The sequence below is a fragment of the Sorangium sp. So ce448 genome, from assembly GCF_051520915.1.
In the GTDB taxonomy this organism is placed as follows: Bacteria; Myxococcota_A; Polyangia; order Polyangiales; family Polyangiaceae; genus Sorangium; species Sorangium cellulosum_B.
Map to the genome: position 1 here is coordinate 7,769,830 of NZ_CP150343.1, position 115,343 is coordinate 7,885,172.

Annotated in this window: 80 protein-coding genes (2 of these 80 only partly in view); 44 read left to right on the forward strand and 36 right to left on the reverse strand. The window is 71.4% G+C overall.

The window, feature by feature from the left end; translation table 11 throughout:
* Window positions 1-476, forward strand: the 3' end of a protein-coding gene (locus tag WMF45_RS29330; RefSeq protein WP_437708066.1) for a helix-turn-helix transcriptional regulator. It extends 505 nt beyond the left edge of the window; only the last 476 of its 981 coding nucleotides appear in the window; its start codon lies beyond the left edge, outside the window; its stop codon occupies window positions 474-476.
* 107 nt (window positions 477-583) lie between these two features.
* Here WMF45_RS29330 and WMF45_RS29335 read toward each other — a convergent pair whose 3' ends face one another.
* Together WMF45_RS29335 and WMF45_RS29340 are read right to left on the reverse strand one after the other, a co-directional pair.
* Entirely contained in the window at window positions 584-1,243 is a 660-nt protein-coding gene (locus WMF45_RS29335) for a hypothetical protein (protein WP_437708068.1), read from the reverse strand.
* Window positions 1,244-1,371: 128 nt separating this feature from the next.
* Window positions 1,372-4,821 carry a protein kinase domain-containing protein gene (locus tag WMF45_RS29340; RefSeq protein WP_437708070.1) on the reverse strand — a complete coding sequence of 1,150 codons (3,450 nt, stop codon included), beginning with the start codon at window positions 4,819-4,821 and terminating at the stop codon, window positions 1,372-1,374.
* 550 nt (window positions 4,822-5,371) lie between these two features.
* On the opposite strand from WMF45_RS29340, the gene WMF45_RS29345 reads away from it, so the two are divergent.
* Genes WMF45_RS29345 through WMF45_RS29355 form a run of 3 tightly spaced genes read left to right on the forward strand, consistent with a single transcriptional unit; the run spans window position 5,372 to window position 9,302 of the window.
* The gene (locus tag WMF45_RS29345; protein ID WP_437708072.1) at window positions 5,372-5,686 is read left to right on the forward strand and encodes a hypothetical protein; all 315 of its coding nucleotides are present in this window, start codon (window positions 5,372-5,374) and stop codon (window positions 5,684-5,686) included.
* Window positions 5,683-7,077: a hypothetical protein gene (locus WMF45_RS29350; RefSeq protein ID WP_437708074.1), complete on the forward strand. Its 1,395-nt coding sequence runs from the start codon at window positions 5,683-5,685 to the stop codon at window positions 7,075-7,077. The genes WMF45_RS29345 and WMF45_RS29350 overlap by 4 nt, the downstream gene beginning before the upstream one ends.
* Window positions 7,074-9,302, forward strand: a complete 2,229-nt coding sequence (locus WMF45_RS29355; RefSeq protein WP_437708076.1) for a hypothetical protein — start codon at window positions 7,074-7,076, stop codon at window positions 9,300-9,302. Before WMF45_RS29350 ends, WMF45_RS29355 begins: the two co-directional genes overlap by 4 nt.
* Before the next feature lie 40 nt (window positions 9,303-9,342).
* Here WMF45_RS29355 and WMF45_RS29360 read toward each other — a convergent pair whose 3' ends face one another.
* Window positions 9,343-10,656: an RNA polymerase sigma factor gene (locus WMF45_RS29360; RefSeq protein WP_437708077.1), complete on the reverse strand. Its 1,314-nt coding sequence runs from the start codon at window positions 10,654-10,656 to the stop codon at window positions 9,343-9,345.
* A 424-nt stretch (window positions 10,657-11,080) separates the two neighbouring features.
* On the opposite strand from WMF45_RS29360, the gene WMF45_RS29365 reads away from it, so the two are divergent.
* A complete protein-coding gene (locus tag WMF45_RS29365) occupies window positions 11,081-11,593 on the forward strand; it encodes a hotdog fold domain-containing protein (RefSeq protein WP_437708079.1) in 513 nt (170 codons plus the stop codon).
* Between the two features lie 339 nt (window positions 11,594-11,932).
* Window positions 11,933-13,423 carry a hypothetical protein gene (locus tag WMF45_RS29370; RefSeq protein WP_437708081.1) on the forward strand — a complete coding sequence of 497 codons (1,491 nt, stop codon included), beginning with the start codon at window positions 11,933-11,935 and terminating at the stop codon, window positions 13,421-13,423.
* A 79-nt stretch (window positions 13,424-13,502) separates the two neighbouring features.
* Here WMF45_RS29370 and WMF45_RS29375 read toward each other — a convergent pair whose 3' ends face one another.
* Together WMF45_RS29375 and WMF45_RS29380 are read right to left on the reverse strand one after the other, a co-directional pair.
* Window positions 13,503-14,822, reverse strand: coding sequence for a DUF5690 family protein (locus WMF45_RS29375; RefSeq protein ID WP_437708083.1), 1,320 nt, complete (start codon window positions 14,820-14,822; stop codon window positions 13,503-13,505).
* Window positions 14,823-15,615: 793 nt separating this feature from the next.
* Window positions 15,616-16,818, reverse strand: a complete 1,203-nt coding sequence (locus WMF45_RS29380; protein WP_437719683.1) for a hypothetical protein — start codon at window positions 16,816-16,818, stop codon at window positions 15,616-15,618.
* A 147-nt stretch (window positions 16,819-16,965) separates the two neighbouring features.
* On the opposite strand from WMF45_RS29380, the gene WMF45_RS29385 reads away from it, so the two are divergent.
* The 6 genes from WMF45_RS29385 to WMF45_RS29410 all read left to right on the forward strand — a co-directional run bounded on the left by WMF45_RS29385 (window position 16,966) and on the right by WMF45_RS29410 (window position 27,638).
* Window positions 16,966-17,316 (forward strand): BON domain-containing protein, encoded by a 351-nt coding sequence (locus tag WMF45_RS29385; RefSeq protein ID WP_437719596.1) that lies wholly within the window; start codon window positions 16,966-16,968, stop codon window positions 17,314-17,316.
* Between the two features lie 909 nt (window positions 17,317-18,225).
* Window positions 18,226-21,699: a kelch repeat-containing protein gene (locus WMF45_RS29390; protein WP_437708085.1), complete on the forward strand. Its 3,474-nt coding sequence runs from the start codon at window positions 18,226-18,228 to the stop codon at window positions 21,697-21,699.
* Window positions 21,700-21,877: 178 nt separating this feature from the next.
* Window positions 21,878-23,158 carry a radical SAM protein gene (locus WMF45_RS29395; protein WP_437708087.1) on the forward strand — a complete coding sequence of 427 codons (1,281 nt, stop codon included), beginning with the start codon at window positions 21,878-21,880 and terminating at the stop codon, window positions 23,156-23,158.
* Window positions 23,155-24,120 carry a hypothetical protein gene (locus tag WMF45_RS29400; RefSeq protein ID WP_437708089.1) on the forward strand — a complete coding sequence of 322 codons (966 nt, stop codon included), beginning with the start codon at window positions 23,155-23,157 and terminating at the stop codon, window positions 24,118-24,120. The genes WMF45_RS29395 and WMF45_RS29400 overlap by 4 nt, the downstream gene beginning before the upstream one ends.
* 251 nt (window positions 24,121-24,371) lie before the next feature.
* Window positions 24,372-25,241 carry a glycine zipper family protein gene (locus WMF45_RS29405; RefSeq protein WP_437708091.1) on the forward strand — a complete coding sequence of 290 codons (870 nt, stop codon included), beginning with the start codon at window positions 24,372-24,374 and terminating at the stop codon, window positions 25,239-25,241.
* A gap of 183 nt (window positions 25,242-25,424) precedes the next feature.
* The gene (locus WMF45_RS29410) at window positions 25,425-27,638 is read left to right on the forward strand and encodes a hypothetical protein (protein ID WP_437708093.1); all 2,214 of its coding nucleotides are present in this window, start codon (window positions 25,425-25,427) and stop codon (window positions 27,636-27,638) included.
* An 87-nt stretch (window positions 27,639-27,725) separates the two neighbouring features.
* On the opposite strand, the gene WMF45_RS29415 is transcribed toward WMF45_RS29410, so the two are convergent.
* From WMF45_RS29415 to WMF45_RS29435, 5 genes are all read right to left on the reverse strand, one after another.
* Window positions 27,726-29,003 carry a hypothetical protein gene (locus WMF45_RS29415; protein ID WP_437708095.1) on the reverse strand — a complete coding sequence of 426 codons (1,278 nt, stop codon included), beginning with the start codon at window positions 29,001-29,003 and terminating at the stop codon, window positions 27,726-27,728.
* Window positions 29,000-32,017, reverse strand: a complete 3,018-nt coding sequence (locus tag WMF45_RS29420) for an RHS repeat-associated core domain-containing protein (protein ID WP_437708097.1) — start codon at window positions 32,015-32,017, stop codon at window positions 29,000-29,002. Before WMF45_RS29420 ends, WMF45_RS29415 begins: the two co-directional genes overlap by 4 nt.
* Window positions 31,921-32,583, reverse strand: coding sequence for a DUF6531 domain-containing protein (locus WMF45_RS29425; RefSeq protein ID WP_437708099.1), 663 nt, complete (start codon window positions 32,581-32,583; stop codon window positions 31,921-31,923). The genes WMF45_RS29420 and WMF45_RS29425 overlap by 97 nt, the downstream gene beginning before the upstream one ends.
* Before the next feature lie 337 nt (window positions 32,584-32,920).
* A complete protein-coding gene (locus WMF45_RS29430) occupies window positions 32,921-34,312 on the reverse strand; it encodes a hypothetical protein (protein ID WP_437708100.1) in 1,392 nt (463 codons plus the stop codon).
* 112 nt (window positions 34,313-34,424) lie between these two features.
* The gene (locus tag WMF45_RS29435; RefSeq protein WP_437708102.1) at window positions 34,425-37,364 is read right to left on the reverse strand and encodes a DUF4215 domain-containing protein; all 2,940 of its coding nucleotides are present in this window, start codon (window positions 37,362-37,364) and stop codon (window positions 34,425-34,427) included.
* A 590-nt stretch (window positions 37,365-37,954) separates the two neighbouring features.
* Between WMF45_RS29435 and WMF45_RS29440 the strand changes: the two genes are divergently transcribed.
* The 3 genes from WMF45_RS29440 (at window position 37,955) to WMF45_RS29450 (ending at window position 47,045) form a co-directional block, all read left to right on the forward strand.
* Window positions 37,955-43,609: a DNA repair ATPase gene (locus tag WMF45_RS29440; protein WP_437708104.1), complete on the forward strand. Its 5,655-nt coding sequence runs from the start codon at window positions 37,955-37,957 to the stop codon at window positions 43,607-43,609.
* Between the two features lie 316 nt (window positions 43,610-43,925).
* Window positions 43,926-45,128: an FIST signal transduction protein gene (locus tag WMF45_RS29445; RefSeq protein WP_437541949.1), complete on the forward strand. Its 1,203-nt coding sequence runs from the start codon at window positions 43,926-43,928 to the stop codon at window positions 45,126-45,128.
* Between the two features lie 483 nt (window positions 45,129-45,611).
* A complete protein-coding gene (locus WMF45_RS29450; RefSeq protein ID WP_437708106.1) occupies window positions 45,612-47,045 on the forward strand; it encodes a hypothetical protein in 1,434 nt (477 codons plus the stop codon).
* A 74-nt stretch (window positions 47,046-47,119) separates the two neighbouring features.
* Here the strand turns inward: WMF45_RS29450 and WMF45_RS29455 are convergent, their stop codons facing one another.
* A complete protein-coding gene (locus WMF45_RS29455; protein ID WP_437708108.1) occupies window positions 47,120-48,082 on the reverse strand; it encodes an L-lactate dehydrogenase in 963 nt (320 codons plus the stop codon).
* A gap of 65 nt (window positions 48,083-48,147) precedes the next feature.
* Window positions 48,148-49,338, reverse strand: coding sequence for a mechanosensitive ion channel family protein (locus tag WMF45_RS29460; protein ID WP_437708110.1), 1,191 nt, complete (start codon window positions 49,336-49,338; stop codon window positions 48,148-48,150).
* 83 nt (window positions 49,339-49,421) lie between these two features.
* Here WMF45_RS29460 and WMF45_RS29465 point away from each other — a divergent pair, with 83 nt between their 5' ends.
* The 3 genes from WMF45_RS29465 (at window position 49,422) to WMF45_RS29475 (ending at window position 51,737) form a co-directional block, all read left to right on the forward strand.
* Complete coding sequence (locus WMF45_RS29465; RefSeq protein WP_437708112.1) at window positions 49,422-49,868, forward strand: CoA-binding protein; 447 nt, start codon at window positions 49,422-49,424, stop codon at window positions 49,866-49,868.
* 88 nt (window positions 49,869-49,956) lie between these two features.
* Window positions 49,957-51,120 carry an AAA family ATPase gene (locus tag WMF45_RS29470; RefSeq protein WP_437708114.1) on the forward strand — a complete coding sequence of 388 codons (1,164 nt, stop codon included), beginning with the start codon at window positions 49,957-49,959 and terminating at the stop codon, window positions 51,118-51,120.
* Complete coding sequence (locus WMF45_RS29475) at window positions 51,114-51,737, forward strand: DUF4276 family protein (protein ID WP_437708116.1); 624 nt, start codon at window positions 51,114-51,116, stop codon at window positions 51,735-51,737. Before WMF45_RS29470 ends, WMF45_RS29475 begins: the two co-directional genes overlap by 7 nt.
* Before the next feature lie 102 nt (window positions 51,738-51,839).
* Here WMF45_RS29475 and WMF45_RS29480 read toward each other — a convergent pair whose 3' ends face one another.
* Complete coding sequence (locus tag WMF45_RS29480; protein WP_437708118.1) at window positions 51,840-52,262, reverse strand: cupin domain-containing protein; 423 nt, start codon at window positions 52,260-52,262, stop codon at window positions 51,840-51,842.
* A gap of 221 nt (window positions 52,263-52,483) precedes the next feature.
* Between WMF45_RS29480 and WMF45_RS29485 the strand changes: the two genes are divergently transcribed.
* The gene (locus WMF45_RS29485) at window positions 52,484-53,521 is read left to right on the forward strand and encodes a PA0069 family radical SAM protein (RefSeq protein ID WP_437293181.1); all 1,038 of its coding nucleotides are present in this window, start codon (window positions 52,484-52,486) and stop codon (window positions 53,519-53,521) included.
* Window positions 53,522-53,726: 205 nt separating this feature from the next.
* Window positions 53,727-55,991 carry an ATP-binding protein gene (locus WMF45_RS29490; protein WP_437708120.1) on the forward strand — a complete coding sequence of 755 codons (2,265 nt, stop codon included), beginning with the start codon at window positions 53,727-53,729 and terminating at the stop codon, window positions 55,989-55,991.
* Between the two features lie 123 nt (window positions 55,992-56,114).
* On the opposite strand, the gene WMF45_RS29495 is transcribed toward WMF45_RS29490, so the two are convergent.
* A complete protein-coding gene (locus tag WMF45_RS29495; RefSeq protein WP_437708122.1) occupies window positions 56,115-56,522 on the reverse strand; it encodes a response regulator in 408 nt (135 codons plus the stop codon).
* Between the two features lie 277 nt (window positions 56,523-56,799).
* Here WMF45_RS29495 and WMF45_RS29500 point away from each other — a divergent pair, with 277 nt between their 5' ends.
* Window positions 56,800-60,234 (forward strand): CHASE domain-containing protein, encoded by a 3,435-nt coding sequence (locus WMF45_RS29500; RefSeq protein WP_437708124.1) that lies wholly within the window; start codon window positions 56,800-56,802, stop codon window positions 60,232-60,234.
* 169 nt (window positions 60,235-60,403) lie between these two features.
* Here the strand turns inward: WMF45_RS29500 and WMF45_RS29505 are convergent, their stop codons facing one another.
* Both WMF45_RS29505 and WMF45_RS29510 read right to left on the reverse strand, forming a co-directional pair.
* Window positions 60,404-60,703, reverse strand: a complete 300-nt coding sequence (locus tag WMF45_RS29505) for a hypothetical protein (RefSeq protein ID WP_437708125.1) — start codon at window positions 60,701-60,703, stop codon at window positions 60,404-60,406.
* A gap of 220 nt (window positions 60,704-60,923) precedes the next feature.
* The gene (locus WMF45_RS29510; RefSeq protein WP_437708127.1) at window positions 60,924-61,298 is read right to left on the reverse strand and encodes a molecular chaperone DnaJ; all 375 of its coding nucleotides are present in this window, start codon (window positions 61,296-61,298) and stop codon (window positions 60,924-60,926) included.
* Window positions 61,299-61,694: 396 nt separating this feature from the next.
* On the opposite strand from WMF45_RS29510, the gene WMF45_RS29515 reads away from it, so the two are divergent.
* Window positions 61,695-63,005 carry a cytochrome P450 gene (locus WMF45_RS29515; protein ID WP_437708129.1) on the forward strand — a complete coding sequence of 437 codons (1,311 nt, stop codon included), beginning with the start codon at window positions 61,695-61,697 and terminating at the stop codon, window positions 63,003-63,005.
* Between the two features lie 49 nt (window positions 63,006-63,054).
* Here WMF45_RS29515 and WMF45_RS29520 read toward each other — a convergent pair whose 3' ends face one another.
* Window positions 63,055-63,906, reverse strand: a complete 852-nt coding sequence (locus WMF45_RS29520; protein WP_437708131.1) for a hypothetical protein — start codon at window positions 63,904-63,906, stop codon at window positions 63,055-63,057.
* Window positions 63,907-64,220: 314 nt separating this feature from the next.
* Between WMF45_RS29520 and WMF45_RS29525 the strand changes: the two genes are divergently transcribed.
* Together WMF45_RS29525 and WMF45_RS29530 are read left to right on the forward strand one after the other, a co-directional pair.
* A complete protein-coding gene (locus WMF45_RS29525; protein WP_437708133.1) occupies window positions 64,221-64,724 on the forward strand; it encodes a DUF1801 domain-containing protein in 504 nt (167 codons plus the stop codon).
* 809 nt (window positions 64,725-65,533) lie between these two features.
* On the forward strand, window positions 65,534-65,917 hold the full coding sequence (locus tag WMF45_RS29530) for a hypothetical protein (protein ID WP_437708135.1): 384 nt from the start codon (window positions 65,534-65,536) through the stop codon (window positions 65,915-65,917).
* Window positions 65,918-65,954: 37 nt separating this feature from the next.
* Here WMF45_RS29530 and WMF45_RS29535 read toward each other — a convergent pair whose 3' ends face one another.
* Window positions 65,955-66,692: a hypothetical protein gene (locus WMF45_RS29535; protein ID WP_437708136.1), complete on the reverse strand. Its 738-nt coding sequence runs from the start codon at window positions 66,690-66,692 to the stop codon at window positions 65,955-65,957.
* A 648-nt stretch (window positions 66,693-67,340) separates the two neighbouring features.
* On the opposite strand from WMF45_RS29535, the gene WMF45_RS29540 reads away from it, so the two are divergent.
* The 4 genes from WMF45_RS29540 to WMF45_RS29555 all read left to right on the forward strand — a co-directional run bounded on the left by WMF45_RS29540 (window position 67,341) and on the right by WMF45_RS29555 (window position 72,970).
* Complete coding sequence (locus WMF45_RS29540) at window positions 67,341-68,597, forward strand: lamin tail domain-containing protein (protein WP_437708138.1); 1,257 nt, start codon at window positions 67,341-67,343, stop codon at window positions 68,595-68,597.
* Between the two features lie 778 nt (window positions 68,598-69,375).
* Window positions 69,376-71,229, forward strand: coding sequence for a GMC oxidoreductase (locus WMF45_RS29545; protein ID WP_437708139.1), 1,854 nt, complete (start codon window positions 69,376-69,378; stop codon window positions 71,227-71,229).
* A gap of 477 nt (window positions 71,230-71,706) precedes the next feature.
* Window positions 71,707-72,486, forward strand: coding sequence for a sensor histidine kinase (locus WMF45_RS29550; RefSeq protein WP_437708141.1), 780 nt, complete (start codon window positions 71,707-71,709; stop codon window positions 72,484-72,486).
* A gap of 25 nt (window positions 72,487-72,511) precedes the next feature.
* Entirely contained in the window at window positions 72,512-72,970 is a 459-nt protein-coding gene (locus WMF45_RS29555; RefSeq protein ID WP_437708143.1) for a tellurite resistance TerB family protein, read from the forward strand.
* An 87-nt stretch (window positions 72,971-73,057) separates the two neighbouring features.
* Here WMF45_RS29555 and WMF45_RS29560 read toward each other — a convergent pair whose 3' ends face one another.
* The 3 genes from WMF45_RS29560 to WMF45_RS29570 all read right to left on the reverse strand — a co-directional run bounded on the left by WMF45_RS29560 (window position 73,058) and on the right by WMF45_RS29570 (window position 76,624).
* Window positions 73,058-74,152: an NFACT RNA binding domain-containing protein gene (locus WMF45_RS29560; RefSeq protein ID WP_437708145.1), complete on the reverse strand. Its 1,095-nt coding sequence runs from the start codon at window positions 74,150-74,152 to the stop codon at window positions 73,058-73,060.
* 720 nt (window positions 74,153-74,872) lie between these two features.
* A complete protein-coding gene (locus WMF45_RS29565; protein WP_437708147.1) occupies window positions 74,873-75,826 on the reverse strand; it encodes a hypothetical protein in 954 nt (317 codons plus the stop codon).
* A 21-nt stretch (window positions 75,827-75,847) separates the two neighbouring features.
* Window positions 75,848-76,624 (reverse strand): hypothetical protein, encoded by a 777-nt coding sequence (locus WMF45_RS29570; protein WP_437708149.1) that lies wholly within the window; start codon window positions 76,622-76,624, stop codon window positions 75,848-75,850.
* Between the two features lie 127 nt (window positions 76,625-76,751).
* On the opposite strand from WMF45_RS29570, the gene WMF45_RS29575 reads away from it, so the two are divergent.
* A complete protein-coding gene (locus tag WMF45_RS29575; RefSeq protein ID WP_437708150.1) occupies window positions 76,752-77,495 on the forward strand; it encodes a formylglycine-generating enzyme family protein in 744 nt (247 codons plus the stop codon).
* Window positions 77,496-77,662: 167 nt separating this feature from the next.
* On the opposite strand, the gene WMF45_RS29580 is transcribed toward WMF45_RS29575, so the two are convergent.
* Complete coding sequence (locus WMF45_RS29580) at window positions 77,663-78,301, reverse strand: hypothetical protein (RefSeq protein WP_437708152.1); 639 nt, start codon at window positions 78,299-78,301, stop codon at window positions 77,663-77,665.
* A gap of 256 nt (window positions 78,302-78,557) precedes the next feature.
* Here WMF45_RS29580 and WMF45_RS29585 point away from each other — a divergent pair, with 256 nt between their 5' ends.
* On the forward strand, window positions 78,558-79,853 hold the full coding sequence (locus tag WMF45_RS29585; RefSeq protein ID WP_437708154.1) for a hypothetical protein: 1,296 nt from the start codon (window positions 78,558-78,560) through the stop codon (window positions 79,851-79,853).
* Window positions 79,854-79,947: 94 nt separating this feature from the next.
* Here the strand turns inward: WMF45_RS29585 and WMF45_RS29590 are convergent, their stop codons facing one another.
* Window positions 79,948-80,496 carry an ester cyclase gene (locus tag WMF45_RS29590; protein WP_437708156.1) on the reverse strand — a complete coding sequence of 183 codons (549 nt, stop codon included), beginning with the start codon at window positions 80,494-80,496 and terminating at the stop codon, window positions 79,948-79,950.
* Window positions 80,497-80,499: 3 nt separating this feature from the next.
* On the opposite strand from WMF45_RS29590, the gene WMF45_RS29595 reads away from it, so the two are divergent.
* Both WMF45_RS29595 and WMF45_RS29600 read left to right on the forward strand, forming a co-directional pair.
* Complete coding sequence (locus tag WMF45_RS29595) at window positions 80,500-80,637, forward strand: hypothetical protein (protein WP_437708158.1); 138 nt, start codon at window positions 80,500-80,502, stop codon at window positions 80,635-80,637.
* Window positions 80,638-80,748: 111 nt separating this feature from the next.
* Window positions 80,749-81,729, forward strand: coding sequence for a LysR family transcriptional regulator (locus tag WMF45_RS29600; RefSeq protein ID WP_437708160.1), 981 nt, complete (start codon window positions 80,749-80,751; stop codon window positions 81,727-81,729).
* Window positions 81,730-81,795: 66 nt separating this feature from the next.
* Here WMF45_RS29600 and WMF45_RS29605 read toward each other — a convergent pair whose 3' ends face one another.
* Window positions 81,796-82,365: a hypothetical protein gene (locus WMF45_RS29605; RefSeq protein ID WP_437708162.1), complete on the reverse strand. Its 570-nt coding sequence runs from the start codon at window positions 82,363-82,365 to the stop codon at window positions 81,796-81,798.
* Window positions 82,366-82,625: 260 nt separating this feature from the next.
* On the opposite strand from WMF45_RS29605, the gene WMF45_RS29610 reads away from it, so the two are divergent.
* The 3 genes from WMF45_RS29610 (at window position 82,626) to phhA (ending at window position 86,114) form a co-directional block, all read left to right on the forward strand.
* Window positions 82,626-83,597, forward strand: coding sequence for an aldo/keto reductase (locus WMF45_RS29610; protein ID WP_437708164.1), 972 nt, complete (start codon window positions 82,626-82,628; stop codon window positions 83,595-83,597).
* 209 nt (window positions 83,598-83,806) lie between these two features.
* Window positions 83,807-84,769, forward strand: coding sequence for an MBL fold metallo-hydrolase (locus tag WMF45_RS29615; RefSeq protein WP_437708166.1), 963 nt, complete (start codon window positions 83,807-83,809; stop codon window positions 84,767-84,769).
* 478 nt (window positions 84,770-85,247) lie between these two features.
* Window positions 85,248-86,114: a phenylalanine 4-monooxygenase gene (gene phhA / locus WMF45_RS29620; RefSeq protein WP_437708168.1), complete on the forward strand. Its 867-nt coding sequence runs from the start codon at window positions 85,248-85,250 to the stop codon at window positions 86,112-86,114.
* 53 nt (window positions 86,115-86,167) lie between these two features.
* Here the strand turns inward: phhA and WMF45_RS29625 are convergent, their stop codons facing one another.
* The 4 genes from WMF45_RS29625 to miaB form a co-directional block, all read right to left on the reverse strand.
* Window positions 86,168-87,607, reverse strand: coding sequence for a VanW family protein (locus tag WMF45_RS29625; RefSeq protein ID WP_437708170.1), 1,440 nt, complete (start codon window positions 87,605-87,607; stop codon window positions 86,168-86,170).
* A 230-nt stretch (window positions 87,608-87,837) separates the two neighbouring features.
* Window positions 87,838-88,038: a sulfur carrier protein ThiS gene (gene thiS / locus WMF45_RS29630; protein ID WP_437293204.1), complete on the reverse strand. Its 201-nt coding sequence runs from the start codon at window positions 88,036-88,038 to the stop codon at window positions 87,838-87,840.
* A complete protein-coding gene (locus WMF45_RS29635; RefSeq protein ID WP_437323289.1) occupies window positions 88,035-88,619 on the reverse strand; it encodes a gamma carbonic anhydrase family protein in 585 nt (194 codons plus the stop codon). Before WMF45_RS29635 ends, thiS begins: the two co-directional genes overlap by 4 nt.
* A 1-nt stretch (window position 88,620) precedes the next feature.
* The gene (gene miaB, locus WMF45_RS29640) at window positions 88,621-90,111 is read right to left on the reverse strand and encodes a tRNA (N6-isopentenyl adenosine(37)-C2)-methylthiotransferase MiaB (RefSeq protein ID WP_437708172.1); all 1,491 of its coding nucleotides are present in this window, start codon (window positions 90,109-90,111) and stop codon (window positions 88,621-88,623) included.
* A 304-nt stretch (window positions 90,112-90,415) separates the two neighbouring features.
* Here miaB and WMF45_RS29645 point away from each other — a divergent pair, with 304 nt between their 5' ends.
* The 3 genes from WMF45_RS29645 (at window position 90,416) to WMF45_RS29655 (ending at window position 94,173) form a co-directional block, all read left to right on the forward strand.
* The gene (locus tag WMF45_RS29645) at window positions 90,416-92,260 is read left to right on the forward strand and encodes an AMP-dependent synthetase/ligase (RefSeq protein ID WP_437708174.1); all 1,845 of its coding nucleotides are present in this window, start codon (window positions 90,416-90,418) and stop codon (window positions 92,258-92,260) included.
* Window positions 92,261-92,423: 163 nt separating this feature from the next.
* Entirely contained in the window at window positions 92,424-93,386 is a 963-nt protein-coding gene (gene pip / locus WMF45_RS29650) for a prolyl aminopeptidase (protein WP_437708176.1), read from the forward strand.
* Between the two features lie 289 nt (window positions 93,387-93,675).
* Window positions 93,676-94,173, forward strand: coding sequence for a host attachment protein (locus WMF45_RS29655; RefSeq protein ID WP_437708178.1), 498 nt, complete (start codon window positions 93,676-93,678; stop codon window positions 94,171-94,173).
* Here WMF45_RS29655 and WMF45_RS29660 read toward each other — a convergent pair.
* Window positions 94,139-95,635 carry an OmpP1/FadL family transporter gene (locus tag WMF45_RS29660; RefSeq protein ID WP_437708180.1) on the reverse strand — a complete coding sequence of 499 codons (1,497 nt, stop codon included), beginning with the start codon at window positions 95,633-95,635 and terminating at the stop codon, window positions 94,139-94,141. The genes WMF45_RS29655 and WMF45_RS29660 overlap by 35 nt on opposite strands.
* A 5-nt stretch (window positions 95,636-95,640) precedes the next feature.
* Complete coding sequence (locus WMF45_RS29665) at window positions 95,641-99,501, reverse strand: hypothetical protein (protein ID WP_437708182.1); 3,861 nt, start codon at window positions 99,499-99,501, stop codon at window positions 95,641-95,643.
* Window positions 99,502-99,669: 168 nt separating this feature from the next.
* On the opposite strand from WMF45_RS29665, the gene glmU reads away from it, so the two are divergent.
* The 5 genes from glmU to WMF45_RS29690 all read left to right on the forward strand — a co-directional run bounded on the left by glmU (window position 99,670) and on the right by WMF45_RS29690 (window position 103,203).
* Complete coding sequence (glmU, locus tag WMF45_RS29670) at window positions 99,670-101,091, forward strand: bifunctional UDP-N-acetylglucosamine diphosphorylase/glucosamine-1-phosphate N-acetyltransferase GlmU (protein ID WP_437708183.1); 1,422 nt, start codon at window positions 99,670-99,672, stop codon at window positions 101,089-101,091.
* 80 nt (window positions 101,092-101,171) lie between these two features.
* On the forward strand, window positions 101,172-101,492 hold the full coding sequence (locus WMF45_RS29675) for a S24/S26 family peptidase (protein WP_437708184.1): 321 nt from the start codon (window positions 101,172-101,174) through the stop codon (window positions 101,490-101,492).
* A gap of 323 nt (window positions 101,493-101,815) precedes the next feature.
* Window positions 101,816-101,995, forward strand: coding sequence for an FmdB family zinc ribbon protein (locus WMF45_RS29680; RefSeq protein WP_437293213.1), 180 nt, complete (start codon window positions 101,816-101,818; stop codon window positions 101,993-101,995).
* 18 nt (window positions 101,996-102,013) lie between these two features.
* Window positions 102,014-102,397, forward strand: coding sequence for an encapsulin-associated ferritin-like protein (locus tag WMF45_RS29685; protein WP_437708186.1), 384 nt, complete (start codon window positions 102,014-102,016; stop codon window positions 102,395-102,397).
* Window positions 102,394-103,203, forward strand: a complete 810-nt coding sequence (locus tag WMF45_RS29690) for a family 1 encapsulin nanocompartment shell protein (RefSeq protein WP_437708188.1) — start codon at window positions 102,394-102,396, stop codon at window positions 103,201-103,203. The genes WMF45_RS29685 and WMF45_RS29690 overlap by 4 nt, the downstream gene beginning before the upstream one ends.
* Before the next feature lie 15 nt (window positions 103,204-103,218).
* Here WMF45_RS29690 and ribA read toward each other — a convergent pair whose 3' ends face one another.
* The 3 genes from ribA to WMF45_RS29705 all read right to left on the reverse strand — a co-directional run bounded on the left by ribA (window position 103,219) and on the right by WMF45_RS29705 (window position 106,539).
* The gene (gene ribA / locus WMF45_RS29695) at window positions 103,219-103,896 is read right to left on the reverse strand and encodes a GTP cyclohydrolase II (RefSeq protein WP_437521655.1); all 678 of its coding nucleotides are present in this window, start codon (window positions 103,894-103,896) and stop codon (window positions 103,219-103,221) included.
* A 362-nt stretch (window positions 103,897-104,258) separates the two neighbouring features.
* Window positions 104,259-106,061 (reverse strand): acyl-CoA dehydrogenase, encoded by a 1,803-nt coding sequence (locus WMF45_RS29700; protein ID WP_437708190.1) that lies wholly within the window; start codon window positions 106,059-106,061, stop codon window positions 104,259-104,261.
* A gap of 235 nt (window positions 106,062-106,296) precedes the next feature.
* Window positions 106,297-106,539: an addiction module protein gene (locus tag WMF45_RS29705; protein WP_437708192.1), complete on the reverse strand. Its 243-nt coding sequence runs from the start codon at window positions 106,537-106,539 to the stop codon at window positions 106,297-106,299.
* Between the two features lie 652 nt (window positions 106,540-107,191).
* Between WMF45_RS29705 and WMF45_RS29710 the strand changes: the two genes are divergently transcribed.
* Window positions 107,192-108,559 (forward strand): Vgb family protein, encoded by a 1,368-nt coding sequence (locus WMF45_RS29710; RefSeq protein ID WP_437708194.1) that lies wholly within the window; start codon window positions 107,192-107,194, stop codon window positions 108,557-108,559.
* Window positions 108,560-108,690: 131 nt separating this feature from the next.
* Here the strand turns inward: WMF45_RS29710 and WMF45_RS29715 are convergent, their stop codons facing one another.
* The 3 genes from WMF45_RS29715 to WMF45_RS29725 all read right to left on the reverse strand — a co-directional run.
* A complete protein-coding gene (locus WMF45_RS29715; protein WP_437708196.1) occupies window positions 108,691-111,603 on the reverse strand; it encodes a myxococcus cysteine-rich repeat containing protein in 2,913 nt (970 codons plus the stop codon).
* A 113-nt stretch (window positions 111,604-111,716) separates the two neighbouring features.
* Window positions 111,717-114,905 (reverse strand): efflux RND transporter permease subunit, encoded by a 3,189-nt coding sequence (locus tag WMF45_RS29720; protein ID WP_437708198.1) that lies wholly within the window; start codon window positions 114,903-114,905, stop codon window positions 111,717-111,719.
* On the reverse strand, window positions 114,902-115,343 hold the end of the coding sequence (locus tag WMF45_RS29725) for an efflux RND transporter periplasmic adaptor subunit (protein ID WP_437708200.1). It continues 845 nt past the right edge of the window; 442 of the gene's 1,287 nt are visible here — the last part of the coding sequence; its start codon lies beyond the right edge, outside the window; it ends in the stop codon at window positions 114,902-114,904. The genes WMF45_RS29720 and WMF45_RS29725 overlap by 4 nt, the downstream gene beginning before the upstream one ends.

The window sequence follows — 115,343 nt, forward strand, 5'->3', positions numbered from 1 at the left end:
GCGCCGTCGAGCCCTACCGGCTCGTGCACACGAGCCGCCGCTGGTACCTGCTCGCGTACGATCTCCAGCGAAACGCCTGGCGGACGTTCCGCGTCGATCGCATCCAGGGCCGGCCGAAGGCCGCGGGCCGCTTCAAGCCGCGCCCGCTGCCCGCGGAGGACGTGGCCGCCTACGTGTCGAAGTCGGTCTCCACGGACGCCTACCCGATCCGCGCGCGCGTGACCGTGCACGCCCCCGCGCAGGCCGTCTCGGAGCGGCTCTCGGGCGTGGCGGGGCGCATCGAGGCGCTGGCGCCGGACCGCTGCGTCGTCCACACCGGCGGCGGGAGCCTCGACGCGCTCGCGTTCCACCTCGGGTTCATGGGGTTCGAGTTCGAGGTGCACGAGCCCGAGGAGCTCATCGACCAGCTCCGCCGCCTGGCCGAGCGCCTCGGCCGGGCCGCGGGGCGGAGCGGGGCGGGGCGGCGGGAGAATTGAACAGGGAGGCGAGGAGACAGGGAGTATTTTGAAGATTCCCCTCCCCGTCTCCCCGACTCCCTGTGAATTTTCCGAAGAATTTAAGTGGATGCCTCAGGGTCGCGACGTCAGGTCCAGTTGCAGAACTCGAGCGAATCCGGGTCCGATGCGACCTGGACTTCCACTTCAGAGCAGTCGACAGGCTCGTAGGAGTCGAACCCCTCGCCTGGCGGCGCCGTGACGCACTTGCCGCAGCCGAACCCGGCCGGGAAGCTCCCGGACCAGTCGAACCCCTGGCCGGAGCCGTCGCGCCAGACGATGACGTGCCGCGAGCTCACCCCGAGGAGCGCTGTATCGAGCACGTCGGCGTCGATCTCGCCCCCGGGCACCTGGGTGCCCGGCGCGAGCAGCATGACGAAGCCCATGCCGACACCGTTGCTGTTGAGCGCCTCGCGCGGCGGCGCCGACCCGAAGCCGACGGTGAACGTCGCGCCGGACAGGCTCCCCTCGCCGAAGTTGAAGCCGTAGTCGGGGCTGGACGAGCTCACCACCCAGACGACGGCCACCACGGCGCCCTCTGGAGCCGCCTCGCCCGTGATCGGTCCGGTGACCGTGAATCCCCCCGCCCCGCCGCCCTCTGCCGTGCTGCTGCCGCCGCCCTCTCCCGTGCTGCCGCCGCCGCCCTCTCCCGTGCTGCCGCCCGGGCCTCCCTGCGTGTCATCGGAGCATGCGGGCAAGGCCAGCATCATCCCCATCCACCCTGCGAACACCCATCGTGCGCTCTTCATATCCACCATCGAGCACGGCGCGCTCGACAACGGAAGAGAACCGCACTGTTTCCAGGGCGCAAAATCCTGCTCGAACCGCCCCGTTCACTCTTGTTGAAGACCTGTTCCCTCACGCGACGCGGACAGGCTCACTCCGAGAGCGCCGCCGCGATCGTCGCGTCGAGCCCGGCGCCACGGCCCTCGAGGAAGCGCGCATTGTCGACCGCCTCCCCCAGCGCCGCGCGCGCGGCCTCGACGCATGCCGCGAGCGCCGGCCGCTCGATGGGCGGCACCGGCGTGCCGATGGCCTCGCGGAGCGCCGCGGCGCCGCCGAGCAGGCGCGCGCCGCGCTCCGCCTTCCCCGCCCGCACCGCCGCGCACGCCAGCGCCTCCAGGACGCTCGCGGAGCGCCAGAGGTCGCCGAGCTCCCTGTGCAGCCGCAGGCTCGCCCGCAGGCGACGCTCCGCGAGGGCGAGATCGCCGCGCTCGATGGCGATGAGGCCCAGGATGTTGCTCGTCCAGGCGATCCCCTCCTTGAATTTGACCTGCCGCGACAGGCCCTCGCTCTCCTCGCAGAGGCGGACCGCCTCGCCGAGCTCCCCGCGGTAGAACGCCGCGCAGCCGAGGTAGAGCAGCGCCGTCGCGGTCCCCTCGCGATCGCCCGCGCGGCGGAGCTCCGGCAGGGCGAGGCGGCACGCGCCCTCCGCGCGCGCTGTGTCGCCCGAGAGCCACGCCGCGAAGCCCGAGTAGCCGAGCGCGCGCGCCGCCTCGAGCGTGTCGCCGCGGCGCGTGGCCAGCGCGAGGCTCTCGCCGTGCAGCGTGAGCGCGCGCTCGTAGTCGCCCTGCTCGCGGGCGACGCTCCCGAGGATCTGGATCACCGACGCGAGCCCGCCCTCGTCCCCGAGCTCGCGGTAGAGCGTCGCGCCCCGCTCGAGCAGCGCGCGCGCCTCGCGGTAGTCGCACTGGAGGAGCGCGAGCCTCCCCGCGCCCCGGAGCGCCGAGGCCACGTGCTCGGGCGCGACGCCCCCGGCGCCCGCGAGCGCCCGGCCGAGCCACGCGCGGCCCTCCTGGTAGTGCCCGTGGATGTACCAGAACCGCGAGAGCGCCGCGGCGAGGCGCACCGCGGCGCCCGCGTCGGCGCCCGCGAGCGCGAGCTCCAGGGCGAGGCGGAGGTTGTCGTGCTCGAGATCGAGCGCCGCGAGCCACGCGGCCTGCTCGGTCCCGCCGAGCGCCTCGGCCGCGCGATCGGCGAGCTCCAGCGACAGCTCGACGAAGCGCCGGTTGCACGCCTCGGCGGCGCCCTCCTCCACGAGCCGATCGAGGCCGTACTCGCGGAGGATCGTGAGCATCTGGAACCGCGGCTCCTCGCCCGCGACCTGGAGCACGAGGCTCTTGTCGATCAGCGACTCGAGGATCCCGAGCGTGTCGAGCGCCGGATCGCGGAAGGCGCACATCTGGTCCGCCATGGTCAGCGAGAAGCCGCCCGCGAACACGGCGAGCGTGCGGAAGGCGAGCTGCTCCTCCGGATCGAGGAGGCCGTAGCTCCAGTCGATGGCGGCGCGCATGGTCTGCTGGCGCTCGGGCAGATCGCGCGCGCCGCCCGTGAGCAGGCGGAACGAGCCCGCGGGCGCGGAGGCGCGCCCCGCGGCCCCGCGGTCGCCGAAGCGCGAGAGCAGCGCCGAGGGGGTGAGGACCCGGAGGCGCGACGCGGCGAGCTCGATCGCGAGCGGCAGGCCGTCGAGGCGGGCGCAGATCTCCACGATCTCCGCGGCGTTGTCGGGGCCGAGCTGGAAGCCGGGCTTGATCGCGGCGGCCCGGCGGCAGAACAGGCTCACCGCGGAGCTCGCCAGCGCGGCCTCGACCGTGACGTCGCGCGGCTCCGGCACCTCCAGCGGCGGCACGACGTAGCGCCGCTCGCCCGAGAGGTTCAGCGCGGCGCGGCTCGTCACGAGGAGCGAGAGGTGCGGGCAGCTCGCCGCGAGGTGCGCGATCGCCGGCGCCGCGGCCGTCAGGTGCTCCAGGTTGTCGAGCAGGAGCAGCAGGCGGCGGTCGCGGAGGAACTGGACAACGCGCTCGAGATCCGGCCGCGCGCCGCCCTCGCCGAGGCAGAGGGCCTGCGCGATCGCCGAGGGCACCAGCGCCGCCTCGCGCAGCGACGCGAGGGGCACGAAGCAGACGCCGCCCGGGAACGCGGGGACGAGCTCCTCGGCGACCTGGAGCGCGAGCCGGGTCTTGCCGGTGCCGCCGACGCCGGTGAGCGTGAGCAGGCCGGCCTCGGGGTCGAGCAGGAGCGCGGCGATCTCGGCGCGCTCGCGGGCGCGGCCGACGAACGGCGTGCGCTGGACCGGCAGGTTGTGGCGCGGCCGCTCGGCCTCCGGCGAGCCGAACAGGCCGAGCGGCGGCGTGCTGTGGGAGCCGGGAGGCGGCGGCGAGGTGCCGAGCGGCGGCGTGCTGCCGGAGCCGAGCGGCGGCGAGGTACCGGTCGGCGAGGCGCCGTGGGGGCCGAGCGGTGAAGTGCCGTGGAGGCCGGGCGGTGAAGCGCCGTGGAGGCCGGGCGGCGGCAAGAAGCGGTCCGAGTCGCGGTGCGCGCCGCCCGGGAACGCCTGGGGCGGGGCCTCGACCGTGCCCGCGAGCTCGATGGTGTCGGTGCTGAGCATGTCCGCGGGCACGCCGCCCCCGGGCGACGCCGGCCCGCCGGCGCCGGACGGCTCGGCGGCCGCCGAGGAGCCCTCGAGCGCTGCGCGCAGCGCCAGGCTCTGCTGGCGGACCGAAGGGAAACGCCCGGCCGGGTCGCGGTCGCACGACCGCAGGAACCACGCGTCGAACGCGGGCGGGAGCCACCGCCAGCGCGTCGACGGCGGGTAGAGCCGCATCACGAGGAGCGCCGCCATCAGCTCGGCCATGCTGTTCGCGGTCCAGTAGATGTCGCCGGTCAGGAGGCGGACGGCGATGAGGCCGAGCGCCCAGACGTCCGCCGCGGGGCCGATCTGGTCCGAGCGCCCGCGCGCCTGCTCGGGAGCCATGTAGATGGGCGTGCCGATCGCCGTGCCCGTGGCGGTGATCCCGGCCGACGCGCCGAGCGCGCCCGGCTCGACCGCCTTGACCAGGCCGAGGTCGAGGATCTTCACGCGCTCCCGCCCGTCGTCGCCGATCGCGAGGAAGAGGTTCGCGGGCTTGAGATCGCGGTGAGAGAGGCCCCGCGCGTGGGCGAGCTCGAGGGTCTCGGCGACCTCGCCGAGCCAGCGCTGCACCTCGCCGGGCGAGCGCCTGCCCTGGGTGGTGACGAGCTGCTCCAGGTCGTGGCCCCGGAGCAGCTCCATCACCAGGAAGGGGGCATCGTCGAGCTCGCGGGCGAAGCCGGCGTCGAGCATGCGCACGAACCCGGGCGCGTCGAGCAGCCGCATGGCCCGGATCTCGCGCTCGAACCGGGAGGCCGCCGCCGTGCCTGCCGCGTGTGTCCGGAGCAGGACCTTCACCGCGACCTGCCCGCCTCCGTCGAGGTCGTCGGCCATGTACACGACGCCCGCGCCGCCGCGGCCGATCTCGCTCAGGAGACGGTAGCGGCCACCGAGGACGAGCGGGCAATCCGGAGAGAGCATGAGGCGGCCGCGACTGGGAGGACGAGCTCGGGAGGGGCCACGGCGGCGGCAGCTTACCACAGGGGACGCCGGCGCCCCGCCATCGGGGGGCTTCCGTTCTGCGTCGATGTCCCGGGTCGATGCTCACCGCGCAACGCTCCCGCGCGACGCGTCCGCTGGGCGCGTCCGCGCACTGGGCAGAGAGGGCATGTCCATGACATCGAACAACGCGATCGCGCTGGTGGTCGATGCCACCGGACAGGCGATGTCCACCTGCGCGCCGCTCGCAGGTCCCTCCTCGACAACGATCGTCGCGTGAGACCTCCCCTCGCCGCGGCGGGCCCCGTCGCGGCGGCTCCAGCACCGAGAGCGCAGGACCCCCTCGGCCCCGCGTGCCCGCGCCGCGCGAAGCGCTCCCTCGCGTTGCGGGAAGCGGGTATGCTCGGCGCCGCGTTGGAGGGGCGGCGTCGAGCACCGGTGAGAGCCCGCGCTCCGGCGCGACCCGCGGCCACGGAGCCTGCGCTCCGCGGCCCGGGACGCCGCCCCCCGCTGCTCGCCCGGAGAGAGCTCCATGACCAGCACCGTTGACAAGAGCGACGTGTTCCTCATCCCGATGCCCGGCAAGCGCGTGGCGCGCATCCCCATCGCGGTCCTCGAGCGCTACCTCGACGAGGCCACGCGCGTCGTGCACGACCCCGCCGAGCCGGAGAGCGACGTGACCGCCCACGGGATGTCCGTCGACCCCGCGACGGGCGCGAGCGTCTGGCACACCGAGTGGGAGCTCGGCCCTTGCGACTACACCGACGAGAGCGGGTTCCCGCAGAGCGCCTACGCCTGGCACCGCCACCCGCTCGGGACCGAGTACACCGAGATCTACCAGAAGTGAGCGCGCCCCGGCCGGCCGTGCCCCTCTCCTGCCCGCGCGCGGCTCGCGCTCCACACGCGCTCCACGCGAAAGCTCGCCCACGCCGCCCGCGCCTGCCGGGCGCGCCGCTCCTCGCGGCGGCCGCCGGCGCGCTCCTCCTCGCCTCGCTCGCCTCGGCCTGCATCGAGCGCGGCTATCCCCTCGCCGGGAGCGGGCAGGTCGAGCTCCGCGCCGACGTCGCCGGGCCGCTGTTCGCCGCCGACACGCTCGACGAGGCGGGCAAGCCGGTGCTGCCCCGCCAGAGCCCCTGGCGGACCGCGGTCTCGCTCAAGCTCACCGAGGCGAACGAGCCGGCGTACGGCGGCTACGTCGAGGTCCGCGCCGTCCCGAGCGAGGCGCTCGCGCTGCACCCCGTGGAACGCGATCAGGAAGCCGGGGCCTCGTGCGGCGTGAAGGACGGCGCGTTCCGCTGCACCGCAGGAACCCAGGGCTACGCCCGCTTCACCGCCGCCTCGGAGGGCGACTGGTCCGGCGAGGCGCGGCTCGTCGTCTCGTGGGCCGACCGCACCGAGGAGCTCCCGATCACGATCCTCCCCGCAGGCTTGCCGGAGGACGCCACCAACTTCGCGCTCATCGCGGGGGGCCTCGGCGACAGCGACCGCGTGCTCGCGACCTACGTCCCCCTCATGTGCACGATCGGCCCCCTGCCCGACGATCTCGGCGCCACCTGGCGGCCGGGCGCGATCCGGGCGCGCGAGGCGCGCGTCCGCGCGTCGCCTCCCCTGAACGCGCCGGGCGTCGTGGAGCACGCGCCCGTGATCATCGAGTCGCTGCACAGCGAGGCCGCCCTCTCGCTCGCCCCCGATTGCCGCGAGCGCACCTCGCGCCTGCGCGTGCTGCTCGGCGCGACCGGGGAGAGCCCGCCCTTCATCCTGTGCTTCAGCGACCTCGGCGGCGAGGTGAAGATCGCCGTGAGCTCGGGGCAGAAGGCGCTCGACCCGATCCCCACGCTCACCGTCGACCCCGAGCCGCGCCTGCTCCGCGTGCGCTCCCTCCGGAGCGTCGTCGCCGCGGGGACGCCCGGCGATCTGTTCGAGGTGAGCGCCTACAACGCCGAGCGCGTGCGCATCGCCGTCCCGGTCGACCTGACCGTCGGCGACGACCAGGTGATCGCGCTCGGCGAGGCGTCGGTGACCCTGCGCGGCGAGGACAGCGAGGCGACGATCATCCAGGGCGTCGCCGTCGCGCCCGGGACGACGACGCTCCGTGTGACGCCCCGCCTGCTCGCGAGCCCGGAGTGCTCCTCCGAGCCCATCACCGTCACGCCGGAGCCGGATCCGGAAGCGGACACCGAAACGGAGACCGAGCCGGAGCCCGAGCCGGGCGCCGGAGGGGGGGGAGGCTCGCCGTGAGCGCACGCAGATCCGCCGTGTTCCTGTCGGCCGTGGCGCTCGCGCTCGCGATCGCCGCGCCCGCCACCGCGCCGGCGCAGGACGATCCCGAGACGGACACCGGGGAGACCGGCGACGAGGAGACGCCGGAGCCGGCCGCCATCCTGAGGCGCCCGAGCGACGCGGCGCCGATGGCCGTCCCCGCCGACTTCGGCGGCAGCCTGCAGGTCGTGCGCGCGCCGGCAGGCACGGCCAGCGCCGCGTCGTCGGCCGGCGGGCCGGAGATCTTCCCGGACGCGCGCCGCGTCTGGATGAGCGTCCGCGACACCGATCCGGTCCCGATCGAGGCCGCGCGCCGCGGCGGCCGCTGGCTGTGCAGCGGAGGCGGCTGCGCCGCGCAGACCGGCGATCCCGGGCAGAGCCCGATCGGCGACCAGATGCTGCGCTCGATCAAGCTCCAGACCCCGACGCTGCCGCTGCCGCTCACGGTGTGGGGGCGGCTCACCGAGGACGGCCAGCGCCTGCTCGACTTCGACCCGGTGCTGCTCGGCCGCCGCTCGTACCGGCACGTCTGCGCCTACCGCCCGGTCGCCGACGCCCCGCGCTCTCCCGTGGGCGCGCCGGCCGCACCCGCCGCACCCGCCGCACCCGCCGCGCCGTCGCCGCTGTCCCCCGATCGCGTGGACGTCTGCCGCGACGGCCGGCCCGAGCCGCCGCCGGCCGACGCGGGCGAGCTCACGCTGGGCATGCAGTGGCCGAAGCAGTCGGAGATGGCCGATTTCCACTACCTCGCCATCGTCGACAGCTGCGGCAACGCCCGGGTGCAGCCGTTCCAGCGCACGTTCACCGTGCCGGTCCTCGAGGTCGCCTCGGGCGGCTGCGGGCGCCCCGATGGCAAGGTCCTCCGCGTCTTCCCGGGCGGCGGCTGGCTCCGGGTCACCGCCTTCAACCTCCACGCGCCCGCGGCGGCCAACGTCGTCAACGCGACATACCGGGTCACCATCCCGCCGCTCGAGAACCTCGTCGAGTCGAACCCCGCGCGGCTCCTCTTCCCCGATCCGCTCGCCGACGACCTGAAGGTCGACTGCGGCCCCACGCCGATCGCGCCCCGCACCGACGCCGGGAGCCTCCCGCCGCCCGGGAGCGCCCGTCCGCCCGGGCCGCGGGGGGCGTCCCCTGCCCCGCCGGGGGACCGGGGACCTGCCCGCGCGAATGGACAGCTCCAGGGCGGCGCAGGCGCCGGCCGGCGGCCCCCGACGGCGGCGCAGGCCCAGCCGCCGGCCGGGCTGCCGCCTCCTCGCCGGGCGCCCGACGTGGATCCATCGCGCCCCGGGCCGCAGCCGCTCGCGCACGGCGCGGTCGTCATCTCGCCGGCGCCGCTCCGGCTGGGCAACTGCCGGATCCGGCTGACGGGCCAGGCCAAGAACCGGCTCGTGGCGCCGCTCGCGCTCCATGTCTCGCTGACGCGCACCGATCAGATGCGGGGCGGCACGCCGATCGAGCTCCTCCAGAACGGCACGTGGATCGTCACGCCGAGCAGCGCGGAGTTCCCGATCCCGCCGCTCGCGGAGGACTTCGACGGCGACGCGCGGCTCCGGCTGGCCGTCTACAGCGATCCGCTGAGCCCGCAGGGCAAGGTGGTGCTCGTCTCCGACGCGGGCCGCGTCGCGAGCTCGCTGCGCTCGAACGAGCCCGGCGAGCCGGAGCGCGCCCGGCGCCTCGTGGGATCGGTGGCGATCCACTCGGTCCCGCTGTGCGGCGAGGACAACTTCCAGACGCTCGAGGCCGCGGGGACCTGCTTCCGCGCGTACCTCACCGTCCCGGCGATGCTGGCGACGCTGCAGGTCACCCGCGCGCCGTGGGTGGAGAAGCCCCTCGTCACGCGGAGCGTGCTCAGCGCCGTCGGCGTCGCGCTCGCGATCGACCGCTACGACCCGGTGGAGCGCCGGGCCTTCCCGATCGCGGCGCAGCTCGGCGGCTTCGTCCAGACGCTCGGCGAGGGGCGGGTCGGCCTCCTCGGCTACGTCGGCGTCGCGCCGACGATCCCCATCCTCGGCTCGGGCGGCAACACAACGTCGTTCGGCTTCCTGGCGGGGCTCGGGCTGGAGTACATCACCAACGAGGCCGGGCCCGACGAGGGGCTCAAGCCCGCCGCGTTCGTGTCCGCGGTCGTGCAGGTGGGCCAGGCCGCCCCGCAGGTCTCCACGAGCGGCAGGGCGAGCTTCGGCACCTACGCCGGCGACTGAGCCGCCGCGGCGCAGAGCGCGCGGCGGCCCGGTCGCCCGCTCACGGGCGGTTCAAGATCCTGTCCAGCTCCTCGATCGCCTGCCGCTGGATCGCGGTATCGAGCCGCACCTCCTCGAGCAGGGCGCGCGCCTCCGGGTAACGCTTCGCGATCACGAACGCCCGGATCCAGAGCACCTTGCGCTCGGACGCGAAGAGGGTGTTCGGCATCTCGCGCTCGTAGCGCTGGAGCGCCGCGATCGCCCGGTCCGGATCGCGCGCCTGCAGCGCCTCGGTGACCGCGTCGAACAGGGCGATGTCGTGATTGCTGCCGGGCCCGTCGATCTCGATCTTGAGCTTCTCGATCGTCTCGGCGGCGACCGGCGCCGTCGAGCGCTCCTCCCGGTCGCGCGGCGGCACGAGCGCGCGCCGCTGGGCCGGGGCGCTCCGCCGCGGCGCCTCGACGGGCGCCGGGGCCGCCGGCGGCGCGGCGGGCGGCGCCGGCGGCTCGGCGGGCGGCGCCGGCGGCTCGGCGGGCCGGCGCGGCGGCATGGCGGCGACGAGCGCGGGCACGACGTGCCTCACCTCCTGCGGAGGCGGCGGCTCCGGGGCCTGGAGCGCGAGCCAGCCCGCCCCCGCGGCCGCCGCCGCCGTGGCCGCGACGGGCGCGGCGACGCCCAGGGTCGGCAGCTGAACGAGCTTCGCGAGGCCCTTGAGCCACGTCGCGGCGTCGCTCAGCGCCTGGCCGACGCCCCCGGCGGCCTTCCCGGCGCTGCCCGCCTCGAGCGCCCCCACCGACTCCTGCACGCCGCGGAGGATCGAGACCCGGACGTCGTCGGGCACGCGCGGCGAGATCCGCGCGGTGGCGAGGAGCGCCGCCAGATCCAGGGGCATCACGAGGCGAAAGCCCTCCCTCTTCCGGTCCTCGCGCCGGCGCTTCACGACGATGTCGTGGAACAGGCGGATGGCGCGCGCGCGCCACTTGTACGCGGTGGACAGCGGGATGCCGCGCTGCTGCGCGAGATCCGCCATCGGGGTGCTGTGGAGATCGTGCCCGACCAGGATCCAGTGCGCGTCCGCGTCGAGCTGCTGCATGAGCTCCAGCACGACGAGCCGCTCCTGATCCGAGATCAGCAGCTCTTCCGAGGTCTTGGCGGGGTCGACGAGGGGGGGGAGCTCCTCGTCGGGCACGAGCTCCTCGTAGCGGTTCTGGGCCCGCTGCAGGTAGTGCGAGGCCGTGTGGACCGTGATCCTGTTCAGCCAGCGCTCGGGCCGGGAGATCTCGGGGTTGTATTTGTTGAAGCTGAGGTACGCCGCGAACAGGACCTCCTGCGCGAGGTCCTTGCGATCGCGCAGCGGGACCCCCAGGCCCGTCAACCAGCGCCCTACGAGCGCGGAGGTTTGCTCACGAAAGAGAAGCTCGAAAGCGCGCTCTTTCTCGGGGGGCCCACCTTGGCCCGGACGTCGAGGTCTTGTCATACACAAGTCCAGTTCCGGGCACGGACGGGAGATTGCCGCCCGAAGCAGGCCACGCGCGACGGACAGGGGGCCGGACGGCTGCTCAGGGGCGTCCGGAGGCCGGAAATGCGGCAGAATCCTCGCGACAACGGGGCGCCGGGGCGCTCCGGAGCCATCCGATTATCGAATAGCATTCTGAAGTACAATTCATGCTGAGAATGAGTCGTGCTGCGCCCAGGTTGCGGCGCGAGGAGGCGCCTGGACGCACGGGCCGGCCGGGGATTCCGGGTGCGCCCGCGCGCGATTCGAGGCAGGCTGCCGCCCCGCCCCGCGGATCCAGCGCATGAAGCTCACCGACTTCTCTCTCGCAGCGATCGCGGCGACCTCGCGCCGCAACACCATCCGCGACGTCTGGGACAGGCTGAGCCCCCTGCCAGGGGGCAAGCGCCTGTTCAGCCGGCTCATCGGCGCGATGGCCCCGTACACGGGGACGATCCGCGCCGAGGTCGAGGTCCTCGAGCGCGGCCGCGCGGAGGTGTCGATGCGCGACCGGCCGGGGCTGCGCAACCACCTCCGCTCGGTGCACGCCGTCGCGCTCGTCAACCTCGCCGAGCTCGCCGGCAACACGGCGCTGTCCTACGCGCTGCCCGATGACGCCCGGTTCATCGTCGCGGGCCTCTCGATCGAGTACCTGAAGAAGGCCCGCGGGACGATCCGCGCCGTCTGCGAGTGCCCTCTCCCGGAGAGCAGCGAGCGCAGGGAGTACGATATCCCGGTGAGCCTGCGCGACGCGACGGGGGCCGAGGTCGCCCGCGCCGTCCTCCGCAGCCTCGTCGGTCCGAAGAAGCAGCCCTGAGCCCGGCGCCGCGCCGCCCTACGGGGCCCCCCGGCGCTCCCGACCCCTGCATTCCGGCAAAGCGCCACGCGCCGGAGCCCCCTGTACTCCAAAGCACCTGCGCTCCGGAGAAGCCCTAAGCGCCGAAGCAGCCGTGTGCTCCAAAGCACCTTGTGGGCCGGAGCAATTCGGTGCTTCGGAGCAATCCTGTGCCCGCGAGCACACGGTGAGCTCAGCTATCGCCTGACCTCCCCTGAAGCGTCTCACCCCATCCCACACCGAGCCAGAGCGCGGACAGGGGACAGGGGGTTCGAGTCAACGCGCTCGACAAAGCGCTTCCAGGGTGTTTCGATTCTTCTCATGAGGAACCGGTCAACGATGGTGGCGCTCGCCGCGACGGGGATCAGCGTGATCTTCGCGGCGTGCGGGGGGACCGATGGCTCGGTCTCCGCGGGCGGAGCCGGCGGAGCGGGCGCCGGGGCCAACGCGAGCTCGGGGAATGGCTCGGGGAATGGCTCGGGGAATGGCCCGGGAACAGGCGGAGCAACGAGCACCGGATATGGCACCGACGGGCCCGGAGAGATCACCACCGGGCCCAGCAGCGGAGCCGGCGAGGGCGCCGGCGGCGAGGCGTCGTGCGCCGGGGAGACGAAGACGGCGGAGCTCGTGCCGCTCGACCTCTACATCATGCTCGACGCGTCGGGGTCGATGGATGACGAGCTCGCGACGGGCGGCACCAAATGGCGCGCGGTGACCGACGCGCTCGAGGCCTTCTTCACCGATCCTCAGTCGGAGGGGCTCGGCGTCGGGCTCCAGTACTTCCCTCTGATGAACGCCGACGTGCCCAGGAGCTGCACGACCAACGCGCAGTGCGGCGCCAGCGGGCCGTGCGCGCTCCGGGCCTGTCGCAGCTCGTTCTCCACCTCCACGGGCATCCAGATCTGCGCCGAGGACGCGGACTGCTCGGACGGCGACGAGTGCATCGACATCGGCGTGTGCTCCCAGAGCCGCGAGATCTGCGATCTGATCGGCCAGCGCTGCGACGGCCGCGCGGGCACGTGCTCCCGGGTATCCCGGAGCACCTGCGCGCACCCGTACTCGTGCGTCACCGAGGACTACGCGACGCCCGCCGTGTCGATCGCGCCGCTCGACGCCGCCTGGGCCGACGAGCTCATCGGGTCGATCGACCAGACATTTCCCGAGGGGGGCACGCCCACCGCCGGCGCCCTGTCCGGCGCGATCGCCCAGGCTCGGGCCCACGCCGAGGCGAACCCGACCCACAGGGTCGTCACCGTGCTCGCCACCGACGGGATGCCCACCGAGTGCAATCCCACGTCCGCCGACGGCATCGCGGAGATCGCGGCCGAGGGGCTGAGCGGCTCGCCGAGCATCTCGACCTTCGTCATCGGCGTCTTCAACGGGGACGACATGGGCGCCCAGGCCACGATGAACCGCATCGCCGAGGGCGGCGGGACGACGTCGGCCTACTTCATCGACACGAACTCCGACGTCACGCAGGCGTTCCTCGACGCGCTCAGCGAGATCCGCGGGACGAGCCTCGCGTGCGAGTACCAGGTCCCGGCGCCGTCCGCCGGGCAGACGCTCGATTACGGGACGCTCAACGTCCAGCACACGCCGCCGGAGGGCAACGCCCCGTCGACCATCTTCTACGTGGCCAGCGAGGCGCGCTGCGACGCGACCGCCGGCGGCTGGTACTACGACGTCGACCCCACGACCGGCGGCACGCCGACCAAGATCGTGATGTGCCCCGCGACCTGCACCCACTTCCAGGCGGGCGGGCAGGTCCAGCTCCAGGTCGGCTGCAAGACCGAGATCCCGCCGATCAACTGAGCCCCTTCCCCCCACGCTCGCCCGCGCCACGCGCCCCCCGCTCGCCTCCGCGGCCGGCCGTTGGTGGCGCGCGGCGCGCTCAGGCGTCGAGCGCCGCGGGTCGCACCGTGGCGGACGGGCCGCGGGTGCGCAGCCAGAAGTACGCCGCGGACGCGGCGAACAGGGCCCCGCAGAGGAACGCGGTCGCGTAGCTGAAGCCGAGGAAGAACTCGAGCCACGAGCGCTTCGCCTGGCCAAAGCTCTTGTAGAGCAGGAGCGCCACGCTCCCGAGGTAGCCGAAGGCGTCGGCCGCGGTGATCAGGAATCCCGCCGTCGCCACCGAGCCCACGGCCGCGATCAGCCGGTCGAAGAGGACGCAGTTGTACGGGACGTACCCCACGTAGAGCCCGAGCCCGACGCTGATCATCCAGGCGACGGGGCCGATGACGCCCGCCTGGTAGAGCGCGGTGCTCAGCCCCGCGAGCGCCGCCCCCGCGACCATGACGCCATGGATCGCGACGAGCGCCGCGCGGTTGTTGCGGATGCCGATCATCACCGCGACCGAGAGGAGCGCGCCGATCGCCACCGGGATCTCGGCCGTCGTCAGGATGGCCGGCTGGTCGGTGTAGCCGAGGGCGTCCCAGATCTCGCGGGCGAAGTTGTCCCGGAAATCGCGGTAGGCGGTGAGGACGACGTAGCCGAGGACGAGGGTCGCGAGCCCGCCCGCGTTCGCGAGGACGAACGCGCGCCGCGCGGCGCGGTCCATCGGCGCGCGCCGGGTCCGGAGCGCCTCGTCGTCCACCGAGGGCGGTGGGATCTGCGCGAGCATCCACACCGAGAGGAGCAGCGGCGGGAAGAAGAGGGCCCCCGTCACCGCGGGCATCCACACCTCCGGGACCCCCCAGCCGAGCGTGATTTTGCCAATGGTCTTCACGAAGCCGCTCGCGACGATGAAGCTGGCGCAGAGGCCGGCGCCGAGCAGATCGCTCACGCGGCGCCCCTCGAGGAAGCCGAAGACGAGCCCCCAGACCATGCCGAGGGGCAGGCCGTTCAGCACCAGGAAGACGGCGGCGTACGGGGCCGGCGCGAGCCCGAACAGGACGAGCGCGACCTCGCTCACCCCGATGCACGCGAGGATGGCGAGCGCCCGCCGCTCGGGCGGCATCTCGGAGACGATCTTGATGCCAAGGAACTTGGAGGCGCAGTAGCCGAGCACCTGGGCGATGATGTAGAGGCTCTTCAGATCGAGCGCGGGGAGCAGCGGCAGCGCGACCATCCCCTTGTAGGAGCCGACCGCGAACGGCTTGCGGAAGGCGTACATGCAGAAGTAGGTCGCGAACGCGGCGATCACGGCGAAGGCCGTGAACACCGGCGCAGGGGCTCGCTCGAGCCATTTCGTCACGCTTCGCTGGGCCGGCATGGGAGCTCCGAGGAAGGCGCGAGGGTAATCGCGGCCGCGCGGCGCGCGCATGGTTTTTCGGCGAGGAGCGGGCCGGGCTCCCGCCCGCACACGAACACGCAAACCGCGGATCTCGCCGTGGCCTGCCGAGCGTCCGGCCGGTATGCCGCGATGGTCACATTTTTCGCCTTCCGCCCTGCTCCTTCTTCTCCCGCCTCGTGTCGCGGCTCGCCCCTCGTCGCTCCGCTTTTTCGATCCTCGCGCTTCGTCTCTCGCGACTTTCGTGAGGCGCCCGCGAGCGTGCTGCGCTCGCGGAAGCTCATCGGCGTTCGATGAGGCGGGCTCATCCGCTCGGTTATAAGGCGGCCTCATCCGCGCAGCCATGGTCGAGCTCGGATGCCCGAGAATCAACATCTCGGTGAGAAACGCCGCGGCGTGACACGGGAAATCGTGGGTTATCGTCCGTCGGCTCCTGAGCGACGCTCAGGGGATGCCCTAATTCATGATGTCGTGGCTGTGGCACAACGTCTCTGTGAGACGCTTTGGTCGCTCCGGCATGGGGCGCATTGCACCTCGCAGCGGGCCTGACGGGGCGAAATCTCCCTGAAAACGGAGCGAAATACCGCCCTCGCCGTCCTGGAACACCCCTTGCGATGTCGGATCGTGCCGGGGCGTCGGGGCCCTGGCTCTTCAGCCCACGCGGCGCCGGACAGGCACGCACGACAGGCGGCCCGGTACGGCTGTCCTCCCGCACGCTCGTGCGTCGCCCGAACGTGGCCCCAACGTAACCAACGTAGATCGAGCGTCGGCTGGATCACGGGAGAGGAGCGGCCCAGTTTCGCTGCCGTGTCGCTCTCCTCGCAAGAAAGGCGGAGGAGTCATGCCGAATCGTCAGGGATGGATCGACGAGGAACATAACGATGGGCAGGGGCGCGACGACGAGCGGTTTGGGCCAACCCAGGGTCAGCGAGGCGATGAGCGATATCGTGGCGAGCGCGGAGCGAGCGGGGATGCTAGTTACGGGCATCGTGGCAACTATGAGCAAGTCCTCCAGCGAGACGATCGGCGCCCTTCCCGCGGAGGTCACGATGATTTCCGCGGTCGCTCCGATCAGCGGGAGTCTGTCGGACGCGGCCACGAGGGCGAGCGCGGCGGCGAGGGCGACCCGAGCTGGCGCGGCCACGGCGCCGAACGCGGCTACGAGGGCCGACAGGATCGCGGCTGGGGGCAGCGCGAGGACGCCCAGCGTGAGGCCTGGGGCGGCCAGCGGGATGACTTCCAGCGAGGAGGTCGAGACGATCTTGGCGCCAGGCGCGGCTTCGGCGGCGGCCAGGGCGGCTTCGGCGGCGGCCAGGGCAGCTTCGGTGGCGGCCAGGGCGGTCACGGCGGCCAAGGTCACTTCGGCGGCGGCCAGGGCGGCTACGGCGGCCAAGGCGGCTACGGCGGCGGCCAAGGCGGTTACGGCGGCGGCCAGGGCGGAGTCGGCGGCGGTCAGGGCGGCTTCGGTGGCGGCCAGGGCGGCTTCGGTGGACAGGGCCGCTTCGGCGGCTACGGCGGAGAGCGATCCGGCCGCGGCCAGGGCGGATTCGCTGGTGGCCAGGGCGTCTATGGCGATGAGGGCGGACAGGGCCGCTTCGGCGGTCAGGGCCACTTCGGCGGACAGGGTGGCTTCGGTGGCAGCCAGGGCGGTCATGGCGCCGGTCAGGGCCACTTCGCTGGCCAGGGCGGAGTCGGCGGCCAGGTTGGCCAGGGCGGCTTCGGCGGACAGGGCCACTTCGGCGGCGGCCAGGGCAGTGAGGGCGGCCTCGGAGGCCAGGGTGGATTCGGTGGCCAGGGTGGATCTGGTGGCGGCCAGGGCGGCTTCGGTCGCCAGGGAGGCCTGGGCGGAGTCCAGCACGAAGGGTACGGAGCCCGCGGCGGCCTCCGGCAGTGGGCCGACGACGAGCGCGGCTGGAACGAGCGGCCAGGACAGCAACGCGGGTACGAAGGCGACGAGTCGTCCTTCGGCGGCGATCAAGGCCCTTCCCCTCGGCCCTACGGCGGACAGGGATCCGGCGGACAGGTCTCAGGCGGCCGCAGCTTCCTCCAGACCGTTCGACAGGGCGGCGGGCTCAGCGGCTCGCGTGGTCGCCCGCCCAAGGGGTACAAGCGCTCGGACGAGCGGATCCGCGAGGATATCTGCGACCAGATCTCCGATCAGCCGGACCTCGACGCGAGCGACGTCGAGGTGAAGGTGCAGAGCGGCGAGGTCATCCTCTCCGGGACCGTCCGCGAGCGTCGCTTCAAGCACCAGCTGGAGGCGCTCGCCGAGCGGATCTCGGGCGTGGTCGACGTGCGGAACGAGATCCGGCTCCACCGCGAGCAGCAGGGCGAGGCGAGGACGAGCACGGGGTCGTCATCGAGCGAGCGCGCCGCCGCGAGCACGAGCGGCGTCACGGCGGGCTCCGCGACCTCCATCGGCGCGACGTCACCCCCGGAGACGAAGAACAACGAGTCGCGCCGGAACGCCTCCTGAGATCCGGCGTGAATGGCCCAGGTGGGCGGGCCGCCGCGCGGCGGTCGATCGCGGGCCGAGCGCGTGGCACACGTGGCGGCGGGAGCCGCCGCGGCCACGCCTGGAGCGACAAACGGGTTGAAGCCGCACGCAAACAGCGAGAAGTCGGGACGCCAGAAGACGCCAAGATGCCAACAGACGCCAGAATTTCGTTGTCCTCTTGGCGTCTTTAGACGTCTTTTGGCGTCTCATTCTTGTGGTTGCCAGTCCGATCGGCGTTCTAGCCACCGCAGCCGCCGTGGGTGTCCTCTCCGCCGCCGCCTGCATTGCCCCCACCGCCTTCGTTGCCTCCACCGCTCCCGTCGCTCTGATCACTGCAGCTGACCACCCACAACCCGGTTGGCCCGTCCCAAGTGGCACTCACGGTGCCGCACTCGCGCTTGTACTTGCACGGCCCCACGCTGTAAGGCACTGCAGTCCGTTCCATTCTCAGGCTCTAGAGCGGTTTTCAGCTGAGCCTGGTACGAACGTCACAGAGCGGAGGTCACCCGCACAGGAGACGGGTCCAGATCGGCGTTTTCGGCGCGGAAGCGCACTCCGGTGCGCTGAGCACCGAAAACGTCGAGATGGGCCCGTATCCGAAGCGGGTGACCGCCGCTCTGGACTGGGACACGCGGTGCAGTGCTCGACCCACACGCCGTCGGTGCAGGTGACGCTGCAGGGGGAGCAGGCGTAGTCGCAAAGCTCGCCCTCGTTTGCGCAGCGCGCCCCCGGCGGCGCGCCCCCTCGGCGGCGGCGGCTCCACCTCCTCGGGCGCTGGCGGCGACGGCGCTGGCTCGCCGCCCGCCGTGCCGCTCCAGGAGCGCGTCCTCCACGCCCTGAATCTTCGCGCCACCGCGCGCAACAGAAGGCGGCGGAGGCCATCGGGACATGAGATCGATCGGAAGGCTCGGGAGCGCCGCTGCCTGGGGGTTCGTGACACTGTGCGCGGGCGTCGCGTCGGCGGCCACCGCGCCGTCCTGGGAGAGCGTGCCGCCGATGATCACCCCACGGGGCGAGCATACGGCCACGGTGCTGAAGGACGGCAGGGTGCTCGTCGCGGGTGGATACCCGGAGCTGGACGAACCGCCCTACACGACGAGAGAGGCGATGAGCCTCAAGGCAGTCGAGATCTACGACCCGGCGACCAGGACGTGGTCGCCCGCGGCGCCGCTCCTCCAGGCCCGCAGCGGACACGCGGCCATCCTTCTGCCAGACGGCCATGTCCTCGTGGCCGGCGGCAAGATGAGGAACGCAGCGGCGCTCGGAACGTTCCTGCCTTCGGCCGAGATCTACGACCCGATGACCGACACCTGGACGCCCGCAGGGCCGCTGTCGATACCCCACCCCGCGCCCTCGATGATGCTCGCCGGCGGCAGGCCGGTGCTCGTCGGCCTGGGCTGGGACTTTGCGGATCGCAACATGGATGGCACGGCCGAGCTGCGTTATTACATGAATTCGGCCATCTATAACCCGGAGTCGCGCGGCTGGGCGGAATTGCCGTTCTGCCAATCCGTGGACCGGTACATAGGGTACGGGCCCAGTCCCGTGAGCGCAACGCTGCTCCAGGACGGCCGGGTCATGGTGACAGGAGCCGGCTGCAGCCTCTATGATCTGGAGACCCGGATCTGGACCTGGGAGAACGGGGCCGTGAGGCCGACGACCGAGCACGAGGCCCCCAGCGCGACGACGCTCCCGGGTGGCGGGGTCCTGGTCCTGGGAGGCATTTACGCCGGTTCGGGCCCGGCTGATCCTGCCTTCTCGCAGGTCTATTTCCCCCAGGACGATCGATGGGCGCCGACCTCCGGGTCGTATGCTCCGGCCTCGACGCCGTGCCCTGCGGGCGGCTGGGGTATCAAGGGAATGCGCACATCGCTGCTCCCGAGCGGAAAGGTGCTGCTCACGGGAGGTGTGGAGCCCTGTTTGGCGCAGGGGACGAGAGACCCCATCTTTCCCTTCCACGCGATCCGGGCGCTCTTCGACGAGGCGCCCCTCTCCTGGTCGAGGCTCGAGCTGGAGCCGCCCGAAACCATGGCGCGCGCCCGCCATTCCTCCACGCGGCTCAACGACGGCAGCGTGCTGATCGCCGGCGGCTACGTCGACGCGTCGACCGCGACGGCATCGGCCGTGCTCTTCCGCGAGCGCTCGCAGCTCGGCGCGGCCTGCGAGACGGACAGCGACTGCGGGAGCGGCTCCTGCGCGGACGCGGTCTGCTGCGACGCGGCCTGCGCCGGGCCCTGCGACGCCTGCGCGGCCGCCTCGGGCGCGTCGCAGGACGGCGCCTGCACCCCCCTCACCGGCGTCGCCTGCGACGACACGGACGCGTGTGTCGTCGGGGGTGTTTGCGAGGCTGGCGCGTGCGTCGACGGCGCGCCCGCGCTGGACGGGACCCCGTGCAGCGACGGCGACGTGTGCTCCGCGGCGAGCGCTTGCGAGGGCGGGGCCTGCGTGGGGTCGAGCCTCGCGGTGTGCCTGCCCGTCGATGACTGTCATGAAGCGCCGGTGTGCGACCCCGCGGCCGGGTGCGCGGCGCCCGCGTCCGCGAAGCCGGACGGTGCGCCCTGCGACTTCGCCGGTTCCGCCGAGGGTTGGGAGGTGACGGGGCGGGTGGGCGTCCTCCTCAACCTGCCTGCGGCCACGCTGCTCCAGGATGGGACGCTGCTCATGGTCGGATACGGCGAGACAGGCAATCCGCCGCGGTGGAACGATGTCTGGCTCCGCTACGACCCGAGCACGGGCTCGTGGCAGCCCCCCGAGAAGTTGAACGCGGCGAGGCGCCCGATGAGGCTCGTATCGCTTCCTGACGGGAGGGCCCTGGGGATCGCCGATGGCGCGCTCCGGCGCCCCTCGCAGACGGTGCGATTCGACCCTGCGACGGGCGTGTGGACGCCGGCCGCGCCCACCCTCCTGTCGCGCTATATGGCCGACGCGACGGTCACGCCGCTCGCGGACGGCCGGGTGCTCGTCGCCAGCGGCGACGGCAACGTCGACGGCGGCGGAGAAAAGGTCGAGATCTACGACTCCGTCACGGACACGTGGATCCTGGCGGCGCCCATGAACGTCCCGCGAAGCAACGCCACGGCGACGTTACTGCAGGACGGCAGGGTCCTCGTCACCGGCGGTGACAGGCAATCCCAGGAGGTGAGCGCGGAGATCTACGACGCGGCGACCAACACGTGGACACGCGTCGCCTCGATGCAGTGGATGCGCCGCCGTCACGCGGCAACGCTGCTTCTGGACGGCCGGGTGCTCGTCGTCGGGGGACGGGTAGGAAACACCGGAGCCAACATGAAGACGGCCGAGATCTACGATCCGGCGAGCGACACGTGGACTCCGACCGGAGAGATGGTCGAGCCACGGGACTCCCCCCGCGCGGCGCTGCTCCCCGACGGCAGGGTCCTGGTGATGGGCCTCCCGTCCCCATCCAGAGCCACGGACGGTGCCTTCACGGCCGAGATCTACGACCCGGCCAGCGACACCTGGACGCTCGCGCCGGCGCTGCACGTGAGGGATCAGAGCGCCGTGATGGAGCGGCTCCACGACGGCCGCATCCTGATCGCCGGCGGCGGTACGAGCTATCAACGTCTCGACAATGCGTGGCTCTATGTCCCAGCGCAGCCGGCGTCGCCCGGGATGTGCCAGAGCGGCGCCTGCGTGCCGGGCGGAGGCGGGAGCGAGAGCGCTGGCGCGGGGGGCGGCAGCGACGGCGCCGGCGGCGGCATCACGGGCGAAGGCGGCGGGGCCGTGAGCGGCAGCGGCGGTGCAGGCGGCACGGCCACAGACGGCCATGGCGGAGGCGGCGACGCCAGCGGCGGCGGCGGCGCCAGCAACGGCGTAGGCGGCGACACCAGCGGTGGTATCGGGGGCGGTGCCAGCAGCGGTGTCGGTGGTCATCCGGACGGCGGCGGCGATGCCAGCAGTGGTATCGGTGGCAGCGCCGGCAGCGGCATCGGCGGCGACGCCAGCGCCGGCGTGGGTGGCAATCCAGGCGCGGGCGGCGGCGACGTTGGCAGTGGCACCGGTGGCAACCCGGGCGGCGGAACCAGCGGCGGGGGCGACGGGGGCGCTGGCGGCGAAGGGGGCGCTGGCGGCACGGCCACAGGAGGCCAAGGCGGTGACACCAGCCATCAAGGAGGCGCCACATCCACCACGACCAGCGGCGGCGGCGATGACCCCACGACAACCGGCGCCGGCGCGACGGGCACGCAGAGCAGCGGCGGAGGTGAGCTCCCGAGCGCATCAGGGGGCTGCGCCTGCCGCACGGCGACTGGCCCTCAGGAGACACCGGCCTGGCTGCTCGCCCTCGGGGCGCTCGTCGCCGCGCGGCTGCGCCGGCGCCTCGTAAGGCCCCGCCGCACCGCCTGAGCTCTCGAGAGCACGTGCGCCCATCGCACCGTGGCTCGTCCCCACTCCCGCGGATCATTTCGTCCTCGCAAGAGCCACGCGCATGGCGATGGCCGACCTCGGGCGTGCGCCCGCAGCGCCGTGAGCCTCGCGTCCGCCCCCTCGCGTCCGGTTGACTCGACTCGGTGACTCATCGACCATGTCGTCCATGGTCCCCTTCGTTGCCTTCATTCCGCTGTCGAACTGGCTGCGGGGCTTCGATCGCTACGGGATGCGTTACTCGAAGGCGTTGATCCGCGAATCGACCTTCCCCGACGCTTTCTACATGCTGAAGGAAGACGAGCCCTTTGCGCCCGGGCTCGAGAAGGCGCGGAGGCTCGTGACGAGGCTCGGGCGGCCGGAGGATCGCGTCGTGGCGCTGCGGGCGCGGCTCCCCGTCGGGCCCGACGCGATGCGCCCGAACGACGTGACGGGCACGGGCATCGGCTGGCGCTGGCCGTCGAGCGAGATCCCCTTGAGCGGCGTGGCGTGGGTCGATGCGCATGGCGCCCTCGCGCCCACCCGCCACGAGGAGATCACCGCGGAGGCCTTTCGCCTGGAGGACGCCGGCCTCGTCGACTGGGCGAAATGCCGACCGCGGAGCATCTCGGTGCTGCCCATCGCGAATGCCTGTCAGGCGCGTTGCGCATTCTGCTTCTCGAAGGCGAGCGTCTCGGATCTCGCGCGCCAGCAGAGCGCCACGCTGGAGCGCTACCTCGACTGGGCGAAGCGCGCGAAGGAGCGCGGCGCCGAGCGCGCCGTCATCACCGGCGGCGGCGAGCCGACGTTGCTCGAACCCGAACGGCTCCGCGCGCTCGTTCATGGCCTGTCCGATCTCTTCCCGAAGACCCTCCTCATCACGAACGGCGCGCGCCTCGACCTCGCGCAGGTCGAACTGCTCCGGGGCGCAGGGCTCACCACCCTCGCGGTGAGCCGGCACGGCGTGACGCGCGAAGACGATGCGCGCATCATGGGGATCGAGGTCGACTCCGGCGCGCTGGGGAGCGCCCCGGGCCTCCGCACGCGGGCCATCTGCGTGCTCCAGCGCGGCGCCGTCGACGACGCCGCGAAGGTGCGCGCCTACCTCGAACGGAGCGCCGGAGAGGGGTTTCAGGAGGTGTGCTTCAAGGAGCTCTACATCTCGAGCCTCTCGGAGAACCCGTGGGCGCCGAGCGCGGCCAACCGGTATTGCGAGGCAAACCAGGTCCCTCTCTCTCTCGTGCTCCACACGCTCGCGGAGCTCGGCTTCGAGCGATGCGCGGAGCTCCCGTGGGGGAGCCCGGTCTTCGAAGGAACCATGAGAGGCCGCGTGCTCCGCGTGGCCGCCTACACCGAGCCATCGGTCGGCTGGGAACGGACACATGGCCTCGTCCGCTCGTGGAACGTGATGGCCGACGGGTCCTGCCTCGCCTCCCTGGAAGATCCGAGCTCCACGTTATGAAACACGAAGCGTTCCTCGCGCGCCGCGCCGAGCTCAGGGCCACGCGCCCTTCGCTCGTCGATCTCTCCGAGCTCAACGTTTACCGGAGCCTCGCGCGTCTCTTCCCGGCCATCGCGCCCTCGACCCACCCGGAGGCGCCGTATCGCTGTCACCTCGCGGAGCGGTTCCTCGCGCACCTCGAGCTCCCGCAGGCGCTCAAGCCGCGCACGCAGGTCAGCCACGGTATCCGTCGCTCGCTCCGCGCGTTGTTCGAGCTCCTCGCGAAGCGGGACGCGAGCGTCGGTATCCCCGCCGACGTCTACCCTGTCTATCAGCAGCTCGCGGCCGAGGCAGGTGCGACCCTCGTCCCGTGGAATGCGCGCCTCGGGTTACCCGCGCTCGACGGGCTCGACGCGGTGTTGATCTGCGAGCCCCTGAAGCCGTGGGGCTCGCACCTGTCGCCGCTCGAAGCGGCCCAGCTCCGGCGCTGGGCCCGCGCGGACGAGCGGCGGATGCTGATCCTCGATTCGGCCTATGCGACGCCGCCGACGGAGCAGGCACGGGCGCTGCTCGACGACGAGAGCGCGATCCTCCTCGTCTCGCTGTCGAAGGGCTGGCTGATGCCGGATCACGCGGGGCTCTGCGTCGTGCCCGAGCGTTTCCAGAAGGAGGCGCGGGACGCCTTCGCGAAGCTGCCGAAGGACGAGCCGCGGGTCCGCATCGGGTACGCGGCGCTCACCGAACATGCCTCGCGCCCGCGGGAGGTCGGCGCGATCGTGAGCGACCGCGCGCGCAGGCTCGACGCGCTGACGAGCGCGAGGCCCGATCTGAAAGCTTCCCGGTGCACCGGTTACTTCGCGATCTCGGCGAGGTCGTTCGGGGAACTGCTCGAGCTCGGGATCCTCGGCGTGCCGGCGCCGGTCTTCGGCGGGCCCGAGAACCTCAGCGTGCTCTCGAGCCTCGAAAGCCAGGAAACTCGCTGAGCCACGGCGCTCGGTGAATGGATACTTGTTGAGTCGGCGTCACCTTTCCTTGAGGACCGGATCGCATCCTGGTTGTGCGATCCCGGCAGCCGCCCTGTAGGGCGGCTCGCGACATGCGCCTTTCCATGCCTGTCAAGTCTTTTCGGCCGCACGCCGGGCGACCGAATTTGGCCCCATCCCTCCCCTCCTTGTGATCCTATCGGCGACCCTGGTCGCGGGCGCCGCATCCTGCGCCCTGCTCGCGTTTGCCTATGGCCGAGGTGCTCGCCGCATCGCTCGCGTTCCCTGCCGTGATCTTCACGGTCGCGCTCGCGCTCGCGCTCATCTACTGGCTGTTCGTCCTCCTGGGCGCGGTCGATCTCGACCTGCTCGGCGGCGCGCACGGCCACGCTGCCCCCGACCTCGGCGGGATCGAAGGCGCAGCGAAGGGCGCCCTCGAAGGTGCCGCCAAGGGCTCCCTCGAAGGCGCCGTCAAGGGCTCGCTCGAGAGCGCTGCCACGGGCACGGCGGACGGGGTCGACGGCGCGGAAGACGCCGGCTCGCTCCTCGCCGCGCTCCAGCTCCACCGCGTGCCGGCGACCGTGTCGCTCACGCTGATCGCGGCGTTCGGATGGTTCACGAGCGCCCTGTCGACGGTGCTCCTCGAGCCGCTCTGGCTCGGCTGGGGGCTGCCTGGCTGGACGCTCGGCGTCGCGGTGCTCGCCGGCTCGCTCGTCGCGGCCGTGCTCTCGACCTCCCTCGCGGTGCGGCCGCTCGGCCCGCTGTTCGTGACCCGGCACGGCCAGTCGAAGAAGGATCTCGTGGGCCGCATGTGCGTCATCTCCACCGGGCGCGTCGACGAGCGCTTCGGTCAGGCGACGATCGACGAGGGCGGGGCGAGCCACATCCTCGACGTCCGGTGCGACACGCCCGGCGCGCTCCGCCGGGGCGACCGCGCGCTGCTCGTGAGCTGGGACCCGGACCGAGAGATCTTCAGCGTCGAGCCGCTCGACGCCCTCCTCGGCCCTCCCCCTCCCCTGGCCGAGCGGGGTGCGTCCCGCGTGGAAGCACGCCCCGCCGGCGTCGAGGAGGACGACGCGCCCGCGGCGCGCGCAGCGGACGAGCGGCAGCGCCGCGGCTGAACGCCGGCGCGGGCGCCGCCGCCGAACGCCGCTGTCGGGCGGGCGGTTTCGTGTACGCTCGTCCCCTAGGGGGCATCATTCGGCCCCCGACCCGGCTTTGAGCGGGCCTGGCCGTCCGACCCTCACCGACGTGAACGCGGGGGCCGGCGCCCTCCCCTCCACCGAAACGCGAAGGAGCTCCGCGTGCCCCCTGTGACCGTCCCCTTAATCATCGTCCTCGTCGGCGTCCTCGCCTTCGTCGCCCTCGGGATGCTGGTGATGTACGCCAAGTTCTACCGCCAGGTGGATCAGGGCAAGGCGCTGATCATCAACACGAGAGGTCAAGACCCCATCGTCACCTTCACCGGGACGCTGGTGCTGCCGATCATCCACCGCGCCGAGTACATGGATATCTCGGTCAAGACGATCGAGATCGACCGGCGCGGCAAGGAAGGCCTCATCTGCAAGGACAACATCCGAGCGGACATCAAGGTCACCTTCTTCGTGCAGGTGAACAAGACGCAGGACGACGTGCGCACCGTCGCGCGGACCATCGGCTGCGTCCGCGCGTCGAACCCGGAGACGCTCGAGCAGCTCTTCGCCGCGAAGTTCTCCGAGGCGCTCAAGACGGTCGGCAAGCGCCTGAACTTCGAGGACCTCTACAAGGAGCGGCAGAAGTTCAAGGACGACATCATCGACGTCATCGGCAAGGACCTGAGCGGGTTCGTGCTGGCCGACGCGGCGATCGACTACCTGGAGCAGACGCCCATCGAGCTGCTCGACAAGGACAACATCATGGATGCCGAGGGCATCCGGAAGATCACCGAGCTCACGGTCGCGCAGAACGTGCTGACGAACGAGCTCCGCCAGAAGGAGCGGATGGAGATCGGCAGCCAGAACCTGAACTCCGACGAGGCCATTTTCCGCTTCGAGCAGCGCCGGGCCGAGGCCGAGGCGAAGAAGGCGAAGGAGATCGCGGTGGCGCAGGCGCGCGAGCAGAACGAGGCCGCGCGCATCGTGAGCGACGAGCGCAAGAAGACGGTGCTCCTCCAGGAGAAGAACGACGAGGAGGCCTTCGTCGCCCGCGAGGCGAAGGAGCGCGGCGTCTCGGTCGCCCAGAAGAACAAGGAGCGGGAGGTCGCGGTCGAGACCGAGCGCGTCGAGAAGGCGCGTCAGCTCGAGATCGTGAGCCGCGAGCGCGACGTGACGCTCCAGCAGATCGCGCGCGAGAAGGAGCTCGAGCTCCAGAGGAAGGACATCGCCGACGTGGTCCGGGCGCGGATCGCCGTCGACAAGACGGTGGCCGAGGAGGAGGAGCGCATCAAGGACGTGCGCGCGGTGGCCGAGGCGACGCGCCTCAAGGACGTGACGCGCATCAACGCGGAGGCCGAGGCGCAGGAGCAGCTCGTCAAGCAGCTCAAGGGCGCGGAGGCGAGCGAGGAGGCCGCGAAGTTCCGGGCGCGCGAGAAGCTCATCACGGCCGACGCCGAGCTCGAGGTGAGCGACAAGGCCGCGCGCGCGAAGATCCGCCTCGCCGAGGGCCTGCAGGCCGAGTCCGCGGCCGAGGGGCTGGCGCGCATCCGGGTGAAGGAGGCCGACGCGCAGGCGATCGAGAAGCAGGGGTTCGCCGAGGCGCGCGTGACGCTCGAGAAGATGAACGCCGCCGCCGCCGGCGAGGAGAAGCAGGGCCTCGCGCGGGTGATGGTCAAGGAGGCCGAGGCGATGGCGATCGAGAAGCAGGGGCGCGCCGAGGCGACGGTCGCGAAGGAGCGGCTCCTGGCCGAGGCGGCGGGCATCGAGCAGAAGGGGCTCGCGGCCGCGCGGACGCGCGAGGCCGAGGCGCTCGCCCTGGAGAAGACGGGCCTCGCCGAGGCGACCGCGATCAAGCAGCGGCTCCTGGCCGAGGCCGCCGGCACGGCGGAGAAGGCGGCGGCGATGAAGGCGCTCGACGGCGTCGGGCGCGAGCACGAGGAGTTCCGCCTCCGGCTCGAGAAGGAGCGGGCGGTGGAGCTCGAGTCGCTGCGCATCCGGGCCGAGATCGCCAAGGCCCAGGCCGAGATCCTGCACGGGGCGTTCGAGCACGCGAAGATCAACATCGTCGGCGGCGACGGGGCGTTCTTCGATCGCTTCGTCAAGGCGGTCACCCTGGGCCAGTCGGTCGACGGGCTTGTCGACCAGAGCGCGACGGTGCGCGCCCTGGCCGGCGACTACCTGAACGGCAACGCGAGCGTCACGGAGGACCTGAAGCAGCTCGTCGCGCCCGGGGGAAAGCCCTCGGACGGCACGCTGTCCGGGCTCCTGACATCGCTCTTGCCGAGCGCCGACGCCGACGGGAAGAAGAAGATCGAGGCGCTCGCCCAGAAGGCACGTGAGCTCGGCATCGACGAGCTCGTGAAGCTGCGCACCCCGCGCGCCTGAGCGGCGCTCTCCCGCTTCGGAGACGGGCCCACCTCGACGTTTTCGGTGCTCGGCGCACCGGAGTCTCAGGATTGATCCTCTCGGGATTCAGCGGAGTGCCCGTGCCCAGCCGAAGGCGGCGATGTCGAGCGCGATTGCCTCACGGCGATCGTGACTCACAAATTCGACGGCGGGCCAATCGGCGAATCGCTCCCGAACATGCGAGGGGACGAGGTGCCCTCCGAGGAGAATCCGCGCGAGGTGGGAGAGAGATGGACGCAGCGCGAGGAGATCCTCGAATGGAAGTCGCTTGGCGTCATCTGTCGACCAGATCTCAAGCGATTGAAGTCTTTGGATGAGAGGATGTGCTGCGAGGACGCGGAGCCCGTCAGGGCGCGTGGGGCGATACCAGAGCCCTAGGTGCTCGAGCGCTGGGAGTTTTCCGGCGCCGAGCGGCGCGAGGGCTCCCCGCACGTCATCATTGCCGCGAAATACCGTCAGGTAGCGCAGCGCCGGCGCGGGCTGAGCGAGCATCGCCGCGAGGGTCCGCTCCGGTGCGCCTAGCCCCCGGAGTCCTGGCAGCGCGGCGCCGATGGCCGCGCTGGGCCCGCGGGCGACGAGCGATCCGACCACTGATGCGCACCCGTACGTGTTGAGCAGGTCGACAAACGGACCGAGCGCGCCAAAGGTCATGAGGCGAAGAGACCGGAGCGAGCGTCCGGCAGAGCTCGCCAGGAGCCGACGTAAGCGGTGCAGGCCGACGACGCCGAGCGCGACGTCGGCGCCATCCGGTGAGAAGCCGAGCGCATCGCGGCCGATGCGCTCTAGCTCCGGCCGGAGCTCCTCATCGATGGTGGCGGCATCGTCGTCGTAGACCCACCCGACGAGGCCATCGTGACCGTCGTCGACGCACGAGAGTGGTTCGCGGAAGTCAGGGATCGGGCCGAAGGTCATCTCCTTCGCCGACTCGAGGAGCTCGCGCGCCATGGCGCGCGCATCGTCCCCATCATGACGAAGCCGCTCGAGCTGGAACGCGATCAGGGTACCCGTCGGGTCGCCACGCCGCTCGAGCTGTGCGCCGATCAGGTGAGCTTCGGTGAGCATGTCTTCCTGGGGATAGATGCTGGCGAGTGGTTGTGCGCCAGCGGTGAATCCGTCGGCACGAAGCTTCGCGAGCCTCTGCTCGAAAACGATTTCGGCGAGGTGCGCTCTGGGAAAGGTCCGATCGAACGGCGCGCGGCGGCCTCGCCCGGTCGGCCGCTCCACGATGCGGGCGCCGTCGATGCGCAACTCGACGTGCTCGTCGTGCCGGTCGAGCCGCAGCGCGAGGCTGGCTGGTAGCTTGACGGTGTCGAGGCCACGGTGGAACGACTTGCGGCAGGTCATCGGCGCCTCGAAAACAGGCCGCCGTCTATGTTCCAGGTGCCAAGATTCATCGATCCGTGGGCGTTCGGCCGGCTGAGATGGCTGGTCGGATGGGATGCGTAGCCCTGGCTCGCGTTTGTGCCACCACCGCTCACGCGTCCGCTCGGCGGTGGTCGCCCTGCCATCGTCCAGAGTCGTGGAATGAGCTGAGAGCAGTTCGGGCACGCCGGCACTGCGTCGTTAGATCCGGTTTCCGAGCGGATGGTGTCGACCTCACGGAGCGCGCTGTTGAGATTCCTCTGCCAGTTGGGATCTCCAGGGGCGCACGAGCGTCCGGTCCGGCGTTCCCAGTCTCTGAGGTGCTCAGAGAGGGCTTGCGGCTCGGCGCACCCTTCCGGCGGTCTTGGATCACCTGGCTGTCGAGCGTTCGTCCTCGGTAAGGCCGCTGCGACCGCGGGGTGAATTGATTCCTCGCTGCCTCCGCTGCTCCTCACGACCTGTGTGCCGTTGCGGCGGGTGAGGACACAGCGAAGGAGCCCGTCGACGTCCACCCAATCCACCGGGTAGTTGTCGACATACGCGTACGGATTGATACTCCCCTCGATACCGATCGGCTCCGGGTTGAGGTACTCACCGGTCTCCGGGTCGTAGTACCTGTGCCCATTGTAGTGGAGCCCTGTCTCCTCGTCGGCGTACTGCCCCGGAAGCCTGAGCGGCGTGATCCAGGCCTGCTTGGCCAGCACGTCGCCGTAGAGCCCTGCCTCGATTTCGGCGTTGACGCTGCCGTCCCCCTCAATCAGCGCCTCCGGAGACCCGTTCACGCCATGCACGAAGTACCTGAGCGCCCCCGCTGCGCCCGCCCGTTGTGCGAGCGGCAGCGCGCTCTCTGGAAGCGTGACGTAGCTCCGCTCCTCCACAACGGGCGCCTCCCCGTGGCGCGCACGCTCCGTGCGCTCGTACACCATCACGTCGCCGCGATAGGCATACCGGGTCACGCTCTCGCCCAGCCCGACCTGCGCCACGCGCTTCTCGATCCTGTGGCCAAAGGCGTCATGAGCGAACGAGATCGTCCTCCCCTCCGGGGTCCGCGCCCCCATGAGCCGTCCGTCGCCGCTCCAGTCGTAGGTCCACACGAGCTCGCGCCGTACCTCCCCCTGGCCGTCCAGCTCGGTCACGCGCTTCCGCACCACATCGCCGCGCTCGCTGTAGTCGTAGTGCACGGTCTGTTGTCCCGTCGTGCGCGCCGTCAACCGCCCACCTGGCGCGTACGTGCGCTGCTCGCTAGCCCGCTCCATCTCTCCCGACGCGGTAAAGCGGAACCGCTCCGCGACCTTGCCCGCCTTGCGCCGCTCGACGACGCGGCCATTCGCATCGCGGAGCAACTCTCCCATGTTGCCACCGCGATCTTCGTCGGCGCGAAGCAGCCCCGCAGGCGACCAAGCGTACGTCCTACGCCACATGTCGCGCGACGGCAGCGGCCCGACCCAGGCGGGCTCTCCCGGCCCGACGCCCGGCGCCATCGGTCTGCCGAGCACGCGCTGCCGCTCCATCCACCCCTCCGCGTTAACCTCGGTCGCGATGGCGCCGCCGCCTGGCAAGAGCCGCTCGATCTCGAACCCGCGCGCGTCGTAGGCGAGGCGCAGCGGCGCGCTCTCCCCGCTGATCTGCACGGCCACAGGTCGCCCACGGACGTCGCGCTGCACGCTCATCTCGCCGCCGGGCCCGCGCACGGAGGTGGCCTTGCCCATGGCGTCGTAGGTCCACGCGAACGCCGAGAGCACCTCGGCGCCCCGCCGCGTCACCTCGGTCGTCACCCTCCCCCGCCGGTCGTAGGTGTACTCGCACTCGATGTCGCCGCTGACTGCGCGCTCGATCCGGCCGAGCGGATCGTACTCGAACACGTCCGCGCGCCCATCGGAGGTGCTCCGTCTCACGAGCCTGCCGAGCGGATCGTACTCGAGGTCGATGCTCTCGAAGCCGCACTGCCTCCGGACGATCCTGCCCAGCAGATCGAGCTTGTACCGGATCTCCCGCCCATCGAAGGTCCGCTCGCCGGTGATGCGCCCCTCGGCGTCGCGCTCGATCCGGTGCTCCTCGCCGGCCTCGTTGACGATGCGCACCAGGTCCTGCTCGCGGTCGTAGCGGTACCGCACCGTGCTCCCGTCGGGCCGGAGGAGCTCGGTGACGACGTGGAAGCCGCCCCAGCGCAGCGTGGTCGTGCGCCCGTCGGCGTCGCTGATCCTCGCCAGGTTGCCGTCGATGTCGAAGTCGTAGCGCGTCACCGCGCCGCCCGGCCCGAACACGGCCGCGAGCCTGCCGCAGGCGTCGTACGCGAAGCGGGTCTCGTGCCCGCGCTCGTCGGTGAAGCCCATCACCCGGCCCAGGAAGTCGTAGCGGATGCGCCGCTCGGCGCCGTCGGGCTCGACGACGCGGACGCGGTTCGCGAGCGCGTCGTACTCCATGCGCGTCTCGCCGCCGTTCGGCAGGGTCGCGCCGACCAGCAAGCCGCGCGCGTCATATGTGAATCCGACGACGAATCCCATGTCGTCGTAGACGGCCACCACGTCGCCCCGCGCGTCGCGATCGTAGCGCGCGGTGTCGCCGAGCGCGTCGGTCATGGCCGAGACGAGCCCGCGCGCGTCGTGCTCGTAGGCGGTCCTGTTCGCCGCCGGATCGACCTCGGCCAGGAGCCGCCCATCCGCGTCGCGCTCCCAGCGGAAGACCTGCCCCAGCGCGTCCCGGTACTCGCGCAGGGCGCCGGTGTCGTCGTAGCCGAACATGTGTACGCCGCCGCCGGCGCCCCAGACCATCCGGTCGAGCTTGCCGAACGCGTTGCCGTCGACCCGCCGGATGGCGCGCGAGGTGATCACCTCCGTGAGCACGCCGTCGTGGTGGTCGACCTTGACGTGCAGGAACCCCTTCGCCCGCGAACCGTCGCTCAAGGTCCCCCGCACGCCGTCGTCGAGCGCGTCGTCGCCCTCGCGGTGACACCACGCCTCGATGCAGCGCCTGTCCTTGTAGCGAAACTCCGCCACGAGCCCGCCGGGCTCTTCCCTCCGCACCAGGCGATGGTCCTCGTCGTAGGCGAAGCGGTGCGCGTGCCCCGCGGCGTCCTCGGCCGCGACGAGGTCGCCGCGTGCGGCTCCAGCACCCGCAGGCCGCGGCGTCGCTCCTCGACCTGCCACGCGAGCGAGTGCGTCCAGCCGAAGCCGAGGCCGCAGTCCTCCTCGACGAGCGCGGAGCTGTAGCTGCGCTTGATCACGAGCGGGATCGGGCCGGGCAGCGCGAGGTCGACGACCGCCACCGTGTAGACGCGCCCGGTGATCGGGTCGATTGGATCGCCCGCGTGGGTACCGCCGCCGCTTCCGTGGGTGGGGTTAGGGCAGCCGCCGCCGCTGCCGGGCCCGCAGCTCCCCGCGTCCTTGCCGCCGCCGCGCGCGCCGTTGCCGCCGTTCTTCCCGTCGCCGCCCTGGCCGTCTCCGCGGCCGTTTCCGCCGCGACCGTTGCCGCCTCCGCCGCCCCCGCCGCCGCCGAGGATGAAGACGCCGGGGTTCATGCCGGGGATCACCGCCGCATTCGGAAACGGGGCCGTTCGCGCCATGCGGGCATGCTCGGCGAGAGGAGTGCCGATCGCAACCCGCGCGCAGCTCCTCCGCGTGCTCGACCGCGCCGTGACGACGCAGCGGCGGTCCCCCCGCCGTTGCCGTGTCCCCGTAGCGCGTCGGCGACGCGGCGGCGGCTCCCCGTAGCGCGTCGGCGACGCGGCGGCGGCTCCCCGGGGCGCGTCGGCGACGCGGCGCTGCGCGCCGGCGCGCGTCGCCGACGGCCGCCTCCGGGATCCGCGAGAGCTCGCCCGAGCGGACGGCGCTCCCGGCCGCCTCGAGGGCAAGCTTCTCGCCGACCGCTACCGATCTCCCGATGTCATCGAATCATGATCGCTACTGCTTCCTCGTCACGTGGATCACGGCGGCGAGGCACATCTCGTCGAGGGTGCTCTCGCCGAGGTGCACGTCCACCGGGCCGGGGAGGTGCTGCTCCTTGAGCGCCTTCGCGAGGAACGGATTGCCGTTCGAGTTGTCGTACGTGCAGCGCATCGTCAGCAGATCGCCGCCGCGGAGGCGCGGGAGCTGCTCGATGGGAGCGTCGTAGTAGAACCCGCGCTGCCACGAGAAGTCCCACCTCGGCGTCTGCACAAGGCACTGCTCCGCAGGCGCGTCGGCGGCGCCCTCCTCGGACGCGAGGGTGACCTTCATGTCCGTGCCGACATAGTGCATGTGCGTGCCGGCGCCGTAGAGGTACATCTCCGAGAGAGATACCGCAGCGGGCAGCCTGAACTGCATCGTCTCGACATGGTCCTTCGCGCCGGCAGGGATCAGGAACTCGGCGCCATCCGCGTCGTTCGGCCCGGGGAGGAGGCCGCGCCCCTGCGCGAAGGGAGACTCGAAGTTGCCGATCAGCGCGATGCCCATGAGCCACTCGGGCACGCCCTGCGTGAAGCGCAGCTGGAGGCGCGTCGCGTCGGGCTCGGCGGTCGTCCCGGCCGGGTGATAGTGGACCTGCATCACCAGCCGCGCCCCCGCCGGGAGCTCAGCGCCGATGTTCGGCTCGAGCTCGATGGGGACGCCCCCCGGCGCCCACGCGGCGACGAGCTCGCCCGAGAACCCGGGGCCGCCGAAGCAGTCGTATCCGCCGTGCTCATCCACGAGCGCGTCGGTCGCGCCATCCCTGTCGAGGAACACGAGCGCGTGGTGCACGACCTTGCTGTTGCCCGGCATGAGGTGCACGCCGTTGATGTACCGCGTCTCCGTGAGCCCAGGATCCATCACGAAACACCGGAACTGGTCGGCATCGCCGCTCGCGACGAACGGCTCCTGCGGCGCGACCTCCAGCTCGACGCCGCGCAGCCCCGGCGCCTCGGCCACGAACGGGGGCGGCGCGTCCGCCGGATCCCCCTCGGGAGCGCCCGAGACGGCCCACGCCTCGAGGACCGCTATCTCCTCCTCCGTCAACCGGAGATCGTCCTTCCAGCCGTGAGGAGGCTGGCACTCGTCCGTCTCCATCGCACCCCACGGCGGCATCGTGCGCTCCCGCGCCGAGCGCGCGAGCAGGCTGGCCACGCTGTGCGCGGAGTCGTACGCCGTCAGGCTGAACGGGGCGATGTTGCCGGGAGAATGGCAGCTCATGCAGTGCTTCTGCAGCAGCGGCTCGACGTCTCGATGGAACGTCGGGGATGCCGCCGTGGAGCCCGGCGCTTCCCCGCCGGAGCACCCGAGGAGAACCCCCGGAACGAGCGCGAGCAACGTGAACGCGCCAGATGTCGAAGTTCGCATTGTACCCCTCTTCGATGGCCCGCGTGTTACGTGTTCTGAGCCGTCGAGAGGGCAGCGCGACGGCCCCAGGCGAGCCGCCGCGCTCCCGTCGCCCGTCAGGGCACGCGCGGGATCAGTGGACCTCGTTGTGGCACGTGGCGCTGCAGTCGTCGCCGCTCGCGGTGTTGCCGTCGTCGCACTCCTCGAACGCCGTCTGCCGCACGCCGTCGCCGCAGTGCGGGCCGAACACGCAGCCCGGAGCGCACTCGCCGTAGCCGCCGTCGTTCTGTCCGTCGTCGCACTGCTCGGGCGGCGCCTGGGTCACGCCGTCGCCGCAGCGCGGGCCGTACACGCAGCCCGGGGCGCACTCGCCGTAGCCGCCGTCGTTCTGTCCGTCGTCGCACTCCTCGCCGAGCTCCCGCTGCACGCTCCCGTCGCCGCAGACGGCGCCGATCCGGCAACCGAGGCAGCCCATGCTGCCGTCGTTCACGCCGTCGTCGCACTCCTCGCCCCACGCGTCCTGGGTGACCCCGTCACCGCACTTCGCAGCGTCGCCGCACTCCGCCGTGCACCCGCCGTAGCGGCCGTCGTTCACGCCGTCGTCGCACGTCTCGCTCGGCTGCTGGACGACCGCGTCGCCGCAGCGCGGCCCGATCAGGCACTCCGACGTGCACCCGCCGTAGCGGCCGTCGTTCACGCCGTCGTCGCACTCCTCGCCGAACTGGCTGTCGATCTCCTCGTCCCCGCAGCGGGGGGCCGCCACGCAGCCCGGCGCGCAGGCCTCCGAGCCATAGCCGCCCAGGTTGGTGCCGTCGTCGCAGATCTCGTACGGCGAGGTCGTCACCCCGTCGCCGCAGTAGAGCCCCAGCGTGCAGCTCGTCGAGCATTTCCCGTACCCCGGGCCGTTCCCGTCCTCGTCGTCGCACTGCTCGTCGGGCGTGACGATGCCGTCGCCGCACACGGGCTCGCAGACGGACGAGGCCGCGTTGAAGCCGCCGAGCGTCAGCTTGTAGCTCGACGCCGTTGTGTGGCGCTCCGCCTGGAACACGACGACCTCGTAGACGCGCCCCTCCGTGAGGCCCAGGTCATCCATGAGCACCGTCCCGCGATCGTCCTCGACGCCGGCGACCTCGCCGGTCCCCATCGGGGTGTGGATGCCGCCGAGGTCGATGCGGAGCCGGTTGTTGATGAACACCCAGACGTCGTCGTCCCCGTAGAAATCGAGCCGCTCCCCGCCGTGGTACTCGAACCAGGTGCGGACCTCGCTCGTGAAGTAGAAGTTGTGGTTGCCCGCCACCGCCCAGTCGTTGAACGGATCGCGGGCCTCGCGGTTCGCCTCGCGCTGCGCCGCCGGCACCGACGGGTCCTGCCAGCCCTTGCCGTCGAGCGGGAAAAACAGGTGATCCTCGAAGAGGAACACGTCCGACGTCCCGACCCGCGCGAGCGGGAGCCAGTCCACGACCGTCTTCGAGAGGGACGAGTCGTTGTACCAGCGGTTGAAATCCGTGGCGTTCGTGAGGAAGGCGTCGGCCGGGGGTGACGCGGCCAGCCTCGGTTTGCCGTCGGTGCCGAGCGTCGCCTGCACGAGACCGCGCAAGAGGACGTTCGGCGGGTCGCGATCAGGCTCGAAGTTCGGCGCGTCGTGCTTGAAGTCGCGGTACACGATCGGCACGCGGAGCTCGTCGCCCAGGGTCGAATCGTTCCTGCAGCTGTACCCCGGCTCGACCATGCACCCGCTCGAGCAGCCGTCGCCGCTCCTCGTGTTGCCGTCGTCGCACGCCTCGTCGCCGAGGCGCAGCCCGTCGCCGCAGGCCGACGAGCACCCGCTGTCGCCGCAATCCGGCTCGACCTGGCAGAACGGCGTGCAGCCGTCGCCGAGGTTGGCATTGCCGTCGTCACACGGCTCCGAGCCCTCCCTCTTCCCGTCGTTGCAGACCGTATCGCGGCAGATGTAGCCGCCGGTCGCCGGCTGGCACACGAGGCCAGGCTCCCACTTGCAGGTGGCGTCGCACCCGTCGCCGTTCCTCGTATCGCCGTCGTCGCAGTCCTCGCCCGCGACGACGCGCCCGTCGCCGCAGACCGCCGTGCAGCGGCTCCCCGCGCGCGCGCAGTCGAACCCGGCCTCGAGGCCGCAGGTCGACGAGCAGCCGTCGCCCGAGACCGTGTTGCGGTCGTCGCACGCCTCGCCAACGCCGATCTGGCCGTCGCCGCACACGACAGTGAACGTGCAGTGCACGCCGTCCGGGCACTTCCACCCGGCCTCCACAAGGCAGCTCGGCGAGCAGCCGTCGCCCGGCTCGGTGTTGCCGTCGTCGCACCGCTCGGTCGGCCGCAGGCGGCCGTCGCCGCAGCGCTCGACCGGCTTGCAAGGCTGCCCGGGGACAGGGCACGTGACGCGGCCGGGGTCCTCCAGCGCGCAGACCTCGGAGCACCCGTCTCCGGACACCGCGTTCCCGTCGTCGCAGCTCTCCCCGCCCGAGACGCGCGCGTCGCCGCACGAGTGGAGCCGGTAACACGGCTCCCCCGGCGTCCGGCAGACCCAGTCGCCCGGCTCCCTCTGGCAGCGATCGTCGCAGCCGTCGCCCGAGGCGGTGTTGCCGTCCTCGCAGCTCTCGCCGGGCTCCAGGGCCCCGTTGCCGCAGGCGATCGTCGTGTGACAGAGCTCCCCGGGCTCGCAGACGCAGTACGGCTCCACCTTGCAGGCGCCGGAGCAGCAGTCCCCGGGGAGGCTGTTCCCGTCGTCGCACGCCTCGCTCGCCTGGTTGATCTCGCCGTCGCCGCACGCCGGCTCCACGGCGTCGCACTCCGGCGGAGGATCGGGCGATTCGCAGGGATCACCCCCGGCGCCCCCGCTCCCGCCCGAGCCGACCGTCATGAACCCGCCGAAGCTCCCGCTGCTGTCCTCGCCGCCGGTGCCTGAAGCCCCGCCGCCGCCCGCACCGCCCTCGCCGCTGCCCGTACCGCCCTCGCCGCCGCCACCACCCTCATCGCCGCCGCAGGCGACGAGCGGGCCGGCGAGCACGACGAGGAGCACGGAAGTAAGTCTCTTTCCCAAGCCCATCGACGCCACCATCCCAACTTGCTTCAGAAGGTCGTCACGCTGTCCAAGCCACGCCGCGAGGCGCCTCGAGCGACGAGGTGCACCGCTGGAGACGGGGTGAGCGCGCGTCGCACAGGCGCGCGCTCACATCGACATGTGGGTCGCCCTCGTTCCCGCCCATCGCAACGCAACCACCCTCGTGGAGCAAGCGTATTTCACGGTATAGCGGGTTCCCGACGCGCCGCCCGCCGGGGCGCGACGGAATCCGCGGGCGGCGCGGCGGCATGGCGGCGGCAGGTAGTGCGGGACTTTGGGAACCGCCAAGACGCCAAAAGACGCCAAGAAAACTCAATAATTTCGCTTCTTTTGGCGTCTTCTGGCGTCTTGGCGGTTTGATCCTCTGCGGCGCTGCCTGCAGTAAGTACCGCACCACCCGGCGGCGCTCGGGCTTGACATCCTTGGAAGACCTCCCGCCGAGAACGCCGCCTCGCGCCCCGCCCGCCGCGCGATCGCCATCTCGCCCCCCGGACGCGGCGAACGGCTGTAACCTGGCCGCGGGCAGGCCGGGGCCCGCGCGGATTCGACGCGGGGGCGGGCCTTTCGGCTGACCACACGGAGCATGCATGGTGTCGACAGGGGCCTTGGACGGCGCGGCCCGAGCGGCGGGGGCGTCCCCGCCGCAGGCGGCGGAGCCGCTGGATGGGGGCAATTACGAGGTCATCCGGCGGCGGCTCGTCGAGCGCGCCGAGGAGCTCGCCCGCCGCGCCGAGGCGCTCAACGCGCGGCGAAAAGAGGTGTTCGGCGGCACGGACCTCGCGCTCCTCGAGAACGCCCGCGTCAGGACCGAGAACAACTGCGTGCCGCGCGACATCGTGAGCATCCGGGGCAAGCTGCTCGTCGGCTACCTCGTGTTCATGGGGCTGAAGGAGGTCAACGTCGGCGACGTCTTCAGCCTCCACCGCTTCGCGAAGGACGGCGGCGCGTTCGACCTGACGCACGTGCCGCTCGACGAGGGCGACGCGTTCCTCGGAGACCCGGGCTTCGTCAAGGAGTTCAAGGACCTCCACCGCTACGTCAAGGAGCCCCGGCTGCTCCAGCTGCGCCGCAGCGGCGACACGCGGCTGCTCGCCATCTTCCAGGTCGGCGCGACCGAGCGCGACACCAAGGTGTTCCGGTGGAGCCTCGACGCGACCGGGCGCATCCGGTACCTCGACGCGCGCGGCGACGAGGACAACGTCCGGCCGCGCGCCCACGACTTCGCCTGGACCCAGGCCACCCGCGACGACCACGTGCAGGGCAAGCACCCGCACGTCGCGATCCTCGGCGAGATCTTCGTCGAGACGGTCGGCGGCGATCTCACGGTCAAGGTCGAGAACAACACGACGACGGGGCTCGGCATCTACCGCGAGCCGGTCGACGACGCGGGCCAGGCGCTCGACGACGCCGACATCCAGTACGCCCGGCTCGGGCCGCTCATCCTGCTCAAGATCAAGCCGTTCCGGGAGCCCTCGTACCGCTACCTCGTCTACAACGGCCGCACCCGGAAGGTCACGCGCATCGACGCGATCGGCCTCGCCTGCCTGAGCCTCCCCGAGGACCAGGGCATCGTCTTCCCGAACGGCTACTACCTCATCACCGGTGAGACGAAGCGCTTCGAGGGCAGCACCGAGAGCCTCGTCTTCGAGCGGGTCATCCGCTCTCCGAACGGGGAAGACGTGCTCTACGTCTTCCACCAGGTCGTGGACGGGCGGTACGTGCTCTTCCCGTACAACCTGATCCGCAAGGAGATCGCGACGCCGATCCAGTGCCACGGGTACAGCCTCTTCGACGACGGCAAGATGGTGATCTTCCGGGCGTCGAGCGACGAGGCGACCCGCGTCCACCCGATGCAGATCTGGCAGACGCCGTTCATGACCGCGGAGTTCGCGGCGTCGGCGCCGACCGACGGCTCGTACCTCGCGAAGGTGGGCAACGCCGACCTCGTCCGGGGGATCTCCGACGCGCTCAGCATGCGGCGCGCGGCGCTGGACGGGTCGCCGACCCGGCAGACGTACGAGGATCTCATCAGGACCGCCGAGCGGATGGCCGACGCCTACTACTGGCTCGGCCACGCCGAGGCGGGCGATCTCCTGTCCGTCGTGAACGAGCTCCGGGGCGTCTCCGAGAGCATCGTCGACGAGTTCGAGAAGGTCGAGGGCATCAAGGCGCGCGCCGCGGCCGCGCTCGCCGAGGCCGAGGGGGCGCAGCGGCAGCTGCTCTCCGGGGTGCGGCCCGAGGACGCGGCGAGCGTCGACGCGTTCCTGAAGGCCCTGACCGCGCTGCGGCGGCAGCGGGGGCACCTCATCACGCTCCGCGAGCTCAAGTACATGGACCTCGGCCGCGTCGACGCGCTCGAGGCCGAGATCGTCGCGCGCGCCGACGAGGTGAGCCAGGCGTGCGTGACGTTCCTCCTCGGCGAGCAGGCGTTCCGCCCGCTGGCCGACCGGCTCGCGGGCCTCATCGCGAAGATCGAGGCCGTCGCGAAGTCGCCAGAGCTCGCGCCGTTCGCCGCGGATCTCGACGCCGTGAACGAGGGGCTCTCGATCCTCGCCGAGATCGTGGCGAGCCTCAAGGTCGACGACCCGACGGCGCGGACCCGGATCCTGGAGGGGATCAGCGAGGTTTACGCGCAGCTGAACCGCGCGCGCGCGACGCTGAGCGCCCGCGGCAAGGACCTGCGGGGCGCCGAAGGGCGCGCCGAGTTCGGCGCGCAGTTCAAGGTGTTCGGCCAGAGCGTCTCGAGCGCGATCGCCGTGTGCGACACGCCCGAGCGCTGCGACGCCGAGCTGTCGAAGCTGCTCGTCCAGCTCGAGGAGCTCGAGGGGAAGTTCGGCGAGTTCGACGAGTTCCTGGGCGAGCTCGCGGCCAAGCGCGAGGAGGTGAACGACGCGATCGCGGCGCGCAGACAGGCGCTGCTCGACGAGCGGCAGCGGCGCGTCTCGAACCTCGTCGCCGCGGCGGACCGGATCGTCCAGGGGGTGGCGCGGCGGGCGCGCACCTTCGCGGGCGTGGACGAGCTCAACACGTACTTCGCGTCCGACGCCATGGTCGCGAAGCTCCGCGATCTCGCGGCCGATCTCCACGCGCTCGGCGACAGCGTGAAGGGGGACGAGGTCGAGGCGCGGCTCAAGTCGGCGCGGCAGGACGCGCTCCGGGCGCTGCGCGACCGCGAGGACCTGTTCGAGGGCGGCGGCGACGTCATCAAGCTGGGCCGCCACCGCTTCAACGTGAGCACGCAGGCCCTGGAGCTCACGCTGGTCCCCCGCGGCGGGGGGCTCGCGCTGCACCTCACAGGGACCGACTTCTTCGAGCCGATCGAGGACCCGGCGCTCGAGAGCGCGCGCGATCTCTGGGGCCAGGAGCTCGCGAGCGAGACCCCCGAGGTCTACAGGGGCGAGTTCCTGGCGGGCTCGATGCTCGCGGACGCGGAGGCGGGGCGGGGCGGGCTGTCGATCGAGCGGCTGCGCGAGGCGTCGCTCGGCCCGGGCGGGCTGCTCGGCGCGGTGCGCGCGTACGCGGAGGGCCGGCACGACGAGGGCTACGAGCGCGGCGTCCACGACGCGGACGCGGCGCTGATCCTGGAGAAGCTGCTCGCGCTGCGGTCCACGGCGGGGCTCCTGCGCTTCGGGAGCGCGCCGAGGGCCCTCGCCTGCCTGACCTGGGCGGGGCTCGACGCGCGCGCCCGGGACCTCGCGCACCGGCGGTCGCGGAGCCTCGGCCGGCTCGCGGCGCAGCTCGGCGAGAGCGAGGCGCGGGCGGCGCTCGCGGCCGAGCTCGCGCAGGGCGTGGCCGCGGCGGCGGCGGCGCACAGGCTCGAGGCGAGCGCGGCGGACGTGCGCGTGGCGGCGCGGTACCTCGTGGAGGAGCTGGCGGCGGAGCGCCCCCGGTTCGTGACGAGCGACGCGGCGCTCGCGCTGCGCGACGCGCTGCTCGCGCGCCTCGACCTCGCGGGGGGCCGCGCGGCGTTCGAGGAGGACCTGCGGCAGCTCGAGAAGCACCCGGCCGAGCGGCTGGAGCTCGCGCTCGCGTGGCTAAAGGGGTTCGCCGCGGTCGCCAACGATGGGGGCTCGCCCGGCAAGCCGGGCTCTGCCCCCAAACCCCCGGGCGCGCTTGCCCACCTCGCGCTCGAGGCGGCGGTCGTCGTCGTGACGGAGCGGCACATCGAGCGGGAGCCGAGTGGGGCCGTCACCGAGGCCCGCGTCGAGGGGCTGCTCGGGCAGCACCCGCGCATCAAGGAGCGCGCGATCGCGCTCCGGCTCGACGAATTCCTGAGCAGGATCGAGGACTTCCTGCACGAGAGGGCGCCGCGCTACCGCGCCTACAGGAAGGTGCGGAGCGAGATCGCGGAGCGGGAGCGGAAGCGGCTGCGCCTCGAGGAGTTCGCCCCGCGGGTGCTCACGTCGTTCGTGCGCAACCGGCTCATCGACGAGGTGTACCTCCACCTCGTCGGCGGGAACCTGGCGAAGCAGCTCGGCGCCGCGGGCGACGTGAAGCGCACCGACCTGATGGGCATGCTGCTGCTCATCTCGCCGCCGGGCTACGGCAAGACGACGCTCATGGAGTACGTCGCGAGCAAGCTCGGCCTCGTGTTCATGAAGGTGAACGGGCCGTCGCTCGGCCACGAGGTGACGTCGCTCGACCCGGCCGAGGCCCCGAACGCGACGGCGCGCCAGGAGGTCGAGAAGATCAACCTGGCGTTCGAGATGGGCAACAACGTGATGCTGTACCTGGACGACATCCAGCACACGAACACGGAGCTGCTCCAGAAGTTCATCTCGCTCTGCGACGGGCAGCGCCGGATCGAGGGCGTGTGGCGGGGCCGGACGAGGACGTACGACCTGCGCGGCAAGAAGTTCTGCGTCGTGATGGCGGGCAACCCGTACACGGAGTCGGGCGCGCGCTTCCAGATCCCCGACATGCTGTCGAACCGCGCCGACACGTACAACCTCGGCGACGTCCTCGACGGCAAGGAGGCGCTGTTCGCGCTGAGCTACCTGGAGAACGCGCTCACGTCGAACCCGACGCTCGCGCCGCTCTCCGGGCGCGCGCCGGGCGACACACACAAGCTCATCCGGATGGCGCAGGGCGAGGCCATCGCCGCGACGGAGCTCGAGCACGGCTACTCCGCCGCGGAGGTCTCGGAGATTGTCGCCGTGTTCGAGCGGCTCTTCCGGGTGCAGAAGGTGCTGCTGTCCGTGAACCTCGAGTACATCCGGAGCGCGTCGCAGGACGACGCCTTCCGGACGGAGCCGCCGTTCAAGCTGCAGGGCAGCTACCGGAACATGAACAAGCTGGCCGAGAAGGTCGTGGCGGCGCACACGCCCGAGGAGGTCGACCGGCTCATCGACGATCACTACGTGAGCGAGTCGCAGACGCTGACGACGGGCGCCGAGCAGAACCTCCTCAAGCTCGCCGAGCTGCGCGGCCGGATGACGCCGGAGCAGGCAGCGCGGTGGGACGACATCAAGAAGGGCTTCGTGCGCATCAAGCGCATGGGCGGCAAGGAGGACGATCCGGTCGTGCGCGTGACCGGCACGCTGTCGATGCTGGGCGAGCAGCTGGAGGGCATCCGCGGCGCGATCGGGAAGGCGGCCGCGGTGGCGCAGGCGGGGGACGCGCGGGCGCGGGAGATGAAGCAGTGGCTCGCGCCCGAGATGGAGCGGCTCTCCGCGGCGCTCAAGGGGGTGGCGCAGCCGCGGGTCGACGTGAAGGTCGAGACGGATCGCTCGGTGTCGGAGTTCGTGGGGCACCACCTGTCGCTGGTGGAGCGGATCGTGGCGCCGCTCGCGAAGGCGACGACGCAGAGCGCGTTCGGCATCCGGGCCATCGAGGCGCAGGTCTCGGAGCTCGCGCAGGGGCTCCGGTCGCTCGAGGAGAAGGTCCGCGCGGCGGCGCGCCCGCAGAGCCAGCCGCCGCCGCCGCGCTTCGAGGCGCGGGTCGGGGCGGCGTCGCCGGCGAACTTCTACCGGACGGCGCCCGCGGCCGACGTCGTCGATCACGGCGGCATCTTCGTGCCGACCTTCCGGCCGCCGCCGGCGCGCGGGACGACGGTGGCGCTCAAGATCCCGTTCGCGGAGGGCGGCGAGATCGACGCGGTGGGGGTGGTCGAATGGACGCGCGAGGCAGAGGAGGAGGGCCCGCCTGGGTTCGGGGCGCGCTTCGTGCGGCTCTCGGGCGAGCAGCGTGAGCTCGTGGAGGGGTTCGTGCGGCAGCGGGAGCCGATGCTGCTCGGCATGTGAGCGCGCTCGCAGAGCGGGCGCTCACGTGCTCGCCCGGTGACGCCGACGCGACGCCGACGCCGCGCTCGCGCGCCCAGGGCAGAGCAGGGCGCGGCGCTGCGGCGCGGAGGTATGCGGCCCGAGCACAGCGTCCGAGCTGAGCCGATGCTGCGCGAGGTTCGTCGCCCGAGCGAGCGGCCGCGCGCGGCGGCAACCCCTCTATGAGGAGTGGAGCGGCCTCCCTCGTGCGTGATATCACCGTCACGACGCGGTTCGTCGGCGATGGCCTGGATCCGAAGCCCGCGCTCCGGCGCCGGGCACTCAGGAGCTTCAGCGCATGAAGATGATGACCCTCGGACCCTTTGACGGGAACGCGTGGCTGCTCGGCCGGAAGATCGAGCGGACGGTCGCGGAGTGGAAGGAGCCGGCGCGGCTCGCGATCGTGGCCATGCCGAGCGGGACGAAGCACGAGGAGTACCTCGCCGCGGTCGAGGACGCGACGGGCGTTCCGGTGGTCGGAGCCACCACCGGCGGGGTGTCGTTCACGGAGCGCGGCTTCAGCAGGAGCGGGGTGACGTGCGCCTTCCTCGGGGGAGCGAACGTCGAGGTGGCGTGCACCGCGGCGCGCGAGCTGCGCTCGGATCACGGCAAGAGCATCAGGGCGGCGCTGAGCGACATGGACGAGGCCGTCTCGAGCGGCAGCGGGCGGAGCGGGGCGACGAGCTCGATCCTGGTGCTGGCGGACGCGTTCGCGTGCGACGGCGACGATCTGGTGGCCGCGCTCCGCCAGGGCGTGCCGCCGCACACGCGCGTCTTCGGCGGGACGGCGGGCGACGGGTGGACGTTCGAGGGGGCGCGGGTGTTCCTCGGCCGCAAGGTGCTGACGGACGCGGCGGTCCTCGTGCGGCTGACGCACCGGCAGCGGGTGAACATCGACGTCGTGCACGGGTTCCGCGCCGCCGAGGGCGGGCGGGATTTCACGATCACGGACATCGAGCGGAACGTGCTCAGGACGCTGGACGGGCAGCCGGCGGCCCGTGTGTACGAGGAGGAGCTCTCGCGGCTCGGCTTCCGCTCGAGCGGCGAGGGGCTGCTCCAGACGATGGCGAAGCACGCGCTCGGGGCGAAGACGCCGTTCGGCGAGGCGCTGAAGATCAGGTCGCCGATCGCGATCCGCGGGGACGGCGCGGTGGTGCTGACCGGGGGGCTGGCGCGCGGGCAGGTGGTGCGCGTCGTGAACGCGGCGACCGACACGGTGCTCCAGGCGGCGAAGAGCCTGTCGACGAAGGTGCTGGGGCCGCTGCCCGGGGTGGCCGGTTCGCTGGTGTTCGACTGCGCTGCGCGGTTCCGGATGCTGGGCGAGCGGTACCGCGAGGAAGTGCGGGCGTTCCTCTCACCGAACGCGGCGTCGAACCCGATGTTCGGGATGGCGTGTTACGGGCAGATCGCGAAGTTCGGGGGGAGCGTCGAGGGCTTCTACAACACGAGCGCTGTCATGGTGGCGTGGGGGGAGTCGGACCAGGCGACGGCTGGCGGGTGAGCTTTGCTGGGCTGACGACGCGGCGGGGCGGATCGTTGCGCGGTGTGGGGGCTTTGCTGAGCTGACCGGCCCAAGGAGAGGCACGAGCCGGGTCGGGTCAGCCGACGGACGATAGACGCCCTCGACGTTCACGAAGGTGCGATGTCGGTGCACGGCGTTCGTGGCACGCGCCATGTTTGCACCGCGGCGAGCGTGGCACCGGACCACCGTCGATCGCGAGACATCTGCAGGGGAGCAACACCGCTGGACGTCGAGCTGCGTCCAGCGCGGCCTACCCGATGAGGTCCGTTCACGGCGCGCTGGCTCCGCCGCGAGAGGGGCGCATGTCGAGGCTGAACAGGACGGGTGGGTCGTCAAGGTGCTCGACCAGTGACACGGAGGAGTGACTTCATGCGATGCAATCCGTTGGAGAAAACGCATCGATTCCGGTGCGCCGCCGTGCTCGCCGCGGCATTGTGCGCGACCGCGTGCCAGCGGGCGCAAATGTACGAGGAGCCTGAAGGACCGACGCCGGTGGTCGGGTGCGACGTGTTCGCGAGCGCGAGCGCTGCGCCTGGAGGCGCCGGGACGCGCGACGCTCCCTACGCGCGCCTGCAAGAGGCGATCGACGACGCGAAGGGCGGGACGGTGTGCGCATGCGCCGGCCATCCTTTCGCCGAGGCCGTGACGCTGCGCGCGGGGGTCGAGGTGCGCGGGGACTTCACGTGCAATGGAGAGTGGAAGCAGAGCTCGGATGCGAAGAGCGCCATCGCGGGGCCGGCGGGACAGGTCGCGTTGACCCTGACGGGCGACGCGGACGGGGCGAAGGTGCATGGATTCGTGATCTCCGCGGCGAGCGCGACGGAGCCTGGCGGGTCGTCCATCGCAGTTACCGTGGCGGACATCGCGGCCGAGCTGAGCCACCTCGAGGTACGGGCCGGCGACGGCATGCCCGGCGCCGACGGTGAGCCGCAGGCCACCGCGGCAGACGCCGGGGGGGACGCTCCGGCAGAGGGCGCCCACGCGCCGACGAATGCCTGCGTGGTTCCCGCGCGCGGTGGTGAGTCCGGACGGATGACGTGCGGTGACGTGGTCACCGATGGTGGCGCGGGCGGGACCGGGGAGACGTCGCCCCTTGCCCTGAGTCTGCCCTCCACGCCCGCGGAACCCGGTGAGGGCGGCAAGCCGCTCGCGAGCACGCCCCCGGACGGGTTTGGAGGCACGGTCGACGCCTCGGGAACCCGCCAGGCAGGCATCGCCGGTGCCACTGGCGCCAGCGGGACGCCTGGCGAAGGCGGCCATGACGGGAGGCTGACCCTCGCCGGCATCACGGACGGCGACGGAGCCCCCGGCCAGCCCGGCAAGCCGGGCCAGGGAGGCGGAGGGGGCGCCGGCGCACGCGTGCTGGGCGTCGTTTGTACCTTCATCGACGGACGTCCGGCAGACGGCGCTGCCCCGGGCGGTGGGGGTGGAGGCGCAGGGGGATGCGGCGGCAAGGGCGGCGCAGGAGGGAGAGCCGGCGGGTCCAGCCTTGGAATCGTGAGCATCGGGACGAAGCTGGCTCTGGCCGATGTGACCGTCACGGTGGGTCATGGCGGCAAAGGAGGAATCGGCGCCGCAGGACAGAGCGGCGGAGAAGGGGGGCGAGGTGCACCCGGCGGCACGACCCGGAACGATGTGAATGCGCCCGACAACGGGGCTGGGGGGATGGGCGGTCGTGGCGGCGATGGCGGCCCCGGAGGCGGCGGGCGCGGCGGACATGCGATCGGCGTCGCCTACGACGCCGCCCCTGCTGCCGTGCCTTCGTTGAAGGAGTTCATCCCTGGAGAGCCGGGTGAAGGCGGTCCGGGAGGACTCGAGTCATCCTCCAGCGCAGGCCGCGCCGGCGTCAGCGCCGCCTGCTGGAGCTTCAAGACAGGGACGCGCTGCGCGCCGTGAGCCGCGGCCGCCGCCACGCAGCACACCTCGAGGAAGGCCTATTTGAAGAGGGGCAACGGCCGCACGGGGTCGCCTCAGAATCCCAGCGTCCGGATCGCCTTGCGGATCGTGTCCGCGCTGGCCCGGACGCCGGCCTCCTCCTCGGGGCTCATCGGTAGGGGCAGCTGTGACTCGACGCCGGACCGGTTCACGATGCACGGCACGCTCAGGCAGACATCGTCGATCCCGCGATAGCCGCTCAGCAGGCTGCTGACGGGCAGCACGCGGCTCTCGTCGCGGAGCAGGGCCTCCAGGATCTTGGCGGTCGCGAGGCCGATAGCGTAGTTCGTCGCGCCCTTGCCGGAGATCACCTGGGCGGCGGCGTTCTTCACGTTGGAGAAGATCTCCGCCCGGTCGGTCGCGCCGAGGTGGCCGTGGCCGGGCACGGACCACGCGTCGAGCGGGATGTTCGCCACGTTCGCGCTGCTCCACAGCGGCACCTCGCTGTCCCCGTGCTCTCCCGCGATGTACGCGTGGACGTTCTGCACGGCCACGTCGAGCCGCCTTGCGATGAGGAACCTGAACCGGCTGCTGTCGAGCACCGTGCCGCTGCCGATCACCCGGGCGGGCGGGAGGCCTGTCAGCTTGAGCGTGACGTACGTGATCACGTCGACCGGGTTGGTGACGAGCAGGTAGAGCGCGTCCGGCGCGACGGCCTGGAGCCTCGGCAGGAGCTCGCGGCATATCGCGACGTTCGCGGTGGCGAGGTCCATCCTGCTCTGCCCGGGCTTCTGCTTCGCACCCGCGGTGATCACGACAACGTCCGCCCCGCGGCAGACCTCGACGTCATCGCTGCCGTCGAGCGTGGCCACCGGGACGAACTGCAGCCCATGGTTGAGGTCGAGCACCTCGGCGTCGACCTTGGCCCGGTTCGTGTCGAACAGGGCGATCTGCTTCGCCACGCCGCGGAGCAGGCTCGCATAGGCGATCGTCGCGCCAACGCTGCCAGCACCCACGATCGCGACCTTGCTGGAAGAGATGGTCTGGTGATCAGGCATACCGCCGGGGTACCGCGGCGGTACGGCTGCACCAAGGCAAATCGGGCCGCTGAGCCCGCGCTGGCTCAGCCGTGGCCGTCCGGCGGCGGGGCGGCCGGCGCCACGACGATCGCCGGCACGACCGCCGGCGCTGCCCTCGGGTCGGCGGCGGGCACTGCGGTGCCGGCGGGCCCTGCGGCGCCCTCGGCGAGCCCCGGGGCGCCGGCCGGGGGCCGTATCTCGATGGCGAGGGCCGGCTGCGCCGCGGCGGGGCTGAGCGCCACGCCCTCGTCGCGGCACGCGCGGAAGAACGCCTTCATGACCTCGGACTCCAGCAGATCGTGGCGCTCGAAGTCGGCGATCCAGAACTTGATGACATAGCGCTGGAAGAGCGGCGTGACGGCGGCGAGCCAGAGCCTGGGCGCGGGCTCGCGCAGCACCTCGGGCACCTCGCTGCAGGCGCGCTGGGCGGCGCGCTCCACGGCCTCGGTCGGGGCGGCGAGCGCGACGAGCATCTCGATGTTGCGCGCGCAGTTCCGGTCCGGCGCGCAGAAGTTCTGGACGCGCGCCTTGGCGATGATCGAGTTCGGCAGGATCACCACGTCTCCGGAGAACGTCCGGAGGCGCGTGGAGCGCCATCCCACGTAGATCACCTGCCCCTCGACCCCGTCGACGAGGATCCAGTCCCCGACGCCGAACGAGCGCTCGGAGTGCAGGGCGAGCCCGGCGAACAGGTTGCCCAGGGTGTCCTGCAGCGCCAGGCCGAGGACCACCGTGATGACGGTCGAGGTCGCGAGCAGCGGCACGAGGTCGACCCCGGTGACCGCGCCGACGATCGAGAGGCCGGCGACCAGGTAGAGGATCGTGAGCAGGAGGTGCCGCACCAGCGCCGGGAGCAGCACCTTCCGGCGCTCGGCGAGCCAGTAGTCGATGACCAGGGTCTCGGCGATCTCGATGGCGAGGTACGCGGCGAGGGTGAGCTCCAGGAGGAGCACGGCCTTGTGGAGCGTGGGCAGCTCTCCCCCGCGGAGGGAGATGAACGCGTGCAGCGCGAGCAGCGCGACGAGCATGCGCGCCGGCAGCCGCATGCGGCGGACCAGGAGGTCGTCCAGCGACGTCTGCGTGGCGCCCGCGAGGCGCGAGAGCGAGGCGAAGACCAGGCGGTAGACGAAGAAGCCGAGCGCGAGGACGGAGGCCGAGATCGCCAGCGCGACGGGCATCGAGGCGGGAGAGCGGATGAGGTCGGCCCAGAGCGCGAGGAGCCGGTCGAGGTTCACGCGGCCGAGTCTGCCACAACTCCGCCGCGGCCCGAGCGCGGGGATCCGTCGCCGAGCCGCGCCCGGGGGCGTAGACTCCTTCCATGGACGACATTCGCGATATAAGCGACGACGAGGCCCGGGTGGCGGAGCTGGTGCGCTCGGCGCGGCGGGTCGCCGTGCTCGGCATCAAGACCGAGGCGCAGTCGGATCAGCCGGCGTTCTACGTGGCCAGCTATCTGCAGGGCGCGGGAGTGGAGGTGATCCCGGTCCCTGTCTACTACCCTGACGTGAAGACCATCCTCGGCCAGCAGGTCTATCGCCGGGTGGCCGACGTCCCGGGCCCCATCGCCATCGTCGATGTCTTCCGGCGGGGCCAGGACGTCGCCGGGCACCTCGACGACCTGCTCGCCGCCCGGCCGCGCGCCGTCTGGCTGCAGAGCGGCATCCGGAACGACCAGGTGGCCGAGCGGCTTGTCGAGGCAGGCATCCTGGTCGTGCAGGACCGCTGCCTGATGGTGGAGCACCGCCGCCACGCAGGGCGGGGCTGAGGCGCGGCGCAGGCGCCAGGCGGTCCGGTCAGGCCGCATCGGCTCCTCCGCTGGCGACCATGAGGGCGATCCGGGTAGAGTTCGGCGCATGTTCCTCAAGAGCCTGCGGCTGGATCGGTTCCTCTCGTTCGGGCCGGGCACCGATCCGATCGAGCTCAGCGGGCTCAACGTCCTCATCGGCCCGAACGGCTCGGGCAAGTCGAACTTCATCGAGGCCATCGACTTCTTGCGCGCCGCACCGACGGATCTGCTCGCCGCCGTGCGGCAGGGCGGTGGTGTGAGCGCGTGGATCTGGAGGGGCGAGCCGGGCGCGAAGGCCGAGGTGGAGGCCGTCCTCGCCTACAGGCCCGAGTCGAACAAGAACCTGCGCCACCGGGTCGCCTTCACCGAGGTCGGCGCGCGCCTGGAGATCGTCGACGAGCGCATCGAGAATGAGAAGCCGGCGACCGGTAGGACCAGGCAGTACTTCTACTTCGGCTACGAGCATGGGCGCCCGATGCTCAACGTGAAGGCCGGCAAGCGCGAGCTCCGGCGCGAGGACATCGACGCCCAGCAGTCCATCCTCTCCCAGCGCAAGGATCCCGACCAGTACCCGGAGCTCTCGTTCGTCGGTGACCAGTACAGCAAGATCAGGCTCTACCGTGACTGGGGCTTCGGACGGGCGTCCTCTCCCCGACGCCCGCAGCCGTCCGATCTGCCGACCGACCATCTGCGCGAAGATACACAGAACCTCGGGTTGATACTGAATCGATTCCGCCGGGATGTCCCGACCAAGCGGCTTCTGATCGATGCCTTGCGCGAGGTATTCGACGGTATCGTCGACTTCTCCGTGCAGATCGAGGGGGGGACGGTCCAGATCTTCCTCGAAGAAGAGCGCTGGACCATCCCCGCGACGCGCCTCTCCGATGGCACGATCCGATGGCTCGCGCTGCTCGCCATCCTGCTCGATCCAGCGCCGCCGCCGCTCATCTGCATCGAGGAGCCGGAGCTCGGCCTCCATCCGGACCTGATGCCCACGCTGGCGCGCCTCCTGGAAGGCGCGTCGCAGCGCACGCAGATCGTGGTAACGACCCACTCGGATGTCCTCATCGATGCGCTCTCCGACACGCCGGAGTCCGTGATCGTCTGCGAGCGCCGCGAAGGGCAGACGACCATGCGGCGCCTCACGCGGGATGCTCTCTCGACGTGGCTGGAGGAGTACTCGCTCGGTGAGCTCTGGCGCAAGGGCGAGCTCGGGGGCACGCGATGGTAGCCGTACGCATCTACGTCGAGGGGGGCGGCGACACGCGGCGGGCTCAAGAGCCCCTTCGCATAGGCTTCGGCAAGCTGTTCGCGAGGGTCCTCGGCGAGCGCGCCAGGCCGAAGGTCATCACATGCGGAAGCCGCAAGGCGGCATTCGACGATTTCAAGCGGGGGCTGAAGAGCCACCCGGACGCGCTGTGTATCCTGCTCGTCGACAGTGAGGAGCCCGTGAAGCCTGGGACCTCGACGTGGGATCACGTCCTCAGGCGCGAGGGGGATCAGTGGCTCAGGCCGGATGGTGTGAGCGATGAACAGCTCCACTTGATGGTCCAGGCGATGGAGGCCTGGTTGGTCACTGACCCCGACGCGCTCGCGGCATACTACAAGAAGGGATTTCGAAGGGACGCGCTCCCCCAGCAGAAGGACGTCGAGCAGGTCGCGAAGCGAGACCTCTACGACGCGATGGAACGAGCGACCAGAGACTCGAAGACCAAAGGGAAGTATGCGAAATCTCATGCGTTCGAGCTGATCGGGCTGGTCGACCCGCACAAGGTGCGCGCCGCTTCCGCGCATGCCGCGCGGCTCTTCAACCTGCTCGCCGCTCGTGCTGAGGCCGGCCCGCCGTGAGCGAGTCCGGCAGGCGCCGCCCCCATCCACCGCGTCCTGCGGCAGCGCGGCGCGGCGCGGCTCGGCCCCGGCATGTCGGACGGCGGGCTCGCCGCGGGGCGACTACACCGCTCGGTGCTGCGTCCCCTTGCCGAACGTGATCGCCAGGAAATCCCCCGGCTCGTGGACGATCATCCGGTGCCACACCCCTTGCGGCACCGTGCACGCCGTCCCCGCGCGCAGCGCGACGACCCGCTCACCGCCCTCGTCCTGCAGCACCACGTCGATCGCGCCCGAGAGGAGGTACAGGATCTCGTCCCCGGCCGGGTGCATCTCCCACCGGGGCGTGTCCTCGGCCATGTGAAACCGCGTCACGAGCCAGCCATCCACGCGCTTGACCCGCCGGATCTCGGCGCCCGCCGGCTCGTCGGACATGAGCTCTTGCCAGAACGTCGGCTTCACATCGATCTGCAGCGCATCCCCCGCGTCCGCGAGGTGCAGGTAGGTGCTGCGGAGATCGAACCCAGGCTCTCTCGGCTCGGCCATCTTTCCCTCCCCCGTCTCGACTGAGGGCGTCCATGCCAGCAGGGCTCCCCTACCGCGTCAATCCGCTCTTCCCGCCGTGGCCTCCCGGCCGGCACGACCGATGCGTCCCAGGCGCCCCGACGGAGCCCGCCGGGCTCTACTGAACAAACGCTCCCATCCTGACCGGGACGCGCTACACTGCGCTCGCAGCGCTCGCCTCTTCGCCCGGAGCACTCCGCACCATGCCGCGCCCCGTGAACAACCCTCCGAACCCGTGGTCGTCGACGCAGGTCGAGTACCTCGAAGAGGCGCCCCCGGCGACGCTGCAGATCTTCGAGGAGCAGGCCCGCTCCATCGTGACCGCGAACGACAGCCCCGATCTTCCCTTCCGGTACAGCGTCAACCCGTACCGGGGCTGCCTCCACGCGTGCGCGTATTGCTATGCCCGGCCGTCGCACCAGTACCTCGGGTGGGGCGCCGGGACGGATTTCGACCGCAAGATCGTGGTCAAGTCGAATGCGCCCGAGCTGCTCGAGAAGGAGCTCAACAAGCCGAGCTGGCAGGGAGACACGATTGTGTTCTCGGGCAATGTCGATTGTTACCAGCCGCTCGAGGCGAGCTATGAGCTCACCCGCCGCTGCCTCGAGGTGTGCCTCGCGTTCAGGAACCCGGTCGGGCTCATCACGAAGGGCGCGCTCGTGCGGCGCGACGCCGCGCTGCTCGGCGAGCTTTCGCGCCGGGCGCGCGCCCGGGTCCACTTCAGCATCCCGTTCGCCGACGACGCGGTGGCGCGCAAGATGGAGCCGTATGCGAGCCGCTCGTCGCTGCGCTTCGAGGCGATGCGGGCGCTCTCCGACGCGGGGGTGCCGACGGGGATCTCGCTGTCGCCGATGATCCCCGGCCTGAACGACAGCGATGTCCCGGAGCTCCTGGAGCGCGCCCGGGCCGCCGGCGCGGAGAGCGCGTTCATGATGCCGCTGCGCCTGCCGCGCGAGGTGCTCCCGGTCTTCGACGAGCGCCTCGAGGAGGCCTTCCCGGACCGCGCCGCCAAGGTCCGCCGCGGCATCCAGGAGATGCGCGGCGGCAAGATGAACGAGGCCGCCTTCGGGGCGCGCTTCCAGGGAGCGGGCCCGCGCTGGGCGGCGATCCAGCGGCTCTTCGAGGTCCACTGCCAGCGGCTCGGGCTCAACGTGGCGCGCGGCAGCGGCGAGTACATCGAGCGAGAGGGCGAGTCGACGTTCAGGCGGCCGAGCCGGCAGGGGACGCTGTTCGATTTGTGAGGGTGGAGCGCGTGAGACGCGACGCGCCTGCCCTCGGCTGCCTGACGACGGGACGCTTCGAGAGGCGCTCCAAGTTTGTCCCTGACAACCCAGGCCGATCCATTCCGGCGTAACGCAGGTGATCTCTGGAGCTCTGAACATGCGAAAGCATGGCGGGATCCCGGGCACCGCACGGCGAGCGCTGACCATGGTAAAGGTACCTGCGATGCGTTTTCCGGCGGTGACCCACCTCGGTCGCCGCGCTTCCAGGTTCGACCCGATTCCTCTGGTGCTCATCGCGCTGGGGATCGCGACCCTCGGCGCGGTGGGCTGGTCGCACCGCGTCATGGTGGATAAGGTCGCCCAACATGAAGCGCGGAGCTCGCTCACGGATCGTGTCGAGCAGCGCCTCACCTTGGCCCACCTGTGGTTCGAGGAGCTGCTCGGCGGCGATGAATCGCTCGATCTGAACCACGACGTGTACCGGAACATCGACGAGGCGGTCGGCCTGATCGGCGTGCTCCTCGACGGCGGCGACGCGGGCACCGGCCTCGCGCTCGACCGCATCGACGACCTGGCCCGGCGGGCGGAGCTCCTGCAGATCCGGACCGCGGTAGAGCGGTGGCGACGGATGAGCCAGGCGCGCTATGAGACGCGCGACGCGGGCGGCGCGATCGGGATGCCGGCGGATCAGGAGTTCGACGCACTCTTCGCGTCGATCCTCTCGGCGTCGGTGTCCTTCCAGCGCGCCACGCTGGCGTCGCTCGAGTCGGAGCGGCGCAAGGTCACGTGGAACCACCGCGCGATCGTCGCGTTTCAGCTCCTCCTGTTCGCGGGCGGCGCCGCGCTCGTCGTACGCCACAAGCGGAGGATCGAGGCCAGAAACGCGGAGCTCGAGGAGCGCGTCGAGAAGCGCACGCGCGATCTGCGCCTGGCCATGGAGGCCGCGGAGACCTCGAGCCGCGCCAAGAGCGACTTCCTGGCGAACATGAGCCACGAGATACGGACGCCAATGAACGCGGTCATCGGCATGACCGGGCTCCTCCTCGACACCGAGCTCACCCCGACCCAGCGCGAGTTCGTCGAGACCGTCCGCGCGAGCGGCGACGCGCTCCTCCGGATCATCAACGACATCCTCGATTACTCGACGATCGAGTCCGGCAAGCTGGATCTGGAGAGCGCGCTCTTCGACGTGGACGACTGCATCGAGGAGGCCATCGCCCTGGTGGCAGGAGGCTCCGAGAAGGACCGGATCGAGATCGCCTATACGATCGCGGAGGAAACGCCGCGCGTCGTGATCGGAGACGTCAAGCGCGTCCGCCAGATCCTCGTGAATCTCATCGGCAACGCGGTGAAGTTCACGGACGCGGGAGAGGTTGTCATCCTCGCGTCCTCGGCCCCCGCCCCTGGCGATCGCGTCGAGCTGCGGTTCGCGATCAAGGACACCGGCATCGGCATTCCCGCCGAGCAGATGGGCCGGCTATTCCGCTCGTTCAGCCAGGTGGACGCGTCGCCGTCGCGCCGGTACGGCGGCGCCGGCCTCGGCCTGGCCATCAGCAAGCAGCTCTGCGAGCGGATGGGCGGGCGGATAGGCGTGGAGAGCACGGTCGGGGTGGGCTCCACCTTCTCGTTCTCGGTCGTCGTCGGCGTCGCCCGGGACGTCACCCCCTCGCCCCCGGACGGGCACGTGCCGCCGCTCTCGAGCCTCGACGAGGGCATCTCAGCGCGGCTGCCCCTCAGGATCCTGCTCGCGGAGGACAACTCGGTGAACCAGAAGGTCGCCATCGCGATGCTCTCACGCCTGGGCTATCACGCCGACGTTGCGGCGACCGGCCTCGAGGTGATCGGCGCGCTGGCCCGCCGACCCTACGACGTCGTGCTCATGGATCTGCAGATGCCTGAAATGGACGGCATCGAGGCCACGCGCCGTATCTGCGCGGAGTGGCCGCCCGAGCGGCGCCCCTGGATCGTCGCCATGACGGCCAGTGCCACGGCCGGAGACCGGACGATGTGCATCGAGGCGGGCATGGACGATTACCTGATCAAACCGATCCGGGTGGACGATCTGGTCGGTATGATGAGGCGCATCGCGCAACCCCGCGGCATCGCGCCTGCGCCGCCAGAGGGCGACGCGGGGGCGCCGCTCGATCCCATCGCGCTCGCAGGCCTACAGGAGCTCGATCTGCTGAAGGACGTCACCGCGAGCTACGTGCGCGACGCGGCCCGCTGCGTGGCCGCAATGGCGGGGGCGATCTCGGCGGGCGACGCTGCCGAGGCGGCGTGGAGCGCTCATCGTCTGAAGGGCAGCAGCCTGGCGATCGGCGCGCTCGTGGTCGCCGCCGCGTGCGCGCAGCTCGAAGAGCTCGCGCGCGGCGGTCACCTGGACGGGGCAGAAGCGTGCCTGGCCCGGATCGAGGAGGAGCTCGCGCGCGCCGCGCGCGAGCTCCGGAATGCCGAACGCGGGTCGGCTGGCCGCTCGCTTCGTGACTGATCGCGGCGCGCCGCGCCTGGATGGGCGAGAGCGCCGCGTCCCGGCCCCGCGCCGTCACGCAGCGCCCCGCCGGAGAGCGAGGGCGTGGGGATGGGTTGAATCTCCCCAGCTCCTCTCCCAACGTCAGCGGCGAAGCCAGCGCATCAGGCTTCTTTCGAAGTGGACCAAGCCGAGCGACTTCGAGATGTGCCCATCGGCGCCGCACTGCTGCGCCTTGAGCTCGAGCTGCTCCACGTCGAGCGCCGAGTGCAGAAGGATGACGGTCGACGCGATCTCCGGGTCGGAGCGGACGAGCGTCACCAGGGTCGGCCCGTCGAGCCCTGGCATCTTGACGTCGAGAATCACAAAGGATGGACGGTAGTCCACGATCAGGTTCAGCAACCCAAACGACTTCGCCGCGGTGCGTACGTTGACCCCCCGACGCTGCAGAAGGCGCTCCACGATCTGGAGGGTCACCGGGTCGTCGTCCACGATCAGCGCGCGCCGTCCAGAGAGGCCAGCGGTTACCGCGACGTGACGGTTCTGTTCCATGGATCTCCCCTCCCCTGTCGCAGCACCACCTCGCCGCGGGATGGACCAACGTAGCATCGGTCCGCAACTGCGTGTGGGCGGGATTGCGCGCGTGGCTCAACTCGGCCAAGCCAGAGCGCCGATGTGGTCGCGTGTCGCTCCGATGGCCCGACCGCCCTCTGCGGTTTGCCACCCAGGACGTTTCGCGCGACGCCAGGCGTCGGCGTCCGGTCTGGCGTGCAGCTGGCCCCGGCTGTCTCGTAGAGTTATCGCGCGCATCGAGGCTTGAGGAGGGACGATGGGCCGCTTCGCGAAGACAATGGCACCGCGGCAGATCGCCCTGCAGGCCGCCATTTTCCTGGGCTATGTCGCGGCGGCGAAGCTCGGCCTGCTGCTCGCCACGATCAACCGATCGGCTTCGCCCGTCTGGCCCGCCACAGGGCTCGCCATCGCGGCCGTCCTCGTGTTCGGAAGAGGGGCATGGCCTGCGATCGCCGCCGGGGCGTTCGTGAGCAACTGGCTGAATGGCAGCTCCGCGCCGCTGTCGGCGGGGATCGCGACGGGCAACGCGCTCGAAGCGCTCGCAGGGGCGCTCATCGTGCAGCGGCTCTCGGTGCTCGAGGACCAGCTCGAGCACCAGGCCGAAAACCTCGCCCTGGTCGCGGCGAGCGTCCTCGCGACCGCGGTGAGCGCGACGATCGGGGTCCTGAGCCTGGGTGCAGCGGGCTCGGTCGCGTGGACCAACGCCTTCTCCGTCTGGTTGACCTGGTGGGTGGGCGACATGATGGGGGCGCTCGTGTTGACACCGGCCCTCCTCGCCCTGAGCGCGAGCAAGCTCCGGCCGAGCGCGGTCTCCCTCCGCGGCGCCCTGACCCTCGCCGGGGTCTTGGCCGTCTCGGCCGCCGCGCTGGGGTTCACCTTCTTGCACCCCGCGGGGAACTCGCTCCTGTTCATCGTCTTCCCGCTGCTGCTCGTGTGCGCCGCGCGGTGGGGGGAGTTGGCCGTGAAGCTCGCGGGGGTCGCCCTCGCCGTCGTCGTCACCGCCGCGACGAGCCAGGGGCTCGGACCGTTCGTCGGACGCACGCTCAACGAGAGCCTCGTCCACCAGCAGCTCTTCATGGGCGCGACGGCCGTGACCGTGGGCACGCTCGCCGGCTTCTCGGCGGTCGCGGCGCTCCGGTCAGCCATGCCGGTCCTGCTCGCCGGGTGGCTCCTCTCGGGCTTCGCGTTCCACGCGTTCCACCGGGCGGAGCGCCTTGAGGATGCCCGTCACCTCGACGCGCTCATCCACGACGCGCAGGTCAACATCGAGCACCGGCTGCAAGCGTACGTGGGAGCGCTGCTCGGCGGTGTCGGGCTCCACGCGGCGTCCGACGACGTCTCGCTCGACGATTGGAGGGCCTATCTCGACGCCACGCGGATCATCGCGGAATACCCGGGCATCCACGGCGTCGGGCTGATCCTCCGGGTGCCTGTCGCCGACACCGCGGCGTACATCGAGAGAGCAAGGCAGCTCGGCGTCACGGAGCTCGAGATAAAGCAGGTGCCCGGGGTCACGCCGCCTGCCGCAGACCAGCTGGAGCGCTATGTCATCACGTTCATCGAGCCCTACGCCATGAACCGCGAGGCGAGGGGGCTCGACATCGGCTCCGAGGCCGTCCGGCGACACGCGGCCGATCTCGCCCGCGACACCGGACAGCCGGCGATGACGACGAGGATCACGCTGGTCCAGGACGAGCAGAAGAGGCCCGGATTCCTGCTGCTCTGCCCGATCTACGCGCGCGGCGCCGTGCACGGCACCGTCGCGGCGCGGCGAGAGGCGCTCGTGGGCTGGATCTATGCGCCCTTCGTCACGGAGACGTGGTTTCAGGGCGCGCTCGGCCGCATGGCCGAGGAGGTCTCCCTGACCGTCTTCGAGGGCCGTACGCAGTCGAAGGACGGCGTGATCTACAGATCGGACCCGCGCGCCGGCGAGCGCTTCCCCTTCGACAGGCTCACCTCCCTCGGAGCGGCCCAGCTCGATCTGGTGCTTGGCTGGAGCAAGGGGCCAGCGTTCGTCTCCTCGCACACCACCAGCTCGTCCTGGGCCGCGGTGGCGGGGGTCGTCATCACGCTGCTCATCGCGAGCATGCTCGTCGCGCTCCGACGGACCGGCCAGCGCGCGACGGCCATCGCCGCCGAGATGACCCGGAGCCTCGACCTGGCCCGCGAGACGGCGGAGCGCGCGACGCGGGTCAAGTCCGAGTTCCTCGCGAACATGAGCCACGAGATCCGGACGCCGATGAACGGCATCATCGGGATGACGAGCCTCCTGATCGATTCGGATCTCGACGCGAACCAGCGCGCGCAGGCCAGGATCATCGAGAGCAGCTGCGAGGTGCTGCTGACGCTCGTCAACGATATCCTCGACCTCTCGAAGATCGAGGCCGGGAAGATCCGACTCGAGGACGCGTCGTTCAGCGTCATGGCGAGCGCCACCGAGATCATCGAGCTGTTGCGCCCCAAGGCATCTGAGAAAGGGCTGCCCCTCACGCTGCAAGCGGCGCCAGGTCTGGAAGAGTGTGTACGGAGCGACGCGACCCGGTACCGGCAGGTGCTCCTTAACCTCGTCCACAACGCGATCAAGTTCACGCTGAGCGGTAGAATCGATGTGCGTGTCGCGTCGAGGCTGCTCGACGACGGCCGCCGCGAGATCGAGACCTCGGTAGCGGACACCGGGATCGGCATCGCGCCCGACGCGCAGGAGCGGCTCTTCAATCCGTTCTCCCAGCTCGACGCCTCCACGACGCGCCGATTCGGCGGCTCAGGCCTCGGGCTGTCGATCTCGAAGGGGCTCGTCGAGCTGATGGGCGGGAGGATCGGGGTCGAGAGCGACCTGGGGAAGGGATCGACCTTCCGTTTCACGATCGTCGCGGAGGCGGTCTCGGGCGTCTCGCTGGTCCCGAGCGGCGGCGCCGCCGCGGTGATCCCGGCGGCGGCCCTGCCGCTCCAGATCCTCGTTGCGGACGACCATGAGGTGAACCAGACCGTCGCGCGTCGCTTCCTGGAGAAGCTCGGCTATCGGGCGGACGTGGCTGCCAGCGGCGTCGAGGTGCTCGCCGCGCTGGAGCGCAAAGATTACGACGTGATCTTCATGGACTGCCACATGCCGGAGATGGACGGGTTCGAGGCCACTGCGAGGATCCTCGCCCGCGCGGAGGGGAGCGGCGGGCGCCCGCGGATCGTCGCGATGACGGCGAGCAGCATGCCCGAGGATCGCGCGCGCTGCTTCGCGGCAGGCATGGACGACTTCATCAGCAAGCCCGTGCACATCGGCGATTTCGCGAGGGCGATCCAGGCATCTTCGTCCGGGCGGGAGGCCGCATCCGGTCCGCCGCGTCCAGGGATGATCGATCGGAGGGAGCTCTCGTCGCTCTTCGGGCAGGACGCGCGGCTCCTCGACGAGGTGATCCGCGAGTTCATCGCTCATGCGCCGGAGATGCTGCGATCCATGGCTGCGGCGCTGGATCGCGGCGACGCGCCGGCGCTGTACTTCGCCGCGCACAGCTTCAGGGGAGCGGCCGCCAACTTCTTCTGCGCGTCCGTGACGCAGGCTGCGGCCGAGCTCGAGAGCAAGGGCAAGAAAGGGGCTCTCGAGCTCGCGCGCGCGCCGCTCCGGGAGCTCGAGGCGCAGACCGCGCTCCTGTGCGGTGAGCTCGAGGAGCTCCGCGCGAAGGGCGGCGGCTCGGGCTGAGGCCGAGAGCGAGAAGCGTCGAGGGAGGGGAGAAGGAAGTCGAATCGGTCCGGAGACGTCGAGCGATCCACGCATCCAAGGGGCCGCCCTCACTCCATAGCCTGCGGGCTCGTCGTGATCGTGCATGACGAGCAGCGCGGTGCTGGCCGGCGGGTTCGCTGCTGAGCGCTCAGTGCGCCGCGAAGCAGTAGATCCGGCCGGCGCCGCCGGTCTGGACGAAGCGTTCGGCCGAGCAACCGCTGGTGGTGTGGGGGACCTGAGCGCCGTTCTCGTCGAGACCGTTGATCTTGTCGATCAGGTTCTGCGCCGGATCGTGCAGCGCCTCGACCGAGGCTGCGATCATGACGCCGTTGCGATTGAACCACGGGCCGGCGCCGATCCGATCGCGGGCGTCGACGGTGTCGGTGCTGAGGTATGCGCGCCACGGCCGCGCGCCCGAGTTGCGCACTGCCGCGGCGGCAAGCGACACGCCGTGGGCAAAGCGAAGGAGACGCCAAGGAGCGCGATCCAGATCGGCCAGCAGGAAACGTGCATTTCCTGAGGGTACCTCAAGGAGGCAGGGCTGAAATCCTCTCTGTCGCCGGCGCCTTGGTATTTCGCGACGTGGCCACCACCCGAGAAGGAGAACTCCTACCGAATGATCGCGGCACCAGATGCATGAGATGGTGCTCGCGGCCGCCCTTCGCCGATCACGATCCGGGCGGACGGAGCTGCTTGCGGACCTTCTTGATGAACGTCTGGGTGCACTTTCCGTGGGTGGCCTCATGCTCCATGATCTCGAGCGTGAGCTTGGCCTTCGTCGCGCTGGAGAGATGTGCAGCCGCGTTCACCTCCCTGCCGAGCTGGATGCCTTCCAGCGACGCAGGTCCCTGCTGCTTCTCGACGGCCGCCGCCTTGTTCGGCTGCCGGAAGTGGGAGGGCTTTGTCTTGGTGACGTCGCGGAAGCCGGTGTCGTCCGAGCGCCGGCCGGTGCCGTGGCAGCCCGGACAGGTGGCGGTCGTGCCGGAGAACGAGTTGGCGATGCGGCCGTCGCCGCCGCAGATGCCGCAGGATTCACCAGCCATGAGCCTGGCCCTCGGTTCGGGGCAGGTGCTTCGGGTCCTTCATGCCCGAGAGCATACAGCCGATCGTGGCTCGTGGAAGCTTCGCCTGGGGCGATCCTGCAGATCAGCGGATCGTACTTTCTGTGCGTCACGTCAACCGCCGGTCGTTGCCACAGAGGGCCGGGAAATTCCTGACATGTCGGAAGGACTTTGCGCGGGCTTCTGACTTCGCGCGGGCTTCTATGGAACGTAGCCGCTCGGCCACCTGCGCCTGCGTGGCGCGCCGATCACGTCGACTCGAAGGGGACGGGGCACAAAAGCCTTGACAGCTGCGAAGCCGTTTGGATGTCCTGTCCCCACACAGCCATGCCAGTTGAGAGAGCCTGAGCTGGCAGTACAATCGAAGGAGCGCGCTCCATGACCACTTTGCCCAAAGGCCCCACCAACAGCATCCTGGTGAACATGCAGGGGCTCATGGACCCGATCGGCTACACGCTGCGCATGCGGGAGCGCTACGGCGATCCGATGTCGCTCCCGAAGATGGACGGCAAACCGGTGCTGGCCACCGGCAGCGTGGAGGGTCTGCGCGCCGTGTTCGCGGTGCCGCCGGAGGCCTTGGACCAGATGCTGAGCAAGAGCTTCACCGCGGCGATGGGAGAGTCGTCGCTGTTCTCGCTCTCGGGCGCGCGGCACACGGCCATGCGCAGGCTGCTCATGCCGCCGTTTCACGGGCAGCACATGCGCCTGTATGGGAAGCAGATCTGCGACCTGACCCTGCAGCACTCCCGGGACCTCAAGCCGGGTCTGGAGCTGGTGGCGCAGGACCTCATGCAGACGATCTCGCTGCAGACGATCATCCACCTCGTGTTCGGAGTCACTGCGCCTGCGGAAGCGGCGCGCCTCGAGAAGCTGCTCGAGGATCTGCGCAAGAGCTTTTCCCTCGGTCTGACCGTCACCCTCATGATCCCGTGGCTGCGCCGGGAGTTCCGGGGCTTCGGCCCGTGGGCGCGCAGGCAGCACGCGATCCGGAACCTGCGCAGCTTCCTCGATCCGGAGCTCGCCCGCCGCCGCGCCGACCCCGCCGAGCGCACCGATATCCTGAGTCTGCTCCTGGAGGCCCGCCAGGAAGACGGGACTGCGCTGAGCGACCAGGAGATCTTCGAGCAGCTGCACACGCTGCTCTTCGCGGGGCACACCACGACCGCGGGCGCGCTCACCTGGGTGCTCTATTTTCTCGGAAACGCGCCAGCCGTGTTGCGCCGGCTGCAGGACGAGCTGACGGCGCTGGGCGCGGATCCGGACCCCGAGGCGCTGGCCAAGGCGCCGTATCTGGAAGCGGTATGTAACGAGACACTGCGCCTGCGCCCGCCCAGCCCGGGGGTGGGGCGCAAGCTGAATGCGCCGATGCAGATCGCGGGCTGCGAGTTGCCGGCCGGAGCAGGCGTGTTCGCGCAGATCATCTGGGCCCACCACGATCCCGCTGTATTTCCGGAGTCGGCGGTGTTTCGTCCCGAGCGATTCCTGGAGCGAACCTATTCCCCCTTCGAATTCCTGCCGTTCGGCGGCGGGAATCGGCGCTGCATCGGCGCCGCCTTCGCGCTGTATGAGATGAAGCTGATCCTGGGCACGCTGCTGCGGCGCTACAGCTTCGAGCTCGCGTCCAAGAAGCCGGTGCGGGTGGGGCTGCAGGGCATGCCCGGCGCTCCGGTGCGCGTGATCGTCCGTTGATTCCTGCTGCATGGACCCGTGGCGCCGGGGGCGCGGCGCGTCAGCGTTGTCAATCCGCGCAGCAGAGCACGCCGCCGCCCTCGTCGGACGTCTTCGTCACCACGTTGGCCTCATTGCAGCCATCTCCGCGGCAATTCCACATCGACCCGATGGCTCCGCACAGGTCGTCCGAGAAGCGATCGAGCACGCCGCAGCTCGCGGCGATAGGGCGGCCGCCCCTCGAGCCGCAGCCGAAGAGGTCGTTGGCCGTGAGCGGCGAGGTCGCGCAGCCCCGGGCGCAGCTGCAGCCCGTGCAGGACGGGGAGTCCTCGAGCGAGCCGGTCGCGCAGATCGCGCACCCGGTGCTCCCCTGGCGCGTGGCGAAGAAGAGGTCGGGGCCGAACTGCGCGCCCTCGCAGCCCGTGGGCGAGCGGCGGGCGACGTCCTCGGCCCCTGCGCACACGTGAAAGCCGGGCGCGCAGAGGTCGGCGGCGCCGCACGTGAGCCCCGTGGGGTTGGCGCTGTCGTTGCCGGCGAGGTGGCCGCATCGCGGCGCGGTGGCGGTGAGGATCCCGGGGATGGACCAGCCGCCGGAGCAGGCGGCGATGAGCGGATAGACCGCCTCGTCGAGGAAGCCCTCGCGGGTGCCGTCGCTGCAGCCGCTGCTCGTGCTGCCGCCCGTGGAAGACGACGTGGCGGACGCGGCGGACGAGGAGGCGGCCATCGAGGCCGAGCCGGTCGACACCGCGGACGCCGAGGACGCCGAGGACGCCGCGTGGGTCGAGGCGGCCGGGGCGCCGCCGCTGCCTCCCATGTCGCTGCCGGCACCGAGGTCGCCTTCGAGGGAGCTGCGCGCCCCGCACGCGGGAAGGGAGAGCGCGGCGGCGAGGACCGAGAACGCGGCGCGGGGTGCGAAGGACATGTCCATACCGCGATGATCGCACGGGCCGCCGCGCGGCGAGAAGCGGCTGGCCGGGGAGCGCTCGAGGCGCATCATCGTCCCCGGCCGAGCAGGAACGCCGCCGCCGCGTACGAGGGCTTCTCCGCCGCGCAGTGGGGCCGCCTCCGCGCGGCCACGCCGCTCCCCCTCTCCCAGGCCGACCTCACCGCCTTGACATCCTCGTATGGGTTCGTCTTTTCTAACCCTGAGCGCGTCCGATCATGATCGTCGGGTCACGCGAGATCCCCTGAAAGGGCGCTGGAGCTCGGGCCATCGAGTCAGGCGTACAACACATCATGAAGCGCACAACCGAGAAGCCGAGCAAGCCGCGCGCGAGCGCGCAGAAGGGGTCGCCCGAGAGGCGCGAGCCTCGGGAGGCCGCCGGAGCGCCCGCGGCGCCCGCCACGCCCGCCGGCGCGCAGGAGAGCCCGGCCGTCGTCGCGTTCCTGCGCGAGCTGGAACATCCGCGGAAGGAGGCGATCGTGGCCCTCCGGCAGATCATCCTCGGCGTCAGCCCGGCGATCCGCGAGGAGATCAAGTGGAACGCGCCGAGCTTCCGGACAACCGAGCATTTCGCCACGTTCAACTTGCGCGCAAAGGACCGCGTCCGCCTCATCCTTCACCTCGGAGCCAAGGTGAAGGACACAGGGGCGAAGGGGCTCGAGATCGCGGATCCGGCTGGCCTCCTGGAGTGGCTTGCCAAGGATCGTTGCCTCGTGACGTTCAGCGACACAGAGGACGTCCAGGCGAAGCGGGCGGCGCTGGAGTCCGTGCTGCGCGCGTGGCTCCGATGGATCTGACCCCTTCGCTGGTGCAGCCGTCGACCGGGGCCGAGCGTGTCTGTCCGCAGCGGCGCAGCGCGCGAGCACCTGGATGGCCGGCGAGCGGGCTCGGCCGCCGCTATCGACCCAGCGGCGGCGCGCAAACCTGGGTGGGTCGCGACAGATCGTCGATAAAGCTGCTTGCGTTCGACGATTCGTCCACCATAACGCAGCACGAGCCGCGTGCCGTACCTCGAATCACATGAATCTACACGGCGCAATGATTGCTATCACCGCACCGTGACACGTGCTCGCCGCCCCGCGCTCGGCCTCGGACTGGTCATGGTCCTCGCGGTGATCGCGTGGATGGTGCGGCGCTCGGGTATCGTGAGCACCCCCACCCCGCAGCGGCCGCGACCGCCGGTGGTCCGAGCTGGCCCCTCCGCATCCGAGCCACCCTCCCCTGCCGCGCTGCAGCCCAGCACCATCTCGGTCCCGAGCCAGCCGGCGCCCGGCAAGCCTCCCACCGAGCCGATACCGCCGCGGGCGCCGGCGCGCGGTCCGGAAGACCAAGCCCCCCAGGAGCCCCCGTCTCCCCCCCTCGATGAGGAGCCGATCGAGCGTCCGATCCACGATGCCCCCACGAAGCCAGTCGCCGCGCCGCTCCAAGCGCGCCGGCGGGAGTCGTCCGCCTTCCGGCGGAGGTTACAGCCCGGGCTGTGCACGGACCCCAGCGAGGCAGCCGGCGCGCAAGAGACGTTGATCTCCCGCTTCCGCCACGAGACGTGGGGAGATGCCGGGCGCCTGTACGTCGACCGACCAGCGTCGTGCACGAGTACACGCATCACGTGCTGATGAGCCGCGGCATGCTGGGGCCGGCCTGGGCGCAAGAGGGCATTGCCATGTACATTGCGCAAGAGACATGGTGGCTCGCCCCGGCCAGGCTCGAGCAGGTGAGGCAGGCTCCGATGCCCCTTCAGCTGATGGAGCAGGCCGTCCCCTACACGCTCCGCACGGACGATGCCCTGATGTTCTATGTGCAAGCGGCCAGCATGGTCCGCTGCTTCGTTCGCGGCGACAGCACCAGGTTGCGGCGGCTCATGGATGCGATGGGCACGGGTGAAGAAGCGGCGCTCGGCGGCTCATCCGACGAGCTCGCGCAGCTCCTCGAGCCCTCCACCTGGGAGTCCTGCATCGACACTCTGACGCAGGACATGGCCCCGCTGCGCTGATCCCTCGTCGTCCTGGCATTGCACAGCCGTCTGAGCGCTACCAGTCGCTTCCGGCTTCGAACTGGGGGACGCAGGCGCGGGCGAAGGTGCCGGGGTCGCCGGCGCGGCAGGGGTCGGCGCGGCGGAAGCCGGTGAAGGTGATGTCGGCGGTGGCGATGTCGTGGGCGTCGCCGCTCGCGGAGTCGAAGCAGTAGAGATCGCCGTCGCGGCTGAGGTAAGCGCCGGCGGCGAGGGTTTCGGTGGTGTTCTGCTGGGCGAGCCTGGCGATGAGGACGCTCCAGCCGACGTGCAGGTAGAGCGTGTCGCCGACTCGAGAGCGACCGCCGGTCACCTCGACGACGGACTCGCCTTCGAGCGTGCCGGTGATGGCGTAACTGCCCTGGCGGCAATCGTGGCAGTAGCGGAGCTCGCCCGGTACGACCTCGCCGCTGCAGGTGAGCGCGCCCAAACCGCCAAGCTCGACGGCGGCATAACTTCCGTTTCGCACGGCACGCGCCTCGCCGGCTGCGCAGAGCAGCCGACCCCGGCTCGCGATGAGGGCATTGCTCAGCGGGCGCACCTCCCGATCTTCGAAGGGCTCGCTGCCGGAGCCCTTCAACCAGATTCCGGTGAGGAAGTCGATGGGACCGCGCAGGGCTTCGCCGCGAAACGTCTGCCACGAGGTGGGCCAGAGCAGCCGGTCCTCCTGCCAATTCTCGGTGCCATCGTCGGCTCCCGACACCTCCAGCAGCGGAGCGTCGCAGACCGGGAGCACAGCATCCGCCGGCGCGAGCACGACTTGCCGGCCGCCCGCCTCTCCCCCTTCCCCGCCCAGGCCCGCTACGCCGCCCGCGCTCCCCACCTGCTCGTGCGCCCCATGCTGGCTGTTGCCACACCCCCAGAGCAATGCCGCCCCGAACCACACCAGTTTCAAGGATGCCATGCCGACCCGGCCTAGCAAAGGGCGTGCTCGGCCTGCGCAGCCGCAGAAATGCCGCCGGCCGCAGCCCGCAGTGAACGCGCCGTCACAACGTGACGCACCGCCGGCACACCACCCGGCAAGGATAGGCCCACGGCCGGAACCGTGGTCGGCGCGGCATCGGGAGCTCGAAATTCGTGAACCATGGGCTCCATGCCATTCGCTTGCGCCCGACGATGCCGTCAGGGTCCTGGAGAGGATCGCCCACGCAAAGCCATTCCGACCTGCCAAGAATTTCCCGTTAACGACCAGCCGTCGACATAACCCACAAAGGACGATCCCCTGAGCCGCCCATAAAACACAGCAGATCGAACGAGCTCACTCGACTGTGCAATATTACACCACGCTGGCGCTCGCGCGGAGGATCTCGAACATCAGCCGTTGTGACGTGGCGCGCTTGAATGCTATCGTTGCTTGGTGCCGGCGACCGGTTGGCGAGAGCTCAAGGCCGAGGGTAAGAGGACGATGAACCGTCGGTCTTACGCGACTGTCGTCGCGATGGCATGGCTTGCCGCGTGCAGCAGCGGGTCGAGCGAGTCGCCTCTGCCAGCGCCGTCGGGCGGAGCAGGCGGTACGTCGGCGACCGGGGCCTCGCCCGCGGCAGGAGGCTCGAGCGGGAGCGCAGCACAAGCAGGCGGCGCGGGAGGGAGCGGCGGCGCTGCGGCTGTCGCGGGCTCGACCGGCGTGGCCGGCAGCCCGAACGCTGGCGGAGCCGCCGGCAGCGCCGGCGCCGGAGGGGCGGGCCCGGGGGCGGGCGGTGCCGGCGCGTGCCCGGCGGGCTCGACGCAGCTGTCGCCGTGGCCTGGCAAGGCCGAGGTGCACACGCTCGACAGCGAGGACGCGTTCGAGAGCGATCTGAGCGGGCTGACCTACGAGGCGCCCGGCGTGCTGTGGGCGACCGACAACCTCTCCTCCAGGCTGTTTCGGTTGTTGAAGAGCGGAGGGAGCTACGCGCCGGATACGTCCAGTGGCTGGGCCTCCGGCAAACGGCTACGTTACCCGAACGGCAATGGCACGCCCGACGCGGAGGGAGTGACGCTCGCCGCCACGAGCGCCGCGGGCGTCTACGTATGCGCCGAGCGCGACACGGACGATCCGTCCGTGAGCCGGCTGTCCATGCTGCGCTACGACGTGACAGCCGCCGGAGCGACGCTGACCGCGACTCACGAGTGGAACCTCACCGCGCTCTTGCCCGAGGTCGGCGCGAACGCGGGTCTGGAAGCGATCACCTGGGCGGCTGACAGCTTGCTCACGGCGCACCACTTCTTCGACGAGAGCAAGTCCCGAGCTTACGCCCCGAGCGACTACGGCGAGCACGGCGCCGGGCTGTTTCTGGTGGGCGTGGAAGAGACCGGCAAGGTGTACGCCTTCGCGCTGAATCACGGGAGCGGCGCGGCCACCTTGGTGGCCAGCATCTCGACGCCGCTCGCGGGCGTGATGGGGCTCGAGCTCGACCGTGACAGCGGGAGCTTGTGGGCTCACTGCGACGACACGTGCGACAACCAATCCGCCGTGTTCGGTATCGACGACGCGCTCGGGCGCTTCGTGCTGGAGCGGCGTTTCAGGCCCCCCAGCGGGCTGCCGGACTCCAACAACGAAGGCATCGCGCTCGCGCCGGACGCGGAGTGCAGCGGCGGCGTCAAGCCGTTCTTCTGGACCGACGACGCCGACGACGACGGCTTTTCCCTGCGTGAAGGCGCGATCGCCTGCGGTTGCCTCTAGTCTAAAATCGCGCTGCACAGGAGAGGGATTCATCTCTCTGCGACCGGCCCGGGTCGATAAATTCCGAAAGAACGGAACGGTCACAGTCAAGGGGAAAGCCGCGCTGGTGGACGCAATGCCTGCACGAGCACCTCACGCACGGCCCCTCTCTCCGCACTCGCTTCAGCCGCGCAGCACCAGGGACGAACTCAAGTCCTCTCGCTGGTGCGGAGAGCGGACGACGGAAAGGCCAACAACCTCGATGGCTTCACTGGACGCGCGCAGCTGGCTCCTCTTCCGGCGTGGCCGAACATCGGCCCAACCGGCCGTCTTCGGACGCTTCAGCCCCGGCACGGCGACGCGGCAGCGTCGCCCCGCATCGGTGCCTGACGGAACGGCACCGATGCGAGGGCAAGGGCGAAGTGCTGCACATCGCGGGTGACAGAGGGTTCCCTACTCGATCCGGCCCCTCCGGAAAGCGACGTTATATCAATTTCATCTATGCATTCATGGGGCTGCCTTCACTCCACGACCTGCGAGCCCACGAGAAACCTATTGACCGAGTGCGGGCGATTTCATATGTTCGCCGCTGCGCACGTCGAGCGAGCCTAGGGTGAGGGCCCTGCGGGTGTCCTGCAGGAGGGGACGTTCTTTCGACGCACGGGAAGACGTGGTGCAAACTGAAGCGCGTCAAGGCCGTGCCCGGGGCGGTGGGGCTCGTCCGCTTCGCGGCGGACGCCCTGAATTTCCCTGTCTGTTTCGTCACGAGCCGCGTCGACGCCGACCAGCGAGTTCGTTCGTGACGGGTGCATCCCCACGCCCTGAGAGCGCCCGTTTGCCACGTCGTCCCTGTGCTTTCGGAGGAAACAATATGAGGACAGCATCGTCAGCGCCGAATTTCAATTACGGATTTCCGACTCCCGGCCCGCAGAGCCCCAGCGGCACGGAGGTGATGAACCATGTCTTCTTCGTTTCCAACACCGAGTGGAAGCGCGTGCGGGAGGAGGAGCGATTCGACTACATCGTTATCGGAAGCGGGTTTTGTGCCCTCGGCTTCGTGCAGCGCGCCTTGGAGCGGAATCCGCGCGCCCGGATCCTGGTCCTGGAGCGCGGGCCCTTCTTCCTGCCCGAGCACTTTCAGAACCTGCCGCTCCCATTCCAGATGACGCTCGGCGGACTATCGGAGACCTTCCCGTGGACACTCTCGACGAAGACCCTCGCAGGGCGCTATGTCAAGTGGCAACACGGGATAGTGCCCTTCTTCGGCGGGCGCTCTACCCTCTGGAGCGCATGGTGCCCACGGCCGACGCGCGAGGAGATGCGCGGCTGGCCAGAACAGATGATCGAGGCGGCCGAGCGCTATTACGAAAGCGCCGAGAAGCTCTTGCACGTGGTACCTGCGAGCGATCTCGACAAGGGCAGCGGCGCCCCGCCCCCGGGGATACGCCCGATCTACGGGATCCTCCAGGAGAAGCTCACGAACGCCTTGAAGGTCCAGCTGAATAGCGTCCGCTCCGCCACACGGGTGATGGCAGCGCCGCTCGCGGTCGGCAGCAGCGACGTGCACGGCCTTGACTTCACCAAGTACTCGACACCGGGACCGCTGCTGTCCGTCCTGACCCACCAAAACGAGCTCGCTGCGGCCGGCAAAGGCGAGAAGCTGCGCATCGCGACCGAGTGTGCGGTCACGCGCGTGCTCCAGCAGGACGGGCGCGCCACCGCGCTGGAGACCACCCGTGGGGTGGTGAACGTGGGGGACGCGAAGCTCATCCTGGCGATGGGTACGCTCCCGCCCACGACGCTGGTGTTGAACTCGTTCCCGCAGGTACCGAATGCGGGAGGACGCTTCTCGGCTCATTTCATCAGCGCGATCGTGGCGCGCGTCCCCCGCGCCGACTACGCGTTCAGCGCTCGGATCGGCGAACTCGAGCTCGCTGCCATCTACATTGCGGGCGTGGACAGCGAGACGGGCGGGCAGTACCACATCCAGCTGACGGCGCTCTCGGATCGCCAACCGCAGAAGAACGCCGAGACCGCTGCGCGCCATATGCCCGACGTGGTGGCCACCGCCTCGCCCGAGCAGCTGCGCACCTCCGAGGACTACGTCGTCTTCGTCTGCGCGGTCCTGGGCGAACTCGACCACCGCAACCAAGCCAACTGGTTCAAGAGGGCGGACGGCGACGATCCCACGACGAACGTGATACTCCAGGTCCTCGAGAACGAGAACGACGCGTCCGTGTGGGACACCATGGACAAGGGCACGTTCGAAGCGCTCGAGCTCATCTTGTCACCGCGCGGCGCCAGCCGGGTGGAATACTGGCATGCGAATCCCGACCGTACGGGCCGCTGGGTCAACGAGCGACCGCCGGTAGATCAGATCCGCGTCCCTGCGCTGGTGCACGAGAGCTCCACGTTGTGGATCGGCGAGGAGGACAGCGCGCCGGTCGGCCTCGATTACCGCCTGCGAGGAGTAGAGAATGTGTACGTTACCGGTGGGTCGCTGTGGCCCACCGGAGGCTCGTGGAACCCTACCATGACGATGGTGGCTCTCGCCCAGCACTTGGCGGACGGGCTGACCGCCCAGCCTCGCTCCGGCGCTCTGCTCGACGACCGCGATCTCGAGGAGACGCACAACGCGTCCGCGCTGACGTGACGACGGGTGCCGTCCCGCGGCGCGCCCGAGACGCTCCGCGGAGCGCTCGAGGTAGCGACACCAGCCCAACCGAGGCCTCGCGCCACCTACTGCGAGCCAGCTGCTCCGGTCAGACACGCTCGCCGCCTCGAGCCGAACGGCGCCGCCCGCGACTCCGACGACCTCCTGTGCCCCGACTGGGCCCGACAGGAGCGCACACGATACCCCGGCCGGGTACGCCGCCATCACGCCGCGCCTCTGTTGCGGTGCCGCGCCGGCCCTGGATGCCCTGGATAGTCGACGCCGCGGCTTCACGGCCCTCACAGGCCACCCATGCGCGTCGCGAGCCCCCGCCCGCGGATTGGGCCTTGCGACCGGCGCACGGAATGCTGTACCACGGAGACCGCAGTGCGTTTTCGTGGGGGGTCGCACCGGCGCGGCCCGCTCCTGGTCTATCCTGGACACGCGGCGATGCCGCGCGCCCGCTGACGAGCCTTCATGACCTCACCTGCCCAGGATCGCGCCACGGCCCGCCCGGCATCCCGCCGCAAGCTGCTCCTGAACCCGCGATTCCAGCTCAAATACACAGGGCTCCTGGTCTCGGTGGTGCTCGCCGTCATGGTGGCGCTCGGACTCGTCATCTGGCAGACCGCGAGCGTCGCGAACGAACAGGCGCGTTACGCGGCGACCCAGGCGGAGCTCGCGCTCAAGGAGGCGGCGAACAGCGCCAAGATCCTCAAGATGAGCACCGCCGCGCTGGGCGGCGACGGCGCCGACCTCGGCAGCACCCTCGACGAGGAGCTCGAGAAGACGAACCGCGAGTACGAGCGCAACCTGGCGGAGGTCGCCAGGCGGCGCGCCGACGTCGAGGCGCTGCAGGGTCGCCTCCTCGGCATCCTAGTCGGCGGCGGCGCGTTCCTCCTCGCCGTCCTCGGCGTGCTCGGGGTCTTCATCACCCAGCGCATCGTGGGGCCGGTCCACCAGCTGAAGCGCCTCTGCCGCCAGGTCGGCACGACGCGGCTCACCATCGGAGAGGGGCTGCGAAAGGGCGATGAGCTCGGGGACCTGTTCGACACGTTCGTGCAGATGACCTACTCGCTCAAGGCGCTCCAGACAGGCAGGCTCGCGACGCTCGACGCGACCATCGAGCGGGCCGAGGCCGAGTCGGCCTCGGCCGAGGTGCTCGCGCGGCTGCGCGCGCTCCGGGCGCAGCTCTGCCTCGGCCTCAGCGAATCCGAGACGGTGCGGCGCCGCGGCCCGAAAGGTGGTGAGTCATGAGGCGAATCGCCGGGGCGGTGCAGACATGAAGCCTCCCGAGCTGGTCCAGCAGGCGGCCGGATTGCTCCGCGCCCGCTTCGATCTCAACGAGTACAACCCGACCCCGATCGTCGACCTCGGCGCGCTCGTGGCGAACGCCGACGGCACCGTCGACGCCGAGGAGATCGACGCCCTGCGCCAGCTCATCGAGCCGATGCTCGGCGCCCAGCTCAACGTCGAGCTCGTCCGCTACCTCATCGAGGCGAGCCTGAAGGTGATCGCCGCGGCGGGCGTCGAGCCGCGGGTGCGCCTGCTCGCGGAGATCCTCATGGATTGCGACGCGGTGGAGGAGGGCATCATCATCGCGCTGGCGGTCGCCCACGCGAGCGAGGGGATCTCCGACGCGGAGCGCGCGGTCATCGAGTCGCTCGCCCGCGCGGCCGAGCTCCCCGGGCGCCGGCTCGATCAGCTGAACGAGCAGGTGCGGGCGGCGTTCGCGATCTGACGGCGGCCTCCACCGGAGGTGCGGGCTCTCCGCAGGCGGGCGAAGACGTGCGCCGCCGGGCGTGACCTCCGCCGGGCGTGCGCGGCGTCAGCCCTCTTCCTTGGTCGCGAGCAGCCGCGAGAGGCGGCCGTCCTCGATGCGGACGGCGATGACCTTCTCCCGGTCGAAGACCACAGCGCCCGGGGCCGCGCCGCGCGGCTTGCGCACGTAGCGGCGCTGGACGTAGCTCACCTCGCACACCGCCTCGCCGCGCGCGTCGCTGAAGTGCGCCGCCAGGGTCGCGGCGTCCACAAGCACGTCCGCGGGGCAGCTCGCCCCCTTCGCGAGGGGCACGACGACGTGCGAGCCTGTGACGCCCTTCGCATGAAGCCAGAGGTCGTGCGGCCGCGCGTGCTTCGTCGTGAGCGCGTCGTTGTCCTCGGCGCCCCGGCCGACGAGGATCGCCGCGCCGGACGCGCTGCGGTAGGCGTGGAACGGCCGCCGCGGCGCGGGCCGCCCTGCCCCGAGGGCGCGGGCGCCGGACGTCCCGGGCTCGCCGGCGAGCTCCGCGCGCGAGACGCCGAGGGAGCGGGCGCGCTGCGCGAGCGGCTCAAGCGACTCGGGCCGCGCCTCCGCCGCGGCGACGTCCGCCTCGAGCGCGGCGATCGCCGAGAGGGCGCGCTCGGTCTCGGCGAGGCGCGCGCGCATCACCGCCTCGCCGCGCTGGTAGCGCCGCGCCCTGGCGAAGAAGGCCTCGGCCTGCGCCTTGGCTGGGCGCGACGGGTCGAGCGCGACCTCGATCTTGCCGCCGGTCTCCCAGTCGTCGAGGAGCGCCTTCGCGGCGCCTCGCGGCACACGGGCGCCCTGCGCGAGCAGGAGCTGCCCCGTCTTCTGCAGGCGCGCGACGCTGCCCAGCCGCCCGAGATCGCCGCGCACCGCCTCGGCCCTGCGCTCGAGCGACGCGCGCCGCGCCTTCACGGCGCGCGCGAGCGCCGCCTTCTCCTGCCCGGCGGCGGCGTCGTCGCTCGCCTCGACGAGCGCCGCGCCGGCGGCCAGCGGATCCGCCGGGTAAGCGACCGCCGCCTGCGGGGCGCCCCCCTGAGGCGGCCAGCGGAGGATCAGGTGGCCGGCGGCGTCGAGCAGCCGTGCCTCGCCGCGGCGTCCCGGCGTGAGCTCCAGCCGCGCCCCCGGGGACGACCCCAACCTGGGTGGGGGCGCCGCCGGCCCCAACCCGGGTTCGGGTGCGGCCAACCCCAACCTGGGTGAGGGCGCCGCCGGCCCCAACCCGGGTTCGGCCAACCCCAACCTGGGTGGGGGCGCCGCCGGCCCCAACCCGGGTTCGGGTGCGGCCAACCCCAACCTGGGTGAGGGCGCCGCCGGCCCCAACCCGGGTTCGGGTGCGGCCAACCCCAACCTGGGTGAGGGCGCCGCCGGCCCCAACCCGGGTTCGGCCAACCCCGACCTCGGAGCCGCCGCCCCCGACCCGGGTTGGGTAACTGCCGCCGGCCCCAACCCGGGTTCGGGCGCGGCCAACCCCAACCTGGGTGCGCCCTCTGCACCCTCTCGGTCATTTTCCACCATGACCGCATCATCATCACCCGCGACGATCACGATGCCGTCGCCCCGCACCTCGATCGCCAGCACGCGGCGGCCGACCAGGTGCGCCCTCATGGCGGCGACGAGCGGGTGCGACGTGCCGGCGCGGAGCCTGGGCAGCCTCGGCAGGATGCCTACCCCTGAAACGCGCGGCCCGATGCCGGCGCCGAGCACGCGCCGCGTCCCGTCGTAGACGGCGAGCGCGACGAGCCCCGTCGCCGGGTTCGCGTGCGCCGCGTCGATCCGCGCCCCCACGCACCGCGCGAGCGCCTCGGCGAGCGCCCCACCCCCCGTGTGGTCCTCCATGGCGAACGCCGCTCGTGCCCCTCAGCGCAACGCTTCGAAGTACGGCCCGCAGCAGCGACGCCCGAGCTCGCACGTCCTGCCGCGGTCCTCGCACGAGGCCACCTCTTCACCGTTGACGAAGCAGGAGCAGAGCGTCCTGCCCGAGCTCTGGGTGCGGCACTCGGCCGCGACGACCACGCCCCGGCACGCGCCCTTGCAACTGCAGGCCCCGCCGGGATCGCCTGCGCACTCGATCCCCGGGCAGCCGCCGCCGTTCGCGCACCTGTCGTACTCGTCCAGGGACCGCTGGCACCGGGGCCCGACGAGATCGCAGTCGGACCTGCCGTTCGTCAGGCAGTCGAAGTACGGGATGAGCAGATCGTTGCACTGGGGCGCCTGGGCCAGGTCGTAGTCACACATCGTCCCGCAGCCGCCCGGCGCCAACACCCCGCACGCCTCCTCGTAGCGCTCGCAGAAGCGCACGCACGCCGACCAGGCCTCGCCGCCGCCCGCCCCGGTGGAGGCGCTCGCGGTCCCCGACGTGGCCATCCAGGTCGCGCTGGAGCTGACCGCGCTGGAGCCGTTCCCGCCGGCGCCACCCACGCCGGCGCCGACCGCGCTGAAGCCGCCTCCGCCGACGGTCACCCCGGTGGAACCGCCCACGCCGGAGCCGCCCACGCTGGTGCCGCCGACGCCGACGCTGACCGCGCTTGCGGCGACCGTACCCGTGCTGATCGCGCTGGAGCTCGTCGCCCCGGCGCCTCCTGACCCGTCGGGCATCCCATCGACGACGACGTTGCCACCGCACGCGCTCCCCCACGCCAGGGCGGCGAGCGCAGCCGTACGCATCCCGAGCAGCGTCATTCGCATGGGCCGCGAGAGTACCCCAGGAGCGCGCCCGGGCGCGAGCGCAGCGTCGATCCGCGCCCCCGCGCAGCGCGCGATCGTCTCGACGATCGCTCCGCCCTGCGCCGCGCTCCCCGGCTCGCCCTCCATGGCGAACGCCTCGGGCGCCCCTCAGCGAAAATCGTCGAAGATCGGCTCGCAACAGCCGTGGGCGAGGTCGCACGCCGGGCCGACATCCTGGCACGTGGCCAGCTCCTCGCCGTTGACGAAGCAGGAGCAGACGATCCCGTTGCGCATGTCGGGGCGGCACTCGACCGCGAACCCCGCGTTCCGGCACGAGCCCTTGCAGGAGCAGGTCCGGTTGCGATCGGCGAAGCACTCGAGCGGCGTGCAGCCGCTGCTGTCCCGGCACGCGTCGTACTCGGCCAGGAACGGCTGGCACCGTTGCGGAACGAAGTCGCAGTCGATGCTGGCGTTCGTCGCGCACTCGAAGAACATCGCGAGCCGCTCGTTGCACTGGGGCGCCTCGTTCACATACCCCTTGCAGAACCCCTCGCACTGCCCCGGCTCCACCTGCTCGCAGGCATCCGAATACGTCTCGCAGAACTTCATGCACGACGACCAGGCATCGCCGCCGCCCGCCCCGGTGGAGGCGCTCGCTGTCCCCGACGTGGCCATCCAGGTCGCGCTGCTGCTGACCGCGGTGAAGCCGCCCCCGCCGACGGTCACCGAGGTGGAACCGCCCACGCCCGTGCTGATCGCGCTGGAACCGCCCACGCTGACCGCGCTGGAGCCGAACGCGCCCGTGCTGATCGCGCTGGAGCTCGTCACCCCGGCGCCTCCTGACCCATCCGGCATCCCGTCGACCACCACGTTGCCACCGCAAGCGCTTCCCCACGCAAGGGCGGCGAGCGCAGCGGCGCGCATCCTGAGCAGCGCCATTCGCATAGACCGCGAGAATACCCCAGGTGGGCGCCCGAGCGCGAGCGCGGCACGGGCGCGACGGGCGCGGATCCAGGCGAGCCGCCGCGCGGCCTCTCGTCCGCCGCGCGGCTTTGGGATAGAGACCCGCCGCGTGCTCCTCGACCTCCTGCTCGCCCCGCTGCTCGCCCAGGCCGACGCCCCGCCCCGGCCCGGACCCGCGGCGTCCTGCCCGTCCGACATGGTGCTCGTCGAGGGCACCCACGCCGAGAGCGTGCAGCGGATCTGCACGAGCTACCGCGGCGGCCACTGCTTCGGCTTCTTCCCCGGCCTGTTCGCCGCCGAGCCGCGCTTCACGCCGGTGCGCACGTGCATGGACCGCCACGAATGGCCGAACCGGGCCGGCGCGCTGCCGGTCGTGATGCTCCGCTTCATCGAGGCCGAGCGGGAGTGCGCCGCCGTCGGCAAGCGCCTCTGCACCGAGTTCGAGTGGGAGCTCGCCTGCGAGGGGCCGTCCGCGCTCCCCTTCCCCTACGGTCACGCGCACGATCCGGCCGCCTGCAACGTCAGCAAGCCGTACCGTGGGATCAGCGAGCGGCGGCTCGCGTCCGACGACCCGGCGGTGCGGGCCGCCGAGACGCAGCGGCTCTGGCAGGGGGAGCCGTCGGGCTCGTACCCAGGGTGCGTGAGCCCGTATGGCGTTGTCGACCTGGTCGGCAACGTCGAAGAGTGGGTGTCGACCTCGCGCCCCGAGTGGCCACACCGCTCGTCGCTGAAGGGAGGCTACTGGTCCAAGCCGTGGGCGGGGTGCCGAGGGACCAACGACTCGCATGGACCGATGTTCCGGTTCTACGAGATCGGGTTTCGCTGCTGCAAGGATCCGCGGCCAGGGCCGTAGCACAGGGTCCCCCGAGGGCGAATCGGCGAGAGGATCGGTTGCCCGAGTGCACAGAGCGGAGAATACCCCCACCGGCGAGCAACTCACCTCATCACAGTTCCCGGTTTGCCCGTGATCGGCGTGCGCCGGCGGGCGCGGTCGCATCGACGATCTTGACGAGGTGACCCTCAGCGGGCGGGGGCGCCCGCGCAGATCCAGTCGTTGATCGTCTTGATATCGGCCTCGGGCAGCGGCCCGCCGGGCGGCATCCTGCTCTCGTCAGGGTCGCACAGGCTGACATCCTTCAGCTTGTTCATGAGATAGCTGCTGCTCGGCTTGAACGGCACGACGAGCGCCTGCTCGCGGGAGCAGGACGCGCTGTCCTGCTCGACGAGCTTGCCGACGGCCGCGCTCGCGCGGAGGTCGAGCCCGCCGGACGGCGCGCCGGCGCTGCCGTGGCAGTACTGGTTCGCGCAGCTCCTCGTCAGGATGGGCTCCACATCGGCGAACGCCGCGGTGTCCACGCTGCAGGCGGGATCGCTCGGAGGCGCGCCGCCGCCCTCTCCCCCCGCGCCGGCCGCGCCGCCGCCGCCGCCCTCGCCCCCGGTGCCGGCCGCGCCGCCGCCGCCCTCTCCCCCCGCGCCGGCCGCACTGCCGCCCTCGCCAGCGCCGCCGCTGCTGGCCTGGCTGGAGCCGCCGCCGCTGCTGGTCGTGCTGGAGGCTGCACCGCCGCCAGTGCCCGTGGAATCGTCATCGGCGCAAGCCGCGTCCGAGAGCCCGAGAGCCAGGCAAAGAACCAATCGAAGCGAATCGTTGTGATAAAGCAAGGTGCCTCTTCATGATGGTGTTGGTCACGCGGCGCTCGCCGCGCGGGCGATTCACGAAGAGACTAGAAAGCATGCGGCCGCACGCGACGCAATCGCGCGATGGTGGACGAGGTGGTCGCCAAATTCCAACCGTGGCAGCGGGGCTGGCGCCTAGAGCGTCTGCCTCCCGACGGGAGTCGACGCGTGTCGATCAGAAACCGACATCGCGCGCGCGTCCGGCTTCTCCGCCGAAAGCACGCGGCGCTAGAGTACCGCGATGCGACAAACCCATTGGACCGGCCTGGCGGCGTGCGCCGCCCTGAGCACGGCGCTCGGCTGCAACGCGATCTGGGGGATCCCCGACGGAGAAGCCAGCGGAGATCCCGCGGCAGGCGGCGCGGGGAGCTCGGGCAGCTCAGGGGGCGCAGGGGCCGCCGCGAGCGCAGGCTCGGGGGCCGGCGGGGGTGGGGGCGGCGCGGCCGGCGGGCCCTCCGCGGAATGCCCGTTTGAGCCGTTCACAGGGCGCGCGCCGGGCGCGTGCCAGGCCGCCGACGGCGACAACGATTACCTCTCCGATCCTGAGAACTGCTGTGTGCCCGGCAGGAGCTGCCTCGGCGGCGCCTGCGAGGAGGGCAGGTGTCTGTCGGTCGTCCTCGCCACGGCCAACGATGAGGAGCACGAAGCGATCGGCCTCGTCGTGGATGGGGACGGGGACGATGGGCGCGTGCTCTGGGCGAGCGGCTACGGCAACACGATCTTCGCGACCGAGAAGGCCGCTTCCGGCTCGACCGAGCCGCTGGTGGTCCTCGACTCGCTCGCGACCCTGCTCGCGCGCTCGGAGAGCTCGCTGCTCATCACCGACGAGACCGAGCCGGACGTGTACCGGATGCCGCTCACGGGGAACGTCACCGTCTCGACGGTCGCCAGCGCCCAGGGAGCGGCGGGCTACCGGCGGCCCGTGGCCGGCGGCGGCTGGGTCTACTGGATCACCGGCGTGATCGAGGACCCGGAGCAGGATCCCGACGCGCGCGATGTCCCGAAGCGCATCTGGGCGGCGCAGGCCGATGCGACCGCTCAGACAGGCCTCTCCGTCTTCGACCGGGACACGTACGTCGGAGGCCTCGCGCTCGACGCCACCCATCTCTACTGGACCGATCTGGAGCCGGGCGGGACACACAGCACCGTTCGGCGGATGGCGCTCGGAGAGCCCGGCCAGACCGAGATCGTCGCGTCGATCCCCATCCACGACGGCGATCTCCCCGGAGACATCGCAGTCGGCGAGCGGATCTTCTGGATCAGCGGCTACGCCATCTACGCCGTGAACAAGGACGGTACCGACGCAGGGGCGCTCGTGGCGACGGACTTCCCCACGCGCCTGCTGGCAGACTCCACCTTTGTTTACTGGTACAGCCGCGAGGGGCAGCTCCAGCGGGTGCGCACCTCGGGCGGCGCGCCGGAGCCGCTCGCCGACAGCGCGGACATCCGAGATCTCGCCCAGGACTGCGGCGCTCTCTACTGGACGACCTGGGCAACCGACGAGCGGCCAGCGTCGGTGATCAAGCTGGCCAAGTGAGCCGCGCGCCGATCGCGCTCCCGGCGAAGTCGCAACGATGGTTCTGCCACGATGTGACGAGATACCCCTGGCCCGCTCCGCCCCCCGTCGGCGGTCACTGCGCCACGACGCCGAGCTGCTGGAACAGCGTCAGGTTGTCCTCGATGTGCCAGTTGTCGGTGATGCGACCGTCCTGCACGCGCAGGATGTCCGTGGCGATGAAGTCCACGGCCTGCCCGGCGCCCTTCCTGTCGCCGAAGGCGCCGGTGAAGTGGCCTCGAAAGCGCAGGTGCGCCACAACGCGATCGCCGGCGACGATCAGCTGCTCCACCTCGCAGCTCAGGTCCGGCACCGCGGCGCGGAAGCTCTTCGACGCGAACGCCGGGCCCTCGGGGCCTTGCGGGCGCCCCTTGGGCAAGGTGCGGTCGGTGAACGTCGGCGCGATCGCCGCGTCGAGGTAGCGCGGTTCGCCGGTGCTCCAGAACGCGTAAAAGCGGCGCGCCGCGAGGATCTCCGCGTCCGCCTGCGCCCTGGGCAGGCTCGCGTCGACGACCATCGACCGCGGCGCGGGCAGGTCCTCCGCGCCGGCGCCCTGCACATGGCAGGCGCTCGCGGCGGCGAAGAGCGAGAGAGAGAGGGCGCTGATCAACAAGGGCTTTCTCATGACGTGTCTCCTTCGAACGGCGATCTCGGGCAGCCGGTCGGCGCGCACGAGCCGACCGGAGGCGCCGCCGGCACGGCGGGGCGCAGCGTCGAGCGCGGCGGGCCCTGGGTCCGCCCTGGCGCGGCGACACGGACACCTTGATCCTTTCCTCCACGAAGGAGAACGAGCGCGTTGGACGAACCAGCTTTTCGAAAAAGTTGAAGATGTTCGCCGGCGCCCCTACCCTTCCGGGGTTCGCCGAGGGCGCGCGCGATGGTCGAGCTCGAGGACATGCAGCTGTTCGTGTGCGCGGTCGGGAGCGGCAGCCTGTCGGCGGCGGGGCGCGAGCTCGGGTTCTCGCCGGCGGTGGCGAGCAAGCGCATGACGCGGCTGGAGGCGGCGCTCGGCGTGCGCCTCCTCCAGCGCAGCTCGCGGCGGCTCACGCTGACCAGCGAGGGCGCGACCTACCACGAGCGCTGCGTGGCCATCCTCGCCGATGTGAGCGAGGCCGAACTCGCGGTGACCGCCGGAAATGCCGAGGCGCGCGGCGTCCTGCGCGTGTCGGCGCCGGTGGATCTCGGCCGCCAGTGGGTGGGGCCGGCCGCGGCCGACTTCGCGGCGGCGCACCCGCGGCTCAGCGTGCGCGTCAGCCTGTCGGACCGCGTGGTCGACCTGTTCGAGGCCGGCGTCGACGTGGCCGTGCGCATCGGCGCGCTGGCCGACTCCCGCCTCGTCTCGCGCCGGCTGGCCCGGAGCCGGCGCGTGGTCTGCGGCGCGCCGGCCTACCTGTCGCGGCGCGGGCGGCCACGCACGATCGCAGACCTGGCCGACCACGAGTGCATCGTGCTGCAGCGCCCGGGCATGCGCGCCCTCTCGTGGACCTTCCGCACCGAGCAGGGGCTCCACACCGTCCGGCCCTCAGCGCGGCTCGTGGCCGACAGCGGCGACCTGGTGCGCGACTGGGCCGTCGCCGGCCATGGCCTCGCCTTCAAGTCGATCTGGGACGTCGCCGCCGACATCGACGCCGGGCGCCTCGTCCCGCTGCTCACCGACCTGCCCGCGCCGGGCTCGGCCGTGAACGTCATCTACCCGAGCCGGCGCTTCCTGCCCGCGAGGGCGCGGCTGTTCGTCGACTTCCTCCAGCAGCGCTTCGCCGCGCACGAGGCCGCGGTGCTGGCCGCGTCGACGCCCCGCGCGGAGCCGCCGTCATCGCCTTCACCGCCGCCATCGCCGCGTGGCAAGCCGCGCGCCTGAGGAGCCCCCCCCCGCGGCGGGCAAGGAGGGGCCGCTGCCAGCCGCTGCCGAGACGCGCGGCGCGCTTCAGGCGTCGGCCCGCGGGCCAGCGCCGATCGCCGACAGGAACTGCGCTCTCTCCTCGTCCGTCGGGCGCCGGCCCGAGAGGTAGCGCCGCTGGTGCGCGCGGGCCGCCGCCAGCGACGCCTGATTCAGGACGAGGATCGGCACCTTGGGCGCATACAGGCTCGTCACCTCGATCAGCGTCGTGCCGCCCGAGCCCGGCGAGAAGCGGTAAGTCGCGAGCCCTCGCGTCCACAGCACGTTCTCCTCGAACGCATCGACGACGAGGACGAAGACCTCGGGCGAGACGCGCTCCGCGGAGAAGCGCAACGTCTGCGTGAAGTGCCCGACGCCCGGGAGAGGCACGCTCATCCGGACGACGAAGCGCGGCTCACGGCACGATCCCGACTGCATCTCGCACCCGGTCCCGGGGAAGAGCTCCCGCGCGCAGCCCTGCTGATCCCACCACATGGCGGCGGCGTCGAGCGGGTCGATGTTCCCGATATCGATGACGAACCGGACGCCGCGCATGCCCCGCGCCTCGTCGTGGACGCTCTCGGCGTGCGCGATCTCCGTGTCTTCCTGCTGCCACATGGTCGTCTCCTCGCCCCGGCGAGCGAGCATAAGTGAAGCACCGTTGCGCATCAAGGAAGCGGCCCTCCGCGCTGGATCCGCGCTGCCGCCACGCCGCGACAAGACCTCCGGCGCGGCGGGCGGCGCCTGTCGCGCGCCGCGCGCCGCGCGCCGCCGCCCGCCGGGCCGGCTCATGACGGCGCGACTCCGGCGAAGCCCTACGACGCGTTCCGCCTTCGAGCGTGGACGGCCCGCGGAGCGCGTTGCTACCCTCCGGCGCCATGGACTACCGCAATCTCGGACGCACCGGCCTGAAGGTCAGCCCGCTCTGCCTCGGCACGATGAACTTCGGCCCGGAGACCAGCGAGCCCGACAGCTTCGCCATCATGGACCGAGCGCTCGGACACGGGATCAACTTCTTCGACACAGCCAACGTCTACGGGCGGAAGCGTGGAGAGGGGATCACCGAGCAGATCGTCGGGCGCTGGCTCGCCCAGGGCGACGGGCGCCGGGACCGCATCGTGCTCGCCACGAAGGTCTACGGCCTCATGGGCGAAGGGCCCAACGACAGGAGGCTCTCGGCCTATCACATCCGGCGCGCCTGCGAGGCGAGCCTGCGCCGCCTGCAGACAGACCATATCGACCTCTACCAGATGCACCACATCGACCGCGAGACGCCCTGGGACGAGATCTGGCAGGCGATGGAGCAGCTCGTCCGCGAGGGGAAGGTCCTCTATGTCGGCAGCAGCAACTTCGCCGGATGGCAGATCGCGCACGCGAACGGCCTCGCCGCGCAGCGGCACTTCCTCGGCCTCGTCTCGGAGCAGAGCCTGTACAACCTCAACGCGCGCACCGTCGAGCTGGAGGTCCTGCCCGCGTGCCGCGCGCTCGGCCTCGCCGTCCTGCCCTGGAGCCCGCTCGCCGGCGGGCTGCTCGGCGGCGCCCTCCAGAAGGCGCGCGAGGGCCGGCGCTCCTCCGCCGACGCGCAGGCGCGCATCGACAAGAACCGCGCCAAGCTGGAGGCGTACGAGGCGTTCTGCGCCGAGATCGGAGAGCGGCCCGCCGACGTGGCCGTGGCCTGGCTGCTCCGGAACCCGGTCGTGACGTCGCCCATCCTCGGCCCGCGCACCGCCGAGCAGCTCGACGGGAGCCTGCGCGCCCTCGAGATCACGCTGACGCCGGAGCACCTCGGGCGGCTCGACGCGATGTTCCCCGGCCCCGGCGGCGAGGCGCCGGAGGCCTACGCCTGGTAGCGGCCCCGCCATGCGCGGCGCCGCGGCGCGCGGCGCTCGCCGCCGGCGCCATCGAGCCGGCTCGCCTCCACCCGGGCGCCACGCCTGCGCCTTCCTCACGAATCGCGCCGCGGGGCGGAGCGATTTCGATTCCATGGCGTCGAGCGGGTGGCCTACGCTCCGAGGTCCCGAGACGCGTCAAGAGACGGCTCGGGCACAAGGGGATCGATATGAGCCGATGGCGGTATGAACGAGGGCTGGAGGACATCGGCAATGGCTGCTTTGCCTATCTCCAGCCGGCTGGCACCTGGGGCCTCAGCAACGCGGGGCTCGTCACCTCGGACGGCGAGGCCCTGCTCGTCGACACGCTCTTCGACCTGAAGCGCACGCGCGAGATGCTCGACGCCATGCGCGCGGCCGCCCCCGCCGCGGCGCGGATAGGCACCGTCGTGAACACCCACGCGAACGGCGACCATTGCTACGGCAACGCGCTCGTCGAGGGCGCGACGATCATCGCCACGCGCGCCGGCGCCGCCGAGATGGACGAGGTCCCCGCGCCGATGCTGGCCATGCTGATGCGACAGGCGCGCAGCGGCGCCGCGGGCGCGCTGGGCGAGTACCTCGTCCACTGCTTCGGCGCCTTCGACTTCGACGGGATCGCCCCCACGCCGCCGACCCGGGTGTTCGACGGGGAGCTGACCGTCGCGGTCGGGGGCAAGGAGGTCCGCCTCATCGAGGTGGGCCCCTCGCACACGAAGGGCGATCTGCTCGTGCACGTGCCGGCGGACCGGGTGATCTACACGGGAGACGTCCTCTTCATCGACGCGACGCCGATCATGTGGGCAGGGCCGGTCGGCAACTGGCTCAAGGCCTGCGACATCCTCCTCGCGGCCGACGTCGACGTCATCGTGCCGGGACACGGCCCCATCACGGATCGCGCGGGTGTGCGCGCGGTCCGCGACTACCTCGTGTACATCCGCGACGAGGCCCGGCGCCGCTACGACGCCGGCATGCCCGCGGCGGAGGCCGCCCGCGACATCGCGCTCGCCGACTACGCGAGCTGGAGCGACGCCGAGCGCATCGTGGTCAATGTGCACACGCTCTACCGCGAGTTCAGCGGCGGGAAGCTCCCCTCGCCCGGCCCGGTCGAGCTCTTCGGCCTCATGGCCGAGCTCGCGCGTCGGCCACGTTGAGCGAGCCAGAAGAAGATGACGGTCATCATGCGTCTGTCGTCGCGAGCAGCGAAGTTAAGCTAAGCCAAGACAACGCCCGTCGTCATCCCTGGCAGCAGGCGATCCTCGGCGCCTCGGCCGCGCACAGAGGGGCGCCGCCCGCCGTCATGGTCACAGAGTTTCCCCTGAGGACGATCCCTGGTCAAGCGACGCCTGGGGCGCACGGACAGCCAATGTCCTTGCCATCCTGCCGGCGTTCGGCGCGCCGCCTGCTGTATCTCGCATGGCGTCGCGTCGCGCTCCTGCCGGAGCGCGGCGAAGCGCCTGGAGGCGCGCGAGCACGGTGGCCACCCTCACCAGGCGACGGCGGAGCTCCTCCGACGTGTCCGGTTGCGCGGCCACGGTCGGCAGGCGCGGGAACCAGCAGGATTGCCCTTGCGGACGCCATGTTCCTATGATGCCTTCTCCCCGAAGCGTCTGGACTTCATTCTCCCCCACCATGAGCTATGCACACGGCACCCCGCCCGAAGGCGCGGCAGCGGATTGGACGATTCCCCAGCGTTGGGAGCGCTACAGCGCGGCCGAGCACGCGCTGTGGGACCGGCTGTTCGATCGGCAGGCCAAGCTACTCCCGGCCCGCGCCGCGCCCGAGTTCCTGGCCGGGCTCGATGTGTTGCGTCTAGGCGACAGCGGAATCCCGAACTTCGACGCGCTCTCCGAACGCCTGATGAATGCGACCGGCTGGCAGGTGGTGGCGGTGCCGGGCCTGATTCCCGACGATGTGTTCTTCGAACATCTGGCGAACCGCCGCTTCGTCGCCGGCAACTTCATCCGCACGCCCGAGCAGCTCGACTATCTGCAGGAGCCGGACGTCTTCCACGACGTGTTCGGCCACGTCCCCCTGCTGGCGAACCCCATCTTCGCCGATTACATGCAGGCCTATGGCCAGGGCGGCCAGCGGGCGAACGGGCTCGGCGCGATCCAGCGGCTGGCGCGCCTTTACTGGTACACGGTCGAGTTCGGGCTGATGCAGAGCGCAGAGGGCCTGCGCATCTATGGCGCAGGGATCGTCTCCTCGCACGGCGAATCGATCTTTGCGCTCGACGATCCCTCGCCCAATCGGGTCGGCTTCGATCTGCTGCGGCTGATGCGCACCCGCTATCGAATCGACGATTACCAGCAGAGCTATTTCGTGATCGACAGCTTCGAGGATCTTCTCCGCCAGACGCTCGAGACCGACTTCGCGCCCCTCTACGAACAGGTCGCCCAGCTGACGGACATCGCGCCGGCCGACGTGCTGCCGGAGGATCGGATCTACACACGCGGCACGCAGGCCTACGCGCTCGCGAAGGGGGTGGCGGGATAAGGCATCCCCTGACTCGACCTGCTCGCCGAGGGGTCCTGTGCCCTCGACCGGGCTCACATCGAGTAGGCGCCGCCCTGCCCCGCCGCAGCGGGGGCCTCGGCGGGGGACTCCCCCTCGCGGAGCTCTTCCACCGCCTTCGCGTGCTCGGAGAGCGCCGGAAGCGCCTGCGGGTCGTAGTCGGGCGCGACCCAGAAGACCTCTGGCGCGGGCCTGTACTCGCTCGAATAGCTGCGCTCCGAGGCCCTGCCGTCCCTGTAACGGACGGTGACAAAGGACCTCACGTCGTATCCGCACGAGCCCTTCTGGTGGCGCTTCACCTTGCCCTCGGCGAGCTCGGACTTCACGTAGATGCGCCGGATGAAATCGTCGGTGTGCTCGGCCGAGACGCGGTGTTCGACCTCCGCCACGGGGTCTCCGCCCAGGATCTCGACGCGGAGCACCGTCGGCTCGGGGAGATACGCGTGGATCATGATCGGGAACGGGAGCGTGTTCTTGATCTTCAGGTCCGACTCCGGGTAGGTCACCATCGCGTCGAGCCCCATGGGGATGTAAGCGCTCGGGCGGGAGTGGCTCTGGCGATCCGGCGTGTCGAGCGCGCCGAAGAGCGACGCGGCGTAGAGCGTGCTCGAGACCTGACACGTCCCCCCGCCGTAGCCGGGGACGGTCTCGTCGCCCAGGATCTCCGGGGCGATCGTGAACCCGTTCTTGGCCGTCCGCGGGCCGACATGGGCGTTGAACGAGAAGGTGTCGCCCGGGGCCAGGATGGTGCCGTCGATCTTGGACGCCGCGTTCCTGATGTTGCGGGCGCGCCCCGCCTCCTTGCCGAGCTGCTTGAACTTCGTCTCGTAGGCCGCGACGACCCGGGTGACGTCGACGCTCACCAGGTCGGCGACGACGACCTGCGGCAAGATCTGCCGTACGGCGAGCTCGATGAGCTCCTCGTCACCGTGCTCTCCGGCCCGCAACGCCGCGATGGATGCCTCGACGTCGAGCGCCCGGCCGGCCTGCTCCGGGATCTTGCGCCGGTTCGCGAGATCGAGCCGCGCGTCCACGGGCGCCCGGTAGATCTGCGGAGCGAGCCGCTCGAGGAACGCCCGCGCCCGCCGCTCATCGACGGCCCAGGCGAGCGGCACGTCGATCTCGCCGCGCCGCGCCCCCCGGGCCTCGCGGAGCCGCCGCGCCCAGGGCCCCTCGTGGCCGACGCGCCTCGCCGCCGCGAGCGTCTCGTCGACGTCGACCTCGACGCCCGCCTCACCGAGCGTGGCGGTGAGCTCCACGTCGTCGTGGCGCAGCCGGACCACGCGCTCGCGAAGCGCGTCACGCCGCGCCGCGAGCCAGGCCGCCGGCGCGGCGCCGTCCGGCAGGAAGCGCTCGCCGACCGAGAGGCCGCGGACCACCGGAGAGGCCGGCAACGCCTCGCGAACCGCGATGGCGGCGCCCACGCCGGCCGACCCGCCGAGCGCCAAGACCAGAACGAGGGCCCTCGTATCCACGGCAGCTGGCCATGGTAGCCGGATCGCGAACGATCTGGAAGATCGCTAAACCGTCGAGAAGAGAAAAAACCGCCATGGCGCCAAGGGCGCCAGGAGAAAAGAGAAGAAAAAACGCAAAGACGCAAAGGCGCAAGGACGCAAAGAGATTTTGTATTTTCTCGCGTCTTTTTGCGCCTTTGCGCCTTTGCGTTCCTTCTCTTCCTCTAGGAGCCGCCGCCAGCCGAACGACCTCAGCCGCCGCCGACGAAATGGACGATCTCGACCACGTCCCCCTCGGCGAGCTCGGCGGCCGTGTGCTCGGCGCGCGGCACCACCTCGCCGTTGCGCTCCACCGCCACCGGCCCCTCGGTCAGCCCGAGCAGCTCGACGAGCCTCCGCACCGTGAGCGCCGCCGGTACGTCGCGCGCTTCCCCGTTCACCGTGATGTTCATGGCTTCCTCACCTCTCGCATCACCAAGCGCGCCGCGACCTCCGGCGGCTCGACGGCCTCCCCGGCGAGCGCCGCCCGGAAGCGCCGCGCGTTCTCCACGTAGCCCGCGGCGCCCAGCTTCCCGAGCTCGGCCTGGTCCGGCCGCACCTCGCCCACCACGCGGGCCGGGTTGCCGCGCACCATCGAGCGCGGCGGGATCACCCGCCCCGGCGGCACCACCGCGCCCGCCGCGATCACCGAGCACTCGCCGATCTCGACGTTGTCGAGCACGATGCTGCCCATCCCGATCAGGCACCCGTCCCCGACGAGGCACCCGTGCAGGATCGCGCTGTGCCCGATGGTCACGTCGGCGCCGACGATCGTCTGCGAGACGCCGCCCGTCAGGTGCAGGCACGCGAGATCCTGCACGTTGGTCCGCGGGCCGACGCGGATCGCGCCGATGTCCCCGCGCAGCACCGCGCCGAACCACACGCTCGCCTCGTCGCCGAGCTCGACGTCGCCGATCACCGTCGCGTTCGGCGCGAGGAACACGTCGCGCCCGAGCCGCGGGGACACCCCGCCGAGGTCGAGGACGAGCGCCACCTCAGCCGCCCTCGGCGGCGACCACCGGCAGCGAGCGCCGGGCAGGCCGCGCCTCCAGGCCGCCCCGCTGCCGCGGCCGGGCCGCGGCGCGCGCCGCCTCGGTGAGCTCGGCCTGCAGCGAGTGCTTGTTCGCGCGCGTGATCGAGACCTCGACGACCTCGCCGAGCAGATCGAGCTCCCCGGCGCCGTCGATGTGCGCGATCTCGTGGCGCCCCGTCCGGCCGGACCAGAGCGCGCCGCCGGCACCGCCGTGACCCCGCTCCTTGTCGCGCCCCTCGACGAGCACCTCCTGCGTCGTCCCCACGAGGGCCGACAGGTGGGCGGTGAGCAGCGCCTCGCTCTCCTCGAACAGGCGCGCGAGCCGCTCGCCCTTCACGCCCTCGGGCACGTCGTCCGCCAGCTTCAGCGCGGGCGTGTGCGGCCGGCGCGAGTACTTGAAGCCGAACAGCCCCTTGAACCCCACCTCGCGCACGAGCGACAGCGTCGCCGCGAAGTCGTCCTCCGTCTCGCCCGGGAAGCCGACGATGATGTCGGTCGAGAGCGTCAGCCCCGGGACCGCCTCCACGAGCCCCCGCGTCCGCGCGACGTACTCGGCGCGCGTGTAGCGGCGGATCATCCGCCGGAGGACCCGATCGCTGCCCGACTGCACCGGCATGTGCACGTGGCGCGGCAGCACCGGGAGCTCGGCGTGGGCGAGGACGAGCGAGGGCGTGAGGTGCCGCGGGTGCGGGCTCGTGTAGCGCAGGCGCGCGAGGCCGGGGACGTCGGCCGCGACGCGCCGGAGCAGCGCCGCGAACTCGCTCTCGTCCGGGTCGTCCGCGCTCGCGCCCGGGGCCCGCGGCAGCGCGCCGAGCGGGTCGCGGTAGCTGTTCACCGTCTGGCCGAGCAGCGTGACCTCGCGCGTCCCCGCCGCCACGAGCGCCGCGATCTCGGCGACGATCTCGTCGCTCGGCCGGTACCGCTCCGGCCCGCGGGTGTGGGGGACGATGCAGAACGAGCAGCGCTCGTCGCAGCCCTTCATGACGGTCACGAACGCCGTCGGCGCACCACGCGGCGAGGAGGAGGACGACGGCGGCGACGCGACGAGGAACCGGGGCGCGTCGAGGTCGAACACCGTGCGCGCGATCGGCAGCCCGCCGATCGCGAGGTCGCCGAGCAGGCCGGGCAGCTCCGGGATGTTGTCGGGCCCCACCACGACGTCGATCGCGCGCATCTGCTTGAGGAGGCGCTCCCCCTCCTGCTGCGCCACGCAGCCCGCCACGACGAGCACCCGGTCCGCGCGCTCCCGCTTCCAGCGCGCGAGCCGACCCACCTCGCTCCGCAGCTTCTGCTCGGCCTTCTCGCGCACGCTGCACGTGTTGAGCACCAGCACGTCCGCCTCGTCGGCGCTGCCGGCCTCCGTGTAGCCGGCGCAGCGGAGCACGTCGTGCATCCTCTCGGAGTCGTGCACGTTCATCTGGCAGCCGAACGTCGTGATCGAATACCGGGGCATCGAAGCGATGCACGCTCTAACAGAAGGGGCCCGGGGCCGCCACCTCGCGCGCCAGGAGCCCCGTCGTCCACGCCGCACGCCGCACGCCGCGCGAGCGCTCCCCCATCGCCAACCCCGCGGCGGGCACCGCCGACCCCGCGCCGAGCGACGCGGGGGGGGCATCCCCAGCGTCGGCGGGACAGCAGCCCCAGGTCGGCGGAATAGCCGCCCCAGCGTCGGCTCGACAACAGCCGGCGCCACGGGCCGCCAAAAGGACACTGACGCGGCGCAGTACCATGTTAACAATCGGATCGGGAGGAGACCGATGGCGAAACTGGAGAACCTGGTAGATCTGCTCGATCGCGCGCTGAAGCTTCATGGCCACCGGCCGCTGTTCGGCACGAAGACCGATGGCCGCTGGGACTGGATCACCTATGCGGAGTTCGGGCAGCTCGTCGCAAGGTTCCGCGGTGGGCTCGCGTCGCTCGGCGTCCAGCGGGGCGATCGGGTGGCCCTCATCTCCAACAACCGCGTCGAGTGGGCGGTCTCGGCGTACGCCTGCTTCAGCATGGGAGTCGCCGTCGTGCCGATGTACGAGGCGCAGCTCCCTAGCGAGTGGGCGTTCATCATCAACGATTGCGAGGCCGTGGCCGCGATCGTCGCCACGCCGCAGATCTACGGCAAATGCAAGGATCTCCCCGGGAAGGCGCCCTCGCTGAAGCACGTTGTCTGTCTGTTCGACCCCGACGTGGCGAGAGACGGCGTCCCCGGCGCGAAGACCAGCTCGTACAAGGAGCTCCTCGCCGCGGGCGAGGGGAGCCCGGCCCCGTCCATTATGCCGACATCGAAGGACACGGCGTGCCTCATCTACACGTCGGGCACGACCGGCAACCCCAAGGGGGTGATCCTGTCGCACGCCAACATCGCCTCCAACGTCTGCGCGGTGCTGGATCTCATCCCCTTCGGCGGCGGCGATCGGAGCCTGTCGTTCCTCCCGTGGGCCCACTCGTTCGGCCACACGGGCGAGCTCCACGTGATGATCACGGTGGGCGCGTCGATGGCGCTGAGCGAGTCGGTCGACAAGATCGTCGCGAACCTCGCCGAGGTGCACCCGACCGTGCTGATGAGCGTCCCGCGGATCTTCAACCGCATCTACGAGGGCGTGCAGAAGCAGATGGCCGAGAAGCCCGCCGTCATCCAGGCCCTGTTCCGCGCCGGGCTGCGCGCCGCGACGAAGAAGCAGAAGGGCGAGCCCCTCGGCCTCGTCGAGCGGCTCGCGCTCGCCGTGGCGGACCGCGTCATCTTCTCGAAGATACGCGCCAAGTTCGGCGGCAAGCTGAAGTACGCCATCAGCGGCGGGGCGGCGCTCGCCTATCAGGTGGCCGAGTTCGTCGACGCGCTCGGCATCACCGTCTTCGAGGGCTACGGCCTCACGGAGACATCGCCCGTCGCCACCGTGAACTACCCCGGAGCCCGCCGCCTCGGCAGCGTGGGCAAGGCGATCCCGGGCGTGAAGATCGTCATCGACAGGTCGGAGACGCACGACCCGAAGCAGGGAGAGATCGTCGTCTACGGCCCGAACGTCATGGTGGGCTATTACAAGCGCGACGAGGAGAACAAGGCCGTCTTCACCGAGGACGGCGGCTTCCGCACAGGCGATCTGGGCTACCTCGACGACGACGGCTACCTCTTCGTCACGGGCCGCATCAAGGAGCAGTACAAGCTGGAGAACGGCAAGTACGTCGCGCCGGCCCCGCTCGAGGAGAAGATCAAGCTGTCTCCGCTGATCAACGGCGCGATGATCTACGGCGACAACCGCCCCTTCAACGTGGCGGTGATCGCGCCCGAGATGACGGCGCTCACGGAATGGGCGCGGGCCGAGGGGCTCTCGTTCGAGTCGACGGAGGCGATGCTGAAGCACCCGCGGGTGGTCGCGCACGTCCAGGCGGAGGTCGACAGGTACGCGTCCGATTTCAAGTCCTTCGAGAAGATCAAGCAGATCGCCCTCGCGGCCGAGGATTTCACGGCGGAGAACGGGATGCTCACGCCGACCCTGAAGCTGAAGCGGCGCGTGGCGCTCCAGAAGTACGGGCCCGCGCTCGAGGCGCTCTACGGCGGCGCGGGCGGCGCGGAGAAGACCGCGGCGCGCGACGCCGCGCAGCCCGGCTGAGCCTCCCGCGCCTCCCTGCCGGCGGTCCCTCGCCGCTCCCCCGCCGCCACCTGCCGTCCCCCCGTCCACGCCCTCTCCCCTCCCGGCGCGCCTTCGCGTACGCTGGACGGGCCGGGGGCGTGCGACGCGCGACGTGCGACGTTGACCGACGAACGGGAGCGGCATGACGACAACAGGCACCCAGAGGCGAACGCTGTATCCCGAGATCGAGCCGTACCGCGCCGGGAGGCTGCGCGTCTCCGATCTTCACGAGATCTATTTCGAGGAGTCGGGCAATCCGCGCGGCAAGCCGGTGGTCTTCGTGCACGGCGGCCCCGGGGGCGGCACGGAGCCGAAGCAGCGGCGCTTCTTCGACCCGGCCGCCTACCGGATCGTGCTCCTCGACCAGCGGGGCTGCGGCAGGAGCACGCCGTACGCGTGCCTGGAGGAGAACACCACCTGGCACCTCGTCGAGGACATGGAGAAGCTCCGCGAGCACCTCGGGATCGAGCGCTGGCAGGTGTTCGGCGGCTCGTGGGGGAGCACGCTGTCGCTGGCCTACGCCGAGCGGCACCCGGAGCGGGTGACGGAGCTCGTGCTGCGCGGCATCTTCCTCCTGCGGAAGCAGGAGCTCGACTGGTTCTATCAGCGGGGCGCGAGCGCCATCTTCCCCGACGCCTGGGAGGAGTACCTCGCGTTCATCCCCGAGCCCGAGCGGGACGACCTGCTCACGGCGTACCACCGGCGCCTCACGAGCCCGGACCCGGGGTTGCAGCAGCGGGCGGCGCGCGCGTGGAGCGTCTGGGAGGGGCGGACGAGCTGCCTGTTCACGAACCATGAGCTCGTCGCGAAGACGTCAGGTGATGAGTTCGCCCTCGCGTTCGCCCGGATCGAGTGCCACTATTTCATGAACAAGGGGTTCTTCACGACGGAGACGCAGCTGCTCGACGACGTGCACCGGATCCGCCATATCCCGACCGTCATCGTGCAGGGCCGCTACGATGTGGTCTGTCCGCCGGAGAGCGCGTGGGCGCTCCACCGCGCGTTCCCCGAGTCCGATCTGCGCATCGTGGCGGACGCAGGGCACTCGGCGATGGAGCCGGGCATCCTGCACGAGCTGGTCGAGGCGACCGACCGGTTCCGCTGACCGGCGGTCAACGAGCACGGCCGCGGCCGCGGCGGCGCGGCCGAGCTCGGTGGACACGCCCGGTACACCAAACACCGTATTTCGCGGTCAACCACCTCCCGAGCGCCGCTCGCCCCGTCTCGCTATCCATCAATTCAGGCCGCGCGCAGGTTGTCGAGCCTGCTCGGGCCCGCCTCTCGGGGTGCGATCCGGCCGAATTACGCCGGACTCGGCCCTCCGGCCGCTTGCGCCGCGTGGGGTCGGTCTTTAACGTAAACCAAGGGAAGGGTTGATTCCCCCGTGGAGGCTTATGGCAAAGAAGGCAGCACGGAAGACGTGGATCCTGGTCTCCGACGCAAGCCGTGCCCAGCTCTATCGTGAAGAGCCTGCTGGCAAGGGCTTTACCCTGCTCGAGTCCTACAACCATGACGAGAGCCGGGCGCGCGTGCGGGATCTGATGGCCGACGCGCACGGCCGCAAGCCGAACGGCACCTCCGGCGGGAACGGCACCGTCGGCGGCGGGGAGGGCCAGTACCTCGGCCGCCCCGGCGCGGCCCCCGACACCGATCCCAAGGAGGTCGAGAAGCAGAAGTTCGCCCAGGAGCTCGCGGAGGTGCTGGAGAAGGGGTTGAACGAGCACGCCTACGAGACGCTGGTGCTCATCGCGCCGCCGCACTTCCTCGGCCTGCTCCGCGGCAAGGTGAGCAAGCAGGTCAGTAACCACATCGAGACGAGCGTGGACAAGGACCTGAGCTGGCTGGACGGCCCCCGGCTCACCGAGCGGCTGCGCGAGCTGCGGGCCGGGTAGCGCCGCTCCCGGCTGCCTCGAACGTGTAGGCGACGCCGAGCCCGACGACGTTCGCCCGGGCGCTGTAGGCGCCGCCATTGATGGTGTTCGGGTCCTCCGGCGGATTGGCCCGCACCGGGCTCACCTGCGGGAGCCGCGCTTCCCTCGGATCGACCCTCACGTCCGCGGCGAAGGCGTGCGCATAGCTCGCGTCGAGGCGCCACCGGCCGAGGTGGACGCCGAGGCCGGCCGCCGTCGTCAGCTTCGTCGCGTCGATCGTCAGGACCGACAGGTACGCGGGCGGGACGGCGCTCTGCTCGAGGCTCACGCCGGCGCGCAGATCCCACCGCGCGCCCGCGAGATCGAACGAATACTCGCCCCCGAGCCTGGCCGAGAGCGAGCTCTGGAAGCGCCGCGGGAACGAGACGGCCGGCACGCGGAACTCCTCCGGCAAGCCGGCGACGTTCCGGAGCACCACGCCGTCGGGCTCGACGAGGATGTCGTCGTGCATGCTCCAGCCCTCGACCCCGAGCCCGAGCTCCACGCGCAGGTCGTCCACGACCCGCGCCTCCACCCCGGCGCGGAGGATCCACGGCAGGTCGAACGCGACGTCGGCGCCCTCGCCCTCCTGGACGGCGCGCTCGAAGACGGGCGCCGCCGGGAGCCGCGCCCTGAATTTGGCCGGCGCGCGCACCCAGATGGGCAGCTGGAAGGCCAGGCCGACGCGCCAGCGCGGCGTCGGGACGAAGAGCGCCCCGAGCTGGCCCGTGGGCGCCACGATGGGCGCGACGCTGAGCTCGGAATGGATGTCCCACTCCGGATCTTCGGGCGCGCAGAACATCCGCTCCGGGAGGCACCCGGAGACCACCATCCGGCTGTTGAACGCGCCGACAAGCGCGCCGACCCCGGCGCCGAAGCGCCATGCGGGCGACGGCGCGTACGCCGCCCCGACCCCCACGAGCGCGAGCGCGGAGCCCTCGAGCGTGAGCAGCGCGTAGCGCTGGGGCGCCGGCATGCCGTTCACCTGCTCCGGATAGCTGGAGAGGGCCGCGTACGGCGCCCACATCCCGCCCCAGACGACCCATCGCGGATCGACCTTGAACGACGCCGCCAGCGTGGGGATCGGCAGCACCGGCGCGCTGCCGGTCACCGGATCCATCGTCTGCACGAAGCTCGCGCCCGTCGGCTCGCCGGTGTTCGGGTCGACCTGCCGCACGATCGCCTGGCGCGTGTGCCGGCTGCGCCACTCGAAGAGCCCGACGTCGAACAGGACCTGGGTGCCGGCCTCGTAGACGCCCGCGGGGTTGTAGGCGATCGCCCCGAGATCGTCGCCGCCGGCGATGTACGCCCCGCCCCGGGACGACGGGCGGACGCCGCGGTCGGTGAAGTACAGCCCGGCGGCGCCGGCGTCGCCCGCGGGCAGGAGGAGCGCCCCCGCGGCGGACGCCACGGAGAGCACGGCGCGGATCGTGGGCGTTTGCACGTGGATCACTCGTGCGGCCGGTTCTTGACGATGGCGTAGATCTGCTCGAGCCCGCGGGTCTCGTCCGTCAGGAAGTCCCTGGCCGAGACAAATAGCTGCCGGTAGTCCTCCGCCGTCAGCGGCGCGCCGCTCCCGGCCTCGATGCGGTTCACGTCCGCGAACGCGTCGAGGAACACGTCGAGCGGCGCTCGGCCGTCCGCCATCGGCGACACGAGCGCCGGGAGCACGCGCTCCATCGCGTGATACCTGTCGTAGCGATCGTCGTTGAGCGCCTTCAGCGCCTCGATCCCCGCGTCGGCCGCGCCCGGCCCACCGGCGGCCCCCGCCGGGGTCAGCGCGGTCGACGCGGCCTTCAGGATCCGGCGCAAGGCGTCGTCGTCGGCGAGGAGCTGGAGGCCGTCGGCGAGCGTCGTCGGCAGCACCTGGAACGGGGCGCCGGCTGCGTCCGCGTCGAGCAGGTAGGTGAGGAACCGCTCGATCTCCCGCCGCGCCGGCTCGTGGGCGCGGACTGCCTCCATCACGTCGACGGCGGCGGCGAACAGCGGGTGGCTCAGGAGGTCGCTCACCGTGGCGCCGAGCTCCTTCTGCGCCCAGGCGCACCGCCCCGTCGTCTCGCGATCGGGGCAGCGGGCGTTCAGCTGCTCGCGGAGGACGCGCAGGACGAGGGCGCCCATCCTCGGGAGCGCGCGGTTCTTGAACCGGGCCTCGGGCCCCGACCCCTCGACCGCGAGCAGCGCATCGACGAGCTCGTCCACGCCGCGCTTCCACTGGTCCTCTCGCTCGGCGGCGCCGGGCGCGTTGCGCTGCGCGAAGCGCGCGTCGACGCCGTTCAGAGCGCCGGCGAGGAGGGTGAACACGGTGAGCTGGTCCTGGACCCGACCATCCGCCCACGTGGCCTTCCTCTTCCCCCAGCGGTCGACCATGCCCACGCCGGCCGCGTAGCGGGTGCTGAAGAGGATGCGCGCGAGCTTCTCGATGGCCTGGGCCTTCGTCAGCGGCCGATCTGCCGCGGGGCCGCGCCGCACGGTCACGGACGTGTCGCGCGCCATCCGGGCGAACGCCACCGACGACGCCAGGACGTCCTCGGCCCGGAGCGCGTCGGCCAGGAGCGGCTCGAAGCTGTTGACCCCTGCCTCCGAGCAGTACGCGGTGTTGGTCCCGGGCGAGCCGGCCTTGATGCACTCCGGCCCGTGCGCCTTGCCCGGCCAGTGGCGGTACGCCGCGCTGAAGAGATCGGTCAGGATCGCCTCGCCGGTGGTGCCGTTGTCAACGTCGGCGAACGCCTTCACGATGGGGCCCAGGTACGCGGCGAGCCCGAGCTGCTCCAGGAGGTAGGTCGTCCCCGGGTGGCGCACCCGGATCAGGTTCTCCGGGGAGCTGCACTCGTTCACGCCCAGCGCGTTCCTGGGGCAATGGATGGTGCCGGCCGGCTCGAGCGTCCCCGAGATGAACAGGTTCGTCGCCAGGTTCGCGCCGGTCCGGAATGGATCCAGGTCCGACAGGCCCGGGAACCTGTCCGAGTCCGCCCCGAAGTAGATGAGCCGGCTGAGCGCGGCCGGCGTGGGGTGGCTCGTCAGGCCGCCGATGCCGCTGGAGTCCACGAGCACCGAGTCGGTCACGAGCAGCGCCAGGGCCGAGGGCTTCACCTCGAGCTCGGCCCGCTTCGGGTCCCCGTCGGGGAGGAGCGAGTCGAGGTAGAAGGCCGCCAGGTCGTCGATCTGGAACAGCTCGCACTCGGCGAACTCGACGAAAGGCACCGTGACCTCGAAGGCGCTGACCACGGCGCCCTCCTTGTTGCACTGCCTGACGCCGGCGGTGTCGTGCATGAGCTGCATCAGCCGCTCCATGCCCGAGCGGTTGTCGCCGCCCCTCGGCTTCTTCGGGTCGATCGGCGTCTTCGGGGCCGCCGTCGACGGCGCCCCGACCGTGAGGTTGATGGCCGGGCCGTTCAGGTCCGCCGGGTTGTACGCGTACCGGTCGCGGGTCGTGAGCATCGTCGCGAGCGCGTCGCCCGCGTGCCGCGCGCCGCCGTGCGGGGTGAGGAGCGCGCCGCCCGCGATCGCCTCGAGCAGGCGCGCCACGAGCCCCGGCTGCTCCACGGCCCCGCCGAGCACCGCCGCGAGCTCGTCCCAGAGCGGCGCCTTGTCGTCGATCCGCGCGGGCGCCTCCTTGCCCTGGGCGGCCAGCCGGTCGTGCTCGCGGGCGACATCCCGGATGCGCAGCGCCGCGGCGGTCATGCGCGCGAGCTCCGCCTCGCGGTTCTCGAGCAGATCGATGAGCGTGAGCAGGAGGACGTCCGAGTCCTTGTCGGCGAGCACCTGGCCGACCGCGTGCGCGAGGTCGGCGAGCGGCGAGTCCTCGCCGCGGAAGCGGCGGTACGACAGGCAGCCGTCGCATCGCTCGCCCGCCGGCACGACCCTGCCGCGGCGGACGTCGTAGCGGGCCTCCTCGCGATCGCCGAGGAGCAGGTATGCGCCGGAGAGCGCGTACATGAGCCCTTCGTGCTCGGTCTTCCACGGCTCCGGATCACCCTTGCCCGCGTACCGGGTCCCGTCGACGAGCGGCACGATCGACCGCAGCGCCGCGCCGAGGACGGTGCGGGAGGTGTCGACGTAGGCGTAGAGCTCCGGCGAGAGCCCCCCGAACGGGTCCCGCGGCGGCTCGGTGACGCCGGGGATGGCGAACGGCGGTTCGATCGCGAGCGGCGCGCCGCTCTGGTCCACGAACCTGCCGGACGCGTCGACGTCGGCGAGGCCGTCGCCGTCCGCGTCGGCGAACGGCGCGGGGACCCCGTCGCCCTGGGGGAGGACCCACCCGCGCCCATCGCGGCGGGCGATGAAGATCGACGGCGGCGCGGCGAGCTCTGGGTGCTCCGCGAGCAGCGCCGCCTGCGCGAGCTCCAGGGTCGTGCGCGGGCGGCTCGGCTGCGCGGTGGCGGCGTCGACCGCGAGCGGCGCCCGCTCCGGCAGCGGCAGCGCGGCCAGCTCCTGCTCGCCGGCGGCGAGCAGCGCCTGGAGCGCGGGCGCCCCCGGGCCGCCGGGGCCGAGCACGTCGAGCGCCGCCACGGTCATCGGGCGCAGCCCGGGGTACGCGAGCGCCGCGCCGACCATGCCGAGCCCGACCTCCGCCGAGCGATAGCCCTGGCGCCCCCAGATGCTCGCGAGCGCGCAGACGGGCGTTTCCTGCCCCTCTGCCCGGTCGCAGGCGATCGGCGCCCGCTCCCGCTGCCTCTTCTGGTCACCCTCCTCTTCCGCCGGCCGCGCGCTCTCCTCGCCGCCGTGGATGAGCGCGTCCAGGAGCCGGGCGATCCCCCGGGTCGACGCGGGCAGGACCGCCGGCCCCGCCGCGTCGAACGGGTTCGTCTCGTAGAGCGGCGCGAGGGTCTGCGAGAGGCTCAGGACGGCATCGTGCAGCCGGATCTTGCCGCCCCCCTCGCCGGGCGCGACGTTGTCGATCTCGATGTCCGGCACCGCGGCGTTGACGGCGTCCACGAGGGCGTTGCGCCACCGTGCCATGGCCTCCACCTTGGCCACGCCGAGCCTGCGGGCCTGCTCCGCCCGCTCGCCCGAGACCGGCGGGAGCAGCGAGACGTCGACCTCGTCCTCGTACCGGCCCTCGCGGTCGTAGTGGCAGACGCGCTGGTACGAGGCGCCCGTGGGGTCCTCGTGGAGGCTCGACGCGCCCACGCGATCGCAGAGCATGCCGAAGACGTCGTCGCCCAGCCCGCCGCCCTCCTTGACCCTGGGAGGCGCCACCCGCGTCGTGTCGAGCGGCTCGTGACACGAAGCGATCGCCCCGCCGGCCGCGATGAGCGCGACGAGCCGGAGTACGACAGCGGCCGAGGAACCCAGCGCGCGCCTGCGCATGACGACAACCTCCCCCAGTTGCCCCCAGGGTAGACGATTCCACCCCAGGTGCGTAGGGGCTTGGCGCCCCTGCGGGGGTGGGGTGGGCGACGCCGGAGTGCGTGTTCTCCAGGCTCACTGCGCTGCGACGGGGACGGCGGCGGGCTCGTGGGTATACGCTGCGGAGCGATGGCGACCCAACCCACCCCGCTCACCGCTGTCGTTCTCGCTGCTGGACAAGGGACTCGGATGAAGAGCGCCCGGCCGAAGGTGCTCCACGAGCTCTGCGGCCGGCCGATGCTCCATTACGTCGTCGACGCGGCGCTGGCCGCCGGCGCCTCGGACGTCGTGGTCGTCGTCGGCCACGGCCGCGAAGAGGTCTCTGCGGCCCTGGACAAGGCGTTCGGCGCCCAGGGGAAGAAGGTCCGCACCGCGCTCCAGGCCCAGCAGCGCGGCACGGGCGACGCGGTGCGCTGCGCCATGCCGCACATCGACGCGACCTCCGAGGCGGTCCTGATCCTGTGCGGCGACACGCCGCTGCTCGATCCGGAGCAGCTCACGCAGCTCCGCGGGGCGCTCGACCGCGCCGGCGACGCGCCGATCGCGATGCTCACCGCCGAGGTCTCCGATCCGACGGGGTACGGCAGGATCCTTCGCGACGCCTCGGGCCGCGTGATCGGCATCCGGGAGCACAAGGACGCGACGGCCGAGGAGCGCGCGATCACCGAGGTGAACCCCGGCGTCTACCTCGCCCGCAGCGGGTTTCTCGGGCGCGCGCTGGCCGGGCTGACGACGGACAACGCGCAGGGAGAGCTCTACCTGACCGACATCGTCGCGCAGGCGGCGAAGGCCGGCGGCGCCGCCGCGGTCGTGGCCAGGGACGTCGGCTCGCTCGTGGGCATCAACGACCGCGCGCAGCTCGCCGCCGCCGAGGAGGTGCTCTACGGCCGCATCGCCGACCGGCTGCGCAAGAGCGGCGTCACGATCCGCACGAGCGCCCGCATCGACGCGGGCGTGGCCGTCGAGCCGGACGCCGTGATCGAGCACGCCGTGGTCCTGCGAGGCCGGACGCGCGTCGGCGCGGGGGCGCGGATCGACGTGGGCTCGGTGCTCACGGACGTCGTCGTCGAGGCGGGCGCCTCGGTGAAGCCGTACACGGTCGCCTCGCAGTCGTCGATCGGCGCCGGCGCGCAGATCGGGCCGTTCTCGCACCTCCGCCCGGAGAGCCAGATCGAGGCCGACGCGCACATCGGCAACTTCGTCGAGACCAAGAAGACCGTGGTCCGGAAGGGCGCGAAGGCGAACCACCTCGCCTACCTCGGCGACGGCGACATCGGCGAGGGCGCGAACGTCGGCGCCGGGACGATCTTCTGCAACTACGACGGCTTCCGGAAGCACCGGACCGAGATCGGCGCCGGCGCCTTCATCGGCAGCGATTCGCAGATCGTCGCCCCGGTGAAGATCGGCGCGGGCGCCTACGTGGCGACGGGCACGACCGTGACCCGCGACGTGCCGGACGAGGCGCTGGCGATCGGCCGGGTGAAGCAGGAGAACAAGGAGGGCTACGCGACGCGGCTCAAGGCGCGGCTGAAGGACGCGGCGAAGAAGTAGGCCCAGAGCGAATCGCCCTTTCTCCTGGTCGAGCGCAAGAGCTGGTCGAGGCCCCTGGTAGAGAAGGTGGACGGGCGCGGATGACGTGGGCGACCAAGTACATCGAGCAGCTGAGGCAGGGGCAGACGGTCTCGTTTCGGCCGACGGGCAACTCCATGCAGGGCCGAATCGCGTCGCGGCAGCTGGTCACGGTGGCGCCGATCTCGACGCCGCCACGGGTCGGCGACGTGGTGCTCTGCAAGGTCGAGGGGAAGCAGTGGCTGCACCTGGTCTCCGCCGTCGGCGCGGACGGGCGCTTCCAGATCAGCAACAACAAGGGCCACGTGAATGGCTGGACGACCCGAGCGAACCTCTTCGGGATCGTCACGCATGTGGATGGCGTCGCAGAGAAGCGCAGATGACCGACCCGAAGCGGGCGAGGTCGACGCAGCCCCGTGCTGTTCACGCACGGTGAGGGGCGGCAGCGAGGCGACCGGCCGACCCGTCGAGATCACACGTCCCAGCGCCGGAGCCACGCGGCGAACGCATCGGCGATCCGGCCCGAGCCTCCGGCCGCGGCTGTAGCTCGGCCTCCGGCAGCGACCGCGCAGGTCATTTTCGCGCGACGCCGAAGACACCCGTGCTCGTCCGGCTGCAACCTGGGTCGGCTCGAATCCTGGGAGGGCACGGATCTCGCTTGTGCCCGCGTATGTGATTCAGTTCACATTTGCAGGACAGGAGTCCCATGCCGACGTACGAGTTCAAGTGCAACGACTGCGGCGCCGAGTTCGAGGTGGTCGCGTCGCTCTCCGAGTTCGAGCGCCTGAAGCGGGAGCGCACGGTCCAGTGCACGGCCTGCGGCCGCTCGAACGTCGAGCCGGAGATCGTGGCGTTCCAGGTGCAAACGGCGCGAAAGAGCGCCTAGGCAGAAGGACAAAGCGCCGTGTCGAGCGAGAACTACCACGAGCTCCCGGAGCTCCTGTCGGAGGCGACCAAGGAACGGCACCGCGCGATCGTCTCGTTGATCGAGGAGCTCGAGGCGATCGACTGGTACCAGCAGCGCGCCGAGGCGTGCTCGGACGCGGAGCTACGTGCCGTGCTGCTCCACCACCTCGAGGAGGAGGTGGAGCACGCGATGATGAACCTCGAGTGGCTCCGGCGGAATGATCGCGTCTTCCAGGAGAAGATCGACATCTACCTCAACAGCCAGGGGCCGATCACCGAGGTGGAAGCGGCCGAGGAGGCGGCGAAGCTCGGCGCCACGGCGAAGACCGGCGCCATGGCGCCGAGGGGCGCGCTCGGCATCGGGAGCCTGAAGGGGGCATGAGCATGGATCTTCTCAAGCGCGAGCTCGCTCCCATCCTCCCCGCCGCGTGGGACCTCATCGATCACGAGGCGACGCGCGTGCTCAAGCTGCACCTCGCCGGCCGCAAGGTCGTCGACTTCCGCGGTCCGTTCGGCTGGGAGGTCGCCGCCGTCAACACGGGCCGCCTGCGCGCGATCGAGCGGAAGGAGGCGTCCTCGGTGAGCGCGGGCGTCCGCCTCGTGCGGCCGCTCGTCGAGTTCCGCGCGCCCATCCGCCTCGAGCTCGCCGAGCTGGACGCCGTCGGGCGAGGCGCGCAGGAGCCCAACATCGAGGACGTCGTGCGCGCCGCCGAGCACGCCGCGCGCTTCGAGGACGACGCCATCTTCAACGGACTGGCGGCGGCCGGGATCGAAGGGATCCTGGAGGTCTCGCCGCACAAGCCCGTGGGGATCCCCGCGCCGGAGGCGTGGCCGCGCGCCGTCGTGGAGGCGAGAGAGGTGCTCCGCGCCGCGGGCGTCGACGGACCTTATGCGCTCGCGCTGGGCCCGAAGGCGTACGACGAGCTGGCCGCGGCCGCGGAGGACGGGTACCCGCTCCTCAAGCACATCGAGCGCCAGCTCATCGACGGGCCGATCGTGTGGGCGCCCGCGCTCGAAGGCGGCGTGCTCCTGAGCACGCGAGGCGGCGACTTCGAGCTGACCGTGGGGGAAGACCTGTCCATCGGCTACGAGGGGCACGACAGACAGGTCGTCGAGCTCTTCCTCACCGAGAGCTTCACGTTCCGCGTGCTCGAGCGCGCCGCGGCCGTGGCGCTGCGGCGGGGGTGAGATCAGGCCCCGCGGCTACTCGGCGTCGCCGACCGCGGCGCCCTCGCCGTCCCGCAGCGACGGGATGGCGTGGCCCATCCGGAGGCGCTTCGCCTCGAGGTAGGGCGCGGAGAACGGGTTGGCCGGGACGATGGCCGCGGAGCGCGAGGCGATCCGGACGCCGAGCGCGCGGAGCGCGTCGACCTTGTCGGGGTTGTTCGTGAGGAGCCGGATCGACTCGATGCCGAGGTGCTCGATCATCGCGGCCGCGGGCTCGTAGCCGCGGGCGTCATCCGGCAGGCCGAGGATGCGGTTCGCGTCGACCGTGTCGTGGCCGAACGCCTGGAGCTGGTACGCCCGGATCTTGTTGGCGAGCCCGATGCCGCGCCCCTCCTGCCGGAGGTAGAGCACCACGCCGAGCCCGCGGCGCCCGATCTCGGCCTGGGCCGCCTCGAGCTGCTCGCGGCAATCGCACTTGAGGGAGCCGAACACCTCGCTCGTGAGGCACTCGGAGTGGACGCGGAGGGTCACGTCCGATCGGCCGCGTACGTCGCCCATGACGAGCGCGACGTGATCGGGAGAGAGCCCCTGCTCGGGGCTCGTCGTCCCACCGAAGTGGAACACCAACATCTGAAAGACGCCGTGCTTCGTGGGCACGGGCGCCTGGGCACGAATATCGAGCTGAGGCCGGATCGCCGTCGTCGGGACGTGCATCTCGCTCTCCTGGTGGAGGAATCCTGGGTCGCCTGTCAAGCAAGGAGCGCGCCTGGGTAACCCGCTGCCCTGCCCTTGTCCGGCCACCCCTGAAGGTGGCGTCAATCAGGTAGCGTAAGCACCCGGCAGGAACAAGGTAAGCTCTCCAAGATGTTGCTCCAAGGACATACCTGGAGCAGCCGATCAGCTACGAGAAGCAGCAGATCTGCTTCGTCCCCGCACGATCCGCCGGGACTTCCAGCCGTGAGCTAACCCACCAACGAGACGCCGGCGGACCGCCGGAGCGGCGAGGAAGCCGGGGGACCGGCGCCGCTTCGCGACCACCCGAGGGTGCCGAGGAGGCCAGGGGCCGCGCGCCCGCCTCAGAACCACCCGGGTTGCATCCTGGCGTACGAGTCGTCGCCGGAGCGGCAGAGCGCGGCGAGCGCCTCGACCCGGGGCAGCTCCGTCGAGAGCCAGTACTGCGCCGCGCAGAGCTTGCCTTCGTAGAAGTCGGCCGGAGCGGCGCCCCTGGCCAGCCCTTCGCGGGCGGCCGCGGCCATCGCGAGCCATTGCCAGGCCACCACGACCACGGAGACGAGCTCCATGTAATCGGCGCTGTGCCGCAGCATCCGCTCGGTGTCGCCGCGCATCCCCGCCTCGGCGAGCTGCACCGTCACCTCGCCGAGCAGCGCGAGCGCGGCGCCGAGGCGCTCGCCCCACGCGGGCTCGACGCCGGCCCGCTGCGCCCGGACGATCGTCTGCCGGATCTCGCCGCCGAGCGCGATGAGCGCGGCGCCGTTCCCGGCCACGACCTTGCGGCCGAGCAGGTCCAGGCCCTGGATCCCCGTCGTGCCCTCGTGGATCGAGTTGAGCTTCTGATCCCGGAGCCAGGCCTCCGGGAGGTACTCGCTCGAGTAGCCGTAGCCGCCGTGGACCTGGAGCGCGAGCGCGTTCGACTCGAAGCCCTTCTCGGCGGGGAAGGTCTTGGCGATGGGGGTGAGCAGGTCGAGGAGCCGCTGGGCGCGCTCCCGCTCCGCCGCATCGACGGCGTGCGCCGCGAGATCGGCGTACAGGGCGGTCGTGGAGACGAGCGCGAGGCCGCCCTCGACGATGGCCTTCTGCCGGAGCAGCATCCGGCGCACGTCGGCGTGCTCGATGATCGGCACCTGCGGCGCCCCCGGGTCCCTCGCGCCGAGCGGCCGGCCCTGCGGCCGGACGAGCGCGTAGCCGAGGGCCTCGTGGTAGGCCGCGGAGGCGGTCGCCACGGCGTTCGCGCCGACCAGGATGCGGGCCTCGTTCATCATCTGGAACATGCAGGCGACGCCCTGGTGGGGGCTGCCCACGAGGTAGCCGTGGCAGTCCCCCTTCTCGCCGAAGCTGAGCGACAGGCTGGGGAGCCCGCGCCAGCCGAGCTTGTGGATCATGCCGGCGACCTCGACGTCGTTCGGGACGAGCTGCCCGCCCTCGATCCGCCGCTTGGGGACGGCGAACAGGCTCACGCCCTTGATGCCCCGAGGCGCGCCCTCGATGCGCGCCAGCGTGAGGTGGACGATGTTCTCGGTGAGGTCGTGATCGCCGCCCGAGATGAACATCTTCGACCCGCGGACGAGGTAGTGGCCCGCGTCGGTCTTCACCGCGCTCGCCTGCACGTCGGCGAGGCTCGATCCGGCCTGGGGCTCGGTGAGCGCCATCGTCCCGGTCCACTCGCCGGCGTACATCCGGGTCATGAAGGCGGACCGCAGGGCGTCGTCGCCGAACGTCTCGATGAGGTGCGCCGCGCCGACCGTCAGGCTGAGGTAGCCGCACGCGCTCAGGTTCGCCGCCTGCAGGTAGGCGCCGGCGAGCGTGGCGACGACGAGCGGAAGCTGCTGGCCCCCCACCGCGGCCGGCCGCGCCGCGGTGAGCACCCCGAGCTCGACCATCGGCCGGAAGACCCGCTGCATGGCGGGGTGCACCGTGATGGCGCCCCCCTCGAAGCGCGGCGGCGCCTCGTCGACCGGCCTGTAGGTCGGGAACAGCACCTCCCGCGCGAAGCGCCGGCAGCTCTGGAGGTAGAGATCGAACGTGTCGCGCGCGTGATCGGCGAAATAGGGGAGCTCGCAGAGGCGCGGCGCGTCGAGCACCTCGTAGAGGAGGAACTCGACGTCGCGGTCGTTGAGGAGGGGGTTCTGGGGAGGGGTCATGTGTCGTTCGCCGGGCCTGACGCACGCTAGGCGCCGATGAAGCGGGATGTCGAGGGCTTGTCTCGGCCACGGTCCGTCGAGCGTGGCGCGCCGCGAGTGCGAAACGCCCTTAGGCACCAGCGCCGAGTTAGCCCGTCCTACCTTCGTCCCGAGTGCGTTTCTTCCGGCCAGGCGGGCTGCGCCGCTGATGGACTATGGATGTCCAGCTCGGCAGGCGGACGCCCGATGAGCCGGATCATCGACGGGTCGCGAGGCTCGCACGAAGGTCGGCCTCGACCTCTTCCCAGGACCGGCCGGCGTCTGGCGCTGCTTCGTACTCGGCGAGCCGGCGATCGAGCTCGGCGCTGTGCCACTCGGGTACCGGCACCTCGTCCTCCCTCGCCGCGATCCGCTCCCAGAGCGCTTGGACGTATTCGATCTGCTCGTTCACGGTGAGCTCGTCGAAGCCAGGCGGCGGGTTCTGGATGGCTCGTTCCATGAGATCCGCAGGATACCACAAGGGGCGCGCGGCGGCGCAGCGCGTGGTTGACGCGGTCAAGAGCGAGCGGCGCCGACGGTGGGCCGTGCACCGCGGCACCGTCACGCCGATCCGGGACCGCAGCGCCTCCGGTGAACGTACCGCCTGGACCCAGCGGTGGCCCTGTCGTCGGCGCGACGCACTCCGGATTCCGACCGTGCGGCGATACGCGTCATCTCGGCGTCGAGATTGCCTTCAGCTTTCCCCCCAGCAGCCTGCGGGGCAACTGACGATTGGGTTCTCTGCCGTGCTCTCTGGAGTTACAAAACCTCGGGAGACAGTACCGAACCGGCTCGCACGATATCGAAGCGGAGAGCTTCGAAACCTAAGGCTCTACTGAGCGACGTCGGACCATTCCGGCCCAGCGTCGGCGAGGTGATGCATCGGCGAGTGCGTGCATTTAAGAGAGGGTTGCCCTCTCCCATCGCTCCCAGAAGCCATCTCTCGACGGCCAAGGATCGTTCTGCCTCCCTCGACCGCCGCTAAGCGCGCGTCACGGCCGACCGGCCAACAGTTCCTGCGGCGATGGATCCACGCTTTTTTTTCAAAATCGAGCGTTCGGGGGCCACACGCTCTTTGCCGTGCTTACCCGGGGTTCCTAGACTCGTGACCCATGAAACGACTTTCCTGGGTTCTGCTCGCGGCGCTGGTTTCCGTGGGCTGTGGGGACAACGACGACGACCCGTCGGAGGCGGGCTCGGGCGGTGAAGGAGGTGGCGGCGGCGGAGGTGGTGGCGCGGCTTGCGAAGCCGAAGGTGATGGAACACTCGACGTCGAGATCGTGAGCCCGAACGACGCCGGAGACGTCGCCGTGACCTCGCCGGGAGCGCCGGACGAGCGCGTGGTCTCGAGCGCGTCCCTCGACACGCCGGCGGGTGAGTACACGCTGCGCGCAGGCAGCGTGGCCGAGTACCCGGAGGACGAACGCGTCGGCTTCGTGTATCGGCCCGAGGACCCGGAGCAGAGCGCCTGCGTCGCCGACGGCGCGACCACCGAGGTCACCTTCACCTACGAGCTCACGCCCGGGAGCCACAAGCTCTGGTTCACCGCGCAGAACGGCGACCAGCTGGTCGGCGCGCTCGATGGCGAGGCGCTGCTCGAGTCGGGCGAGGTCACGCCGAGCGTCGCGTTCCAGGGGAGCGCGGAGATCATCAACCAGGGCGCGATCGCGTTCGACGGGGCCGGCAACCTGTGGGTATCGGCCAACGCGGGCCAGATCACCGTGCGGCTCGTCGATACGCTGGGCGAGAGCAGCGAGGCCGCCCCGGATCGCGTGCTCGACGTGTCCGAGGCGTGCGCGGGCGTCACCCCCTGCGCCGCGGGCGGTCTGGCGTTCGACGCCGCCGGCAACCTCTGGGTCGGGATCCGCGACCATTTGCTGAGGATCGACGCGGCCGATCTCGAAGGCTCAGGCGTGGTGGAGCCCTCCGTGACCATCACCGGAGAGGAGATCGAGAACGTTCAAGCGCTCGCGTTCGACGGATCGGGCAACCTGTGGGTGGCGAGCGCCGAGCAGGACGCGGTGCTGATGTACGCGGCCGGGCGGCTCGCCGCGGACGACGGGGATCCCGCCGACGTGGTGCTGAAGGCGCTCACCCCCGAGCCGGTGATCGGGCCCCTGGGCCACCCGACGGGGCTTGCGTTCGACGAGCAGGGCGCGCTCTGGGTGGGTTACTGGGGATCGAACACCATCGCAAAGTTCGAGCCCCGCGATCTCGAAGCATCAGCGGAGCTCACCCCCGGGGTTCAGCTCGAAGTGGGGGTGCTGGCGCTTCCGGAGAGCATCGCCTTCGATCAGCAGGGGAACCTGTGGATGCCCTCCAAGGTCGGTTCGGCGGCGGCGATCGCCAAGGCCGCGCTCATCGCAGGCGGAGAGGTGGAAGCGGGAGCCACCGTCCTGACGAGCGAGGCGTTCGGATCGCTCATCGACCTCGCCTTCAACCCGCCCCCCGACTGGTCACCGATCCAGGGCCCCAAGTGAGCCGGTGGGACCCGGCCGCCGGAGCCGCGCAAGGCGCGCCTCCGCGCCGTCCGAGACCACGTAGAGCGCCGGCACGACGAGGAGGCTGAGCGCCGTCGAGGATCGAGCGCCTTCGTCGCGTTGCCCGGCGCTCAGTCGAGCATCACCACACGCCCGGCCTCGTCCGTCTCGGTCTCGAACAAGTAGATGACGCGCGTCGTCTTGTCGTAGGTCATCGCGAAGTCGCTCGTCGTGCCGAGCGTGCTGATCGCCCCGAGGTGGGCGAAGCTGCCTGAGGCCGGAGCGGCCACCGCGTGCACGTCGCCGAGCGCATCGCGCACGTAGAGGTGGTTCGGGCTCACGAACGCGTCGATTTCGATGCTCGTCGTCAACGTATGGACGTCGATGCTCGCGAGCTTGACCGCGGGCGACGCGATCGACGCGCGCGAGAGTCGATAGATGCCTTCCCCAGAGGCGCCGTTCGACGCGACGTAGAGGAACTGATCGTCGGCGGCGAGGCCGGTCACGTACCAGACGCCCGTGTTCGTGCCGAGCAGCACGGGCGCCCCCGGAGCGTTCACATCGAAGGCGTAGAAGTTGGCGCTCTCGCTGGTCCGCCGCGTCGACAGGAAGAGGAGTGTGCCGTCGGTCGCGATCGCGTGTGACGGCGACGACGAGGGGTAGGTGGGCCCGAGGTCCCACGAGGTCGGCGCCCAGGTCACGCCGTCGTAGATCGAGAAGAGACGCGTTGCGTTCGTCGTCACGTTGTCGACGCTGAACAGCCGATTGCCCGCGTGCACGAGGTCGTAGCCGAGGTGCGTGCCCGTGATCCCGTCCGCCGCCCCGTGCTCGACGGCGAGCGCGCCGGTCGCCCTGGCGAACGAGAACACCTTCGTCGTCGTCCCGAGGAAGAGCTCGCCGTCGTTGATGGCCATACCTTGATCACCGACGGCGCTCGTCGGGAACGTCACCGCGAGATCCGTCACGTTCCCCGCGACGCCGTCGTACACGACGTCGTTGAAGCTGAGCGCCGTGATGGCGCCGCCGACCGGGACCGCCAGGTAGAGCGTCGTGCCCGAAGGGACGACCTTACCGAACGGCGACGCCAACGCATCCGTGGAGCAGGCGAGCTCCTGCCCGCCTTCGTCGTAGACCGCGAAGGTGCCGGCGGCGTTCGCCTGGATCGATACGGCATCGTGGACGACCGTGTATGCGTACCAGTGGATGTTGCCGGCCGCCGCGAAGCAGCTCGGCGCGTCCAGGCGCTGGCCGGACGAGGGCGCGATCGCCCTCGAGCCCGCGATTGGCTCTGCCGTGGGCCAGCTCTCGCCTGGGCCGGGGAAGATCTCCGTCACCTGGACCTGTGCGCCGCCGAACTCCTCGCCCGTGGCCTCCGTGCTGACCCACAACCAGACGGGACCCGCGGGCGACGGCGCGGTGAACGAAATGACGTCCTTGTTCGCGCGGCAGTTGCGCGACACCTTCGCGGCGCTCGCCGGATCGCACACGCTGAGCAGCTCCACGTCGAGGTCGGAGGCCGAGGGGCCGAGGTTCTGCACGTCGACCTTGAGCACGCTCGCGGCGGAGGCCTTCTCGTATTCGATGACCGTGTCCACGCCGTGGATGTCGCCGTAGGGCGCGGTGTCGTCGCACGAGATCGAGCCCGGCTCGCCCCAGGCGGGACCCATGTCGAACGAGTTGATCTCGGCCGGCACGTTCCACGTGTGCGGCATGCCCGGCCCGGCGGGCGGCGCGTAGATGGCGCTCGCCTCGGTGTACGGCGAGAAGCACCCTTCGCCTTCGGCGTCGCCCGCGTCGATCTCCGCGATGGTGACGGTCGTCGCCGGGAACGGGAACGGCGCGGTCGCCGGCGAGTTCTTTCCCACCCACACGTGGTAGGTGCCCGCGGGCACGTCGAGGTACACGTCCCAGTCGTGCTTGAACCAGAGGCACTTCAGCGACGTCCCCGGGTTCACCGCGCAGTCTCCGCCCACCACCTCGACGTTCAGGTAGTCGGCCGTCGCCGTGCTCGCGGTGTCGGCTCTCACGTGCAGGAGCTTGCCCCCGTTCTCGACGGTGTCGCTCGACTTCACGAAGCGCAACACCACGTCGGGGCCCAGCGTGTTCACGTCGCACGCGAAGGTGCCTTCGGCCTGCGTGACGCTGCCCGCGTCGATGCTCCACACGTGGTCGGGCCCGGCCTGCGCGGCCTGCGAAATGACGAGCGGGTCGTCGCAGCTCTCGCCGGTGTTGGGCGTGCACGCGTCGCTGCACCCGTCGCCGCTCACGGCGTTGCCGTCGTCGCACGCTTCGAGCCCCGCGATGATGCCGTCGCCGCACACGGTCACGCACGCGCTCGGCTGCCCCGAGCACCTGTAGCCGAGCTCGGGCATGCAATCGGCGCTGCACCCGTCGCCCCCGAGGGTGCCGCCGTCGTCGCAGCCCTCGGTCCCCACGGCGAGGCTGTCGCCGCAGATCGCCGTGCAGAGGCTAGGCTCGCCGGCGCACGAGAACCCGGGCTCGACGAAGCAACCATCGTCGCAACCGTCGCCTGGGGTCGTGTTGTCGTCGTCGCACGCTTCGGCGCCGTCGAGCTCGCCGTCACCACACGCAGGTCCCGCGCCGCCTTGTCCGCCTGCGCCGCCCTCACCGCCTGCGCCGCCTGCGCCCCCCTCGCCGCCTGCGCCACCCGTGCCGCCTGCGCCGCCCTCGCCGCCTGCACCGCCCTCGCCGCCTGCGCCGCCCTCGCCGCCTGCGCCGCCCTCGCCGCCTGCGCCACCCGTGCCGCCTGCGCCGCCCTCGCCGCCCTCGCCGCCCGCGCCGCCTGCGCCACCCGTGCCGCCTGCGCCGCCCTCGCCGCCCGAAGAGACCGCGCTTCCTTCGCCACCAGCGCCGCCGGTCCCACCCGAGCCACCGTCGCCGCCCGATGCGCCAACCCCTCCGCTGGCCCCCGCGCCGGAGGAAGCACCCGACGGCGGGTTCGAGGAACTCTCGTCATCCCCACACGCAATGAGGATCGACGCGGCAACGACGATGGCCAACGTGGCGCGATGTTGTTTCGACATGCTCGAGCAGCCTCCGGCTCAGCTGCCGATTGTCCCACAACGCGAGGCTTGACCGGTCGTGAGCCGGCGCTCTCACGCGGGTTGCGGTGCCTGCGCGGCCCGGTGAGCGGCCGTCAGGGCAGGGCCGACGATCTGGTCGATGTGGGGGCCGTGGAGCCCCGGCGCCGGAGCCGGGCAAGGCGCGCCCGCAGGTCGTCCGCGACCACGTAGAACGCCGGCACGACGAGGAGGCTGAGCGCCGTCGAGACGACGAGGCCGCCGATCACCGCCGCGGCCATCGGGGCCCGGATCTCGGCGCCGGGGCCGAGCGCCAGCGCCGACGGGACCGCCGCCATCAGCGTCGCAATCGAGGTCATCAGGATGGGGCGCAGCCGCACCGGGCCGGCGCGCAGCATCGCCGCGCGGGCGTCCATCACCTCCCCTGCCCCGTCGCCATGCCCGCCCTCGCGGCGCACTTCGATCGCGTGATCCACGAGGATGATCGAGTTCTTCTTCACGATCCCCATGAGCAGCAGGATCCCGATCATGCTGAAGATGTTGAGGGTGTGCCCCGTCAGCAGCAGCGCGAACGCAGCGCCCGCGATCGACAGCGGCAGGATCGTCAGCACCGTGACCGGGTGCAGGAACGAGTTGAACTGGGACGCGAGCACCATGTAGGCGACGAGGATCCCGAGCACCAGCGCGAAGAGGAGGCCGCCCATCGACTCGCGGAACGTCACGCTCGCGCCGCCCAGCACCAGGCGGTAGCCGGCCGGCAGATCCCGGCCAAGCTCCTCGACGCGGGCCACCGCCTCGCCCTGCGAGCGCCCCGGCGCGACGTTGCCGAAGACCGAGATCGCGCGCTCGCGGTCGCGGCGCGTGATCGCCTGGAGCGCGGGGCGCTCCTCGTAGGTGACGACCGACGTCAGCGGGACCAGCGCGCCCGACGCGCTCCTCACCTGGATGCGCGCGAGATCCTCGGGTCGGCTCCGCTGCTCCGCGAGCAGGCGCGCGCGGACGTCGATGCGGCGCCCGCTGTCGTTGTACTTGGCGACGCGCCCGCCGCCGATCAGCGTGTTCAGCGTCGTCGCGATGGCCTCGACGCTCACGCCGAGATCCGCGGCGCGCGCCCGGTCGGGCACGATGCGGAGCTCGGGCATGCCGAGCTGGTAGTCGGAGTCGAGATCCACGACGACGCCGCTCTGCGCGAGCTCGGCCCGGATGCGCTCGCTGTGCTTCGTGAGCTCGTCCCAGTCGGGGCCGCGGATCGAGAACTCGACAGGGAACCCGCGCTGGGCCGTGAAGCCCGACTGCGAGAGGTCCTGGACCACGGCGCGCAAGCCGGGGTAGCCGTTCAGCTCCTTGCGGAGCGCGCCCTGGAGATCGGCCTGCGAGAGCGCCCGCTCGTCCGCCGGCTTCATCGTGACGAACAGCACGCCCGTGTTCACGCCGCCCCCTCCGCCGAAGCCGCCGACGACGGCGAAGACCCGCTCCACCGCCGGGTTCGCGCCCACGGCCGCCTCGGCGCGGCGGAAGAGCCGGTCGGTCTCCTCGATGTCCGAGCCGACCGCCGTCTGGAGGCGGACAAGGAGCCGCCCCTGATCCTGCGACGGGACGAACTCCGTCGGGAGGCGCTGCATGGCGACGATCGCGCCGGCGAAGAGGATCGCGCCGAGCAGGACGACCGCGACAGGGAACCGGAGCGCCCGGGCGAGCAGCCAGCCATAGCCGCGGGAGAGCGCCTCGAAGCCGCGATCGACGAGCCGCCCGAGGCGGCCCCGGCCCTCGCGGGAGACGTCGAGGATCTGCGCGCAGCGGGCGGGCGCGAGGGTGATCGCCTCGAGGTACGAGAGCAGCACGGCGATGCAGAGGGTCACGCCGAACTGGAGGAAGAACCGGCCGACCACCCCCTCCATGAAGATGATCGGGAGGAAGATCGCGACGACGGCGAGCGTCGCGGCGAGCGCCGCGAAGGTGATCTCGGCCGTGCCCTCGCGGGCGGCGCGGACGCGGTCCTTCCCCCCTTCGGCGTGCCGGTGGATGTTCTCGAGCACCATGATCGCGTCGTCGACGACGATGCCGACGGCGAGCGAGAGCCCGAGCAGCGTGAAGGTGTTCAGCGTGAAGCCGAGGAAGTAGATCGCGGCGACCGTGCCGAGCAGCGACATCGGGATGGCCAGGACGACGTTGAGCGTGCTCGAGAGCGAGCCGAGGAACATCCAGCAGACGAGGGCCGTGAGCGCGATGGCCATGCCGAGCTCGAGCTCGATCTCGTGGACCGACTCCTCGATGAACTTCGTCGAGTCGAAGTTCACGCCGACCTCCATCCCCTCGGGCAGGGACTTCTGGACCTCGGCAAGCGCGACCCGGACCCCCCGGGCGACCTCGACAGCGTTCGAGCCGCGCTGCTTCCTCACGCCCAGGCCCTGGGCCGGCTCCCCGTTCACCCGGGCCAGCCGGCGGACGTCCTCGAAGCCGTCCTCGACGAGCGCGACGTCCTCCAGGTACACCGTGGCGCGCGCCGACGACGGCGGCCCCGCCGCCTGGGCGGCAGCGCCCGGCTGCGCGGCCGCGCCGGGGTTGCCCTGTCGGAGGACGATCCGCTTGAAGGTCGCGAGATCGAGCGCCTCACCCATCACCCGCACGTTGAGCTCCCGCCCTTCGGTCTCGATGCGGCCGGCGGGGAGCTCGATGTGCTGGCGGCGCAGGGCCTCGGTGACGTCGGCGACGGTGAGCCCGTTCGCCGCGAGTCGATCGGCGTCGATCCAGATGCGGACGTTGCGCTCGAGGTAGCCGCCGAGCGTGAGCTCTCCGACGCCGGGCACCGTCTGGAGCTTCTCCTTCAGCCGGTAACGCGCGATGTCGGCGACGAGCTGGGGAGAGAAGGGGCCGGAGAGCCCGACCCACATGATCGGCTGGTCCTCCGGGTTCGTCTTGGAGACGACGGGCGGGTCGAGGTCGAGCGGCAGCCGCCGCTGCGCCTGGGAGATCTTCGTCTGAACGTCCTGGAGCGCGACGTCGACGTCCCGCGACAGATCGAGCTCGATGGTGACCGAGGCGCTCCCCTGGCGCGACGTCGACGTGATCGATCGGATCCCCTCGACCTGGACGGCCGCCTCCTCGAGCGGCTCGACCACGTCGTGCTCCATGATCTCGGGGGCGGCGCCCTCCAGCGTGGCGGAGATGGTGATGGTGGGGAAGTCGACGTCGGGGAACTGGCTGATGCCGATGCGCGACACGGCGACGAGGCCGAAGACGATGGTCGCGGCCATCAGCATCCAGGCGAAGACCGGCTTCCTGAGGCAGGCTTCGGTGAGGCTCACGGCACGCTCCGTGACGAGCTGGCGGGAGCGGTCAGCGGCGACGCGCCGGACGAGGCGGGCGGTGACGCGCCGGACGAGGCGGCGGGCGGCGGCGCGCCGGCCGCGGACGCGCTGGCGTCCGCGCCTCCCTCGGGGTGGCGCCCCGCGGCCTGGCCTCCCGGCACGCTGCCGGGCGCCGCGATGCGGACCTGCGCCCCCTCGCGCAACGCCTCCGCGCCGCGCGCGACGAGGAGCTCTCCCACGGCGAGGCCCGACTTGACCTCGACGCGCCCGTCGGGCGTCCGCAGCCCCAGCGAGAGCACGCGCTCGCGCGCGGTGGTGCCGTCGACCACGTACGCGAGGAACCCCCGCTCGCTCGGTCGCACGGACGTGAGTGGGATCACGGGGGCGTCGCCGCTCGCGCCCACGGGCACGGTCACCTCGGCGAAGGTGCCGGGG

Excerpts from the sequence above, each read along its gene's own strand:
- WMF45_RS29485 (WP_437293181.1), top strand. The coding sequence starts at position 52,484 with ATGCCGCGCCCCGTGAACAACCCTCCGAACCCGTGGTCGTCGACGCAG.
- WMF45_RS29655 (WP_437708178.1), top strand. The coding sequence starts at position 93,676 with ATGGCAAAGAAGGCAGCACGGAAGACGTGGATCCTGGTCTCCGACGCA.
- WMF45_RS29605 (WP_437708162.1), bottom strand. The coding sequence starts at position 82,365 with ATGTGGCAGCAGGAAGACACGGAGATCGCGCACGCCGAGAGCGTCCAC.
- WMF45_RS29700 (WP_437708190.1), bottom strand. The coding sequence starts at position 106,061 with ATGACCCCTCCCCAGAACCCCCTCCTCAACGACCGCGACGTCGAGTTC.
- WMF45_RS29345 (WP_437708072.1), top strand. The coding sequence starts at position 5,372 with ATGACCAGCACCGTTGACAAGAGCGACGTGTTCCTCATCCCGATGCCC.
- WMF45_RS29415 (WP_437708095.1), bottom strand. The coding sequence starts at position 29,003 with ATGACCTGCCGCAAGTCGTTCCACCGTGGCCTCGACACCGTCAAGCTA.
- WMF45_RS29600 (WP_437708160.1), top strand. The coding sequence starts at position 80,749 with ATGGTCGAGCTCGAGGACATGCAGCTGTTCGTGTGCGCGGTCGGGAGC.
- WMF45_RS29500 (WP_437708124.1), top strand. The coding sequence starts at position 56,800 with ATGGGCCGCTTCGCGAAGACAATGGCACCGCGGCAGATCGCCCTGCAG.
- WMF45_RS29555 (WP_437708143.1), top strand. The coding sequence starts at position 72,512 with ATGAAGCCTCCCGAGCTGGTCCAGCAGGCGGCCGGATTGCTCCGCGCC.
- WMF45_RS29440 (WP_437708104.1), top strand. The coding sequence starts at position 37,955 with ATGGTGTCGACAGGGGCCTTGGACGGCGCGGCCCGAGCGGCGGGGGCG.
- WMF45_RS29705 (WP_437708192.1), bottom strand. The coding sequence starts at position 106,539 with ATGGAACGAGCCATCCAGAACCCGCCGCCTGGCTTCGACGAGCTCACC.
- WMF45_RS29475 (WP_437708116.1), top strand. The coding sequence starts at position 51,114 with ATGGTAGCCGTACGCATCTACGTCGAGGGGGGCGGCGACACGCGGCGG.
- WMF45_RS29610 (WP_437708164.1), top strand. The coding sequence starts at position 82,626 with ATGGACTACCGCAATCTCGGACGCACCGGCCTGAAGGTCAGCCCGCTC.
- WMF45_RS29525 (WP_437708133.1), top strand. The coding sequence starts at position 64,221 with ATGAAGCGCACAACCGAGAAGCCGAGCAAGCCGCGCGCGAGCGCGCAG.
- WMF45_RS29520 (WP_437708131.1), bottom strand. The coding sequence starts at position 63,906 with ATGTCCTTCGCACCCCGCGCCGCGTTCTCGGTCCTCGCCGCCGCGCTC.
- WMF45_RS29615 (WP_437708166.1), top strand. The coding sequence starts at position 83,807 with ATGAGCCGATGGCGGTATGAACGAGGGCTGGAGGACATCGGCAATGGC.
- WMF45_RS29425 (WP_437708099.1), bottom strand. The coding sequence starts at position 32,583 with ATGGCGCGAACGGCCCCGTTTCCGAATGCGGCGGTGATCCCCGGCATG.
- WMF45_RS29570 (WP_437708149.1), bottom strand. The coding sequence starts at position 76,624 with ATGCGAATGGCGCTGCTCAGGATGCGCGCCGCTGCGCTCGCCGCCCTT.
- WMF45_RS29585 (WP_437708154.1), top strand. The coding sequence starts at position 78,558 with ATGCGACAAACCCATTGGACCGGCCTGGCGGCGTGCGCCGCCCTGAGC.
- WMF45_RS29480 (WP_437708118.1), bottom strand. The coding sequence starts at position 52,262 with ATGGCCGAGCCGAGAGAGCCTGGGTTCGATCTCCGCAGCACCTACCTG.
- WMF45_RS29565 (WP_437708147.1), bottom strand. The coding sequence starts at position 75,826 with ATGGAGGGCGAGCCGGGGAGCGCGGCGCAGGGCGGAGCGATCGTCGAG.
- WMF45_RS29450 (WP_437708106.1), top strand. The coding sequence starts at position 45,612 with ATGTACGAGGAGCCTGAAGGACCGACGCCGGTGGTCGGGTGCGACGTG.
- WMF45_RS29430 (WP_437708100.1), bottom strand. The coding sequence starts at position 34,312 with ATGCGAACTTCGACATCTGGCGCGTTCACGTTGCTCGCGCTCGTTCCG.
- WMF45_RS29690 (WP_437708188.1), top strand. The coding sequence starts at position 102,394 with ATGAGCATGGATCTTCTCAAGCGCGAGCTCGCTCCCATCCTCCCCGCC.
- WMF45_RS29455 (WP_437708108.1), bottom strand. The coding sequence starts at position 48,082 with ATGCCTGATCACCAGACCATCTCTTCCAGCAAGGTCGCGATCGTGGGT.
- WMF45_RS29495 (WP_437708122.1), bottom strand. The coding sequence starts at position 56,522 with ATGGAACAGAACCGTCACGTCGCGGTAACCGCTGGCCTCTCTGGACGG.
- WMF45_RS29405 (WP_437708091.1), top strand. The coding sequence starts at position 24,372 with ATGGCCGAGGTGCTCGCCGCATCGCTCGCGTTCCCTGCCGTGATCTTC.
- WMF45_RS29515 (WP_437708129.1), top strand. The coding sequence starts at position 61,695 with ATGACCACTTTGCCCAAAGGCCCCACCAACAGCATCCTGGTGAACATG.
- WMF45_RS29365 (WP_437708079.1), top strand. The coding sequence starts at position 11,081 with ATGAAGCTCACCGACTTCTCTCTCGCAGCGATCGCGGCGACCTCGCGC.
- WMF45_RS29715 (WP_437708196.1), bottom strand. The coding sequence starts at position 111,603 with ATGTCGAAACAACATCGCGCCACGTTGGCCATCGTCGTTGCCGCGTCG.
- WMF45_RS29540 (WP_437708138.1), top strand. The coding sequence starts at position 67,341 with ATGAACCGTCGGTCTTACGCGACTGTCGTCGCGATGGCATGGCTTGCC.
- WMF45_RS29375 (WP_437708083.1), bottom strand. The coding sequence starts at position 14,822 with ATGCCGGCCCAGCGAAGCGTGACGAAATGGCTCGAGCGAGCCCCTGCG.
- pip (WP_437708176.1), top strand. The coding sequence starts at position 92,424 with ATGACGACAACAGGCACCCAGAGGCGAACGCTGTATCCCGAGATCGAG.
- WMF45_RS29510 (WP_437708127.1), bottom strand. The coding sequence starts at position 61,298 with ATGGCTGGTGAATCCTGCGGCATCTGCGGCGGCGACGGCCGCATCGCC.
- WMF45_RS29340 (WP_437708070.1), bottom strand. The coding sequence starts at position 4,821 with ATGCTCTCTCCGGATTGCCCGCTCGTCCTCGGTGGCCGCTACCGTCTC.
- WMF45_RS29435 (WP_437708102.1), bottom strand. The coding sequence starts at position 37,364 with ATGGTGGCGTCGATGGGCTTGGGAAAGAGACTTACTTCCGTGCTCCTC.
- WMF45_RS29465 (WP_437708112.1), top strand. The coding sequence starts at position 49,422 with ATGGACGACATTCGCGATATAAGCGACGACGAGGCCCGGGTGGCGGAG.
- WMF45_RS29490 (WP_437708120.1), top strand. The coding sequence starts at position 53,727 with ATGCGTTTTCCGGCGGTGACCCACCTCGGTCGCCGCGCTTCCAGGTTC.
- WMF45_RS29390 (WP_437708085.1), top strand. The coding sequence starts at position 18,226 with ATGAGATCGATCGGAAGGCTCGGGAGCGCCGCTGCCTGGGGGTTCGTG.
- WMF45_RS29710 (WP_437708194.1), top strand. The coding sequence starts at position 107,192 with ATGAAACGACTTTCCTGGGTTCTGCTCGCGGCGCTGGTTTCCGTGGGC.
- WMF45_RS29400 (WP_437708089.1), top strand. The coding sequence starts at position 23,155 with ATGAAACACGAAGCGTTCCTCGCGCGCCGCGCCGAGCTCAGGGCCACG.
- WMF45_RS29680 (WP_437293213.1), top strand. The coding sequence starts at position 101,816 with ATGCCGACGTACGAGTTCAAGTGCAACGACTGCGGCGCCGAGTTCGAG.
- WMF45_RS29675 (WP_437708184.1), top strand. The coding sequence starts at position 101,172 with ATGACGTGGGCGACCAAGTACATCGAGCAGCTGAGGCAGGGGCAGACG.
- WMF45_RS29335 (WP_437708068.1), bottom strand. The coding sequence starts at position 1,243 with ATGAAGAGCGCACGATGGGTGTTCGCAGGGTGGATGGGGATGATGCTG.
- WMF45_RS29470 (WP_437708114.1), top strand. The coding sequence starts at position 49,957 with ATGTTCCTCAAGAGCCTGCGGCTGGATCGGTTCCTCTCGTTCGGGCCG.
- WMF45_RS29665 (WP_437708182.1), bottom strand. The coding sequence starts at position 99,501 with ATGCGCAGGCGCGCGCTGGGTTCCTCGGCCGCTGTCGTACTCCGGCTC.
- WMF45_RS29645 (WP_437708174.1), top strand. The coding sequence starts at position 90,416 with ATGGCGAAACTGGAGAACCTGGTAGATCTGCTCGATCGCGCGCTGAAG.
- phhA (WP_437708168.1), top strand. The coding sequence starts at position 85,248 with ATGAGCTATGCACACGGCACCCCGCCCGAAGGCGCGGCAGCGGATTGG.
- thiS (WP_437293204.1), bottom strand. The coding sequence starts at position 88,038 with ATGAACATCACGGTGAACGGGGAAGCGCGCGACGTACCGGCGGCGCTC.
- miaB (WP_437708172.1), bottom strand. The coding sequence starts at position 90,111 with ATGCCCCGGTATTCGATCACGACGTTCGGCTGCCAGATGAACGTGCAC.
- ribA (WP_437521655.1), bottom strand. The coding sequence starts at position 103,896 with ATGCACGTCCCGACGACGGCGATCCGGCCTCAGCTCGATATTCGTGCC.
- WMF45_RS29590 (WP_437708156.1), bottom strand. The coding sequence starts at position 80,496 with ATGAGAAAGCCCTTGTTGATCAGCGCCCTCTCTCTCTCGCTCTTCGCC.
- WMF45_RS29370 (WP_437708081.1), top strand. The coding sequence starts at position 11,933 with ATGAGGAACCGGTCAACGATGGTGGCGCTCGCCGCGACGGGGATCAGC.
- glmU (WP_437708183.1), top strand. The coding sequence starts at position 99,670 with ATGGCGACCCAACCCACCCCGCTCACCGCTGTCGTTCTCGCTGCTGGA.
- WMF45_RS29445 (WP_437541949.1), top strand. The coding sequence starts at position 43,926 with ATGAAGATGATGACCCTCGGACCCTTTGACGGGAACGCGTGGCTGCTC.
- WMF45_RS29550 (WP_437708141.1), top strand. The coding sequence starts at position 71,707 with ATGACCTCACCTGCCCAGGATCGCGCCACGGCCCGCCCGGCATCCCGC.
- WMF45_RS29395 (WP_437708087.1), top strand. The coding sequence starts at position 21,878 with ATGTCGTCCATGGTCCCCTTCGTTGCCTTCATTCCGCTGTCGAACTGG.